This window comes from Alistipes sp. (genome assembly GCF_048465575.1).
Taxonomy (GTDB): Bacteria; Bacteroidota; Bacteroidia; order Bacteroidales; family Rikenellaceae; genus Alistipes.
In genome coordinates this window covers 56,275-144,044 of sequence record NZ_DBFWLG010000022.1, presented here as the reverse complement: position 1 = coordinate 144,044, position 87,770 = coordinate 56,275, and the positions used below count along the sequence as shown (strand labels likewise).

Here is an 87,770-nt window from a genome sequence, read left to right as displayed (position 1 = left end):
CCTGGAACTCGTCGATCATGAAGCGCTCGAAGCGGTTGCCGACCTTCTCGTAGATGAACGGCGCGTCGTTGTGGCCGATGAACTCCGAGAGGATGTATTTGGTTTCGGAGAGCAGCATCGTGTTCTGCGCGTCGCACAACTCCTGCACCTTGGCGTAAAGGTCGGTCAGCAGGGCGAAACTGCGGTAGTTTTCGCGCATCAGGTCGCACGTGTTCCAGTGGCGGACGTTGCGGTCGTAGAGGTCGCACATCTTCCGCAGCAGGGGTTGCAGTTCGGCGACGAGCTTTCCGGCGGGCGATCCCTTGGGGCACCATCCCTCGGTCGTAAGGCTCATTTTGGCCACCGTGGCGCCGTAGGGTTTCACCTCGCCGGCGGCGATGGAGAGGAAATAGTTGGCGAAACTGCGGCTCTTGCCCGTGAAATCGGCCGGCGTGACGCCCGCTTCGGCGAGAATCCCAACGGCCCGCGCGGCCGTGTCGCGCAGCTCCTGCTTCGTGGCCTGCGCATGGGCCGCCGCGCGGCCGACGATGCGCTTGAGCTCCTCGCGCGAGCGGCCGAGGGAGAGTGTCTGCCGGTTCTTCTCCTTGAAGAGTTCGCCCCCGAGCGAGAGGATGCCCTCCCGCACGTCCCACTTGCGGCCCTCGTCGATGCGCTCCTCGACGAACTCCGTGAGCCAGCGCAGCAGGTCGCGGTCGGTGGTGATCTGTTCGATCAGCGAGTCGGCGCTCCTGGCGAGCACCGAGGCGGTCTCGATCTCGACGTTGTAGTCGAGGTCGATGCCCAGCTCCTTGATGAAAGCCCGCAGGATGCGCTGGAAAAAGGTGTCGATCGTGAGCACCGTGAAGCGCGAATAGTCGTGCAGAATCTTCGAGCGCACCTCCCGCGCCCGCTTGCGGACGGTCGGGGCGTCGAGCGCAAGTTCGCGGCAAAGGTTGGCAAGGTAGGAGCTTTCGGCTCCCGAGGCCAGGAGATGGATCTCCCGCAGAATGCGCGATTTCATCTCCTCGGTGGCCTTGTTCGTAAAGGTCACGGCCAGGATGTTGCGGTAGATGGCGGGCTGCTCCACCACGTCGCGCACGTATTTGTACGCCAACTGGTAGGTCTTGCCCGATCCGGCACTCGCATTGAGAATCTTCGCCCGCACTGTTCTTTTGGTCTTTATCGGGATAAAAGTACAAAACAAATCGGGAACGACAAGGTTCGATTCGCAATAATTTTGTAATTTAGCCACGCACAAACAAACCGAAGCAGCATGAAGAAAATGATTCTGAGCGTCGTGATGGTGGCCCTGGCCGCACTCGGACGCGCCGGGGAGCCAGCCGCAGCGCCCAAGAGCGAGTGGCTGCCGTCGTTCACGGCGGTGAAAGTGGACGGACCGCTGGACATTACCTTTGTCCGGGTCCCCGATACGGAGGCTCCCAAGATCGTATACGACACCAAAGGCTCCTACACCACCAAATTCCGCGCCGAGGTGCGGGACAAGGTGCTCGTGATCCGCGAGCGGCCCGACGCGCGCCGCCCCGAGCGCACGAGCGTCACGGTACGCTACAACGATTTGAAAAACATTGACATAATGCGCGCTGCGGCCACGTTCGAGGGTGTGCTCGACATGCCCATGCTCGACCTGACCGTAAGCGACGGCGGCAAGTTCACCGCCGCGATGAACGTGCCGGACCTGCGGGCCGTGGTTTCGGATCAAAGCGTGGTAACCATCACGGGCACGGTGCGCTACCTGACACTCACGCTCTCCTCGGGCCGCTTCGACGCCGTGGGTGCCGAGTGCCTGTCGGCCCGCGTCTATGCCCAGAGCAAGGGCGAGGCCCTGCTCGACGTAACCGACCGGCTGGAGGCCCGCACCACCACAGGCGGCACGATCCGCTACAAGGGCAATCCGCCGATCCTGCGCATCGAGGAGCGCTTCATGGCAGGAGATGTCAAACCGCTTGAGTAACCTGCACAGCACCCCTGCCTGCCCTGTATGATCGGATTTCTGGAAGAGGTCGCCCGCGACCTGTACGACCGCTACGGCGAGCAGCTCTCCCGTCGGGAGGTGCTCTTCGCCTCGCGCCGTGCGCGGCTCTTCTTCACCGACGCCCTGACGCGCATCGCCGGGCGCCCCATGTGGCAGCCCGAATGGCGGACCATCGACGAGCTGATGACCGAGATTTCGGGCCTAAGGGTCGGCGACCGCGTGCGGCTCATCACCGAACTCTACAAAGTCTACTCCGAGTACCACGCCGAGCCGTTCGACAAGTTCTATTTCTGGGGCGAAATGCTCCTCACGGATTTCGATACCATCGACAAATACCTGATCGACGCCTCGCAGTTGTTCCGCAACATCGAGCAGATCAAGGAGATCGAGGCCGACATATCCTACCTCACGCCCGCCCAGCTGCAAATCCTGGCGTTCTGGTCGTCGCTGGGCGCCGAAGCCGACCTGTCGGAGGAGAAGCGGCGCTTTCTGGCCATCTGGCGAACCCTGGGGCCCGTCTACCGCAAGTTCCGCGAGCGGCTGGCCGGGCTCGGCATCGCCTACAACGGCATGGTGCAGCGCGCCGCCGCCGAGCGCATCCGCGCGGGCGGATTTGCGTTCGAGCGACCCCGCCGGTTCGTCGTGGCGGGCTTCAACGCTCTGTCGGAGTGCGAGAAGCGTCTGTTCCGGTTCCTCTCGACCGCCGCAGAGACCGATTTCTACTGGGATTACGACACCTACTATAAGGACTCCCCGGAGCAGGAGGCGGGCATGTTCGTGCGGACCAACGTGGCGGAGTTCCCGCCTCGTGCCGCACTTTCGGTGGACAACATGGCCCGGCCCAAGGAACTCACGTCGGTGGCCGCGGTGTCGAATGCCGTCCAGTGCAAGTATGCCGCCCGGATTCTCTCGGAACTGCTCGAAGCGCGCCGGCGCGAAACGGGCGATCCGCTGGCCGTGCTTGGCAAGGAGACCGCAGTGGTGCTCACGGACGAGAACCTGCTGCTGCCGCTTCTCTACGCCCTGCCGCCCGAGATCGGTCGGGTGAACGTGACGATGGGGTTCCCGCTGCGGGCCAGCCTGGCCTACACCTTCGTCGAGCGACTCCTGGAGTTGCAGGCCCACCGCCGTACCAGGGGCGCTGGATATACGTTTTACCACGCCGATGCGACGGGCATTCTGTCCCACCCCTACGTTGCCGAGTGCGACGAGGAGCTGACGCGCGGAATGCACGAGGAGATCGTCCGCGAGCGGCGCATCTCGGTCGATGCCGCGTGGCTTGGGCGCAATACGTTGTTGCAAAAGATATTCACTGCGGCAGGGGAGTGGCGCGACCTGTCGGACTGGCTTCTGGATGTGGTTTCGGCGGTGGCCCGCCAGCCCTGCGAAGGGGACGATGCCCGGCAGCGGGTGGAGTTTCTGGCGGTGGTGGCCGAGCATGTCAACAAACTGCGCAACTCGCTCGACGAGTGCGATCTGGAGCTTACGACGGAGGTCTACGCGTCGCTCTTGAGACGCCACCTGCAAACGCTCCGCATCCCGTTCGAGGGCGAGCCGCTGGAGGGGATTCAGATCATGGGTATCCTCGAAACGCGCAACCTCGATTTCGAGCACGTCCTCCTCCTCTCGATGAACGACGACAACTTTCCCGGCAACCACATGGCCGGCGCGTCGTTCATCCCCTACAACCTGCGCGCGGCCTATGCGCTGCCCACGCCCGAGCACCACGAGGGGGTCTACGCCTACTATTTCTACCGGCTCCTTCAGCGTGCGCGGACCGTGCACATGCTCTACTGCTCGCATGCAGACGAAAAGACGACAGGCGAGCCGAGCCGCTACATCTACCAGCTCGATTACGAGAGTGGCATCCCCGTCCGCAAGGTAGAGGTGGGTGTGGACGTCAACCTGGCCCGCACGGCCCCGATCGCCGTACCGAAGGACACGGCGATCATGCGGCGGCTTGGGCGTTTCACCGATCCCGAATCGAAGGCAACCCTCTCGCCGACGGCTTTTTTCCGGTATGTGGCCTGCCCGCTGCGCTTCTACTTTCACTCCGTGGCACGCTTGGCGGTGGACGATGAAATTGCCGAGGAGGTCGACGCTCCCATGTTCGGTACGATTCTGCACGCCGCCGTGCAGACGCTCTACGCCCGCATCCGGGACGAGCAGCGGCCGGGCGAAACCCTGCGCGCGATGATCCGCACGGGCGAGGTCGCGGCGGCGGTCGAGGAGGCCATCAATGCCCACTACCTGCGCGACGCCAAAGCTACTGTGGCGGATTACACGGGTAACCTGCTGCTGGTCAAAGATATTGTGATCCGCTACCTGCGGGGAGGCGTGATGCCCTACGACGCCGCGCACGACGATTTCGTCGTCCGCGGGCTGGAAGCCGAGGTGGCCTATCCGTTCGCATTCCGGGCCGGGGAGCGGGAGCTGCGGATGAAATTCGCGGGCATTGCCGACCGCATCGACGCGCTGGAAGAGGGTACGTTGCGGGTGGTGGACTACAAGACGGGCGCGCCGCATCTGGAGTTCGACGGGGTGGAGAGCCTCTTTAGGGGGGAGGGCCGGCAGCGGCTTTCGAATATCCTGCAAACGCTCCTCTATGCGATGATGCTCCACCATACGCGCGGCTGCGACGTGCAGCCGGCGCTCTACTACGTGCGCCAGATGCACCGCGACGACTATTCGCCCCTCTTGGACGACAAGCAGCTGGGCCTGCGCGGTGCGCCCTACACGCGCTATGCCGGGCAGTTCGAGGAGCTCCTGCGCGAGACGCTGGCCGAAATCTACGATCCGGCGACCCCTTTCAGGCAGTGCGCGGATGCGGACACCTGCAAGTTTTGCGATTTCAATGCGATATGCAAGCGATGATACGTTCGGAAAAAGAGAAGATGCTCGCGGGGGAGCCCTACGACTGTACGGACCCCGAATTGCTGGCGCGCTGGCACGAGGCCAAGCGGTTGCAGGCCGCCTACAACGCTGCGCCCTCGACCGATGGGGCCCGCCTGGCGGAGCTGCTCGACCGCCTGCTCGGGGCGCGCGGCGACGGGGTGTGGATCGCCGCCCCGTTCTTCGTCGATTACGGCGAGAACATCCACCTGGGCCGCTGCGTCGAGATCAACATGGACTGCGTGTTCCTCGACTGCAACCGCATCACCGTCGGCGATCATTCGGGCATCGGCCCGGGGGTCCATATCTACACCGTTTTCCATCCGACCGACCCGGCGGCGAGGCTTTCAGGCGGGGCCATGTGGCGGTCGCAGACGGCGCCCGTGACGATCGGCCGCAACGTCTGGATCGGCGGGCGGAGCGTCGTCCTGCCCGGCGTTACGATCGGCGACGGCACGACCGTCGGAGCCGGCAGCGTCGTAACGCGCTCGCTTCCCGCGGGCGTTGTGGCTGCGGGCAATCCCTGCCGGATTCTGCGAAAGCTATAATTTCACGGCGATATAGGGCGCTCCGCTGCGGCGGGCGGCTTCGAGTCCGATCGCGGAATCTTCGAAGATCAGCGTTTCGCACGGCGAACAGCCCTCGCGGCGCATGACCTCCCGGAAACAGTCGGGAGCCGGTTTGGGACGCTCGATGTCGGCGCCCGAGAGGATGCCGTCCACGCACCCCTCCGCAGCCGTCTCCTCGCCCGGGCCGCCGAGACCCAGGTGGCGCATCACGTTATCGATATTGGCCTGGCTGCCCGTCGAGACGATCCACACGCGACCGCCGCCCGAGCGGAACTGCCGGCAGAACTCCCAGAGCGGCCGGTTGAGCCGCACGGTGTCGAAAAACGCGGGGTAGAGCGCGATCTTGCGCAGCCGCAGCCGTTCGCGCTCCACAGGATCGGCAATCCCGAAACGCGTGAGGAACTCGTCGCAGCGCATGCCGAAATAGCGGGACGCATACTCCTCCTCCGAGAGCGTGCAACCCGCCTCGGCCAGCGCCGCCACGTAGGCGAGCGTGTTGGCGCGCCGCGTGTCGCAGAGCGTACCGTCGAAATCGAGCAGCAAAAGGCGTATGCGGGTATCGTTCATTTTCGATGGCCCTGTGTCAGTCGAACGACTGCATGCCCGACTGGGCGATGCGCATCAGCCGCTGGTACTCGGTAGGCGAGAGCTCCATGAAAAAGTAATGTACGGGGTCGACGCGGATGCCGTTCATGCGCACCTCGTAGTGGAGGTGGGGCGCCAGCGAAAGCCCCGTGTCGCCCGACAGCGCGATGATGTCTCCGCGCCGCACGCGCTGCCCCCGGCGGACTCCGATCTTTCCGAGGTGGCTGTATTGTGTCTCGTAGCCGTTGCCGTGGTCGATCACGACGGTCTGGCCGTGTGTCGAGTTTCGCAGCGAGACGTCGCGCACCGTGCCGTCGGCCGTGGCGAAGACGCGCGAACCCTCGGGGATGGTGTAGTCGACGCCCTGGTGCGACTGGAGCGTCTTATAAAATGGGTGGATGCGCATGCCGTAGGAGGCCGTGAGCAGCGTGAGCTGCTTGTTGATGACGGGCTGGATGGCGGGGATGTTGTCGCACGCGCGGCCCGCGGAGTCGATGCGCGCCTGGAGAGCGAGGTAGGTGTCGTTCAGCGTCGCAAGCCGGTCCTCGAGCCGGATGACCCGCTCGCGCAGCTCGCGTTTGAGCTGGCGCGTCGAACGGCCCACGACCGCTTCGTAGGTGGCGCCCTTGCGGCGTTCGAACTCCGAATCGAAATCGTAGGGGTCCGACTCGAACAGGATGCGGAAGACGTTGCGGTCCCTCTCCGAGAGGTTTTCGAGCACCACCGTGAGCGAGTCGTAACGCTCCGTGAGCGCTTCGTATTCGCGGCGCAGACGGTCGGTCGAGTGCTTCATGCCGTACTCCACGGGGGTGTCGAAGAAGAGCGAAAACCCGAGGTAGTAGAGCACCGCCACACCCGCCCAGACGAAGAAATGGACCGTCAGGCGGATGATCCGCTGTCGGCGGCGTTTGCGGCGGCGCAGGCGTTCGAGGTCTTTTTTCGTTGCCATCTCAGAGCGTTTCGAAATTGGTTTCGCGCATCTCCTCCATCAGCTTGTCGTACTCCTCGGCCGACATGTTGCGGTTGAAATAGTGCACGGGGTTCACGGGCGTGCCCTTGTGGATCACCTCGTAGTGGAGGTGCGGGGCCGTCGAACCGCCCGTATTGCCCGTCAGGCCGATCACCTGCCCGCGCACGACCTTTTCGCCCGGCTGGACCAGGATGCGGCTCAGGTGGGCGTAGCGGGTCTGGTAGCCGAACTCGTGGTCGAGCAGAATCTGCTGCCCGTACCCCCTGCGCGCCTGCCCCATATCGGTCTTCAGGACTGTGGCGTCGCCCGTGGCATAAACCTCCGTGCCGCGGTCGCAGCCCAGGTCGATGCCCTTGTGGGCGATGATGCGGTGGTAGATGGGGTGCATGCGGCGCGGGTTGAATGCGCCGATGTAGTTGTTATGCAGGGCCGAACGGTCGATGGGCCAGATGGCCGGCACGGCCGCCGAGAGCTTCTCCTTGTTCTTCGAAAGGAGCTGCAACTCGTCCAGCGACACCGACTCGAGGTAGATCGTGCGCGCCAGGGCGTCGAGCTGCCGCCAGGTCGGAACCATCAGCGAGGAGTAGTCGTCCTGAGCCATCGAAGCGTACTTGGTATCGGGGTAGGGCTGCCAGACGCCCGGCACGGAGAGCGTGTCGGTCGAAAAGAGCGAGCGGTAGACGTAATTGTCGCGGTGGCGGATTTCGTCCACGCGCCGCTGGGCCGTGCGGATGCGGTCCTGAAGGATGCGGTATTTGATCACCAGCTCGCGGTTGTCGCGGTTGATGCGGTACATTTTGGGCGTGTAGAAGAAATAGGAGAAGAGGACGTTGGCGATCGACACGAGGATGAAACCCACCAGAATCTTGCGCAGCAGGCGGTAGGTCCGCAGCCGGAACGTGGCCCCGACGACCTCGCGCGTCAGCGCCTGCGCCGCGTGCGTGCGGGTCGCGGTAGAGTATGTCTGCCCATTTTGCGTCATGCCCGAAAAAACTCCGGATAATAGGTGCAAATTTAGGTTAAAATGTGTAATTTTGCAACCCGAATCGAATAACGCGAAAATAGCGTAAAACAGTATATATGGAATCACCGAAAATTCGTCAGGCTTTTCTGGATTTCTTCCAGAGCAAGGGCCATCAGATCGTACCCTCGGCGCCGATGGTCGTCAAGGGGGATCCGACGCTGATGTTCACCAACGCCGGCATGAACCAGTTCAAGGACATTTTCCTGGGCAATGCGCCCCGCAAGTGGCCCCGTGCCGCCGACACGCAGAAATGCCTGCGCGTCTCGGGCAAGCACAACGACCTGGAGGAGGTCGGACACGACACCTACCACCACACCATGTTCGAGATGCTGGGCAACTGGTCCTACGGCGACTATTTCAAGAAAGAGGCGATCGAGTGGGCCTGGGAGCTGTTGCACGACGTGTACGGTCTGCCCGCCGAGCGCATGTACGCCACCGTGTACGAGGGTTCCGCCGAGGACGGCGTGCCTTTCGACCGGGAGGCTTACGACTACTGGAAACGGTTTTTGCCCGAGGACCACATCATCCGCGGCAACCGGCACGACAATTTCTGGGAGATGGGCGAGACGGGTCCCTGCGGCCCCTGCTCGGAGATCCATTTCGACCTGCGCGACGAGGCGGAGATCGCCCTCAAACCGGGCCGCGAACTGGTCAACGAGAGCCACCCGCAGGTGATCGAAATCTGGAACCTCGTGTTCATGCAGTTCAACCGCAAGGCCAACGGCACGCTCGAGGAGCTGCCGGCGCGCAACGTCGATACGGGCATGGGCTTCGAACGGCTCTGCATGATTCTCCAGGGCAAGAAATCGAACTACGACACCGACGTGTTCCAGCCCACGATCCGGCGCATCGCCGAACTTTCGGGCAAGGAGTACGGCGCCGATCCCAAAGCCGACGTGGCCATGCGCGTGATGGCCGACCACTTGCGCGCCATCGCCTTTTCGATCGCCGACGGGCAGCTGCCCTCGAACGTCAAGGCGGGTTACGTCATCCGCCGCATCCTGCGCCGTGCCGTGCGTTACGGCTACACCTACCTGGGTTTCACCGAGCCGACGCTCTGCAAACTGGTCGCCGGGCTGGTCGGGCAGATGGGCGGTCAGTTCCCCGAGTTGAAAGCCCAGCAGACGCTTATCGAGCGTGTGATCGAGGAGGAGGAGGCCGCGTTCCTCAGGACCCTCGCCACGGGCATCACGTTGCTGGACGGGGTGATCGAGCGCACGAAGCGGGAGGGCCGCGAGCGGATCGCCGGCCGCGAGGCGTTCGAGTTGTACGATACGTTCGGATTCCCGATCGACCTGACGGAGCTGATCGCCCGCGAACAGGGCGTCGGTGTGGACCTCGAAGCGTTCGAGCGGGAGTTGCAGGCGCAGAAAGCGCGTTCGCGCAACGCCGCCGCGGTCGATACCGACGACTGGGTGGAGCTGTTCCCCATCCGCGAGAGCGTCTTTACGGGGTACGACACGCTGACCGAACAGGTGCGCATCGCACGTTACCGCCGGGTAACATCCAAGGGCAAGACCTCCTACCAGCTGGTCTTCGACCGCACGCCGTTCTACGGCAATTCGGGCGGTCAGCTCGGCGACATCGGCTCGATCGAGAGCGCCAACGAACGCATCCCGGTCGTCGCCACCGAGAAAGAGAACGGGCTGATTATCCACATCGTCCGCGAGCTGCCCGAGAACCCGCAGGCGGAGTTCCGCGCCGTGGTGGATGCCGACAAACGCCAGTCGGCGGCCAACAACCACACGGCCACACACCTCATGCACGAAGCGCTGCGCAAGGTGCTCGGCAGTCATGTCGAGCAGAAAGGTTCGCTGGTGACGCCCGAGATGCTGCGCTTCGACTTTTCGCATTTCCAGAAAGTGACGCCCGAGGAGCTGCGCGAGGTCGAACGGCTGGTGAACCGCGCCGTGCGGGCCGACCATCCGCTCGAGGAGAAGCGCGACGCCACGCGCGAGGAGGCCGAGGCCGCCGGCGCGATGATGCTCTTCGGCGAGAAATACGGCGACCGGGTCCGCATGGTGCGCTTCGGTGAGTCCGTCGAGCTGTGCGGCGGCACGCACACGCGGGCCACGGGTACCATCGGACTGTTCAAGATTCTCTCCGAAAGCGCCATTTCGGCCGGCGTGCGCCGCATCGAGGCCGTCACGGGCGAGCAGGCCGAAAAAGTGGTATATGCGGCCGAGGACACGCTGCGCAATGTGGCCGACTACCTCAATAACCCGCAGGTGTTGCAGGCCGTGAAAAAGATGTTCGAGAGCAACGAGACCCTCTCGCGCGAGGTAGAGCAGATGCGCCGCGAGCAGGTGGCTCAGTGGGCCGCGAAAATTCTTTCGGAAACGCCCGAGCGCGACGGCATGCAGCTGATCGCCACGCAGTCGGACCGTCGGCCCGAGTTCGTCAAGGACCTGGCCTACAACCTGCGCCAGCGTGCTCCCAGGCTGGTGTTCGTCCTGGGAACGGTCTCGGACGGCAAACCCACGCTGACGGTCATGCTCGGCGAGGAGATCGCCGCGCAGGGTGTGAACGCGGGTGCCGTGGTGCGCGAAGCGGCCAAACTGATTCAGGGCGGCGGCGGCGGACAGCCGTTCTTCGCCACGGCGGGCGGCAAGAACCCCGAGGGGTTGCAGGCTGCCATCGACCGGGCCGTGGAGCTGATCTGCGAACAGCTCAATTAAAAATAAGAATTAAGAATTAAAAATATCAGATAATGAGCAACAAGGTTCTTCTCATGATCCTCGACGGCTGGGGCAACGGCCGTCACGACCGGGCGGATGTCATTTCGACGGTCCATCCCCCCTATGTTTCGGCCATGACCGAAAAATACCCCCATGCCGAGCTGCGCACCGACGGCGAGAACGTCGGGCTGCCCGCCGGTCAGATGGGCAACTCCGAGGTCGGGCACCTCAATATCGGCGCGGGCCGAGTCGTCTACCAGGACCTGGTGAAGATCAACCGCGCCTGCCGCGACAACTCGATTTTGAAGAATCCCGAGGTGGTCAAGGCGTTCGAATACGCCAAGACCAACGGGGTGAACGTCCATTTCATGGGCCTCGTTTCGGACGGCGGCGTGCACTCCTCGCTCGAGCACCTCTTCAAACTGTGTGACATCGCTGCGGAGTACCGGATCGAAAATACGTTCGTACACTGCTTCATGGACGGCCGCGATACCGATCCGCACAGCGGCAAGGGATTCATCGCCGATCTGGAAAAACACATGGCCGCCTCGACGGGCAAGGTGGCGACCGTCATCGGCCGCTACTACGCCATGGACCGCGACAAGCGCTGGGAGCGTGTCAAGGTGGCTTACGACGCGCTGGTCAACGGCTGCGGCGAGCGGTCGTCGGACATGGTCGAAGCGGTCCAGAAATCTTACGACGAGGGGACGACCGACGAATTCATCAAGCCCTACGTGCGCATCGACGAACTGGGACACCCCGTCGGCCGCATCGCGCCCGACGACTTGGTGATCTTCTTCAATTACCGAAACGACCGGGCCAAGGAGCTGACCATCGTGCTGACGCAGGAGGACATGCCCGCCGAAGGGATGCACACCCTGCCGCTCTACTATTGCTGCATGACCCCCTACGACGCCAAGTTCACGGGGCTGCACATCCTCTTCGACAAGGAGAACGTGCAGAACACCATCGGGGAGTATGTCTCGGCGCAGGGGCTCCGGCAGCTGCGCATCGCCGAGACGGAGAAATACGCCCACGTGACGTTCTTCCTCAACGGCGGCCGCGAAGCGGAGTTCGAGGGCGAGGAGCGGATTCTGGTGGCGTCGCCCAAGGTGGCCACCTACGACCTGCAACCCGAAATGTCGGCCCCCGAGGTGGCCGACCGCCTGGCCGCAGCGCTCGACGAGCAAAAGTTCGATTTCATCTGCCTGAATTTCGCCAACGGCGACATGGTGGGGCATACGGGCGTATACGAAGCTATTGTCAAGGCCGTCGAGGCCGTCGACAAATGCGTCGAAAAGGTGGTCGAAGCAGCCAAGCGCAACGGCTACGAGGTGGTGATGATCGCCGACCACGGGAATGCCGACAACGCCGTCAACACAGACGGGACGCCCAACACGGCACACTCGCTCAATCCGGTGCCCATCGTCGTGGTTTCGGAACGCGTGCGTTCGGTTCGCAACGGTATTCTGGCCGACGTGGCCCCCACGGTACTGAAACTCATGGGGCTGCCTCAGCCAGCCGAAATGACGGGCGAGGCGCTGATTGAAATGAAAAATTAAGAATTAAAAATTCAGAATCGGTGTAATTCGAAAAACTGCGGGCATGCGTCCGCAGTTTTTTTGAAAATGCAGGCTCAATACAATTCGATGAATTCGTAGCCGTTCCCCACGGCCGCAAGGTAGCGCAGAAACTCCTCCTGCGCGATAACTACCGTGGCGCGGTTGTCGTTGGGGTGGAACGAGTAGGACGGCCAGCGGCGGAGGTTGGCGTCGAGGAACAGATGCACGTGACGCTCGGGATCGTTTATCAGCCCGAACGGCGACACCGAGCCGGGCTTCAGACCCAGCCACCGCTCCATGCGCTCGGGCGAAGCGAACGTCAGTTTGCCCTGTTTGAGCCGCTGTTCCAGGTCGCGTATGGCCAGCGACTGCCCGGCGTCGAACGAGACCAGGTAGTGCCTGTCTCCCTTGTGGTTGCGGAAAAAAGAGGTTCTTGCAGTGCTTCGAGCCGTCGTCGCGCCAGTATCGGCGGGCCAGTTCGATCGTCGGGGCTTCGGGGTGTTCATACCAGCTATACCGGATGGCGTTTGCATCCAGAAAGTCGAAAACACGTTGTCGTCGTTCCATGCGGTCAATAGTTTACGGGGCGCCCTTTCGCACGGCGAATGCAGTGCCTCAGGCGGATGATTGCATAGGGCAGACCGTAGAGAGAGGCGGGCAGACACCCTATCAGCCGCAGCAGTTTGCGCCCCACGATCGGATGGCGGAGCGGCTGCCGCCCGCACCGGGTTTCGATCACCCGGCGCACGCGGGCCGCAGCCGCATAGACCTTCCGGTACGATGTCCGGTCGGCCAGGCTGACGGCTGCAAGGAGCCTGTCCAACCCCAGTTCCCGGTGCAGCGGTTCGAGGTAGTGCGGATCGGTCGCACCCCAGCTCTCCGCGGCCGGCTGGAGGTATTGCAGCAGCAATGCCCCGAGCCGAGCCATGTTGGTGGGAGCCTGCTTGCGCGTGACGAGCGTCTCGCAGCCGCACCGCACGTAGTGGTAGGGCGTGCCGCTGCGCAGGACGATGGTGCGGGCATGGGGCAGGTAATGGAGCAGGAAGAGTTGATCTTCCATCAGTGCGAGCTCTTCGCAGAATCGCAGGCCGTGTTCGCGGATCGTCCGCAGCGAAAAGAGTTTCGAGGTTGCGTAGCCGTTGCGCAGGAGCTGGTGCCGGATAAACTCGTCGCTGCAATACTCCCCCCCCCGGGAAATGGTTCGGTCCGGATAGGAGAGGAAAGGCTCGCTGCGGCCATCGGCATGGTCGATCGTCATCCCGCAGACAACCAGCGCGTCGCCCGACGGAAAGGGAGCCGACGACAGCCGGGCCAGGTAATCCGGTTCGACCCAATCGTCCGCATCGACGAAAGCGATGTATTCGCCCCGGGCCGTTTCGAGGGCGCGGTTGCGGGTGGCGGAGACCCCTTTGTGCCGCAGCGGGACGAACCGGATGCGGCTGTCCCGCCGGAGATATTCTCGGCACAGGGCATCCGATCCGTCGGTCGAACCGTCGTCCAACAGCAGCAGTTCGAAATCGGTATGAGTCTGGGTCAGCAGGCTGTTGATACACGTCGGCAGGTCCCGGACGGTATTGTTGACCGGAACGGCGACCGTGATGAGCGGTTTCATGCCTTGTCGCGGAACGTTTCGATATTGTCGGCGATCAGGCGGACCAGCACCCGGATCGCTTCGACTGGAGACCAGGCGTTGTGGGGCGAGAGCAGCAGCCGGTCGGGCTCTTTCAAGTGCAGCAAGGGATTGTCCGCCGCGGGCGGTTCGCGGGTGAAGACGTCGAGGGCGGCTCCGGCGATCCGTTTGGCATCGAGGGCTGCGGCCAGGGCCGTTTCGTCCACGATCCCGCCGCGGGCGACGTTGATAATCAGTGCGGACGGCTTCATCGCGGCAAGTTGTCCGGCGCCGATCAGTCCGCGGGTAGCGGGCGTGAGGGGGCTGTGCACCGACACCACGTCGGCCCATGCGAGCAGCTCGTCGAGCGGCAGAGCGGGGTAGGGCTCCTCGCGTGCGACCCCCGAGGTGGAGGTATAGCGCACCTCGCAGCCGAACGCCGTGGCCAGCCGCGCCACCTCGTGTCCGATGGCTCCCAGTCCGACGATGCCCCAGCGGGAGCCGTAGAGCTGGTGGTTGGGGTAGCTGAAATGGTACTGCCGGCCCGAGGCGGAGTAGTCGCCGCTCTTGACGTAGCGGTCGTAATAGACGGCGTGGCGCCTCAGCGCGATGGCCGCCCCGAGGGTGGTTTCGGCGACCGAGTGGGTCGAGTAGCCGCGGGCGTTGCGGACCTCGATGCCCCGCGCGGCGGCCGCTTCGAGGTCGATGTGGTTCATGCCCGTTGCGGCCACGCAGATCAACCGCAGCCGCGGCAGCGCTTCCATCGTCTCGCGCTTGAAGACCACTTTGTTGGTGATGACCACGTCGGCCTCGCGGCAGCGGTCGACGACCTCTTCGCGGGCCGTCGTTTCGTAACCCGTGTAATTTCCCAGGTCGCGGATGACCGAGAGGTCGGCTCCGCCCAGACTGTATTCATCCAGAAATACGATGTTCAAGGACATAATTTTCTTTTTTTAATTTTCCATCTCTCCGATCAAGTCGCGGATAACCACCGAGGCGCACCCGATTCCGAACAGCGCCGGAATGTAACTGATCGTCCCGACGTTCGATTTCTTGTTCTGCTCCTCGCAGAGGATCAGCGCCCCCTCGCGCATCGGCTCGGGCGAGAAGACCGCCCGGAAACCCCGGCGGACACCCGCCTTGTGCAGGCGTTTGCGCAACATGTGGGCCAGAGGGCAGTGGTGGGTCTTCGAAATGTCGGCGATCTCCAGCTTCGTGGGGTCCGTCTTGGCCCCGGCCCCCATCGAACTGACCAGGCGCATCCCCCGCTCGAGCGCCGCCAGTATCAGCGCCAGCTTGGGCGAGAGGGTGTCGATGGCGTCGACGACATAATCGTAAGGTGCAGCGTCGAGCAGGGCGTAGGTCTCCTCGTCGCGGATATAGCGGTTGACAACCGTCAATTCCAGCTCGGGATTGATGTCGCGGAGCCGCGCAGCCAGTACGTCGGCCTTCTGCTGCCCCAGGGTCGAATGCAGGGCCACCAGCTGCCGGTTGATGTTCGAGGGGGTTACCGCGTCGGCGTCCGCGATCGTCATGCGGCCCACGCCCGCGCGGGCGATCATCTCGGCGGCATAGGCGCCCACGCCGCCCAGCCCCACAACCAGCACGTGCGCGCGGCGCAGGATGCCGAGTTTTTCGCTGCCCAGCAGCAGTTCGGTTCTTTCCAGCCAGTTAGCCATTGTATTTTCCGAATAGGTGTTCGTAATTTTTCAGGGTCGCCTGTTGCAACTCCCGGACGGTTTCGCCCCGGACCTCCTCCGCACGGGCGTAGATGGTCCCGATGGGCACCGGGCTGTCGTCGGTCTCCAGAAAGAGCTGCGTCGGCGGCGTCGCACGGAGCGCCTCGACGGTCTTGGGCGAGGCGAACGTGCGTTCGCCGAACGAGAGGTAGTACCCCCTGGCGAGGGCCTCGCGGGCCTGCTCGGGCGAGCCGATGAAGCCGTGGAAGATCGCCGCACGCGGTTCGCACAGGGCCAACTCGCGCATCACAGCCTCGAAAGTCTTCACGCAGTGCAACACCACGGGCAGCCGATGCTCGCGCGCCAGGCGCAACTGCTCGCGGAAGAGCAAGAGCTGCCGCTCCCACGCGGCCCCGCGTACCCTGTCAAGTCCGATTTCACCCACGGCCTGCACGCGGTCGAGCTGCGGCAGAATGGATGCAACCTCCTCTTTGTCTGCATCCCACGGATGAATGCCCGCCGTACGCAGTACGATCTCCCGATCCGCGGGACGGTGGGTGTGTATGTTTACATAAGGTATTGTCACGATGACAAAAGTATAAATTTTAAGTAAATTTAAGAAACATGCGGGTTTTTCCGGAAAAATTTTGTACTTTCGCACGCGAATTAAACTGTTAGCACGCTAACAACCGACCCGAAAATCCAAACATAAAACCAAACACATCAATCATGTCGAAAATCATTACTCTACGCAAGGGTCTCGACATCAATCTGGAGGGCAAACCACAGCCTGCGGTCAGCGATGCGCCCGCGGCTTCGGAGTACGCCCTTTCACCCCTCGATTTCGAGGGGGTGATTCCCAAACTGCTGGTCAAGGAGGGTGACCGCGTGAAAGCCGGCACGCCGTTGTTCTTCAACAAGTACGACGAGCGGGTGCTCTTCACCTCGCCCGTCAGCGGCGTGGTGGCAGCCATCAACCGCGGCGAAAAGCGCAAGGTGCTCTCCGTAACGGTAACCCCCGACGCCGCGCAGACCTGCGAGGAATTCGAGAAGCCCGACCTCAAGGCGGCTTCGCGCGACCAGATTGTCTCGCTGCTGCTCCGCTCGGGCCTCTGGCCCCTGATCGTGCAGCGCCCCTACGGCATCATCGCCGATCCGTCGGACACGCCCAAGGCGGTCTTCATCTCCGCATTCGACTCGGCGCCGCTGGCCCCCGACTACGATTTCGCGCTTCGCGGCCAGGAGGAGAACCTCCAGGCGGGTATCGAAGCGCTCCGCAAACTCACCTCCGGCAAGGTCCACCTCTCGGTGCGCGCCGGTTCGCAGAGTCCCCTGGCAACGCTCCCGAATGCCGAAATACACACCTTTGCGGGCAAGCACCCCGTGGGGAATGTCGGCGTGCAGATCCACCACATCGATCCCATCAACCGGGGCGAGACGGTCTGGACGGTCAACATCCAGGACGTGGCCATCATCGGCCGCCTGATGCGCGAGGGCCGTGTGGACATGCACCGGGTCATCGCCGTCACGGGTTCCGAGATCGAGAAACCCGCCTACCGCCGCATCATCGCCGGTGCCCGGGTCGACTCTGTGGTCTCCGGTAACGTGAAGAAGCAGCCGGAGGGCAGCCGCATCCGCTTCATCTCGGGCAACGTGCTCACGGGCACTAAAACCGCGCCGGAGGGCTACATGGGCTTCTACGCCAACCAGCTCACCGCGATTCCCGAGGGCGACAAGTACGAACTGCTGGGCTGGGCCATGCCGCGCCTGGACAAGTTCTCCGTGTCGCGCTCCTATTTCTCGTGGCTCTTCCCCCGCAAGGCCTACAACCTCGATACCAATCTCAACGGCGGCGAGCGTCCGTTCGTCGTTACGGGGCTCTACGAGCGCTATCTGCCGATGGACATCTACCCGGTCTACCTCTTGAAGGCGTGTCTGGCGGGCGACATCGAGAAGATGGAGAACCTGGGAATCTACGAGGTCGTCGAGGAGGATTTCGCCCTGTGCGAGTTCGTCGATCCCTCGAAGATCGAGATTCAGCAGATCATCCGCGACGGTATTAACTTAATGATTAAGGAGGCATAACGATGAGCGCTTTACGCAATTTCATGGATAAGTTGAAACCCACGTTTTCCCCGGGCGGGAAACTGAGTTTCCTCAGTTCGACGTTCGATGCGTTCGAGACTTTCCTCTTCGTTCCGAACACCACCACGGTCCGCGGCGCGCATATCCGCGACGCCAACGACATGAAACGCACGATGATCGTCGTGGTCGTGGCGCTGATGCCGGCCCTCTTGTTCGGCATGTATAACACCGGGTACCAGCACTACCTCTCGCAGGGATTGCAACCCGAATTCTGGTCTTCGTTCTGGTTCGGTTTCCTCAGGGTGCTGCCCATCATCGTCGTTTCGTATGCGGTGGGCCTCGGTATCGAGTTCGGATTCGCCCAGGCGCGCGGCCACGAGGTCAACGAGGGATTCCTCGTCACGGGCATGCTCATCCCGATGATCATGCCCATCGACATTCCGCTGTGGATGGTCGCCCTGGCGACCGCATTCTCGGTGGTCTTCGGCAAGGAGGTCTTCGGCGGCACGGGCATGAACGTCTTCAACCCCGCGCTGCTGGCCCGCGCGTTCGTCTTCTTCGCCTACACGCCCTCGATTTCGGGCGCTACGGTGTGGATCGCCGGACTTACCTCGGGCGAGGGCGTGGTGGACGGCTTCTCGGGCGCTACGGCGCTGGAGCACCTGGCCACGGACAGCACGCTCGGCTACTCGGCGATGGACGCTTTCCTGGGCTTCATCCCCGGTTCGATCGGCGAAACCTCGACGGTGGCCATTCTCATCGGAGCCGTCATCCTGCTCTTCACGGGCGTCGCCTCGTGGCGCTCGATGATCTCGTGCTTCGTCGGCGGTCTGGCCATCGGTTACCTGTTCCAGTGGACGGGCGTGACGACCTACCCGGCCTGGTGGCACCTGATCATCGGCGGCTTCGCGTTCGGTGCGGTCTTCATGGCCACCGACCCCGTCACCTCGGCCCAGACCGACACGGGCAAGTACATCGTGGGCTTCATGACCGGCGCGCTGGCCGTGCTGATCCGCGTGGTCAACCCGGCCTACCCGGAGGGCATGATGCTGGCGATCCTCTTCATGAACGCCCTGGCGCCGCTGGTCGATTACTACGTGGTCGAGGCCAACGTCTCGCGCCGCCGCAAACGTGTTAAACTGGCTAAATAAGCGAGCGATATGGCAACAAAAAAATTCAGATGCAATGTCTGCGGCTACATCCACGAGGGAGCGGCCGCACCCGAAACCTGCCCCGTCTGCTCGGCTCCCGCGTCGGAGTTCACCGAGCTGAAGAAAAAGGGCTTTATGAGCGACACCAACAGCAATGCCTATATCATCGTTTACTCGACCGTGATGGTCGTGTTGGTGGCAGCCATCCTGGCGGTGGCCGCGATGGCGCTTCAGAAGCGGCAGTATGCCAACGAGCTGAACGAGAAGAAGCAGTCGATCCTCTTGTCGCTCTCGGCAGGGGACAAAAATTACGACGAATTCATCGAAGCCGAGGTCCTCGACGCCCAGGGACAACCCACGGGCGAGGGCGACGTCTTCGCCCTCTTGAACGACCTGCCGGGCGCATTCGCCGCGGGCAAGTTCCCGATCTTCCAGGCCGCCGACGGCCGCGTGGTGATTCCCGTGACCGGTTCGGGTCTCTGGGGTCCGATCTGGGGTTACGTGGCTTTGGAAAAGGACATGAACACCGTGGCGGGCATCATCATGGCCCACAAGGGCGAGACGCCCGGTCTGGGCGCCGAGATCGCCACGCCCAAGTACCAGGCCCGTTTCGTCGGTAAAAAGATCTTCGACGGCGACAAGTTCGTCTCGGTCGTGCTCCGCAAGGGCGGCGCCCGGAACCCCGAACACGAGGTGGACGCCATCTCGGGCGGCACGAAGACCTCGGACGGCGTGACGGCCATGCTCTACAACAGCCTGGGCCACTACCTGCCGCTGATCGAATCGCGGCGCGGACAGGCGGTCACCGAACCTGTCGGGACGCTCGAACCTCCGGTCGAGACCGCGACCGGCATGGAAGCGCCGGCCGCAGCCGCCGGTGTACACGCAGCCGCTCCGGGTGCCGAAACCTCGGCCGCGGAACAGGTGTCTAACGATCAAAACGCAGGTGAAAATGAGTAAGATGGAAAAAGAGCCCTTGTTTTCGGCTAAAAACATGAAATACCTCACGGGACCGTTCTCGGCGAACAACCCGGTCATCGTGCAGATCCTCGGTATCTGCTCGGCGCTGGCCGTCACCGTGCAGCTCAAACCGGCCATCGTCATGGCTTTGTCCGTGACCGTGGTGACGGCGTTCTCCAACCTCGTGATGTCGCTGCTCAGGAACGGCGTTCCGGCCCGCATCCGCATCATCGTCCAGCTGGTCGTCATCGCCGCGCTGGTGATCCTGGTGGACCAGGTGCTCAAGGCCTATGTCTACGAGGTTTCGAAGCAGCTCTCGGTCTATGTGGGTCTGATTATCACCAACTGCATCGTCATGGGCCGCATCGAGGCTTTCGCGCTGGCCAACCGGCCCTGGGCCTCGTTTCTGGACGGTATCGGCAACGGCCTGGGTTACGGCCTGATTCTGGTTATCGTGGCTTTCTTCCGCGAACTCTTCGGTTCGGGCACGCTGCTGGGCCTGCGCATCATCCCCGAGAGCTGGTACGCGCTGGAGGGCGGCTGGTACTACAACAACGGCCTGATGCTCTTCCCGCCCATGGCCCTGATCATCGTGGGCTGCATCATCTGGGTGCACCGTTCGCGCAACAAGGATTTACAGGAAAAATAGAAGAATAGCGTATGGAATCGTTGAATATTTTTATCCGGTCGATCTTTATCGACAACATGGTCTTCGCGTTCTTCTTCGGCATGTGCTCCTACATCGCCGTATCGAAGAGCGTCAAGACGGCCCTCGGCCTGGGTGCGGCCGTTACGTTCGTGATGGTCATGACCGTGCCGCTCAACTACCTCCTCTATGAGTTCGTCCTCAAGGACGGCGCGCTGGCCTGGGCCGGCATTCCGGAGGTCAACCTCAGCTTCCTGACGTTCATCGTCTTCATCGCCACCATCGCGGCATTCGTGCAGCTGGTGGAGATGGTCGTCGAGAAATACTCGCCCACGCTTTACAGCCAGCTGGGTATCTTCCTGCCGCTGATCGCCGTGAACTGCGCCATCCTGGGCGGCTCGCTCTTCATGCAGCAGAAAGTGGACGGCGGCGAGCTGCAATCGCTGTGGCAGTCGATCGTCTACGGCCTGGGGTCGGGCCTGGGCTGGTGGCTGGCGATTGTGATGATGGCCGCCATCCGCGAAAAGACGACCTATTCGCACATCCCCGCAGCGCTCAAGGGGCCCGGTATCGCTTTCATCATCACCGGGCTGATGGGCATCGCTTTCATGATCTTCTCGGGCATTCAGTTCTAACCATAAAAAGAGATTCGCAAAAATGGAATTGACTATTATAGTTGCAATCATCGCTTTCCTGGTGGTAACGCTCGCGCTGGTGGGACTGCTTCTCTTCGCCAAGGCGAAGCTGACCTCCTCGGGCGAGGTCGTGATCGACATCAACGGCGGCGAGAAGATCATTACCACCGAAAGCGGTTCGACGCTGCTTTCGACGTTGGCCAATAACAAGGTATTCCTCCCCTCGGCATGCGGCGGAGGCGGTTCGTGCGGCATGTGCAAGTGCCAGGTGCTCGAGGGCGGCGGCGACATCCTGCCCACCGAGACGGGCTTCATCTCGCGGCGGATGGCCAAGGAACACTGGCGCTTGGGCTGCCAGGTCAAGGTCAAGGAAAACCTCAAGATCAAGGTTCCCGAGGCGGTGTTAGGCGTCAAGAAATGGGAGTGCGAGGTGGTCTCGAACCGCAATATCTCGACGTTCCTCAAGGAGTTCGTCGTCAAGCTGCCCGCGGGCGAGAACCTCAAGTTCCGCAGCGGCGGCTACATCCAGATCGACATTCCCAAGTACGACGCCATCAAGTTCACCGACATGGAGGTCGACGAGCGCTACCGCGGCGACTGGGACAAGTTCAAGATGAGGGACCTGGTGACGACCAACCCCGAGCCGACGTTCCGCGCCTACTCGATGGCCAACCACCCGGCCGAGGGCAACATCATCATGCTCAACATCCGCATCGCCACGCCTCCGTTCGACAAGGCCACGGGCGGCTTCATGAAAGTCAACCCGGGTATCTGCTCCTCCTACATCTTCTCGCGCAAGCCAGGCGACAAGGTGACCATCTCGGGTCCCTACGGCGAGTTCTTCCTGCCGGACAACCTGCCCGACACGCAGGAGCTGATCTTCATCGGCGGCGGCGCGGGCATGGCACCCATGCGCAGCCACATCATGCACCTGTTCAAGACCGAGAAGACCCGGCGTCCGGTGTCGTTCTGGTACGGTGCGCGGGCCCTGAAAGAGGTTCCCTATCTGGACGAGTTCCACCAGATCGAGAAAGACTTTCCCAATTTCAAGTTCAACCTCGCCCTCGACCGTCCCGATCCGGAGGCCGACGCCGCAGGCGTTCAGTACACCCCGGGCTTCGTCCACAACGTGCTCTACGAGAACTACCTGAAGAACCACCAGGCTCCCGAGGACTGCATCTACCTCATGTGTGGCCCCCCGATGATGATCGCTTCGGTGGTGAAGATGCTCGACAACCTGGGCGTCGCGCAGGAGAATATTCTCTATGACAATTTCGGCTCTTAAGTAAGGGCAAAGAGTCGTAATACGCTGTTAAAAGTAAGCGGGCTGAAATCCAATTCATTTGGGATTTCAGCCCGCTTACTTTGCACATTGGCTTTCATCGAGCGTACATGGGGGAGGATTTTATCCGAGGCGCTTAGTCCGAAACATCATCGAGAACGGCCGTATGGGACATATCCTGTACGATCACGCCCTCGTCGGTGATTTCGTAGGCGAGAATCCAATGTTTCTCGAATACAGCGCAGCGATAGCCGAGGGGTGCACCAGCGTTTGAAGCGGCAGAGGGGATGATCTACCTCGGCACCGAATGTTTGAATATATCGGATAAACCGGCCTCGGTAGGCTTGTGCGGCATCTTCTGAGAGTTTGATTTCATTCTTGAGGTAGCTTACCAGATCGGACAATTTGTCCAGTACGATGGCCGAGACGATGATGTTGCGTGTCATTGTCCGTATGTTTCCCGGATTTGATTCTCGAAGCGTGCGTTGAATTCGCTCAACGATACTGCGCCATCCGCAACAGCCTTGTCCCATGCTCCGGCCTGCTGCGGCTTCTCTTCGTCCGGCACGATCGTCACGCTTTTGTGGTTCTTGATCAGGTCGATCAGAAAGCGTCCCTCCGGCGTGTTGTCCTCAATGTGTACCGTTGTCATAACTCGAAGCGATTTTATCCTTTTGCAAATATAACGATTTTTATGCCGGGAACATTGTGTTTCGATGAAATTTCTGCCAGCACGGGTCGATGGGGCGAAAATTCGTTTTATTCAGTCTCTCTTGTCGTAAAAACCGGACAGATCGGGACAACGGGTTCCGATTTTTTTTTATATTTGTGAACGGACAACCATAAACACACCTATGATATGAACATTCCGCTCATTTTCTGGATCGTGCCCGCGGCTTCCATCGTCGCGCTGGCCGTGGCGTGGGCTTTCTACCGCGCCATGAAGCGCGAGGACGAGGGGACGCCCCGCATGCGCGAGATCGCGGCCCATGTGCGCAAGGGCGCCATGGCCTACCTCAGGCAGCAGTACAAAGTCGTGGCCATCGTCTTCGTCGTGCTGGCCCTCTTTTTCGCCTACCTGGCGTACGGCGCCGGCGTGCAGAATCCGTGGGTTCCGTTCGCCTTTCTGACGGGCGGCTTCTTCTCGGGTCTGGCCGGCTATTTCGGCATGAAGACCGCCACCTACGCCTCGGCCCGCACGGCCAACGCCGCCAGGCAGTCGCTGGACCGCGGCCTGCGGGTGGCGTTCCGCAGCGGCGCCGTGATGGGGCTGGTCGTCGTGGGGCTGGGGCTGCTCGACATATCGTTCTGGTATGTCATCCTGCAGGCGTTCGTCGATGTGGCGGGGCCGCAGAAGCTGGTCATCATCACCACGACGATGCTCACGTTCGGCATGGGCGCTTCGACCCAGGCCCTCTTCGCCCGCGTGGGCGGCGGCATCTACACCAAGGCCGCCGACGTGGGGGCCGACCTGGTGGGCAAGGTCGAGGCGGGCATTCCCGAGGACGACCCGCGCAACCCCGCGACCATCGCCGATAACGTGGGCGACAACGTGGGCGACGTGGCCGGCATGGGCGCCGACCTCTACGAGAGCTACTGCGGCTCGGTGCTCGCCACGGCCGCGCTGGGCGCCGCGGCATTTTCGGCCGCGGGCAGCGAGGCGATGCAGACGCGCGCCGTGCTGGCTCCGATGCTGATCGCCGCCGTGGGCATCGTGCTCTCGATCATCGGCATCTTCCTGGTGAGGACCAAAGAGGGCGCTTCGATGCGCGAACTGCTGCGCTCGCTGGGCGTAGGCGTCAATTTCAGCTCGCTCCTGATCGCCGGGGCAACGTTCGGCATCTTGTACTTGCTGGGCGTCGAAAACTGGCTCGGGCTTTCGTTCTCGGTCATAACGGGCCTGGTGGCCGGCATCATTATCGGCCAGGCCACCGAGTACTACACCTCGCACTCCTACAAACCCACGCAGAAGATCGCCGGCAGCGCCCAGACGGGGCCCGCGACGGTCATCATCGCAGGCGTCGGGTCGGGGATGATCTCGACGGCCATTCCGGTCGTGACCATCGGCGTGGCCATCATCCTGGCCTATCTCTGCGCCATCGGTTTCGACATGCGGCAGATGATGACCCCGCAGAACATGTCGCTGGGGCTCTACGGCATCGGCATCGCCGCCGTGGGAATGCTCTCGACGCTGGGCATCACGCTGGCGACGGACGCCTACGGACCCATCGCCGACAATGCAGGCGGCAATGCCGAGATGAGCGGTCTGGGGGCCGAGGTGCGCCGCCGCACCGACGCGCTCGACGCGCTGGGCAACACCACCGCGGCCACGGGCAAGGGCTTTGCCATCGGATCGGCGGCGCTGACGGCGCTGGCGCTCTTGGCCTCCTATATCGAGGAGATCCGGATCGGTCTGCTCCACAGCGGTATCACGACGCTCGTCATGCCGGACGGTACGTCGCAGCTGGTCCAGAGCGCCTCGATCCTCGATTTCATGGAGTATTACCGCATTTCGCTGATGAACCCCGTGGTGCTCGTCGGCATCTTCGTCGGCGCGATGATGTCGTTCCTCTTTTGCGGCCTGACGATGAATGCCGTAGGCCGCGCGGCCCAAAGCATGGTCGAGGAGGTGCGCCGGCAGTTCCGCGAGATCAAGGGCATCCTTACGGGCGAGGGGACGCCCGACTATGCGCGCTGCGTCGAGATTTCGACGCGCGGAGCGCAGCGGGAGATGCTGCTGCCGAGCCTGCTGGCCATAGCCGTTCCGGTAGTCATGGGGCTGGTGTTCGGCGTGGCGGGCGTGCTTGGGCTGCTTGTGGGCGGACTGGGTTCGGGCTTCGTGCTGGCCGTCTTCATGGCCAATGCGGGCGGCGCATGGGACAATGCCAAGAAGATGGTCGAGGAGGGACACTACGGCGGCAAAGGCTCCGACTGCCACAAGGCCACCATCGTGGGCGACACGGTGGGCGATCCGTTCAAGGATACCTCGGGGCCGTCGCTCAACATCCTGATCAAGCTCATGTCGATGGTCTCGATCGTCATGGCCGGACTGACCGTGGTTTTCCACCTCTTCTGATTTGGATAAACCGGATTTTATCCCTATATTTGTCCACATGAGCGAATTGGGAAATAAATACGGTTCGGGCGGGACGTCTTATCCTGCCGCGAGCGGGAAATTCCCCCCCCCGAAGATTTAGCCGGAATATTCTGTATTGATATGCCCTGCAAGACGGTCGATACCCTCTTGCGGGGCTTTTTGTGTTTTCACATATATGAACCTAAAAAACTGAAAAATGAAAGGATTGAGACTCTATGCGCTGCTGGCCCTTGCGATTGGGGCCACGGCGGGTTGCGACCACAACGACTATTACGACACCGGCCTGCGCGAGGAGGTCGAGGAGCTGCGCGGACGGGTCGAGCAGCTCGAAGCGTGGTGCGGCACGGTCAACGGTCAGATCGGAGCCTTGCAGGGCCTGGTGTCGGCCCTCGAAGAGAACGACTACGTTACGAACGTGACACCCCTTGTAGAGGGTAACAAAACCGTCGGCTACACGATCACCTTTTCCAAAAGCGGACCGGTCACCATCCTCCACGGCAAGGATGGAGAGGACGGAGTCACACCGGTGATCGGCGTCAGGAAATTCACCGACGGCAAGTACTATTGGACGGTTCAGATCGGTGGAAACGATCCGGTTTATCTCGTGGATGATGCGGGCAACAAGATTCCCGCGACTGGCGAAAAGGGCGATCCGGGAGAGCAGGGCGCCGAAGGTCCTGCCGGTCCTCAAGGCCCAGCCGGTCCCGCCGGCCCCCAAGGCCCCAAAGGGGATACCCCCAAGATCAGCATCGGGGAGTTCGAGGGCGTGCTCTACTGGAAAGTCGACGACAACTGGCTGCTTCACAATGGACAAAAGGTGCCCGCCACCGGGTCGCAGGGCGATGCGGTTTTTGCCAAGGACGGAGTAGACACCTCCGATCCCGAGCGCGTCACATTCACCCTCGCCGATGGGGTTACGAAGATCACCTTGCCGCGCGCTGCCACCGTTACGGTCGGTTTCGACAGCTACGAACTGTTCTACGGCTCGCCGTCGAACAACCGAATTACTCTTGTCCTGCCCGCAACACTCAAGGAGGGGGATTACACGGCCATCACGGCGACCGTAACGGGCGAAAACGGTGTCTCGGCCGACGTGGCGACCCGCTCGGCGGGTGAGAAATGGGGCGTAAAGGTGACTAAACCGACCTTTGCGAACGGAAGCCCCGTTGCCGGAAGCGCCCGTGTGGAGTTGACGCCGCCGGCCGGCGTACGCCTCTCGGAGACGGCTCTGCTGCGGGTTGCGATCACGGCGGCCAACGGGCAGGAGCAGGCCGTGACGCGCCCCGTCAAGTGGTTCGACGGAGTGATCGTTCGCAGCGAAGCGGGCGGACTGAGCACAGCGGTGACCGATCCGGCGGTGAAGAAGCTGGCCATCGAGGGAAGCATCGACAAGACGGACTTTGCATTTATCCGTCAGAGCCTGACCGCGCTGGAGGTGCTCGACCTCTCGATGACCGATCTGACTGTGATGCCCGACCGCGGCCTGGCATACAACGATGCGCCCAACACGACCCTGCGTCGCGTGGTGCTGCCCGAAGATCTAACAGCCATCGAGGAGGCCGCATTCGCTAATTGCCGCGCACTCGAGACGATTGACACCGGAACCGCACGGCAGATCGGACGATGGGCTTTCGAGAAATGTCATGCGCTTCGAGAGGTGCGTCTGGGCGACGAACTGGAGACGATCGACAACTCGGCCTTTATGGATTGCACGTCGCTGGTGTCGATCGACATCCCCGCAAGCGTCCGCACGCTGGGCCGCTGGATCTTCCAGAGGTGCGGAGCGTTGGAGACCGTTATGCTGCACGAGGGGTTACAAAACCTTTCGATGAGCACTTTCTACGGTTGCGGTATTGTTTCGATCCGCATCCCCACGACCGTGACGGAGATTCCGAAGTGGACGTTCGAGGACTGCACCCGGCTCGAACGCATCACGCTCCACGATCAAATAACCTCCATTGGAGAGAGTGCGTTCCACAACTGTCAGATGCTCGGACAGTTCAAGGTTCCTGCAAGTGTCACTGTATTGCCCGCCAATTCTTTCGAATCCTGCTTGAGCCTGCGTTTCGTTGAGTTTCATGACAACATTACCGAAATAGGCGAGCGGGCCTTTGCCTACTGTTCGAATCTGGGTCCGAACGCCGGTACGGCCGCTGTCAGATTGCCTGCTTCGTTGAATACGCTGGGTTCCGAAGTGTTCATCGGATGCAAGGGACTGACCGGGGTAGATATGACTGATTGCGCGACGACGACCATTCCTTATATGATGTTTTCAGGTTGCAGCCAGTTGGTGAATGTGACATTGCCCCAGGGATTGCAATCTATCGGCGACCTTGCATTTTCGCAATGTATCTCGTTGATCTCGGTGTACTTGCCCGCCAATGTCGTTTCGCTGGGCGACTCTGCTTTCCGGCCATGCCCCAAACTGCTGGCGGTAACCTGCCGGAGTACCACACCCCCTACAACTGCATCGTCGACCTTCGATTCGGATATTAGGGTCGGTCGAAATCTATTTGTCCCACGAGGCGCCGATTATTCGGCCTGGGACGTGTGGTTCGGGAATATTATTTACTTTACGAATTAAATCGCTTCTTGATGAAAAGAAGGCTGCATCCGACGGCGGATGCAGCTTTCTTGCCGTGTGCATTCAGCCTATTTCTTCGCCGTGCCGCTTTCGAGGATCGAGACGATCGAGAAGAGCGTGAAGCAGATGGCGCCGAAGCCCATCAGCACGCGGGCCGGAACGAAATACTTGGCCGCAAAGAGCGCCTCCTCGTAGAGGAACGCCGCCAGAAAGAGACACACGAGGCAGGTCAGCACCGGAATGATCGGGATGCGGCGCGCCAGCGGAAAGTCGGCGTGCCAGATTTTGGCCAGCAGGATCACCTTGCTCGATATGCTCCAACAGATCAGCGCAAGACCGATCAGCACGAATCCCACGAAATCGATCCGCTCGCCCCAGAATGCGAAGATCATCACCAGCCCAAGCGCGAACGCCAGTCCGCCCATCGCCAGCACGAGCCCCATCCACTTGCCGCGCTCGCGGACGGTGTAGCTGCCGCGCGTCTGCCGCGCGATGCTGGCCACAAGTGCGATCAACGAGGTGCAGACGCAGGCGATGCCGAACATGACGGCTCCGGCCACCAGGTGCGCCGGAAGCGTCCCCCGAACGAAGAGGATGATGCACCATACCCAGGCCACCGCGGCCACCAGTGCCGCGGTCCCGATCAGCGTGGATACCTGCCCGCGGGTGAATCCGCGCGAATTGACGGAGAACGACGAGTCGGCCGAATTCTGCGAGATGAGCGTGAAGCGCGTGGACGACGTGGCGGCCGTGGCCACGCACGTCGTAATCAGCCCCAGCCCGCAGACGACGTGTCCTGTCACGACCGAACCGGGCATGTTGGAGGTGAGCAGAATAATCCCGCAGATGATCGTAATCAGCGCGAACGAGTAACCGATAGCCGGGAAGATGTACTTGGCCGCAGCCGAATAGGTGTGGATGATCTGGCGGATGATGGTGGCCGCCGTGCAGTAGAGCGCCACGCAGATCGAACCCAGAAAAAAGACCACCGGACCGGCCGTCAGCCGTGACGGATCGTCGCCCGCGGCGAAGATGAAAGCGCCGTAGGCGAAACAGAAAGCGGCCATTGCCAGCGGAATGGCGCGAAAGAGAATGCTTATGCCGTGATTCATAGTCGTAAGAGTTTTTAGCTGCTCCTGCAAATCCCGAACCAAGCGGAGAATTCCGGTATTTGTCGTATCTTTGCGGCCATGAAAAATATCGTTTTCGATTTGGGCGGCGTGCTCTTCGCCCGCGATAAAACCCGGTGCGCCGAGGAGTTCGGCGACTTTTTCGCTTTCGTGCGTGCGGAGGAGATGCCCCGCTTCTGGGAGGAGTACGACCGCGGAACCTCGACGATGGAGGAGGTCATCCGCACGCTCTGCCGCATCAACGACTGTCCGCCGGAAAGGTGCCGCCACTATTTGCAGCGCTCCATCGACTTGCAGGAACCCGTGAAACCGACCGAACAGCTGGTCCGCGAGCTGAAAGCGGCAGGGTACAAGTTGTACGTGCTTTCGAACATGTCGCGCGAGTTCATCGCATTCCTGCGCCGCTTTCCGGTATACGGACTTTTCGACGGCGAGGTGGTTTCGTGCGAGGTCGGGACCGTGAAGCCCGAGCCGCGCATCTACGAAATACTGCTCGAACGCTACCGGCTCGATCCGGCCGAGACGCTCTTCGTGGACGACCGACAGGCGAATATCGACGCTGCCGAACGCCTGGGAATCCGGGGCCACCTGTTCGACTACCACAACCCCGCGGCCACATGCGACGCGCTGCGCCGGCAGTTGCTCTGAATCCTGCAAACACAAAACGGCCGCCTTTTCGGGCGGCCGTTTCTTTATGCGATCCGAAAGCGGATCAGTTGAACATGTACTTGATACCGAACATAATCGCCCAGCGCGAAGAGCTCGTGTCCCAATCCTTGTACGACTTGACCAGGTCTTTTTGGAACGTGAACGACGGGGTGTAGTTATTCGAAGCTGTGGGTTCATCTTCCATGCTGAGGAACTGGAACTGCGGCGAATTAGACTTGCCTAACATGGTGGTGGTTTTGACACCCCAATCCTTGTTCAGCAGGTTCAGGAAATTCGAAATATCGAAACTGAAGCGCAGGGTGTTGCACTTGGTTCCCTTGCAGCACCAGATTTTGATATCGTGCGATATGCTCAGATCAAGCTGGTGCTCGAAAGGCAGTACGCCGCCGTTGCGCTCGGCATACTCGCCGCGATGCTTCGAGAGGTAGTCGTCCTGTTCGATAAAGGCGTCGAGAGCTTTCCATGCCTCGTCTACGGATTCAAATTTACCTGCTTTCAGATTGATGTCGCTCTGTGTGGCCGGGATAAAGACCAAATCGTTCATATCCTGTCCGTCACCGTTTACATCCCCCTTGTAGGTAAAGCTATAACGCCAGGGACGATACATTTCATAGATAAGTCCGAAATTGGTGGCGGCGTTCTTACTCCAGTTGGCCGTATAGGAGGCGGAGATAAGCAGGCGTCCATCGAACGAACCTGCACCGTAGCTCAACTCCGGCTTGTTGGGGTTGATGGCGGGACGGTATTTCCAGGCCGATGAAGCTACCGACGACGATCCGTCGGTTACGCTCATGGCTTTACCCATCGTATAGGAGGCGTTCAGGTAGAGACCGCGCAGTGCGCCCTGCATAAACTGCTTCTGCAACTGAATGGTTCCGAAGATTGAGTAGCCCTTGCTTGTATTGCGCATCTCGATCACGTTTGCGTTACGGTCGTTGATGTACATGTCGTAGTAGCCGGAGCCTTTCGAAAAATAGGGACGGGTCTTGCCGTCACCGTCGTTTACGTAGCCAACCGGATCGTTCAGGCCTACATTGGCGTGATAGATGGCATTGACATCTTTGGTATAGAGCAATTCTCCGGTTAGAATCCAGCCGTTGCCGAATTTGTAATCGACAGCCAGATTCGTCTTCCACAACTGGGGATATTTGAAATCTTTTTCCGTATAGGCCAAATCGAGCCGCGATTCCTGCACATCCGATGCCGAAGGCTGGTATTCTGCAATTCCGTCGAAAGGACGACCTTTCTGAAGATCACCGAACATCAGACCATTGTTGCCCGCCTGATTGCTGATCCAAACGTAAGGAGGCGTTCCAGTGAAGAGACCCGTACCACCGCGAACCTGCAAATTGTGGTTCTCCGTAACGTCCCAGTTGAAACCGATGCGGGGCGAGAACATAGGCTTGGTTTTGGGGAGTTTCGACATGTCGACGTGTTTGATTCCTCCCTGGAACGTCATTCCCTCCACCTCGGTATTGCGATCCAGATCGTTCAGGAAGATGGGTACGTCGATACGGAGTCCGTACGTCAGTTTGAAATTGTCGCGGATGGACCAGCGATCCTGGAGATAAAACCCGAGTTGCAGCACCTTAACCTCGGCTTCGGGGAACCCGCCGCCGATTGCGTATTTCTGCGAGAATTTTGATGCGAGTGTTTCCGGACGAGTTTTCGGATCCGCTCCTGCTGCTTTCCAATCGAGGTAGGCACTGGCATCCTTGTAGAAATCGTCGAAACTGTTGAAGCGCCACACGCCTGCGAAACTGTAAGCGTAGCCGTTAACGAACGAACGGTAATCGGACTGGGTACCGATCACGATCTGATGCTTGCCGGCGTTAATCGTAAAGTTGTCCTGAATCTGGAAAATGTCCGTGTCGAGTTTGTTCCCGTATGAATTGGTCTCGGTACCGAAAGAGGTGTAGGCTTCGCCGTCTCCGTTGAGAATATCTACATGAGGGAAGAAGCCGCCGTCCATGTCGCGGAAATCGCGCAGCCGGGAGTATCCGACTTTCAACGTATTCGACATCCGGTTGTTGATGGTCGTATTTAGGTCGGCCATGACAATGTGAAAATCGTTGTTACCGCGGTAGTACTGCGAGGAGAACGGGATGGCCCATTCGTTGGGGCCGCGTCCGTTTTTGGGTGCACCCGAGGTTGACGGCGAATTGGTAGCGTACGAATCGAGGAAATAGTATTTCAGACTCAGCGTATTCTTCTTGTTGATATTCCAGTCCAGGCGGGCCGTAACGCGGTTGGCCTCGGTGGGAACCTCCGTAACGTCGTAAAAGCCTGGATTGTAGTTGAATTTATCTATCAGGAACGTCTTGAGTTTATCGAGGTCTGCGGCATCGACGCGAGAGTTGTTCGTTTTGGTCGTATGGGTCACGGGCTCGTTGATCCGGTCGAACTCGGCATTAACGAAGAAGAAGAACTTGTTTTTGAGAATTGGTCCGCCAAGACTGAAACCATACTGGTTGGTGACGGCTTCGTTGACCGTTTTGACCAGATCTTTCTGCCGCCAGCCGCGCAGCGATGCTCCCTTGTGGTAGAAATAGGCCGATCCGATGAAATCGTTGGTACCCGATTTGGTGACGGAGTTGATGGCGCCGCCCGTGAAACCGCCGTTGCGGACGTCGAACGGAGCGATCATCACCTGCACCTGCTCGATGGATTCGAGCGAAATGGGTTCGATGCCAGCAGCGCCCAGCGACGACGAAAGTCCGAACGAATTGTTGAACGAAGCGCCGTCGACCGTTACATTGTTGAAGCGGTAGGAGGTGCCGGCGAAATTCTTGTTGCTGGCCATGGGGGTCAGCTTGACGAATTCGTCGAGCGAACGGTCCAGAGTGGGCAGTTTGTCCATCATCGTGCGCGTAATGACCTCCTGCGCACCCGTGCGGTTCGAGTTGAAAACCGGGTTGGCCTGGCCCATTACGACCACCTCGCCGATGGCCGTGGACTCCTCGTTGAGCGTGACGTTGAACTGGGCGTCCTCGCCGATGGTTAGGTAGACGCCCTCGATCTTCTCGTTGTTGCAGCCGATGTAGCTGAACTCGATGGTGTAGGGACCGCCTACACGCATGCCGCCGATGTTGTAGACGCCGTTGCGGTTGGTGGCCGCAGCGTAGACGGTACCGGTGGGGGTGTGGGTCGCAACGACGGTCGCGCCGACGATCGGCTTGCGTTCGCTGTCGACGACCGTACCGTTGATACTCGACGTGGTCACCTGGGCCATGACGGCGCCGCAGGCGAAAATCGAGAGCATGAACAGGATAAGTTTCTTCATAAGCTGAAAATTTGATGGATAAATTGGGTTGACTGTGTGTGTTTTCTCGCTGCAAATATAACCGGCTTTTCGGAGCAAAAACCCCGTGTAACCGAATCTTCACGTAATTGTAAAAATGCGGCGAGGGACACTCCGTGCCGGAATATCCCTCGTCGTTTTGCCTTTTTTGCGGTTACGATAGCTCTCTGTCAGGTGCTTTCGGACGTGCAGACCCCCCCCCGCGTATCCACGCCGGGAGCGCTGCGGAACCGATATGTGGAAAGAATCAGCCATACTAAGTACAACACAAAGATAAATCAAATATTTCTGAGCCGCAACAGAATACCCCGAAAAAACGATGAACAAAATGTCAACATTCCGCATGCCCGGTTCCGGCACGCTCCTTGCGCACCGGGCGAGGTATGCCGACTATCCGTGAACAATACTGGCGCTACTCGCTTTTCGTGATTATCCTCGGACTGGGGGTTGCGATCTTCTGGGAGCTGACCCCCTTTCTGGGAGGACTGCTGGGCGCCGCGACCATCTACGTGCTGCTGCGCCGGCAAATGTGGTATCTGACCGAGCGGCGCAAGTGGCGGCGCAGCCTGGCCGCGTCGCTGCTGCTTGCCGAGGCTGTGTTCTTCTTTCTGATTCCCATCAGCCTGATCGTCTGGATGATCGTAGACAAAATCCAGCACGCGGCGCTCGACCCGCAGTCGATCATCGAGCCGCTTAGACACGTCGCCGACCTCATTCGCGCCCGAACCGGCTACGACATCTGGCAGGAGAGCAACCTCTCGTCGATGATCGCCTACCTGCCGCGCATGGGGCAGTGGATCATCAAGGGCATCATGAGTTTCGCCATCAACATCGTCGTGCTGCTGTTCGTGCTCTATTTCATGCTCATCGGCGGCTGCCGCATGGAGGAGTACGGTCGGGAGATACTTCCTTTCAACCACTCCGTCGGGCGCAGCGTCATGCGCGAGGTCCACATGATCGTGCGCTCGAACGCCATCGGCATCCCGCTGCTGGCCGTGGTGCAGGGTATCGTGGCCTTTCTGGGTTACCTCGCTTTCGGCGTGCCCGGCGCCCTGTTCTGGGGCGTAATCACCTGTTTCGCCACGATCATCCCCATCTTCGGTACGGCGCTCGTCTGGCTGCCGCTGGCCGGGTACATGGCGCTCGAGGGAAACTGGGGGGCGGGGATTGGACTGGCGCTCTACGGAATGCTCGTCGTGACGCATGTGGACAACGTCGTGCGCTTCGTCATGCAGAAGAAAATGGCCGATACGCACCCGCTGGTCACGATTTTCGGCGTCTTCGTCGGTCTGTCGCTCTTCGGCTTCATGGGCGTGATCTTCGGGCCCCTGATGCTCGAACTCTTCGTCTTCTGCGTCAATATCTTCAAAAAGAAATACCTCGACGGTACGCCCGACCACCAGCTCTTCGTCCCCCGCAGCCTTTCCGATTCCTGAACCGTCACCGGACGGCAAAGCGGCCGGGTATTTGGTGTTTCCGAAAAATTCGGTTATATTTGATCTTGCTAATCCAATGTAACCCGCATGAAACACCTCTCTTTGCATACGGTCAGTTCGGCGATTTTGCTGGCGGTCGTATCGCTGCTCGTGATAACGATCTACGCCCGCAATCCCCGAGCGGACCGGCCTATTCGACTCGCTCGCCGTACCGCGGCATGTGCGCGACAAGACTCGCCGCGGGACCTCGAAATTCGTGCGGCGGCGGACGGGACGGGCAGGGTGTTCGAGGCGCAAAGCCGCCTCGACGGGAGCGGCAGCCCGATGGATCCGCGTCTCTGCACGACCGGAGACGGCCGCGTATCCGTTTGCGCCCGCGGACAGCGGGCCGCGGGGCGTTTGATCTGCCGGAAAACCGCCCCCGGCGGCGAAATCGTTTTCCGGTTCCGGTGCGATCCGCCCCTCGACACGGAGTGTACGCTGATCTTGTACTCCGACTCTGCGATTTTCTCGATCGGAAGAGAACGCTATGCGGGCAAGGTAGTGCCGATGGGGGATTCCTGACCTTAGATGGGGACCTGAGTTAAAAAAGGGTTGCGAGCCGATCGCAGCCCGTTCTTTTATCGTATTCCTCCCCGAGGCGCTTGAATGGTAAAAAAAGTTGCTATCTTTACCGACGCGAAATGATGACAAGCGAACGTCTGTCCGGGGTCTCTTCGAGCAGCTTCGAGGAGTTGTTTGCAAAGTACCGCCCGTACTTTGTCCGGATCGCCGTGTCCTATGTCCGCGACCGGATGGCTGCCGAGGACCTGGTGACGGATTCGTTCGTCAAGGTGTGGGAAAACCGGGAGAACATCGGCTCCGACCGGTTCCCGGCACACCTCTATACGGTCCTGCGCAGCCGCTGTCTGAACTGGCTGCGGGACCGGAGCATCCACCTGCGCGCGCAGCAGCAGCTGCACCGAAGCGGGCAGCGCGTGCTGCTGGAGCGCATCTCGCGGCTCGAAGCCACCGATCCGCAGAGCCTTCTGATGGCCGAAGCGCTGGCGATCATCGAGCGTGAGCTGGACCGGATGCCCGAGCGCCGGCGCCGCATCTTCGTCGCGCACCGCTACGAAAACATGTCCTACCAGGAGATCGCCGCACTGTACGGGCTCACCGAAGGGCAGATCATCTACGAGCTCCGCACGGCCAAGGAGGAGCTGAAAATCGCGCTGAAAGATTATCTGCCCGCCGTGCTGCTCTTCGCGGGCCACCTGCTGCGGTAGCTCTTCCGCCCGGGAATCCTTTTTAAAAATATTTATTTGCGCAATTTGCCGATTTTCTTCGCAAATCGCTTCCCGTTGTGTGTATAAAGAGAAACAAGCACGCAAAAATGGACGAAGAAACCCTCTACCGATATGTCGCTTGCCGGCTCTCCGCCGAAGAGGAGCAGGCCGTACTCGACTGGCTGGCGGCCGATCCGGTCCGCGAACGCGAACTGAACCGGATGCAGTGCCTGCACGATGCGGCGGCGCTTTCCGCACCGCTGGTCAACACCGTCTACGAACGGGACCGCAGCCGCAGCCGCCGGATGCTGCGTCTGGCGCAGCGCTGGGGCATGAGCGCCGCCGCACTCGTGCTGCTGGCCCTGGGTATGCACTACTACCGGGTGGCCGACCGCTATGCACGGCAGGTGGGCGAGTATGTCGAGATGACGGTTCCCAACGGACAGCATATCGGCATGAAGCTCGCTGACGGCACCCGCGTCTGGCTCAATGCCGGCACGACGCTGGAATACCCGCTGCTTTTCGACGGCAAGGAGCGGCGCGTGAGGCTCGCGGGCGAAGCACGTTTCGAGGTGGTTCACGATGCGAAGCATCCGTTCGTGGTCGAGACTTTCGCCTGCGACGTCGAGGTGCTGGGCACCGAGTTCAACGTCGTGGCGGACCGGGCCGAAAACACTTTCTCGGCGGCGCTCTTCCGGGGCCGCGTGGCCGTATCGAGCCGGCTGGTGCCGGGCGACCGCGTGGTGCTCGAGCCCGACGAGGTGGTACACCTGAACGGCGAGCGTCTGCAAGTCGGAAAGATCGCCAATGCGGACGACTACCTCTGGACGGAGGGAATCATCAACCTCGGCGGCCACTCATTCGCCGAGTTGATCGCCCGCTACGAGAAGACTTTCGATGTAGAGGTCCGTACCGAGGGGTTCGAGATGCCCGACACGAAATTCTGGTGGGGTAAGATCTGTATTCAGGACGGGGTGGACAACGCTTTCAAGGCGCTTCAGGTGGCCTACCCGTTCCGCTACGAGTTCGACCCCGAGAAACGCACGGTTACCATTTTCAGCAAATAAAATCCTCGATGCCTATGATAAAACCCTGATCCACGCCAACCGACTTTTTTTGCCTGAACCGAAAGAAAAAGCCTGCAAGGTGCTCCAACACGCTTGCAGGCGGGGGTTCAAGCATGAATTTCACCACTACTTAAACCTTAATCGACAAATGTATGAATAAAAATGCGTATGCGCAAATCAAAACGCTTGCCGCGTTTTTTCTCGCCGCATTGCTGCTTTGCACGCCGCTCTCGGGCGGGGCGCAGACACGGCAGATCATCCTCGATCTGAAAGACGCGCCCCTGAAGCAGGCGCTCGACCAGATCGAACGCCAATCCTCCTACCGCTTCGTGCCCAGCCCGGAGGTGGACCCCGACTACCGGGTAACGATCGCAACCCGTTCCGCGTCGATCGACGACATTCTCGAGGAGCTCTTCGCAGACTCTCCCTACACCTACTCCTTTCTGGAATCGACCACGACGATTCTCCTTTCGAAGCGCCCGGCCGAATCATCGGTCCGGATCGAGGGTATCGTACGGGATACCAAGGGGGGGGGAATCGTGGGTGCCACGGTGATGGTCAAAGGGACGCAGAACGGCGTCTCGACCGATGGAGAGGGCCGGTTTGCCCTGAGCGTCGCTTCACCCTCGACCGCCGAACTGGAGATCAGCTACCTGGGCTACGAACCCCGGACGCTGCCCGTCGGTTCGCGCACGCGCTTCGACGTGGTGCTCAGTGAGTCGGCCTCCGAAATCGAGTCGGTCGTCGTTACGGCCCTGGGCATCAAGCGCTCGGAGAAAGCCCTGGCCTATACCGTCGCGCAGGTCGCCGCCGAAGACGTCACGCGGGTCAAGGACGCCAACTTCATCAACGCCCTCTCGGGCAAGATTGCGGGTGCCGTCATCAACCAGTCCTCCTCGGGCGTGGGCGGCGTGTCGAAAGTGATCATGCGTGGTATGAAATCGATCATGCAATCCTCCAACGCGCTCTATGTCGTGGACGGTATCCCCATGTTCAACAGCACCTCGAAAGGGGGCATGGAGTTCAACTCGCGCGGCGCCACCGAGTCCATCGCCGATCTGAACCCCGACGACATCGCTTCCATGTCGGTGATGACGGGTGCCGCTGCCGCCGCGCTCTACGGTTCGGAAGCGGCCAACGGCGCGGTGCTCATCACCACCAAAAAGGGTAGCGCGGGCAAGCTGCGCGTTTCGGTTTCGACCAACGTGGAGTTCCTCGATCCGCTTCGCATGCCCGAGTTCCAGAACCGCTACGGCACGGGTCGCAAGGGCAAAAACACGGGTTCGACGATCCACAGCTGGGGCGCCGAACTGCTGCCGGCAGCCCGCTACGGCTACTCCCCGGCCGATGATTTTCTCGATACCGGACACGTCTACACCAACTCCTTGACGCTGCAGGGCGGTTCGGACCGCAACCAGACCTATTTCTCGGCCGCCGCGGTCAACTCCGACGGCATGACCCCCAACAACGAGTACAACCGCTACAATTTCACGTTCCGCAACACCTCCCACTTTCTTGACGACCGGCTGACGCTCGACGCTTCGGCCAGCTACGTCATCCAGGACGACCGCAACATGACCAACCAGGGCGTGTACAGCAACCCGCTGGTGGCGGCCTACCTCTTTCCGCGGGGAGACGATTTCGGGCTGGTGAAATCTTTCGAGCGGTGGAACCCCGCGCGCAAAATCTACCAACAGTACTGGCCCCAGGGCGAGGGCGGCGAGCTCAGGATGCAGAATCCCTACTGGATCGCCTGGCGCAATCCGCGCGAGAGCAGCCGCAAGCGCTACATGCTCACCGGATCGGCCTCCTACAAGATCACCGACTGGCTCGACGTGGCCGGACGTATCAAGGTCGACAACACCGACCTGTTCTATACGCAGAAACTCTATGCCACCTCCAATCCGACGCTTCTGGAGGGCAGCAAGTACGGCTACTATACCCAGCAGGACGAAAACACGCGCCAGACCTACGGCGACGTGCTCGTGAACGTCAACAAGCGTTTCGGCGAGTCCTTTACGCTGGCGGCCCACGCAGGCGCTTCGATCAACGACACCCGCGTGCAGGGACTGACGCTCTCGGGTCCGCTGGCCAAACCCTCGAACGTCTTTCACCCCGAGGCGATCGAATCGACCAAACGCAAGGTCGAGCGCACCGGGTGGCACGAGCAGACGCAGTCCCTCTTCGCCTCGATCGAGGTGGGGTGGCGGTCGCAGCTCTTTGCCACCGTCACGGGCCGCAACGACTGGGCTTCGCAGCTGGCCGGGTCGCCCCAGTCGTCGTTCTTCTACCCCTCGGTCGGACTTTCGTGGCTGCCGAGCGAGACGTTCGACTTTCCCGAGCTGTTCCCCTACCTCAAACTGCGCGCCTCGTGGGCCTCGGTGGGTTCGCCCTTTCCGCGCGAGCTGACCTATGCCACGCACCCCTACGACCACTCCCGGCCCGACTGGGACGACAAGACCAACCGTCCCATCGGCAAGCTCTATCCCGAGCGGACGAAGACCTGGGAGGTGGGCTTCGACGCCCGGTTCCTCAACGGTTTCATGCTCACGGCCTCGTGGTATCGCGCCGATACCTACAACCAGACGTTCAACCCCGACATCTCGGCGTCTTCGGGCTGGGCCGACATGTACGTCCAGACGGGCCACGTCCGCAACACGGGTGTCGAGGCGCGGTTGAGCTACGAGCACACCTGGCGCGATTTCGCCTGGGACTCGGATTTCACGTTCAGCTGGAACCGCAACAAGATCATCGAGCTGATGCACAACTGGACCGACCCCGAAACGGGGGAGACTTTCAGCAAGAACAAACTCGAAATCAAGGGGCTGGGACGCGCCAAGTACATCCTCAAGGAGGGCGGCTCGATGGGCGACCTCTACACCACCTCCGACCTGCGGCGCAACGCCCAGGGCGACATCGAGATCGACCAGGCGGGCAACGTCACGGTCGAGGACAACCTGCCGGAGATGAAGCTGGGCTCGGTCTTCCCCAAATACAACCTCTCGTGGCGCAACAACCTCAACTACAAGGGGCTGAATCTGAGCTTTCTCGTCTCGGCCCGCATCGGCGGCATAGCCTACTCGGCCACGCAGGCCAACATGGACATGTACGGCGTTTCGGAGGCTTCGGCCGCCGCGCGCGACGCCGGCGGGGTATTGGTCAACGGACGGACGATGGTCGATCCCGAAATGTGGTACACGATCGTCGGCGCCCAGTCGGGTCTGCCGCAGTTCTACACCTACTCGGCGACCAACGTCCGGTTGCAGGAGTTGTCGCTGGACTATACCATTCCCCGCAAGTGGCTCCGGGTGTGCGACATCACCGTCTCGCTGGTAGGCCGCAACCTCTGGCTGATGTACTGCAAGGCTCCGTTCGATCCCGAAGCGGTGGCTTCGACCGAGAATTTCTACCAGGGGGTGGACTACTTCATGATGCCCGCGATGCGCAACATCGGTTTCAACGTAAACATTAAATTCTGACCGCTATGAACAGAACACATATCCGCATCGTGCGCGGCCTGCTGCTTTCGGCCGCCGTCGTGCTCGTGACGGCGGGCTGTACGGGGAATTTCGAAGAGTACAACCGCAATCCCAACGAGACGACCGATGCCGAACTCGAACGCGACAACTACCTCGTAGGCTCGAAGCTCACGGCCCTGCAAAACATGGTCATCCCCACCGAGGAGCACCTCAACCAGTTCGTCGAGATTCTGGCCGGCGACGGCTATGCCGGCTACGCCGAATCGACCGTCGACAGCTGGGAGACCAAATTCTCGACGTTCAACCCCTCGGTCGAATGGCTCAAGGCGCCGTTCGTCGACGTCATCACCGAGACCTATCCCTACTACCGCGGCATCGTCAGCCGCACCGACGACGAGGTGCTGCTGGCCCTGGCCAAGGTGTTGCGCGTGGCGATCATGCACCGCGTGACGGACCAGTACGGGCCCATTCCCTACACCAAAATCGTGGAGAACAAAAAGGAGCAGCTGACCGTCGCCTACGATTCGCAGCAGGAGGTCTACACCCAGATGTTCCGTGAACTGGACGAAGCGCTCGCGGCCCTCGAGGCCAATGCGGCCCTCTCGACCGAAGCCCTGGCTGACTACGATCTGGTCTACGGCGGCAGCATCCCCAAGTGGATACGCTTCGTCAACTCGCTCAAGCTGCGCATGGCCATGCGGCTGTCGTATGTCGACCAGACGACCGCCAAGGCCCGCGCCCGGGAGGCCATCGACGGCGGCGTCATCACGTCGAATGCCGACAACGCGCAGTTCAAGCCCACGCTCAACCGCTCGGCGATGATCTGGAACGACTGGCAGGACCACGTCGTCGCGGCCGACATCATCGCCTACATGAACGGTTACGACGATCCGCGGCGGGAGAAAATGTTCACCTCCGTCACGGTTATCGAGAGCGTCCGCGACCCGGAGTCGGGCCAGACGGTCGAGGTTCCCCGCCAGGTCTACCAGGGCCTGCGGGTCGGCGTCACCCCGGCCAGCGCCAAAACCGCCAAGGAGAACTGCTCGTTCCCCGTGATCGACGAGAAGAGCCCGTTCCTGTGGATCAATGCGGCCGAGGTGGCGTTCCTCATGGCCGAATACCAGTTGCGCTGGGGAACGATGGCCGAAGCCGGAGCGCTCTACAAGAAAGGCGTGGCCCTCTCGTTCGAGGAGCGCGGAGCCGGCAAGGCCGACGCCTACCTCGCCGACGCGACCCGCAAGCCCGCGGCCTTTGTCGATCCCCTGAATGCCGGACACGGATTCGCCGCCCGGAGCACCATCACCCCGGTGTGGAACGACGCCGACGACGCGGAGACCGCCCTCGAGCGCATCATCACTCAAAAATGGATCGCCATCTTCCCCCTGGGCAACGAGGCCTGGGCCGAGTACCGCCGCACGGGTTATCCGCGGCTGATGCCCGTACCCGACAGCGGCAACAAGTCGGGCGGCACGGTCGTCGCCAAGTGGGGCGCCCGCCGCATCCAGTACCCCGCCCAGGAGTATGCCGAGAACCGCACCCACGTCGAAGCGGCCGCCGCCACGCTCACCGGGGGCGACAACGCCGGATCGCGTGTCTGGTGGGACGTTAAACCCTTAAACTGAACCGACCTATGAAACAATACCTTTTGACAGTTCTCGGTACGGCCGCCGCGCTGCTCTTTGCGGCCTGCGACAACGACATCGAGCCCATCGACCGCCGCACCCTAGGCCCCGAGCAGCAGAACCCGGCTGAGTATGCCGCCTACCTTAGAACGCTCAACGAGTACAAGGCGTCGGCCCATTTCGTGACCTATGCCCGCCTGGACAACGCCCCCGAGGTTTCGACCTCGCCCGGCGATTTTATGCGTGCACTGCCCGATTCCCTCGATCTGGTGGCCCTCGCCCGCCCGCTTTCGCGCTTCGACCTGGAGGACCTGCCCGCCGTGCAGCGCAAGGGTACGCGCGTGCTGACTACGGCCGACTGCTCCGATCCCGCCACGGCCGTCGAGGCCGCGGAGGCTGCCCTGGCGCGCATGACGGCCTCGTCTCTGGACGGCGTGACCGTCGCGTTCCGCGGCCCGGCTACCGAAGCGGCGAAAACCGCCGCTGCGGCCGTCGCCGCCAAGCTGGCGGCCTACAGCGGCAAGACTTTCCTCTTCGAGGGCAACCTCGCGCTGGCCGGCGATGCATACGACCTTTATGTGCTCGACGCCACCGCCCTGGAGAACGTCTACGAGTTGCAGAACAACGTGGATTACGCCATGGGCTACCTGCAAATTCCGGCGTCGAAACTCCTGCTTGCAGCTTCTCCCGAGGGGACGCTCAACGACACCTCGGGCCGCGAGCAGGCTGCGTTCGGCCTGATTACTGAATGCGTGATGGGCTATGGTCCGCTGGCGGGGCTGGCCGTCTACGATTTGGCCGAGGATTACTACAACAACGCAGGCAACTACCTCCGCACCCGCTCCGTCATCACCCAGTTGAATCCCGTCAAATAATGCAAGCCATGAAACAGATGCAAAGAATATCACTTGCCCTGGCCGGCCTTACGGTGCTTGCCACGGGTTGCAAGAGCGACGCTTACGAGGACGGCAAAACGCCGCTGTCGAACGCCGCCTATATCGACGCGGCGGAGGTTGCGCCCGAATCGCGCGTCACGTTCAAGAAGATCGTCACCACCCTCGACCGCGATTTCTCCGTGGTGCTCGTATCCCCGGCTCAGGCCGATATGGAAGCGGCATTCGCCGTCGACCAGGCCGCCGTGGCCCGGTACAACCGCCGCCATGCGACCGACTACGAGCTGCTGCCCGCCTCCCACTACGAATTCCTGGCCTCGAAAGCGGTCATCGAAGCCGGCAAATCGGTCTCCCAGCCCGTCACGATCCGCTTCAAGGGGCTGGACGGGCTCGACATGGATGTCACGCACCTGCTGCCTGTCAGCCTGACGGGAACCTCGGCGGGCATCGGTCTTCTGAAAGGCTCCGAAACGGTCTATTACCTCGTGCGCCGCTCGTCGGCCATCACCACGGCGGCCGACCTCTCGGACTGCTACATGTGGGTTCCGTCGTTCGAGACCGAGGCGGGGCAGGCGCCCATCAAGGGGTTGTCGGCACTGACCTACGAAGCAATAGTCAACATCAACGAGTTCAAGACCGAGGGCGCTTCGGCCATGATTCAGATTTCGTCGATCATGGGCGTTGAGCAGCACTGCCTGCTGCGTATCGGCGACGCGGGTTATCCGCGCGAACAGTTGCAGTTGCAGGTCGGCGGCACCAAGTTCCCTGCCGCCAATGCGGGGCCGACACTCTCGGCGGGCGAGTGGTACCACATCGCATTCACGTGGGACATCGCCACCACCGAAGCCTCTCTCTACATCAACGGCGAGCTTCGCAGCAAGGGAACGATTCCGTGGGATTCGGAGACCATCGACCTGGGGCGCGTCACCACGGGCGGCACCGAGGACAAGGCCTACCGTTTCCTGTTCGGTTACTCTTACAACACGGAACGAATGCTCAACGGCATGATCTCCGAAGCGCGCGTGTGGTCCGTGGCCCGGACGCAGGAGGAGATTTTCCGCGACATGTACAACATCGAGGAGCCCGAGTCGAAACCCGAACTGCGCGCCTACTGGAAATTTAACGAGGGCACCGGGAATGTCGCTACCGATTACTCGCAGTACCACAACGACGCCTACTGCCTCGACGGCAGCAACAGTTTCGAAAACGGCGGCCGCGAGGAGGGCAAACTCAAATGGAACACCTCGATCGAAATTCCGATGCTGAACCAATAATATTACAAATATGAAAACATATAATAATTTATTGTATAAAATGCGCATGCTGGCTCTTGCGGCGCTCTCGTTCGCGCTGTTTGCGGCCTGTGACGACGAAGAGTTCGCGCGCACCGCGGGGCAGCTGCCGGGCACCCCCGACGGCATACCGACCGGAGCGCTTTATGCCGCAGGCTCTTTCGCTACCGATGTCCAGGATTTTTCGATCGACGACGATACCGAGATCGAGGTGGTCTACCGGCTCAATTTCCCGGCCCCGGAAGAGATTACCGTCACCGTCTCGGTCGGCACGCAGGAGGACATCGACGTCTACAACGACGCCAACGGGTTGGAAGACAAAACAGGTAACCATGGCTATCTACATCGTTACCAGATGTTACCTGAGACTAATTATATCTTGCCCGAAACCATGACACTCACCGTTCCCAAGGGCAAAACCGAATCGGCTCCAATGAAAATCGGGTTGATCTTCGACGAGAAACTGCTCAACGCACCCGGCTATGGCGCAGCAGGTAAGTTCATGGGCAATCCGCTGATGCTGCCGTTGCGCACGCAAGTGGTCGATGGAACGGTGTTTCCGGGCGCTGCTGGTCCGAGTTTCGGTATCGGTGTCCGGCCGGCAAATCGGTTTGTGGAAGAGTTGTGGGGTTCGCCCATCGAGATCAGGGCGCTCGAAGAACGACCGGAGAAATTCACCGGAATCGTTTTTTGCGATTGTCGCACCTACAATCCTTTCTATGCAAACTATTATCTTTACAAGCGTTCCGAATACGAATACATGGATTTAGGCGGCTGGGGCTCTGCCAGCGAGATCATGGGCAGCGAATCATACTACCCGTTCTACGACATCGAATGCCTGCGTCCGGCACTTGTTTCTTACGATGAAGAGACCTTGCTCCCGGTGCTTACGGCCGATCCCGATCTGTTGTTCGTGCTGACACATCAGGGGCGCTACATGGACCCGCAGCGTAATCGGAGAATGAAATTCTGCGTCTCGGTAGAAATCGCACCCCGTTCGCCACAAGGACTATGTAACTTGGGTGACGAGGCGCGCTCCTCGCTGGTATGGCAGATCGCGGAATTCGTCCGCAAATACAAGCTCGACGGCGTTTCGCTCAACGATTACGGAGCCACTTACACGGCCGATAATTCGCCTGCCGTGGACAAGGCATCCTATACCAAATTCCTCCGTGATCTGCGCGCCGCACTGGGCGAAGAGAAGCTGATTCTCCTGAGCTACCGGGCCGATGAAAATGCGGCACTTTACACCGAGCATGACGGAATTCGGGCGGGCGATTTCATCGATTTTGCCTGGTGGGGCATTGCTAACACGTTATGCGTTCCTTACTCTGCCGATGCTGCCATCAAACCCATTGCCGGATTGGATAAAGGCAGTTTCTGCCCCATGGCGATTGAAGTGGTCGATACGCCCGAATACAATGCTGTCAGGGACAATGTAGACCCCATTACTTATCAGAGCCTTGCACTCATCGAAGCGCAAAAACTCTATGATGAGGGGCAGTTTGGAGTTATCGTCGATTTGGGGCTGACAGCCCGTACTCAGGGATTCGCTGAAAACAATTATGGAATAATGATTTCAATATTTTTTGGTAAAATTCCTCTTCATGAAAGCGATATGTCAACTAAAGGCGGCTGGGCTTCGGATGGAGTGCAAATGTCGGAAGCAAATGATACTTATTGGTTTGACGGTAATGGTTACGGTAACGGTCTGAAAGACTGGTAACCTCCCTTTCCCGATCTTTTTCCGGCCCGCAGCCTGTTCGGGTTGCGGGCCGTTTTGTGTTGCAACCGCAAAAAGAAAAACGGAGACCGTTCGATCTCCGTTTCTCTTTCAGTAGCGGGTCCGAGACTTGAACTCGGGACCTCATGATTATGAATCATGCGCTCTAACCAGCTGAGCTAACCCGCCATTGCTTCGAAAGCGAGTGCAAAGGTAATAGAATTTTTCATCCTTGCAAAATCTTCGGGCAAAAAATCGCCGAAAAATCATCCGTTCCGGGCCGTGGCACCGATTTTGAACCTCCCGAGCGAAAAACGTCCGATACCATGGCTCCAACCGCAACCACCGCAACAACCCGTCCCGGGATCGTCAATACGTTCGAAATACTGAAACTCATCGCCGGCATCGTCCTGCTGGTGGCCGTGTCGTGGGAGGTCATCGGCGGCGACCACATCCATCTCTCGCGCACCTACCTCACGGTTCAGTTCGTCGTCTGCATCGTCTTTCTCTGCGACTTTTTCGTCCGTCTGGCCGCGGCCGAGCGCCGGGGTCGCTTCTTCTGGCACAACATCCTCTTCCTGCTGCTCTCGATTCCGTGGGTCAACATTACGGTCTGGAGCGGCGCCGACACGACCCACGACTGGGGCATCGTCGTCTCGCTGCTGCCGCTTTTGCGGGCTTTGCTGGCGATGGTGATCGTCGTGCGCTGGATGGTCAGCGCCAACCGGATGCGGCGGCTGTTCGCAGCCTACATCTTCACGGTGGTCGTCTTCACCTACATCTCCGCCCTGGTCTTCTACGACTACGAGGTGCTGGTCAACCCCAAGCTCCACGGCTTCGGCAACGCCCTGTGGTGGGCCTGGATGAACGTCACGACCGTCGGGGCCGAAATCTTCCCCGTCACGGCCATCGGCAAGGTCTTCTGCGTGATGCTGCCGTCGCTGGGCATGATGTTCTTCCCGATCTTCACCACCTACGTTCTGCAGGAGTACACCCACAAAAAAGCGTCCGACGACTGACGCCGGACGCTCCGAACCGAACGCTGCGGACCGTTATTTCTTCTCCTCCTGCGCTTTCAAGAGGTCGCGGATTTCCGTGAGGAGCTTCTCCTGAGTCGAGAGCGTGGGGGCCGCGGGGGCGGGCGCCTGCTCTTTCTTCTTGATGAGGCGGTTCATCAATTTGACCATCAGAAAGACGCACAATGCAAGGATGGTGAAATCGACGCACTGCTGGATGAATGCGCCGTAGTTCCAGTAGATCGGCTCGGCAGCGGCTGGATCCGTGAGGACCTTGCCGCCGGCGTGTACCGCATCGCCGACCGAATGCACGGCCTCCGAGGTGATGTCGCGCACTTTCGAAATATCCAGGCGGAGCTGCGAGAAATCGGTGTTGCCCAAGAGGGCGCCGATGGGCGGCATGAGGATGTCGTTGACGAGCGACGAGACGATCTTGCCGAACGCACCGCCGATGATGACGCCCACGGCCATGTCCATGACGTTGCCCTTGAGCGCGAACTCCTTGAATTCCTTGAAAAATGCCATATTCGTTTCGGGTTTAATGATTTGACTGCCGCAAAAGTACGCAAAATTTTCTCAATCCCGCAAAAAAAGACGGCCCGTAAAATAGCGCGGACCGTCTTTCGTGGAGCGGCGGGTGACTATTCGATCTCGAGCAGCACGGCGTCGGTGGCGACCGTTTCGCCCGGTTGGACGAGAATCTGCTTCACCTTGCCGGCATAGTCCGTCGTGATGGCGTTCTCCATCTTCATGGCTTCGAGGATCACGACCTCCTGCCCGGCTTTCACCGTGTCGCCGACGTTGACTTTGACCTCGATCACGCGGCCCGGCAGCGGCGCATTGACCGTGTTGCCCGTGATGGCAGCAGCCTGCGCCGTCTCGGCCTTATTTTCTTCGGCCTTGGGTTCGGCGGGTTTCTGGGCCTGGTAGGCCTTGACTTTCTGCTCCGTGAGGAACGTCTTGGCCACCAGGGGGAACAGTTCGAGCAGCAGCACCTCTTTCTCGTTGGCGGCCAGTTTCGCGCCTCCCGCCTCGGGGAGTTCGGGGTTGGGCTGCATCTGGTATTTCGAGGTGTCGTAGGGGGTCTCCTCCCGCACGCCGCAAATCTTGAACCGGAACTCGGGGTCGATCTTGACGGGCGTCTTGCCGTATTCGCCCTTGACCAGCCCCACGAACTGCGACGACTTGTTGGAGTACATCGGGCGTCCGGCCTTTTCGTCCAGTGCGCAGTTGACGGCCTGGGCTCCCACGATCTGCGAGGTAGGAGTCACCAGCGGCGGCAGCCCGGCCGCCAGACGCACCGACGGGATGAGCTCCATGGCCCGCGGCAGAATCTCCTCGGCCTTGAGCTGCTTGAGCTGGGCGACCATATTCGAATACATGCCGCCGGGGATTTCGGCTTTCTGAACCAGTTCGTTCGGGGCCGGGAAACCGAAATAGGCCTCGATGCGGCGGCAGGCGGCGATCGTGGCCTCCTCGTCGTCGTTCTGCGCGGCGCGGATGGCTTCGTCGAAGAGGGCGTCGATTTCGGCGGGCAGCGTGTCGGTCAGGGGGTTGAACGGCTTGGGCTCGGGTTTCTCGGTGTTGAAGACCGACTGGTTGAGCTCCTTGCGGATTTCGCGCAACTGGGTGTTGATCTTGGCCACGGCCTCCATGTTGACACCCGTGTCGATGCCGAGTTTCTGGCAGAATACGTGGATCAGCTCGATGGCCGGGGCTCCGGTGCCCTCGGCGAAATACCAGCAGTTGGTGTCCACGATGTCCGCTCCGGCGATGATGGCCGACAGCACCGAGGCCAGGCCGTAGCCGGGGGTGCAATGGGTGTGGAAATCGACCGGAATCGAGAGATTTTTCTTCAGCAGCCGCACGAGCGTGGCCACGCGGCGCGGCGGAATCAGACCCGACATGTCTTTGATTGTAATCATGTCGGCGCCCAGGTCGGCCATTTGCCTGGCTTTGTCGAGGAAATATTCGTCCGTAAAGACCGGCTTCGGGGTTTTCTTGCCCATCAGACGGGCCATGAAGCCGGGCTCGGGGTATTTCGGGTCCACGGTGTAGCAGACCGAGCAGTCGGCGATGCCGCCGTATTTCTTGACGTACTTGATCGTCGATTTCACGTTGTCCACGTCGTTCAGGCAGTCGAAGATGCGCATGATCCCAAGCCCGCTCTCGATGGCGTTGCGGCAGAAGCCGTCGATGATCTCGTCCGTGTAGGGCGAGTAGCCGAACAGGTTGCGGCCGCGCGAGAGGGCCGTCAGTTTCGACACGTTGCCCACGGCCTTGTGGATCGTCTCCAGCCGCGTCCAAGGGTTCTCGTTCAGGTAGCGCATGACCGAGTCGGGTACGGCGCCGCCCCAAACCTCCATCGCATAGAAATTCGCGTCCTTGTAGTAAGGCAGGCAGCGGTCGATCTGCGCCTGGTTCATGCGGGTTGCGAACGACGACTGCTGGCCGTCGCGCAACGTAAGGTCTCTGATTTTGAGATTTCTCGCCATTGTTATAGGATTTAAAGGGTTCTTGCCTTTTATTGTTATTCGAATAACAAAGATACGAAACAAGCGCGAACTTCCAACTTTTTTGCCCTCTTTTTTCAAAAAATCGTTCCGGGCCTTTCCGATAATTCGTATATTTGCCCGAACAAAGCCCCTTGGGACGGAGTGTGTGCGCACACACCGCCTGTTTCGGGGCACAATCCGACTTTCGAACAAATGTCACCCGCAGCCGTCATCGCCACCGTCCTGGGCTACATCGCACTCCTGTTCGCCGTTGCCTGGGTCTCGGGCCGCCGTGCCGATAACGCCGGCTTTTTCACCGGCAACCGCCGCACGCCGTGGTACATGGCCGCGCTGGCGATGATCGGCGCCGCCATGTCGGGCGTGACGTTCATCTCGGTGCCCGGTTCGGTCGCAGCGGATGCGTTCTCCTACATGCAGATGGTGGCGGGCTTCACGGTGGGGCAGCTGGTCGTGGCGTTCGCGCTCGTTCCGGCGTTCTACCGCTTGCGCGTGGTTTCGCTCTACCAATACCTCGACGACCGTTTCGGCGTATCGTCGCACCGCACGGGTGCCTGGTTCTTCTTCATCTCGAAGATGCTGGGCGCCGCGCTGCGGGTCTATGTGGTCTGCGCCGTGATGCAGCTGCTGGTCTTCAGCCACTACGGGCTGCCGTTGTGGCTCAATGCGCTTGTGACGATGGGATTCGTGTGGCTCTATACGCAGCAGGGAGGCGTCAAATCGCTGATTTGGACCGATACGCTCAAAACGGTGTGTCTGGTTGCGAGCCTCGTGCTGTCGATTCTCTTCATCATGCGGGCGCTGGATTTGTCGCTTGCAGCAATGGCGCAGGAGGTCGCCGCGTCGCCCATGTCGCGCATCTTCTTCTTCGACGATCCCCGGTCGGGTCGCTATTTCTGGAAGATGTTTGCTGCGGGCGCGGTGCTGCTCGTAGCCATGACGGGGCTGGACCAGGACATGATGCAGCGCAACCTCTCATGCCCCACGCCGCGGGATTCGCAGAAGAATATCCTGCTGACGGCCGCCAGCCAGATCGTCGTTATCTTTCTGTTTCTGGTGCTGGGCGTACTGCTCTATATTTATATGGACCGCACGGGTCTTGCGATGCCCGCGAAGAGCGATCAGGTTTTTTCACTGGTCGCGGTGAACGGAGGACTGCCCGCGGCGGTTGGCGTGCTGTTTGTTATCGGTCTCATATCGAGTACCTATTCGGCTGCCGGTTCGGCCCTGACGGCCCTGACGACCTCGTTCACGGTCGACATTCTCGACGGGACGCGCCGCTACGACGACCGGCGGCTGACGCGCGTCCGCCGGAGCGTGCATGCGGGGATGGCCGTGGCGATGGCGGCCGTGATTCTGGCTTTCGGGTACCTTGCCAGCGACAGCGTCATCAACCTGGTCTACAAGGTGGCGAGCTATACCTACGGACCCATCCTGGGCATGTTCGCATTCGGATTGTGCTCGCACCGCAGGGTCCGCGACCGCTGGGTGCCGCTGGTGGCCCTGCTTGCGCCCGTGCTCAGTGCGCTGGTACAGTATGCGGCCCGCGAGGTCTGGGGCTACCAGATCGGATTCGAACTGTTGATCTACAATGCCGCATTCACCGTGCTCGGCATGTTCATACTGGTTGAACGACATGAAAAATAGCATATTCTGGCTTTTCGTTTTGCTTTTCCCTTGCGGTGGCGTCCGCGCCGCGGAGGTCGGTGTCGCGGCCCGGCAGGAGGTGGGCCGAACCCTCACGCGCATCGTAGCGCGCGAGGTGGACGGAGGGTATGTGAAAGTGCAGGGAGTGAAAGCGTCGCGGGGGCGTGTGCGTATCTATGCCTCGATCGGGCTTTCCTACTATCCGTTTCGGGAAGAGAACGTGCGCGCCTTGCGCGATTCGGTGCGGGCGGCGCTGCCGCGGGAGTTTTCAAAAGCCCGTATCGAACTCTATACCGACGGACGCGAGGTCGCCGAGCTGATTCCGATGGCTTTCCGCGAACCGGCGCAACTGGCCCGCGAGCTGAAGAAGCGCCGCATCGTTCCGTTCACCAATCGCTCCGAACGCCCCCTGGTCGAGCCGCTGGACCGGCCTGCAAAGCCCTCGCGTGGACTTGCCGGGCGTCATATCGCGCTTTGGCAGAGCCACGGACGCTATTTCGACCAGAAAGAGAACCTCTGGCGCTGGCAGCGGTCGCAGCTCTGGCAGACCTGCGAGGACCTCTATACCCAGAGCTATGTGGTGCCCTACCTGGTCCCGATGCTCGAAAATGCCGGGGCGAACGTGCTGCTGCCCCGTGAGCGGGACGTGCAGAAGCACGAGGTGACAGCCGACAACGACGCCCCGGGACAGTACCGCGAAGAGGGCGGCGGATGGATGGTGGGCGGCAGCGGTTTCGCCCACCGGCAGCAGGTCTACCGCACGGGTGAAAATCCGTTCCGCCACGGTACGACGCGGCTTGCACGCACGGTTACGCAAGGCGAGCCGTCCCGCGCCGTATGGAGCGCGACGATTCCCGAACGGGGCGAATACGCTGTCTATATATGTTACGAATCGACGCCCGAAAGCGCAGACGACGCGCTCTATACGGTCCGTCACCTCGGGGGCGAGAGCCGCTTTGCGGTCAATCAGACCCTGGGCGGCGGAACCTGGATCTACCTCGGGCGTTTCCTGCTCGACGAGGGCGAGCAGGAGGTCGTAACACTTTCGAACCGTTCGCGGCGTGCCGGACGGATCGTCTCGGCCGATGCCGTGAAGATCGGCGGCGGCTACGGGAACGTGGCGCGCACGGTCTGCGATTCGTTGCGCAAACCGGGGCTGGAGTACACGGAGGAGACCAGCGGTTACCCCCGTTTCTGCGAGGGAGCGCGCTACTGGCTGCAATGGGCCGGGTTCGATGAAAAAGTCTATACGCCCAAAAAGGGCAAGGACGATTACAAGGACGACTACATGTCGCGCGCCCATTGGGTCAACGCCCTCGCGGGCGGCTCGGAGCGGCTGCCCGACTCCGCGGGGCTGCGCATCCCGGTCGATATGGCCCTCGCGTTCCACTCCGATGCGGGCGTAAGGGACGGCGACGGCATCGTCGGTACGCTGGGCATCTTCTTCACGCGCGACCAAAAGGGCCGCTTCGACGGCGGAGCCGACCGCTACCGTTCGCGCGACCTGACCGACATCGTGCAGACGCAGATCGTCGAGGACATACGCCGCACGTGGGAGCCCGATTGGAAGCGCCGCGGACTTTGGAACCGTTCCTACTACGAAGCCCGCGTGCCGGGAGTGCCGACGATGCTGCTGGAACTGCTTTCGCACCAGAATTTCGCCGACATGCGTTACGGCAGCGACCCGCGCTTCAAGTTCGTGGTGAGCCGGGCCGTATACAAGGGCATCCTGCGCTACCTCAGTTCGCAATACGGAGTGCCTTATTCGGTCCAGCCGCTCCCGGTGGAGCAAATGGCCGTGGAGTTTACCGAAAGCGGCAACACCGTCATCTCCTGGGAACCCGTGGCGGATTCGCTCGAAACCTCGGCCGTGCCCGATGGGTTCGTGGTCTACACCCGCGTGGACGACGGCGGCTTCGACAACGGGCAGTATGTCGACAAACCCTATTTCATGACCGAGCAGGAGCCGGGCCGGATTTACAGCTACCGGGTGACGGCCATCAATGCCGGCGGCGAGAGTTTTCCGGGCGAGACCCTCTCGGCCTGCCGCATGCCCGACGCAAAGGGCTGCGTGATGATCGTCAACGGCTTCGACCGCATAAGCGCCCCGCATAGCATGCGCCGCGACTCGACCGCCGGATTCTACATGGGTATCGACGGCGGCGTCCCCGATCGGCACGACCTGTCGTTCGTCGGCGAGCAGCGTGTCTATGACCTTTCGATGGCCCGCTGCGACAACGACAGCCGCGCTTTGGGCGCCTGTTACAACGATTATGAGACGGAGGTCGTGGGCGGAAACACGTTCGATTACCCCTCGCTGCACGGCCGCTCGGTCGCAGCGGCCGGCTACTCGTTCTGCTCGGCCTCGGTTCGTGCCGTGGAAGAGGGTGCCATCCCGTTGAACGGATATGAGGCCGTGGACCTCATTCTGGGCAAACAGCGCGCTTCGCGGATCGGACGGGGGTTGGTGGGCGATCCCCGGTTCCGGACTTTCCCGCCCGCCTTGCAGGAAAAGTTGGAGGAGTATCTTGAGCAGGGCGGTGCGCTCTATGTTTCGGGCAGCTATGTGGCCACCGATCTCTGGACGGGCGACGGAGCTACGGCCGCGGGCCGCGCTTTCGCCGAGCGGGTGCTCCATTACACCTACGACGGCGGGCAGGCGGCACGTCGCGGACGGGTGCGCGTTGTAACTTCCCATGCGGGTTTCGCGCGCGAAGAATACCGCTTCAACAACGAATTTACCCCGTTCCGCTACAAGGTGGAGGCCCCCGATGCGCTCCGACCCGCAGGCGGTGCGTTTGCGGTGATGCGCTACGTGGAGAACAACCGGGCTGCGGGTGTGGCCAGGGAGGGCGACGGACGCACGTTCGTGATGGGTTTCCCGTTCGAGGCGATCCTTTCGCAGAACCAGCGCGACCGGCTGATGCGCGACGTGCTGGAATTTTTGAGCGGCAATAAAAACGATAAGCAGGAATAGGACGCTTCGATCGGACTATCGGCAGCGGAGAACCTGAAATGTTTAACAGTAAATTATAGAGATTATGTCGTTGGAACAGCAGATTTCGAAAGGAATCATGGAGGCCATGAAAGCCAAGGACACCGTGCGGCTTGCGGCGCTGCGCAATGCAAAGAAATACATCATCGAAGCCAAAACCGCGGGGCCGGGGATCGCCGAGCTGCCCGACGCAGATGTGCTTCGGATCATCGCCAAACTGGCCAAGCAGGGTGCGGATTCCGCCGCGATCTTTACGGAGCAGAACCGCCCCGACCTGGCCGCCGAGGAGCTGGCACAGGTGTCCGTATTTCAGGAGTTTCTGCCCAAGCAGCTCGCGTCGGAGGAGCTGACCGCCGAGGTCCGGGCCGTGATCGCCGAGGTAGGCGCCACGTCGCTCAAAGAGATGGGACGGGTGATGGGCGTCGCTTCGAAACGGCTTGCCGGCCGTGCCGACGGCAAGGACATTTCGGCCAAGGTCCGCGAGCTGCTCTCGTAAGAATGCACCTGCTGGAACACCTCCACCGCAACGTCAAGACCGTCGCCATGCCGATGGTCATGGTGGTCGGGGCGCTTTTGTGCCGCCCGATCTCGGCCCTCGAAGCGTGGACAGGGCAGATGATTACCCCGACGCTGATTTTTTTGATGCTCTTCGTGACGTTTTGCCGTGTGAAACCCAGCCAGATGCACCTCTCGATGCTGCATCTGTGGTTGCTCGTGTTTCAGGCCGCGGTCTGCGTGGGCGTCTATTTCGCGCTGCTGCCTTTCGATCCGGTGGTGGCGCAGGGGGCCATGGTCTGCGTGCTGGCTCCGGTGGCGATGGCCGCGGTGGTGATCGGCGGGATGCTCGGTGCGAACGTCGCCACGATGGCCACATACAGCCTGGTGTGCAACATGGCTATCGCCCTCGTGGCTCCGGTGATTTTGACTTTTGCGGGAACGGGAGCATGTACTTTCACACAGATATTGTCGCGCATCGCGCCGCTGTTGATCATGCCTTTTGCCGCCGCGCAGTTCTGCCGGTTCGTCTTTCCACGGGGAGCGCTGTGGATCGGCGACCACAGCCAGATTTCGTTCTACATGTGGCTCGCGTCGCTCGTGGTGATTATCGGCCGCACGACGGCATTCATCCTCGACCTGCGCGACGCCTCCGTTGCGACCGAACTGTGGCTGGCCGGGGCTGCGCTGGTGATCTGTCTCATCCAGTTTAAGGTGGGACGCATGCTCGGGCGCCGCTACGGTGATCCGGCCGCAGGCGGGCAGTCGCTCGGGCAAAAAAACACGGTCCTGGCCGTCTGGATGGCCCAATCGTTCCTCGACCCGATCTCCTCGATCGCCCCCACGGCCTATATCGTGTGGCAGAACTTTGTGAACTCGTACCAGATATGGAAAAAGGACAGGGAGAAGCGAGGAAGCGCTGAATAGATTGCTATCTGTTCAATCACCATCTTGATCAAGCATGCGAATTTCGATGCCAGGTATCGACTCGATGAACCCGCTGCCCAACAACATCGAGGGCGTGTAATATCCGCCCGGGCCGTTATAGGCCAGGCAGTATCGGGCGATTCGAATGCCCGCTGTTGCAGTAAGCGCATAGACGTTCGGCGTCGACATCGTCATCTGCACGCGCTGGCCGCCCGGCGCTTCGGCTTCGCCCCAGAATTGGCCCCGCTCGCTCTCCAGCGCTTTGTCGTCGGGTCCTTTCTTCATCAGCCAACCTGCCAGTTGTCTGGCTATTTTTTGGCCGAGACGGGTGTTCAGGAGGCCCTTGACCGGGTTGGTCAGCCGCACCGTATAAATGCTTATTCTGGGCATGGCCAAATAGACTGAACCGTTCGGAACCGAGGTAGATATTCCCGAGGTGTAAACATCGCCCCAGGGGATCGTCATGGCCCATTGGGGCTTGTTTTGAAACGGGATTCTCCGTATCCGATATGCATTCGAAACAACTTTCAACTCTCCGTTCTCCCTGATCAGACCGCCTTTGCCGATGCTTTCGATCATCGTGTTGACCGTTCCTATGCTCGGGCTTGTGCCGAATGAAAGCGCCAGGTCGATGCGCCTGGCGGCAGGCAGTTTTTCCTTGAGCATCGCCGCCAGACAGTCGGTAGGCACAATGTCTGTTCCCACACCCGGCATGACGATCACGTTTTGCCGCCGTGCCGCTTCATCCTGCGCATGGCATTGTCGGAAGATGTCGATCTCGCCCGTAATATCCAGGTAGTGTGTATGCTGCGCAAGGCATGCTTCGACCAGCGGCTCCGCCGTGGCGGAAAACGGCCCGGCGCAGTTGAGCATTACGCTTATATCCTGTAAGTTGCTACCGGTATTCCGTACATCGAAAGCCCGGTATTCCAGCCCCAGTTCCGTGGCGAGCGGCTTCAGCTTTTCGGCATCCCGCCCGGCTATAACGGGTCGGAGCCCCTGCGTCACAGCCTTGCGCACCATCAGCTCCCCGGCATAACCGTAGGCCCCGTAGATCATTAACCTGTTCATTTTCATCGTGTCTCCATTTTCGACAGGTGATTCAATACGGTTTCTGCCATCTTTTTGGAGCTGAAAGGATTCTGGCCTGTGATCAGATTGCCGTCGACGACTACTTTCGAGGTCATCGGAATCCATGCTTTCCGGTACACGGCGCCTCGCTCTTTGAGTGTCGCTTCGAGGTCGAACGGAACGACTTTTTTGCGCCGGGCCAGGGATTCTTCGAACCAGCTGAATCCGGTAATCTTTTTATCGGCTACCAGAAACCGCCCGTCGGACAGTTTGACGTTCAACAGTCCGCACACGCCGTGACAGATCGCCGAGACGAGCTTGCCGCTCACAAAATGCGTTTTGAGGATTGTTTGCAGAACCACATTATCCGGGAAATCATACATGCTTCCATGCCCTCCGGCCAGATAAACGCAGTCATAAAGTTGTTCCCTAACATGATCGAGACTTTGGGCATGGCGCAGCACCTCCCGAAATTTCGGATCGTTCCAATACGCTTTGGAAATCTTGTCGAGAGTGAGCGGCCTCAAACTCTCGGGATCGACCGGTATCTCACCGCCTTTCGGACTGGTTACCGTTATATTGTAACCATGCTCTTTCGCGCGGTGATAGATGTGGGTCAATTCACTGAGCCATAATCCGGTAGGTAAAGTGCCGTTGGCAAAGGTTCCGGTTCCCGTCGCCACGATCAATATTGTAGGCATAGTCCATGCAAGGTTTTTAGACGACGATCCTGCAAAAACTACTCCGGACAGTTAATCGAATATCTTACGTGGGTCCGGCTTTATTTGCGGAAGATGAAATAGACGGCCAGGATCATGCAGAGGAAGCCGGCCAGGTGGTTCCACCGGAGCGAATCGGTCTTCATGAAGACCAGCACGAAGAGCGTGAAGACCGAGAGCGAGACGACCTCCTGAATGACGCGCAGCTCCCAGATCGAGAACGGACCGTTGAACTGGGCGCTGCCGATCCGGTTGGCCGGAACCATGAAGCAGTATTCCATCAGTGCGATGCTCCAGCTAACCAGTACGATGGCCATCATTCCCAACCGCTCGGTCCTCGATTTGAACGCAATGTGACCGTACCACGCCAGCGTCATGAACGTGTTAGAGATGACCAGCAGACCGACGGTGAGCGCTCCTCTCCACATGGCGTTACCCGTTGATGAGGTTAGCGAATACCTTTTCACCCAGCAGCCAGCGGTAGTCGGGAGCCGCGAGGTCGAAGCCGGGAACGGCGTTCAGATCGTCGATACCCAGAGTCGTGGCCAGCGCCACGATCCGACCGGCGCCAGCCCGCCGGGCCGATTCGATACCGGCCGGGGCGTCTTCGAAAACGATACATTCATCCGGGTGCAGCCCCAGTGCGGCTGCGGCTGCGAGGTAGATTTCCGGATCGGGTTTGCAACGTGATACCATATCGCCCGAGATGCGTGTGTCGAAGAACTCCCCGATACCGCACTTTTCCAGGACGAAATCGACGTTGGCCTTGCAGCCCGACGAACCGACGGCGCAGCGAATACCGGCTTCGCGCAACCGTTCGAGCAGACGGACCAATCCTGCGACCGGCTCGATTTCCGGGGCGTAGATTTCGCGGTAGATGGCCTCTTTCTCCTCTGCCAGCGCCTGAAAACCTTTCTCGCGGAGAACCTCCTCGGGCATAATCAGCCGCATGATGTCCTCGTTGCCCATACCGAAAGCCGAGCTCAATTTCTCGCGCCAGTCGCGCACGCCGTAGCGGTTGCAGAACAGCTCGAAAGATCGCATGTGTGCCGGCGTGTTGTCCACCAGCGTGCCGTCCATGTCGAATAGGGCGCCTTTCATCATCGATTTGGTTTTAGACGGCCCAAAGGTAATGAATTTTCCGATTCCCGAACAGATGCACCCTCAGAATTTGAGCCGCAGGCTCAGATTGACGGCGAAATTCTGCACCTCCTGACCGGGCATCGGCCGGCGGTGGGTGAGACGCCAGATGAAGTCCACGCGGAAGAGGCGGAAGATATTTTCCACACCGAAGCCCATTTCGAGGTAGGGGTCTCTGACCGAGGTCATGCCCACGGGAAAGAGCAGTTTGGCTCTTGTGTTCGCCAGCGAACCGTTATTTTCTTTGGAAAGCATGCCCCAGACACCTTTGAACACCAGCACCTCGCGCAATTTGAGCCTTTTCAGAAGCGGAATGCGGCCCAGCAGCGCCCCGTTGAAATGGTGTTCGAAGAACCACGCCACCCAGGCGTCCGAAGCGAATTCGTAATAGTTCATGCACGAAAAGGCATACGGGTCGTAAAAGTAGGTTCCGTTTCCCTCGTGGAGTTTGAGCAGCGGGTAGGGGACCCGTCCGAAGATGCGGCCTCCCTCGATCGTGATGTCCGAATAGCCGACAGGCGGCAGCTCGGGTTTGTAGCGGAGGCTGCCCTCGAGCCGATAATACTCGCTGCTGCCCGACAGCACGCCGGGTATGCCGGCTGTGAATCCGAGCGTTAGCACGGGGTAGACCGAGCCCATGTACTGCTTGTCGAAAGGCATACGGTAGATGCTTTCGTTCTTGGAGATGCGCATACCCACATGCAGCGCGAGGTCCGAGACCGAGTTGACGCGCGTGCCGTCCGGGTGGACGAGCGGTACGTACCGATTGCCGTAGATGCGCTGGATGCGGGCGCCGACCGTGTTGCCGATTCCGTGCCGCCATTCGTGCTCGTAGCCGGCGTCGCCGCGGTTGACCATCGAGAGCCGCTGGTCGCCGCGCGAAAGGATCGAGGAGAGGATGTTGCTCTCGGTAAGGGCATTCTGTCCGGCCCCCAACTGCAAGACGTCGTGCTTGCCCGAAATGGTCAGCTTGCGCGTGAGCTGCCGGTTGAAAGCCAGTTCGACGCTGCCGCCCCCTTTTACCCTTTCGTCGCGCGTACCGTAGGCTACGTAGCCCGAAAGGCGGATGCGGCGGCTGACGGCAGTTGTCGTGCGACCGCCCAGCTGCATGCGGAAGCCTTCGAGCCGGTTGAAACTGGCCAGCTTGTAGTAGGGGCCGATGCCGAAATATTTTGTATTCCAGTAGCCGACGATCAGGGTGTTGATGATTGTATAGATGTTCCGGTAGAGCGGCGTCTGCTGTACGGAATCGACCATCGCATAGATCCCTTTTTCCTTTTCGCTGAGGCGGTAGGGACGCACGCGCTCCCAATAGGCGTCGTCCTTGCGCGTGATCTCTTCTGCGGCGAGCACCACGTTGTTGTCCATCCGGGCAATGTCTGCGGGAATGGGCACGCCGATCTGCACGTCGCTGTAAACGACCTCGCGCGTGCCGATGAACGAGGTCAGTTTCGAGGAGTCGGCCTCCGAGATCGAAAACTCGGCCGATACGCGGTCGCGGCTGCGGAACCAGGCAGCGCGGTCCACCAACCGGTTTTCGTTTTCCAGCAAGAGGTGCTTGATCCAGTTGACGTTGACCTCTTTGGGCATGCGCGCCGAGGCCGATTGCAGAGCATAGGTTGCCGAGTCGATATTGACCTCGCCGTCCAGTACGGGCGTGGACATGCGTTTGGGGTGGAACCGGATCTTGTAGGTCTTGCGGCCTGCGACCTTCGTGCTGTCGACCAGAAAATAGTCGTAGTAGGAGCGCCCGCCGTCCGCCAGGGGACTGGCGAAGCGCACGTTGAAGATGTCGATGTAGTTGTCGTAGAAATTGACGTCTCCGTGCAGGTGGCCCGTGAACTGGGCGATGGCGAAGCTGTCCTCGACGCCCGAGACCCGGTTGGCGCGGATCACCTCGCGCGTCAGGGCGGGACGGCGGCTGTGGTAGTAGTCGGCCGTCGTTTCGGAGATCATGGCCGGGAGGTAGGCCTGGCCCGTGAGGGCCGAGGTGTCCACGTAGTCGAAGACGAACCCGAAATGGCGCTGCATGCGTTTGCTGCGGAACCGGGGTTTGATATTCGTAAGGTCCAGCTCCATCTTGGTGTAGGTGGCGCAGCAGTAACTTGCGTATTCGTCCGGATTGTTCCGCGGCTTGTGGCGGATCACGCTGTCGAGGATCGGATGCGCCGGGTTGGCCCCGGGGGTGACGACGACCTGTCCGATGCCGAACTCGACGGCTTCGAGCGCGAAATCCACCTGCGAGAAAGTTCTGGGCGTGAATGATTTTGTCTGGGTGGCGTAGCCGACCATCGAAGCCTGCACGCGGCTTACCGTGTCGCGCGTTTCGAGCGAATAGATGCCCTCGCGGTCGGTGGTAATGCCGGTCGTGGTACCTGCAAAGACGACGCTGACGAATTGCAGGGGCGCTCCGCTGGCGGCGTCCGTTACCCGGCCGCGCAGGCGCGTACTCTGTGCAGCGGCTCCCGCGACCCAGACGATCCCGAGCAGGGTGAGTATGGTCTTCCATGCCGACATATCGTACAAAGTTAACGAAATCGTGCCGAAACGATTTTATTCCATTACCTTTGCACGAAAGAAGACGAGATTTAGAACAACATGGCTCACTCCAAAGTCGAAAAAACGAATGCGGCGCGGCTGCTGGACCGTGCCAAAATCGCATACGAAACGGTGCCTTACCGGGTCGACGAAGAGCACCTGGCGGCTACCCATGTGGCCGAGCAGTTGGGTGAAGCGATCGAATGCGTATTCAAAACCCTGGTCCTGCGCGGCGACCGCACGGGGTATTTCGTCTGCGTCGTTCCGGGGAATCACGAGGTGGACCTCAAGGCGGCGGCGAAAATTTCGGGAAACAAAAAGGCGGAGCTGATTCCGATGAAAGAGCTGCTCCCCACGACGGGGTACGTCCGCGGCGGCTGTTCACCCATCGGTATGAAGAAAGCGTTTCCGACCTATGTCCATACCACGGCGGCCGATCATCCGTTCATCTATGTCAGCGCCGGAGTCCGCGGCCTGCAACTCAAACTCGCCCCGCCGGACCTCATTCGATTCGTCGGTGCGATTGTGGCCGACATCAGCCGGGAAGCAAATTCACTCTAATACAAGAATACATGGCCTGCTGCCTCCAGATAGAAAACCTTACCAAATCGTTCGGAGACCTCGTGCTCTTCGAAAACATTTCGTTTGCCGTTGACGACGGCCGCCGCGTTGCGCTCGTGGCCAAAAACGGGACCGGCAAAACCACGCTGCTGAACATCATCGCCGGGCGCGAGAGCGCCGATGCGGGCCGGATCGTGCCGCGCCGCGACCTGCGGGTGGCCTATCTGGAGCAGAGCCCCGCCTTTCCGGCTGGGATGACGGTGCTCGAAGCGTGTTTCCATTCGGAAAATCCCGCACTCAAGGCCATTGCCGACTACGAACGGGCGATCTCCGATCCTGCGGGCGCCGGATTGCAGGAGGCGATGGAGCGGATGGATGCTCTCGAAGCGTGGGACTACGAGCAAAGGGCCAAGCGGATTCTCACCCGGCTTAAAATCCGGGATTTCGGGCAGCATGTCGAAACTTTGTCGGGCGGGCAGCTCAAACGGGCCGCGCTGGCCAACGTGCTCATCAGCGAGTCGGACCTGCTGATCCTCGATGAGCCGACCAACCACCTCGACACCGACATGACGGAGTGGCTGGAGGAGTACCTTGCAGCGAGCAGCGCGGGGCTTCTGATGGTGACGCACGACCGCTATTTCTTGGACAGCGTGTGCAGCGACATTCTCGAACTGGAAGACCGGCGGGTTTACCACTACGCCGGAAACTACTCTTTCTATCTCGAAAAGAAACAGGAACGCGAGGAGGCGGCCTCCGCCCTGCGTGCCAGCGAGACGAACCTCTACCGCCGCGAACTGGAGTGGATGCGCCGCCAGCCGCAGGCCCGGGCTACCAAGGCGCAGGCCCGCATCGACGCATTCCGGAATCTGGAGGAGCGCCTGCAAACCACCCGCAACCGTTCGGAGGTCCGGTTGGATGTCAAGGCTTCCCGCATCGGAACCAAGATATTCGAAGCGCGGGGTCTGTCAAAAAGTTTCGGCGACCGGAAGATTCTCGACGGGTTCGATTATACGTTTACACGTTACGAAAAACTGGGGATCGTGGGCGACAACGGCTGCGGAAAAACGACGTTTCTGAAACTGTTGATGGGGATCGAAAAACCCGACAGCGGGACGATCGAGATCGGCGAGACGGTCCGGTTCGGTTATTACAGCCAGCAGGGGATCGAATTCGACGATACGAAAAAGGTGATCGACGCGGTAAGCGACATTGCCGAGGAGGTCTCGCTCGGCGACGGCCGTACACTGAGCGCTTCGCAGTTTTTGCAGCATTTTTTATTCACCCCCGAGACCCAGCACAATTTCGTGGCGCGGCTGAGCGGCGGCGAGCGGCGGAGGCTCTACCTCTGCACGGTACTGATGCGCAACCCCAACTTTCTGGTGCTCGACGAGCCGACCAACGATCTGGACATCGTTACACTCGGGATATTGGAAGAGTATCTGAGCGCATTCCGCGGGTGCGTGATCGTCGTGTCGCACGACCGTTATTTCGTGGACAAGGTAGCCGATCACCTGCTGGTGTTCTGCGGCGAGGGGGAGATCCGCGATTTTGCGGGGACCTATTCGGAATATGTCGCGTGGAAGCGGGCTTTCGAAGCGACCCGCCGGGAGGAAGCGGCGGAGGAAAAACCGAAGCCCCAGGCGCCTCGCACGCAGGATGCGTCCCCACGCAAACTCACCTTTGGCGAAAAACGCGAACTGGACGCGCTTGAAAAGGAGATTCCGCAGCTGGAGGCCGAAAAGGCGGCTTTGGAGGCTTCGCTTTCATCGGGAACGCTTGCCGTCGAAGCGTTGACCGCCCAGTCCCGGCGCATTGCCGAACTGATCGGACTGATCGATGCAAAAACGATGCGCTGGCTGGAGTTGAGCGAGCGCTAAACCTTTCCCACAAGAAAACCGCCCCGACTGTCGGTCAGTCCGGGGCGGTTTTCGTTTGCCGGTTTAAAGATGTCGGACAATGGAGTCCCAAACGGTCTTGCGCCACAGGTCGGGGGCGATAAGATCGTATTTGCGGCGGTTGCGCAGCAAAACCGCGAAAGTGATCGGTTTACGCAGCAAGGTGGGCAGGCGCTGGTGCTTGCGGCTGGAGTGCAGCGCGTCGTAGTTCCGTCCGAAATTGCCGCCGTGGAGAATCAACCCGAGCACGTAGGCAATGTCCCTTTCCGTGCCCTTGTCGCGCTCCACCGAAAGCAGAGCGTGTCCGGGTGCCATTCCGAGGTAATCGATGCACAGGATGGTAAAGAGGATTGCTATGCGTTCGAATCCGTATTTGTGGATGATGCCTGCCGCTTCGGTCCGGTCGATTCGGTCGGAATAGAAACTGAGATAACGAGCCCAGTCGCACAACTGCCGCAGTCCGAGTCCGGTGGGCAGATGAAAGGCCATGTGTTCGAGCATGAAGAGTGCCTGAAACGTCGGCGAGGGGCATTTCACCGGATAACCATCCATGTCCAGTTCGTGAAGCGGTAGCCGGATTCGGTCGGACAACAGCTCCCGTTCGAAATCCCGGTATCGTTTGAGGCTGCTGTGCGCCAACCGGAAATGGTTTTCGATGTGGACTCCGTGCAGTTTGCCGCTGTAATGACGCGCTGTGCTCGAGGCGAGCGTCGTATCGCCGAACAAAGTCTCCTGCGCTTTGCGGCAGTCGTCGGGCGCCAGGAAAAAATCCAGATCGCCGCCCGTTCGATGGAGCGGGTTACGATAGGCGGCCGCCACGGCAGGGCCTTTCAACAGCAGGTAGGGGAGTTGCAATGAGTCGTAGATTTTAGCAACCTCGACCAAAACCTGATCGATCCGTTTGTTCCGACTTTCGATTGCAGCCGTCTGGGCGGACATTTGCAGCACGACTTTCCGCTCGGGTTTCAGGGAAGCCGGAAGTGATGCCATTCCGTCGAAAAACAAACCTGGTATGGTCTGCTGTTGCGCCGTAAGCCACATTTCAGTCCACACTATTCCGGGGATGTCCGGCACGGATATTTCGTCCGTTCCGTTGCACCACAATGCGGAACGCAAGATTGGGAAGAAAGTAGCGTAATAATCAATTTGAGTTTTTTGCACTTGTTAGATGATGTGATTCTGAATTATCAAAACCAGAAATTTGGAAGAAAGATGCGGATAATATTTCCTGTTAGACGTTTTATTTTACCTTTAATCGAATCTTGTTTTTTGGAAAAAGAAATGGCCCGAACATTGCTGCCTTCCATACCTCCCAGATGTGGCTCTCGTTTGAAGCGGCATATAAAGCGATTGTCTCTCTTATGTGTAATGGCGATGTCGTACATCAGCCCTTCCAGTAGAAATCCGTTATAATCATTCAGTTCTACGTATTTGGGAGCTATGTAGGTGCGATAAAAATTGTTTGTGGTTGCAAAAAGACGCGTATCAGCGGAATGACCGCACCAGTTCAGTCCTAAGCGCTCGTAAAGACGATGGTCTTTCAGGTCGATGAATAAATCCCCCCCCCTCAAGAATGAAATTGCATGCTTGATCCAGAAAATAGCGGATATTGTATATCGGATAGCGACCGGTAACTTTCATGAATCCGATGCTGTTGCGTATGCAAGTCGAGAGTTCGATGGCATGATTTATCAAAAGAAGTTCATTGTAGCCTTTCCCTTTGCTGATATCGAAACAGGCGGGCGATAGTGAAATAAATTCTATATCGGCGTTTTCTGTCTTTCTCAAAATATTTTTAATGGAAGTCAAATCCCAGCCGGAATTTTCTGCAAAAACGATTTTAAAGCCGTCTTTCTTCGGTAGAACGGAGCTATAATATTGTAATGCTCCCATGTACATCCGTTCACGTTCCTGATTCGTAAAACATGCACCATTCATTCCTCGTGTACTGATCGAGGCTGTCATTAATAAAGGTAATTTATTCATGATGAACAGATTATCTGTTGCTGATTTTAGACCGAAGCAATTCCATTATTTTATGGGGATAACGTAGGCATAGCAAGCCTATATTGGTGTAAATGCCGTTATCACGACAGGCCTTGAGTTGCTCTCTCATAATCAATTTGCGGCTGGCGAACGATTGTGTGCTGGCGCCTCCCGTGCGCATCGTCACAAAATCCATAGAAATATAGGCAATACGGATTCGATTGATGAGTATATATCTTAACAATAATTCGAAATCAGCAGCTATTTTATAATCGATATTATAGAGTCCGTATCGATCATAGCACCTTTTTCGTATGTAACAGGTCGGATGAGCCGGCATGAATCCCAGACGCATTAGATATGGACGGAAGATAGCGGAAGAGTAATATCGAACAGAATGTGACAGGTCCGTAGGGGAGACATAGTGCAGATCGCCATATATGGCGTCGAGTTCGTTTCCGCCCTGCTCGAATGCTTCGACGATTTGTGAAACAACATGATCGTTCGTAAAAAAATCATCCGAGTTAAGTACACCCACAATTTCGCCCGTTGCAGCCTGAATACCCTTATTGAAAGCGTCATAAATGCCCTTGTCCTTGCCTTCGAAAATGCGTTGTCTTGGTCCTGCTTTCTCCTTGACGATGGCAATGGTTGCATCTTTCGAAAGACCGTCTATGATGATGTGTTCGATGTTCGGGTACGTTTGTCGATTAACGGAGTCAATGGTGTCGGCTACCGTGGCGGCACTGTTGTAAGTACATGTTACGATAGATACTCTCATAAAGGGATTTTAGCATACGAAAATACTGTGTAGTCTGGGTTTTATTTTTTCCTCTCCTTGGTCGGTTGGGCGATGTTCAACCATGTAGCCGGGGTCTCAAAATGCAGAAAATATTCTGTGTGAAAATTGATGCAGGTAGGTTTCTTACAGTGCTTTATTCAAAGAACGATTTGATATTTTTCTTTCAAATAGCGCTTGATGGCTTCCCTATCTTTGCCGCATGCTTTCTTTATTTCATAGATTTTAGCATCGACCAGTGTCCGATACCACCATCCCTGAAGAAAGTGCCAGAGAAATCCTTCTTTACCGTCGAGAAAACCACCACGAACGAAATACCTTAATCCGAAATACACAAATGGTCTCCAAAAAAGGGGCATTTTAGCATATTTGGCCTTCTTTGCTCGTTTTTCCGTAACTTCAGGACATAGTGCACCCATCTTTTGATTTTTAGGCAGAATATTCAACTCTATGTCCAAAAGTTCGACAGCTTCCCGAATGGAATAACCGTTGTGTTTGGCTGTGAAATACCCAATTGTGTTCAGATTATCGTCTACGAACGGATTCTCGAATGTTATTGTGCAACCAAATTCGACCAGCATGTGTTCATCCATCCAACGACGTTCGCAGCGTGTAGTGCCGTGTCTAAAAAGCCGGATCATTGAGATGGCACCTGTTCCATGTTTGATATGGCGTCCCATAAATACACGTTTCAAGGGCAGTACGATGGCTGAAATATCCTGATTCAATTCGGGAACTTTCTGTTCTATTTCTGCAATCAGATCTTGCGTAAGGTACTCATCAGCATCCATTCGTAGAACCCATGAGGTCTCGAAAGGCAATGTATCTAAAGCCCAGTTAAGTTGATCGGCCTGATTACCGGGCCAGGCATGGAGAAAAACCTCAGCCCCGTATTGACGTGCTATCGTCGCCGTATCATCTGTTGAGTAACAATCGATCACATATATTTTCTTTGCAAGCAACTGGATATTTTCCAGGCAGCGGCTAATATGAAGCTGCTCATTATAGGTCAAAATGACGACGGTTATATCCAACATCCTATTGTTTTATTACTCGTGTTTTTATAAATGTTGCGGGATTGCCGCCAACTACGGCCCATGGCTCGACATTGCGAAAAACGGCAGCGCGTGCTCCTATTACAGCACCTTGACCGATGTGTACTTTGGGGCCGATGAAAGCGTCGGTGGCGATCCATACTTGATCCTCTATGTGTATTTTTGAAGGAATCATCGGAAATTTGGGGTCCGAAAGATCATGGGATCCGGGACAGAGATAAACGCCCTGCGAGATCGTTGTGTAGTCACCAATATGAATAGGTCCCACATTGTAGCAATTGACATGAGGGCCCAGACAGGCATATGCGCCCATTGTCAAATTCCAGGGGGCCCATATTCTAACCGATGCGTGCACATGGGCACGAATATGCAATCGAGCTCCGAAAAGCCGCAACAAGAAAAGCCTCCAGGGATTAAAAATCGTCGTGGCGAAAGGTCGAAAAAATATGAAATAAGCTATGTTCCAAGATAACCGGGCTACCTTGTTTTTCCAACCGAGCCAGTTTTCATACTTTTCGATGTCGAGAAGTGACTGTTGTTGCATAATTTAAAAGTTATAGCTTATAATGAAATAAATTCAGGCATAGAGCCTCCTTCCAGAATCCACTTGTACAAAGCGATCATGTTGTGGGAGACTGATTCGATGGAATATTTCTCCATCACCAATGTCCGGCCACGTTCTCCCATGGCGAGTCGTTCCGTTTCCGAGGTATGAATAGCGGCATGCAGTGCATCGGCAAGCGTGTCGGGATCATTAGCGATCCACCATCCGCAGCGATATGTGTCGAGTTCTTTCCATGGAGTGCCTGTCGAAGCAATCACCGGAACTCCTAGAATGAGTGCTTCGGGAACAACCATTCCGAAATTTTCGGACTTACTGGGCAATACCTGATAATCGAGAGTGCGTACTGTTCGAGAAAGCGCGTCACCCGAGATGAAGCCTGTAAAATGTACGTTCTCCAAGTGATGTGTTGCGACGTAGGCGAGCAGCTCATTTTTGTAGATTTCATCTCCTTCGCCAATGATCAGCAGTTCGCAATCCCGTGTCTTATTTCCGAGTTTTTGCCAGGCGACGAGCAGGCGATCGATATTTTTGATGCGGTTTATACGACCCACAAATGCAAAACGCCGAGTATTGTTGGTTTTGAGCCGAGGAATTAGGTCTGTACTTACTGGCAGGCCATTCGGTATTATTGCCACGGGTGTTTTTAAATTGCATGCACGGATATGCTGCAACTCGTCTAAACAAGTCGCTTGCAGGCAGACAGCCGTCTCCAAATCATGTCGTTGAAATAACGTCAATGCTAATTTCTTTTTAAAAGGAGAGACTGCCAATCCTTGTGGATAGAGCATTCCATGTGGAGCGATGATGCAGGGTTTGCCGAATTTGCGAGCTATTTTGGCCGTAATATGGGTAGGATATGTCCAAAGTCCATTACCGTGATACAATTCGTAATTTGTATTGGATTCGAGATGCAATTTGAAATTCTTGCTATATTCGTATGGTGTTCGAGCATCATTTTCGACAGCTTTGATGAAATGGTCCGTGCCTACGATCTTTCCAGTGCCAGCTCGTGGTTTTATTGTTAGCACGTCGGCTTCGACTCCATTGCGTCGCAACTCTTTGATGAGATTGTAAGTGCACGAGGTAGGCCCTCCACTGTTAACATTGAGACCTGAGATGGTATGTAAAATTTTCATTCCGCGATCAATTCTGTATATGCTTTTATTTGCTTCTCATCTCGTTTGTTGAAATCGAACCTTTCGACATGTTCTTTGTAATACGCGTAATTGACTTCAATCTCCATCATTGCACTGTTCATGGAGGAAACACTATTTAGCTTGAATACAATGCCAGTTTTGGGGTATTCGACCATGTCTTTGTAGGAACCTACACGGTCGCTCACAATGACTGGCAAACCCCAGTAGATAGCCTCTTCTACGACCAAACCCCATGGCTCTGTCCGGGAAGGAAGAATAAATATGTCGTGGCTGCGGTAAATCTCGCCCAGTGCATCGTTCTCGATGAATCCGATGAAATGAATATTGTCTTTTGCGCGTCGTTTAAGCGCATTTTCCAATTCGCCCTTTCCCACAATAGTAAGAAATTTGCCGTTTTTGTTGAATACATCTATCAGAAATTCCAGATTCTTGCATGCGATCAGACGACCGACGTATAAATATTTTTTATTATCCGATGCGGATTTGGTAACCACAGGCCGTTTCGCCTTGTGGAAAATCCCCACTCCACCAGTCATGCGGATTTCTCCGGTGTAATTAATTTGGGTGAAAAGCTTTTTCTGTAACTCGCCGGAAGGCATGGCGCAGGACATCCGGTTGATGATTCGTTTTTTTATCAGACCTTTTATGCCGTTGAAATGCGACTCCAGAATCGATGATTCGCACAGGATGCAATTTTTACGCTTAGGCGATAAGAAAGCGTAAAAATTGTATTCCGGAGCCATCCATCCCGAGAAGAGAATTTTTTTGCAGACGACGTTCCGCATAAGTTTGAGAAGCCGAACGGAGGTTAATACCGAACTGCGTTGGTTGGCATTACCGTTATGGAGAAAAATATAGTCGAATCCGCAATCATTATCAAGTATTTTATTGACGGCTTCGCTGCCGTATCCATAGAGAACCAACAATAATGTCCGGTGGCGCGCAATCTCTTTACATAGATTGATTTTATAAAAAGAAGGCGTGTTGGTCAAATAGACCAAATCGTAATGTTTCTTCATTTTCATCTTATTTTCGAAATACGGAACACATGCCTTCAGCAGACCGAGGCTGAATGATGTTTTTTAGTCGACGTGTGCATGAAATTAATGTGGAAAAATAATAGCTTGCAATGAGCATTATTAACTGTGCGATGGCTGCCAATACGAGGGAATCGGGATAATGTCTCCATATAACAAGACCGTACAATATGTAACCGATAAAAGGATGGATCAGGTAGATCAAAAAAGTTCGTTCGCCTAGTTCCTTCCACATGCGATAATAGGACAAATTTTTCGAATAATACCACAACAATATGATAAAAATAATGGGCATCATTACTTTTAGTGCGATTAAAACCAAGCCTTTATTCCAATACAAGGTATTGGCGAAATATGTAATGCTGCAGATTAAGAAGCTAAATAAGAAAATAAATCCTTTACGCCCCCCCCCTCTGTTTATTTTGATCTGTGCTATGATTTTTCGTGTGGCGACGCCAAATATCAGATAAGAAATGCCGGGGAACATACCCAGAGGAATAATGGAGCCTATTTTAGATTGCAGCGAATAATATTCAGGATCGACAATAGCTAAAAAGATTATGAAATTAGCTACTATTGATAGAAACAGAAGAATGAGACGAATCGCAGGGTGGGAATGATAATAAAGATCTTTAAATAAGGACATGGCGAACATGGCTGGGAGAAACCACAAAAGTTGGATTCCGCAGTATCTGCGGATCAGATTGACGTCACCTGTAAGCCACGTATGAAAGAGGGCCCAAAGATTGAAATTATTATGTAGGTACAAATTATAGAAGCCGATCGATAATAAACCGCTGAGGAGCAGAAATGGCCAATACAAACGGATAAAATAGCAGAGTGCTCTTTTTTTCGTCAATGGTTCCGATCCGTAAAGGAATGGCAAAAGGAAGAAAGCCTGAATGTGAAAGCAATAGAGATATCCCATTCCTTGTACAGGTTCCACATATTTTGTGAACAGGATATTGTGCCCGAGTACGATTAAAAAAATTAATACGCCTTTAACCGCGGTGGATTCATCACGACTGATATAGCTATGTAGGATTGACACGATGGATTAATATGGTTCGAGTGTTAATACTTTATTTTGAGTAAAAGCGGAAATGGATCCAATCAAAAGCCATAGATTAAAGAACAGAAAGCCCCCAGCTCCATGAATGTATCCCTCCGCCATCATATGGAAAGCCCAAAAAATCATAAGTGCTGATAAGTAGGATGCAAACCGTATGTTGATACGTCCCATGCGAAATAAAGAAATAAAACTGTTGAGGAAAATAAGCAGGAATGCCATAAACCCAAGAATCCCGGTCATGGATAATAAGCTTAGCCAGGAGCTACCTGTTTCCACTTGCCCTGATTCTATATCCATCGTACTGCCTTCATCGAGTCCTGTGGATACCGAGGCGAAACCGATGCCGAGCAGGGGGCTGGATGTGAATTCCCTGATTCTTGTCTGCCAATGAATCTCTCGAGAACTAAGGATGCTGCCTTCTGCTATGGAACTTTTATTTTTTCGGTTTAGATTCTCAACATAGGATGACCAAAGAGGGAATGTGACACATAACAGAAGAACAAGATAAAGTGTTTTTTTTAAAAACTTAAATAAATTCGCCCGATTCATTATGTAAAAATAGACCAGCAATCCAGCCGCGGCACCGATTATTGCTGTGCGAGATGCAGCCAGTAGTAAAGTTATGAATGCACTAATCATCAATAATAGATGATAATATTTTTTTTTTCGTGTAAGTAGGGAATTGTTTGTAAGAAAATAAGTTGATGTGATGATAACATTGGCTGAAATCGGCGCTATCAGCATGGATTGGGTGGTGATACCTGCAAAATCCCGTCTCCCAAATGTTAAACCTGCAAAATAGGCAAGCAGGGAAAGTATTACAATCGGTTCCATACCCCATTGCACGTATTGAAAAACCCTTATTCGCAAACGATTTAGAAAGGATGATTGGATGAGGGGGGACAACAGTACTGTCATCAATACGAAAGTTGCCAGACGTGCCCAAGGATGGAAATATACGGGAATATCATTTCCTACAATGCTGAGAATTGCGGCAATAATTAGACTTGCAACCCCAATATTTATCGAAATTCTCGAATTCTGACAAAGCGCAATGAAAAATACCATCCCCATTATTGCATAATATAGAGCACCTAAATTTATAGAAAAGGCAATAATATTGTTTATTGCAATAAGTGCTACCAGAAGACTTAGGTATTTTAGTCTGCGTGACATGTTACATATCCTTTATTTTCTTGGCCGGAATGCCGCCTATCAAAATATTCGAAGAACATGAATCGAGTACGATGGCTCCGGCTGCGACAACGGTTTTCTCTCCGATATGCACACCAGGGAGAATTTTGCTTCCAGTGCAGAGCCATGCTCCATTGCCGATTGATATGTCCTTAGAAATTCCTTTACCGGCAGAGTGTGCCCCCATTCGATCAAGTTCGTGCGATCCTGTACCGATGTAAACTTGCGGAGCAATATCCACGCATGCACCTATTTCAATTTTCGAGGTGACGGATAAAAGCACTTGATGTCCGATCCAGGTTCCACTACCGATTATCAGTTCGCCATTTCCGACTATCATTGCGGAAGAGCAGATCCGGACATCAGTTCCGATTCGTGCCCCGGCCACACGAAGCAGAGCTGCTTTGAAAGCGAAACATTTTGTTTCGGGCAGCATTCGAAAAACGATCCCATTCAAGTAGTTAATCCAAGTTCTCATCGATTTTATTTGTTTTTCCCATAATGGCATCATAAAACTCATCAAGAGAATAGAATTTTGAGGCAATTCTCGAATAATTCAAAAAGTTTAGAATTGCCTGAGCCATGGTTTCGGTATCACCAAAAGGGACAAGAATTCCGTTCGAGCCTAAAATGTCATTCAATATAGGACTGCATGCTGTCGCTACAATGCGCTTACCCAGATAGAGATTTTCAAACACAACATTCGGAGAGGCTTCCCATCGGGAACTTAATACATACAAGTCAGCGGCTTTAAAATACTTATAAGGATTGGATTGGAACCCTTCGAAATGGATATGATCCAGATAATCTTTGGCTATGGCTTTCAGTTCCGATTGATTATTGTCAATATTCTTACCTATAATATATAGATGGAAACGAGCATCTCGCTTAACGACTTTCCCAAATGCTTCGACAAGAAAATCAAATCCCTTTTCCCGATTGATCCGTCCTGCGGCAACCACATTGATCTGATCGGTTGGTAATTCGAATGATTCAGAAATTTGTTTTTTTATCAGCGGTTCATCCAATGGATTCAATACGTAAGTGAGACGGTTACGGGGAATATGCAAAATTTCATGTAATTCATTTTCCATGTATTGATGTTCTGCAATGATGCAATCGAGCCGCTTCATAAGCCAGTTGTCGATTTTGAATCTGACTTTTGTCGGCTTGATAAAGCCTTCCTGAATCATTTGTCGAGGCATTAGGCAGTGACGAACCGAAATTCTGAACTTCTTTCTGGTGAAGATTCGTGCCAAGAGCGCCGCATAGGCCGAAGTATAAGAAACAGCAAATACCGCATCGGGTTTGTGGACGCGAAAATATTTTGCGAGAGCAAACCAAGCATAGCGACTTCTTTTTATGTTTAAATAAGTAACCTGAATAGCCGATGGCAACAGAGCACACATTTCACCAGGCTGTCCTGTAATTACAACTTCAATTTCGTATTTTTCAAAATCGGCATTACGTATCAAGGTGCATAAGATCCTTTCCGCGCCACCGGGATTCAGTGCGGCATCAATAAATATAATTTTTGGTTTCATTTAGCTCTGTTTACGAGAATACGGGTGTGATATTTCATGCATATTTTCAGCATGTAATAGAGACAGATTGGATAGACAGTAAAATTTTTTGGATGCTGCATGCGTTTTTCTAAAAGGAACCGTATGCAACCGGGGATTCGTTTGTTCAGCGATGCGTACTGTTGAAAGTGCCGGTGTGCGATCCGTCGAGCTTGTGGTCCATCATTTGGAGGTAGGTTTTTTGTTATTTCCCGATTGACCAATCCGAGATTCAGAAGATAGATTAAAAGATAGCGAGACAAGTCCGGATGACGATCAAAAAAACCGTTGGCTATTTCGAATAAACGGATAAGTGAATTATATATGCGTTCGTACTTTTCGATGTCGATCTTCGATCTCGATGCCGAATTATTCCGGCAGACATTGTAATAGCCGATTTTTTCGATCGATCCAACTTTCTTGCATCGTGAAAATATTTCCCAGTTGAATATGTAGTCTTCATAATTAGTCAGTCCTGGAATGAATAGCATGTCGCCAATCAATTCGCGTCTATAAATTTTATCGCATGCCCCATAAGCGTAAATCTGAAACACACGAATGTAATCTATATCATTTTCAGATATTTCTTGTATTTGTTCTGGCGTGGATGAATCGATGAATGTCGAGCGGGATGAATTTAAATAGGTTCTGGAATTGCATTTGACACATTGCAGGTCGTTCTCTTCGGCAAACTGGACCAAGCGTTCATACATATCCGAGGCAACATAATCGTCGGCATCGACAAAACCTATGTATTTGCCCCGAGCCATTTTTAAAGCCACGTTTCTTGCCTGGGAAACACCTGAGTTTACCGGTAAGTCAATAAATCGGATGCGGTTGTCTTTCGCGGCAAATTCCTTAATCTGCAATGCATTATGTGGATTGGGCGAATGGTCGTTAACGATGAAAAACTCGATGTCCTGAAGCGTTTGGGCCAACAGGGAGCTAATGCAATTTGCTAACAAGTTTTCAGGTATATTGTAAACAGGAACTATAACAGATAGGATGGGCATAAACTTATGAATTGAGTGTCAATTTTGTAAGCAGTGAAATCCACTGTGCTCCGATTTTTTGTGGCTCGAAATCGTCGGTCTTCTGCCTGGCGTTGTTGGCTAACACAGCCCGTTTCGCGTCGTTCAGTATTAATTCTTTCAAATTCAAGGCATAATCCGATAAGTCGAATGGTTTTATAAGCAAGCCGTTTTTTTCGTGATCAATGATGTCGTGGATGGCCTGATAACTGTCAAAAGCTATCGGAACGGCACCGTATTGCATCCCTTCTGTCAACACCATGCCAAAACCTTCATAAGGAGAAGTTAAGCATACAATCTGGGCTTTTTCGTAAAATGATGTCGGATCCTGATACCCAGCGAATCGGATTCTTTCGAGACCTTTTGCCTGTGCAAATAATCGACTTTTTTCAGGTCCGTCGCCCACTATTACCAATTCCCATCCGGGAATCTCTTTTTCGATCATTTTCCAGATGCGAATCAAGAAATCCACCCTTTTTTGCTCATAGCACAGTCTGCCAACGTATAATACAAGTTTTTCTTTTTCAAATATCGAACTGATCGTAGGGTAGGTATTTGGATTGGGTATGGCATGCAGTTTGCCTTTTCCTTTTCCACCGGTTAATTTGAGAAAATCGGTTTTATATCTTTCGGATAAAAGAACGATGGCATCCGAGTAGTTGCATATCGAAATGAGTTCCTTGCGTTTATTGCGGAGTGCGCGTCGTTTTAAAACAGGTTTTCGGAGTTGCTGGAGAGTACTTTTTATTTTTTCTTTCAAATCCGTCCCCGAAAAACAGGGATGCAGCGTTTCGTTGAAATGATAAGCGTCTCCGGGAAGATTATAATGTATGACAGAGATAATTTTTGTCGTGTCTCCCAGCACCATTGTATTGCATATGCGGATTTCGTCACTAAATGCTCCTTGATTAATTAAAACATCGATTTGTTTTTCGTGTAGCATCCGTTTAAGAAATGAAATATTCTCTATAGTTTCAAAACCGATCGGATCCGGTAGAAAAATGTGTCGAGAAATTAGCGACTTGTCATAGTCAGGGCGCTGCTGGTGTGCAATAAAATAAACGATGGTACCTTGCTTAATCAGATATTCGGCGACAGACCAGGTGACCCTTTCGGTCCCACCTTTTATCGGGTTGATATCCGATTCGAAAAAGAAAGCGACGGTCATACCTTTCAACGTATAAAATAGAGTGTGTGTGTTGCGAGTTGCAGTGGGATATATCGAAAGATGAAAGCAGTTAATTTTTCTCGCTTGCTTCCCGATTTTGCTTTATGATAAAAGGCATTCAAAATGTCTTTTCGAGTGCTGATTACATGGATGCTCTTTATGAATTCGTATTTATTCAGTTGCTTGGATGTCAAAAAGGTAATAAGCATCCTTGCCTTGAATGATCGAATTAATTCGCCAGCAATTTCTTTATCATTTAATTTTTTTTGAACAAATGTTTCGAGTTTGTCGATGCGATGAATTTGTTGTTTGGCCAGATCCGGAATTGGCGAACGCATCAACGAGCCCTGCCGGATGCGATGATTGTAAAAGGTATTATAGTTGATAGCGATAGTATTGCAACATAAAAAATAGGAAACAGTAAATAGAGTATCTTCCCCGATACTCAATTCCCTATCGAAAAGAATTCCGTATTCTTGTAATATTTCTCTCTTAAAAAGTTTATCCCAAATGCAATAAAATTTGCGTTCCTCTTTTCCCCAGAGAAATTTTTGCCAGTTACCATTGATTTTATAAACTTGAGTCGTCTTTTGACGGATGGGTGTCGATACGATCTCAGTGGTGTTTTCCCCAATGAACGCGGTGTCGCAAATTGCCAAATCGGCTCGCGAAGCAATTAAATCGGCATACAGAGAAGAAAACATATTTGGAGCCGGCATGTCGTCTGAATCTACAAAACCGATATATGTGCCGCTTGCAAGTTCCAAGCCTTTATTCCGAGCTTGTGACACGCCCTGATTTGGCTGATGGAACACTTTGAATCGAGGATCCCGCAATGCATATTTCCGACATAGAGACAACGAGTCATCGGTCGATCCGTCATCTATTATCAGAATTTCCAGATTCGGGTAATCTTGATTTGAGACGCAATCCAGCGTGTAATTTAGATAATGCCCAACATTGTAGACGGGTATGATGATTGAAATTAGAGGTTGTACGTTTGTTGTCATTTTTTAATCATGTGCCATATAGAAGAAGCTGCGTAGTGAAGTAAATCGCGCAACTTTTCCCTTTGAGTGCGCATCAGCCGGTATTTTACAAATAATTTAGAGGTTTGCATGACATTGAAATCTCGCCAAAATTGATCCCGTTCTTGTGGTTCTTTGGCAGACATGGCAAGCATGGGATTTTCTCTTTCAGCCAATGCCTGAGTCGTCTGTTTCAATATGAAAGAGAGACTAATTCTGGATAAAAGTTCGTGTCCTTTCTGAGTGTTGCAGATGACCAATGAAATACCTTTATTGGAATCGTATTCAGGGAAGACATTCTCGACACCCCAGAAATCTCCGAGCGTTATGTCGGCTGTTCTTGGGAATCCTTTGAAGTGACAGGCATAGCAACTCGGTTTCAGGGAGATCCCGCGGTAAAACGCCTGCATATATGGATCCTGTTTGATGTCGTAACAGAATGTTCCTTTTGTGGTCTGATGTTTTAATTTGGAGGTATTTCCCGCTTGATCTTTATATCTGAATCTAAAATCTATGGTGTGGGCTGAAACCTTGCATTCTTTCCATGACAAGTAGCGCTGAAATAGAAGCGGCGAAGGAGTACCTAAACAGATTGTTTCGATAAAAATAATCCGTGTATACCATTTGCTGAGTATTTTCCGGGCAGCTGCAACTTGACAAGGTGTGCCAGAAAATAGGAGTTTTTTGCCAGATTTAAGGTGATTTATAATTTCTGGCCAAATATCAATAACATTGCTTTCGACATATTTTGAGCCCCTCAATCTTTCCAGATTCCGGCTGTTTTCTATACAAATGTGCTTTGTTCCTGAAGGGAAAAATGCTGCTCCTACTACGATTCCCTTATCTTGAATAATCAATTCCGCAAGCGCAGAAAAACAGCCCCCTGAAGAACTTGCCTTACGTATTTCTGAATCGAGATTGTATCCGCCATAAAATGATGGCTCCCCTCCTGACTGAGGAGGATTGAGCATAGGACAGGATTGTATGCATAATCCGCAGTTTATACAGGTGGCATCATTCACTTGAGGATAGGCAAATCCAGTCGAATCCCGAATAAAGGTAATAGCGTTTACCGGGCATTGTACGCCGCAACTACCACAGCCACAACAATTTTTTGTGGAGATAATTTCGATGTGTTTCACGCCAATAGTTCTTTCAGGAACTGTACGCCTTCATTTCTCCATTCATTGAGATTATTATCCACGAGGTCCCAGTCAATCTGTTTGTTAATTAAAGCGTCCAGTTTGGATGGGTCATTAGAATCCAGAAAACGCTCAAATAACCCGAGCCGATTTAACAGTGATTTGATGCGTTCAGACCAATCGGTTCCCCAACCCGTTAATGCTAACGCGATAAATGGACGGTGGAAAATAATACAAAAAACAGTACAATGAAAAGAGTCGGTTATGATTAATTCGGCGTTCCTAATCAGTTCCACCCATTTTTGAGGGGATGGATGGATCGAGCCATTTTTTCCTAATATCCGAGATTTGAAATCAGAAAGTTGCTTTATGGGGAGACCACGATGAATTTCAATAATTCGATCCAAATATTTCAAAGCTTGCGGTGTTTCTTGAAACAATAGTTTAAATATATATTTTTTATGAGAACGATTTTTATCCAATAAAAAATCATAATTTTTCAAAAGAAATGTCGGATCTGGGGTCCAAAATACATCGCTGATATTCATTTTCTTAACAATCTCAAGCCCGGATTTTTCTCGTATGCCTATTTTATCGAAACTCTGAAATAATTGTTGATAGTAATCGTGATAGCGTGCTGCCAAAAATGAATTTCCGAAACTGGCTGCATAGGCTGCTTTTTTTGTATGTACCTTCGAAAAGTCGAGTAAATAAACCTTATCAGGCTCTCCGTTTTGAGCAATTATGTCCGGGTTAAATACCTGGTCACTACCAGTTAGTATGAGGTCGAATTGTGCGGCAATATATGGCAAATCTGTTGGGGTCGTTGATGTGCTTGAGGACAAATTGATATATCGTTTTATAAATTTTGCGAAAATGTGTCTTTTGTACAACTCGTCTACGAATGAAATTGCGGATCCGAGTGTAGATGGACAAGGTATCTTCTTTACATCTTTAGCCCATTGAGGACGATAATCAATAACCTCCACTTTGTGTCCCAGATCATGTAAATAGTGTTGTAAAGCGAAAGTTTGTAATACAGCACCGTAATTGGCTGCCCAATGGAATGTAATGATTCCGATTTTCATGTATTATTCCGAATTATCATGTTTGAATATTCGTAGGCGTATTCGTGAAAGCATAATCCTTAGATTTGCCATAAGATTGATCTCGAAATGAAGCTTCAGTATTTGGTCCGCTTTCCACAATACGTAAATATAGAATATCGACGCAACTAAATAAGAGTAGGGGGGCGGCAACAGAAAGACGGAAAGCAACAGAATAAATTGGGAAGAAAGGGAAAAAATGAAGACTTTTTTCAGCAGTGGAGTCGGGCGTAGCCCTGTTTTATATGCCAAAATGTATCCGAAACATAGGTAAATTGCGTATGCGAAAATATAGTCGATGCCGATAAATTTCATCCCAAAAAAACGAACACCTCCTGTGATAGCCAGGTAGTAACTGCACCAAAATGACAGTTGAAGACAAAAATAGGCAATATTTCTTCTTTGGGCCATCAATAAGTAGCCGAGCGGATAACCAAGTACACGCAATCCGACCCCGACACATTGCCAACGTAGCATATCTGTTGCTGCAATAAATTCCGAATTATATAATGTTATCAAAAGTGTGGGTGCAATAATAAGACAGATATCTACACCTATCGTAGCAAACAATAATCCGATTTCCATCTGTTCATTGACCAATTGGTACATTTGCCTTGGCTGGCCAACGACTTGGCATAATCTGGGGAAAAAATCGGTTCCCATACTTTGTAAAATCATGCCAATATATATATTAGAAAAGGCTACGCTTACTTCATAAAAACCAACCACTTTAAGCCCCAGATGATTTAGAAGAAATACTTTAGCAAATACAATGCACATAGTAGCCGAGAATCCTGCCAGTGTAACAAGTCCTCCGGTAAGCAGCAGGTCCTTGATAATTGAAATACTGTCTTTGGCCGATATCTCAACTTTCGGAATATGTAACTTGTTGAAAAAATACCAACCGATCGGCAATCCAATCATAGCTCCGACCAACAATCCCCATACTATTCCGTCAATGCGGAAAAAGTAAATAATGACAAGTGTAAATACACTTCCTATGATTGTGCTGTATAATTGAGCTGTAACTAATTTTGCAATTTTCCCTTTTGCCTGCAGTACGGAGTTGAAGAAATTGCTTAGTACGGAAAAAGCAGCGACAAAGGCAAGTGCGTATACGGTCCATGTGCCAAGAGAATCGGTGAGCATTCTTCTTTTGAGAAATCCCGCAAGCAGCACCATTATTGAAATGGTCAATAGCAGAGATAATACATAGAATGTCTGGATTGCTTTGACTTGACGCGCTGTTTCATAATCGTCTTTAGATGAAGCGATATTTCGTACTGCAGATGTCGAGACCCCCATGTCCGCAAGCGTTGTCGCGGGAGAAAGTATCGCATTGAACATACTCATGATACCCATACCGTCCGCACCGAGCCATACGGCTGTGAATTTGTTGCGTATGACGCTTAACGCCAAGAAAATGATCTTTGCGCTACTAAGCAGCCCCACGTTCTTTATTACGCTTTTATAGGATGACATTGCGTGTTGCGATTTGCTTGATTCCGATATTTTGGATCATAGCAAAGGATGCTGATTATATACTAATAGAACATATTTAACCTTGTTTCGACGCTTCCCTATTGCAGAAATATCAAAGGAACTCGTACATTTTTCGGTAATAATCTTCGTACTCGCCGGAGGTGATGCTGTCCATCCACGGCTGGTTATCCAGATACCAGCGGACGGTTTTTTCGATGCCTTCTTCGAATTGCAGCGAGGGTTCCCAGCCCAGCTCGTTCTTGAGCTTCGATGAGTCGATGGCGTATCGCAGGTCGTGGCCGGCACGGTCCGTGACGAAAGTTATCAGCTTTTCGGAGGTGCCTTCGGGGTTGCCCAGCAGCCGGTCGACCGTGCGGACGATCACGCGCACCAGGTCGATGTTACGCCACTCGTTGAAGCCGCCTATGTTGTAGGTCTCGGCGGTTTTACCTTTGTGGAAGATCAGGTCGATGGCCCGGGCGTGGTCCTCGACGTAGAGCCAGTCGCGGACATTCTCGCCCTTGCCATAGACGGGCAGCGGCTTTCGGTGCCGGATGTTGTTGATAAACAGCGGAATCAACTTTTCCGGGAACTGGTAGGGCCCGTAATTGTTCGAGCAGTTCGTCACCACGACGGGGAGTCCGTACGTGTCGTGGAAAGCCCGCACGAAATGGTCGCTCGACGCTTTCGAGGCCGAATAGGGGCTGTGGGGATCGTAGCGCGTCGTTTCGGTGAAGAAACCTCCGTCCATCTCCAGCGCACCGTATACCTCGTCGGTGGAGATGTGGTAGAAGCGCTTGCCCTCCCAGTCGCCGTTCCAGTGCTCCCGGGCCGCTTGCAGCAGCGACAGGGTGCCCAGCACGTTGGTACGTGCGAACGTAAACGGGTCCTTGATCGAACGGTCGACGTGGCTCTCGGCCGCCAGGTGGATCACTCCGTCGATGTCGTATCGCCTGAAGAGCTCCCTCATCGCCTCCAGGTCGCAGATGTCGCCCCGCACGAACGTATAATTGGGGCGCTCCTCGATGTCCCTGAGGTTGGCCAGGTTGCCCGCATAGGTCAGTTTGTCCAGGTTGACGATCCGGTAGTCGGGGTATTTGGTAACGAAAAGCCGCACCACGTGCGAGCCGATGAAGCCGGCGCCGCCGGTAATCAGAATTGTTCGTTTCATGGGATCAGTCGTTTTCGAGTTTTTGCAGGCAGTAGAGCATCGACTCCCGCCAGTGGGGTATCTCGATGGCGAACATGCTTTTGACTTTGCTCTTGTCGAGCACCGAATAGGCCGGGCGTGCGGCCTTGGTCGGGAACTCCGCCGTGCGGCAGGGGAGGATCCGGCAGCCGTCGTGTCCGGCCGCCGAGGCGATCTCCACGGCGAAATCGTACCACGAGGCGACGCCCTCGTCCGAAAAGTGGTAGATGCCCTCGTTCCCGGCGTAGCGGTCGCCCTCGATGATCGAGAAGAGCGCCAGCGCCAGGTCCCCGGCATAGGTCGGCGTGCCAACCTGGTCGAAGACCACTTTCAGCTCCTCGCGTTCGGCGGTCAGCCGCAGCATGGTCTTCAGAAAGTTGTTCCCGAATTGGGAGTAGAGCCACGCCGTGCGGAAAATCAGGTATTTGCAGCCCGAAGCGGCGACGGCCTGCTCGCCGGCCAGTTTCGTACGTCCGTAGACCCCCAAGGGCGACGTGGCGTCCTCCTCCGTATAGGGCAGGTGCGCCTGCCCGTCGAAGACATAGTCCGTGGAGATATGAAAGAGCGTTGCGCCCGTTGCGGCCGCGGCCCGGGCCAGGTTCTCGGCGGCACGGCAGTTCAGCTGTTCGGCCGTCGCCGCATCCTCCTCGGCCCGTTCCACATTGGTATAGGCCGCGCAGTTGACCGCCACGTCGATCCGCTCGCGGCGCATCGTTTCGAGCACGGCGTCGGCGTCGGTGATGTCCAGCTCCGCGACGTCCGTGAAAACGTAATGGTGGGGCGAGACGGCTCCCAGCCGGCGCATCTCGCTGCCCAGCTGTCCGTTCGCACCGGTTATCAGGATATTAAGCATAATAGTCGACGTTATAATCGAACAGTTCCGGAGCATCGGCCAGCAGCGGATGGGCGCTGTCCTTGGGCGACAGCACCACCTCTTCGGGGCGCAGGCGCCAGTCGATGCCGATGGCCGGGTCGTTCCAGGCGACGGCACCCTCCCGATCGGGCGCATAGGGGTTGTCGCACTTGTATTGGAAAACCGCCTCCTCGCTCAGTACCGAGAAGCCGTGGGCAAAGCCCCGGGGGATGAAGAACTGTCGGTGGTTCTCTTCCGTAAGTTCCACCGCTACGTGTCGTCCGAAAGTGGGTGAGCCCCGGCGAATGTCCACCGCCACGTCCAACACCCGGCCGCGGACTACGCGGACCAGTTTCGACTGCGCCCACCGTCCTTTCTGGAAATGCAGACCCCGCAGCACGCCGAACCGGGATTTCGATTCGTTGTCCTGGACGAACCGGACCGGACGGACCAGCTCGTCGAACCGCTTTTGCGAATAGCTCTCCAGAAAATAACCGCGGGCATCCCCGAAGACGTCGGGTTCCAGGATCACGATCCCTGGTATCGCCGTTTCGATGACTTTCATAGTGTATGGGTGGTTTCTTCGAGGACTTTCAGCAGGTATCGACCGTACTGGTTTTTAAGCATCGGCTGCGCCAGCGCCCGCATCGTCTCTTCGGTGATCCAGCCGTTGCGGTAGGCGATTCCCTCCAGACACGCGACCTTGAGACCCTGCCGCTTCTCGATCACCTCCACGAAGATCGACGCCTCGGCCAGCGAGTCGTGCGTGCCCGTGTCGAGCCAGGCGAAGCCGCGCGGAAGCGGCTGGACCCGCAACTCCCCCGAGCGCAGAAACTCCTGGTTCACCGTGGTGATCTCCAGTTCGCCCCGGGCCGAGGGTTTGATCCCTTTGGCCACCTCCACGACCTTGTTGGGATAGAAATAGAGACCCACCACTGCGTAGTTGGATTTGGGATATTCCGGTTTCTCTTCGATCGAAAGGCAGTTGCCGGCCCCGTCGAATTCCGCGACCCCGTAGCGCTGCGGGTCCTCCACGCGGTAGCCGAAGACCGTGGCCCTGGCCTCCTGATCGGCATTCCGAACAGCCTCGCGGAGCATCCCCGTAAAGCCCGAGCCGTGGAAGATGTTGTCGCCCAGCACCAAGCAGACCGAATCCCGTCCGATGAACTCTTCGCCGATCAAAAACGCCTGCGCCAGACCGTCCGGCGACGGCTGCTCGGCGTACGCGAACCGGACCCCGTAATCCGAACCGTCGCCCAGCAGACGCCGGAAACCCGGCAGGTCCTGGGGGGTCGAGATAATCAGAATATCCCGGATTCCCGCCAGCATAAGGGCCGAGATCGGGTAATAGACCATCGGTTTGTCGTAGATCGGGAGAAGCTGCTTGCTCACTCCTTTCGTAATCGGGTACAAACGTGTGCCGGAACCTCCGGCCAGAACAATGCCTTTCATGCCAGATAACTATTATGCGTTGATGCTCTGCCGGTACCAGTCATAGAGTTTTTCGACTCCCTCCTCGATCCCGATCCGGTGGTGCCAGCCGAGGTTGTGGAGCTTCGTGACGTCGCACAGTTTGCGCGGCGTGCCGTCGGGTTTCGAGGCGTCGAAATGCAATTCGCCGGTGTAGCCGACCGTCTTGACGATCAGCCGCGCCAGGTCGCCGATCGTAATCTCCTCGCCCGTGCCGATGTTGATGTGGCAGTTGCGCACTTCCGGGCCCGTTCCGCGCACGTCCTCGAAATCGACGTGTTCCATGACGAAGACGCTGGCGTCGGCCATCTCCTCCGACCAGAGGAACTCGCGCAGCGGTGCGCCCGTTCCCCAAAGGGTCACGCAGTCGGCCGAGATACCGTATTTGGCCAGTACGGAAGCGATCTCCTGCTGTGTCGCCGAGCCGTCCACACCCTCCACCGGACGCAGATTCATGTCTGCGCGAACGGCCTCCAACGCTCCGGTGCGCATGCAGTGCGCGAGGAACACCTTGCGGATCATGGCGGGCATGACGTGCGAGTTCTCGAGGTGGAAATTGTCGTTGGGCCCGTAAAGGTTCGTGGGCATGACGGCGATGTAGTTGGTGCCGTACTGGAGGTTGAAGCTCTCGCACATTTTCAGTCCGACGATCTTCGAAAGGGCATAGGGTTCGTTGGTGTATTCCAGTTCGCCCGTGAGCAGGTACTCCTCCTTGATTGGCTGGGGGCAATTTCGCGGGTAGATGCAGGTCGAACCCAGCGCCAGCAGCTTTTTGACACCGTGGCGGAACGCCTCGCCGATCACGTTCTGCTGGATTTGCAGATTCTCGTAGATGAAATCGGCCCGGTAGGTGTTGTTGGCCAGAATGCCCCCGACATGGGCCGCGGCGAGGATCACATACTCGGGCTGTTCGAGATCGAAAAATCGTTTGACCGCAGCGCCGTCGAGCAGGTCCAACTCCTTGTGCGAACGTCCGACCAGGTCGGTGTAACCTTTCGATTGCAGGTTGTTCCAGATGGCCGAGCCGACCAACCCGCGGTGGCCGGCGACGTATATTTTCGCAGTTTTTTCCATCGTTACGCCTCTATTTTCGAGCGAAGATAGAGTTTTTTGACGAATTTCATATCATGTTCGACCATGATTTTCACCAATTCGGGGAACGAGGTCTTGCGGGGATTCCATCCCAGCAGCGTGCGAGCCTTGGTCGGATCGCCCAGCAGTTGCTCGACTTCGGACGGACGGAAATACTTGGGATCGACCTCGACCAGCACACGGCCGGTGGCCGCGTCGACGCCCTTTTCGTCGACGCCTTCCCCCCCCCATGTCAATTCGATACCCACCTCGCGGAACGCAAGCGTAGTGAATTCGCGTACCGAGTGGTATTCGCCCGTTGCAATGACGAAATCTTCGGGCGTCTCGTGTTGCAGGATCAGCCACATGCACTCCACGTAATCCTTGGCGTAGCCCCAGTCGCGCAGCGAATTGAGATTGCCCAGGTAGAGCTTGTCCTGGAAGCCTTGTGCGATGCGGGCTGCGGCGAGCGTGATCTTGCGCGTGACGAACGTCTCGCCCCGGCGCTCCGATTCGTGGTTGAACAGAATCCCGTTCACGGCGAACATGCCGTACGACTCGCGGTAGTTCTTGGTGATCCAGAATCCGTACTGCTTGGCCACGCCGTACGGGGAGCGGGGATAGAACGGAGTGGTCTCCTTTTGGGGAATCTCCTGCACCTTGCCGAAGAGTTCCGAGGTCGAAGCCTGGTAGATGCGGCACTTTTTTTCGAGCCCGAGAATCCGCACGGCCTCCAGCAGACGGAGCGTACCGACGGCATCCGCATCGGCGGTGTATTCGGGAACGTCGAACGAAACTTTGACGTGCGACTGGGCCGCGAGGTTGTATATCTCGTCGGGACGCACCTTTTGCAGTATCTGGATCAGGGAACTCGAGTCGGTCATGTCTCCGTAGTGGAGGTCGACCAGCCGTTTCTGCTTCATGTCGCGCACCCATTCGTCGAGGTAGAGGTGTTCGATGCGCGCGGTGTTGAACGAGGAGGAACGGCGGATGATGCCGTGGACCTCGTATCCTTTTTCGAGCAGGAATTCAGCCAGGAACGAACCGTCCTGACCCGTGATGCCGGTAATTAAAGCAACTTTTGACATGGGAATTTATGAGTTTGAATTAGATTCTGTCGATGATTTTCTGCACGACCAGGAACCAGCCGTCCCGCTGGGGCTGCCGGGCGCGGATGAATGCGGCCAGGCGGGCATAGCGGTCCGGGTTGCCGTATTTGAAGCGCTGCACGCAGAAATAGAGACCGAACGTGGCCGTCACGCTTGTCAGTACGACGATGAGCGTCTGCATGTCGGCCGACACCCCGTGCAGGTAGGCGAAAGCCCAGATCGCAATAACCAACGTATTGAGCGATAATATGGTGACGGTCGTAATGACGTGCGAGAATCCCAGATCGATGAACATGTGGTGCAGATGCGTCTTGTCGGGATGGAAAGGCGACTTGCCGCTCAGAATCCGGGTGCTCATGACCCGCAGGGTGTCGAAAACCGGAATGGAGAGCACGGCCAGCGTGAAAGGAATGACCGAAGCCGAACTGTTGACCAGCAGCTCCGGAGCCAGCAGGTGCGTGGAGTTTATCAGCCGCGTGACATAGGCGGCCAACACGATCCCCAGCACGAGTGTCCCGCCGTCGCCGATAAACATTTTCGACTCCTTGCCGAAGACGTTGTGCAGGAAGAAGAGCGTCATGGCGCCTACCGTCGAGGCGCAGAGGATGACCATGGGGTAGTCGCCCACGAAATAGAACGCCACCGAGCATACGATGCTGGCCATGACGCCGAATCCCGACGAAAGGCCGTCCACGCCGTCGATCAGGTTGGTGGCGTTGATGATTCCCACGGCGGCGAAAACCGTCAGGGGCACGGCGATCCAGTCGGGAATGGTCGTGATGCCCCACAAACCGAGCAGGTTGTTCATCTTGTAGCCTGCACCCATATAGATCAGTACCAGCGCTGCCCCGATCTGCACGGCCAGCCGGGTGACGGCCCTCAGGTCGAGAATGTCGTCCATCGTACCCAGGTAGAGCATGAGCAGCATGGAGGTCAGGAGCACGAACAGTTCCGAACACTCGGCCAGAATGCCTGCGATCGAGAGGCTCATGAAGATACCGAAAAAGACCGCCACACCGCCCAGGATGGGGACGGGCTCTTTCTGGAGCTTCCGTGCATTCGGATTGTCGACCAGATCCTTGATCTTGGCGATCTTGACCAGGTGCGGATGGATGATCCACACGGCGGTCAGCGAGATGAGGAACGGCAGTACGATGAGTTCGAAATAGTCTAAAAATTCCATAGGCTAACGTCTTTGCAGCAAACGACGGACTTTCTCCGATCTATTCGGTCATGAGTTTTTCGATGAATTTCGCAGGTACATAGGCCGTCAGTGCAGTGGCTATGTCGCGGATCGCCACGGCGACCTTGCTGTGG

73 protein-coding genes, 1 tRNA gene and 1 pseudogene (1 of these 75 running past the window's edge) are annotated in these 87,770 nt (G+C 56.9%); 30 read left to right on the top strand and 45 right to left on the bottom strand.

Annotated elements, in window-relative coordinates; genetic code table 11:
* Nucleotides 1-1,144 (bottom strand): UvrD-helicase domain-containing protein (locus ACMQ11_RS07050; RefSeq protein ID WP_418992054.1); only part of this gene is annotated, 1,144 nt, incomplete at its 3' end.
* A 108-nt stretch (nucleotides 1,145-1,252) separates the two neighbouring features.
* On the opposite strand from ACMQ11_RS07050, the gene ACMQ11_RS07045 reads away from it, so the two are divergent.
* Genes ACMQ11_RS07045 through ACMQ11_RS07035 form a run of 3 tightly spaced genes read left to right on the top strand, consistent with a single transcriptional unit; the run spans nucleotide 1,253 to nucleotide 5,412 of the window.
* Nucleotides 1,253-1,951, top strand: a complete 699-nt coding sequence (locus tag ACMQ11_RS07045) for a GIN domain-containing protein (protein ID WP_418992053.1) — start codon at nucleotides 1,253-1,255, stop codon at nucleotides 1,949-1,951.
* A 27-nt stretch (nucleotides 1,952-1,978) separates the two neighbouring features.
* Complete coding sequence (locus ACMQ11_RS07040; protein WP_418992052.1) at nucleotides 1,979-4,846, top strand: PD-(D/E)XK nuclease family protein; 2,868 nt, start codon at nucleotides 1,979-1,981, stop codon at nucleotides 4,844-4,846.
* Complete coding sequence (locus ACMQ11_RS07035) at nucleotides 4,846-5,412, top strand: sugar O-acetyltransferase (RefSeq protein ID WP_418992059.1); 567 nt, start codon at nucleotides 4,846-4,848, stop codon at nucleotides 5,410-5,412. Before ACMQ11_RS07040 ends, ACMQ11_RS07035 begins: the two co-directional genes overlap by 1 nt.
* Here the strand turns inward: ACMQ11_RS07035 and ACMQ11_RS07030 are convergent.
* Genes ACMQ11_RS07030 through ACMQ11_RS07020 form a run of 3 tightly spaced genes read right to left on the bottom strand, consistent with a single transcriptional unit; the run spans nucleotide 5,407 to nucleotide 7,970 of the window.
* Nucleotides 5,407-6,000 carry an HAD family hydrolase gene (locus ACMQ11_RS07030; protein WP_418992051.1) on the bottom strand — a complete coding sequence of 198 codons (594 nt, stop codon included), beginning with the start codon at nucleotides 5,998-6,000 and terminating at the stop codon, nucleotides 5,407-5,409. The genes ACMQ11_RS07035 and ACMQ11_RS07030 overlap by 6 nt on opposite strands.
* A gap of 16 nt (nucleotides 6,001-6,016) precedes the next feature.
* Entirely contained in the window at nucleotides 6,017-6,967 is a 951-nt protein-coding gene (locus tag ACMQ11_RS07025) for a M23 family metallopeptidase (protein WP_418992050.1), read from the bottom strand.
* A gap of 1 nt (nucleotide 6,968) precedes the next feature.
* Entirely contained in the window at nucleotides 6,969-7,970 is a 1,002-nt protein-coding gene (locus tag ACMQ11_RS07020) for a M23 family metallopeptidase (protein ID WP_418992049.1), read from the bottom strand.
* A 98-nt stretch (nucleotides 7,971-8,068) separates the two neighbouring features.
* On the opposite strand from ACMQ11_RS07020, the gene alaS reads away from it, so the two are divergent.
* Together alaS and gpmI are read left to right on the top strand one after the other, a co-directional pair.
* The gene (alaS, locus tag ACMQ11_RS07015; RefSeq protein ID WP_418992048.1) at nucleotides 8,069-10,690 is read left to right on the top strand and encodes an alanine--tRNA ligase; all 2,622 of its coding nucleotides are present in this window, start codon (nucleotides 8,069-8,071) and stop codon (nucleotides 10,688-10,690) included.
* Between the two features lie 32 nt (nucleotides 10,691-10,722).
* A complete protein-coding gene (gpmI, locus tag ACMQ11_RS07010) occupies nucleotides 10,723-12,252 on the top strand; it encodes a 2,3-bisphosphoglycerate-independent phosphoglycerate mutase (protein WP_418992047.1) in 1,530 nt (509 codons plus the stop codon).
* A 74-nt stretch (nucleotides 12,253-12,326) separates the two neighbouring features.
* Here gpmI and ACMQ11_RS07005 read toward each other — a convergent pair.
* The 5 genes and pseudogenes from ACMQ11_RS07005 to ACMQ11_RS06985 all read right to left on the bottom strand — a co-directional run bounded on the left by ACMQ11_RS07005 (nucleotide 12,327) and on the right by ACMQ11_RS06985 (nucleotide 16,126).
* Nucleotides 12,327-12,819 (bottom strand): annotated as a pseudogene (locus ACMQ11_RS07005) (prolyl-tRNA synthetase associated domain-containing protein).
* Nucleotides 12,820-12,823: 4 nt separating this feature from the next.
* Nucleotides 12,824-13,864, bottom strand: a complete 1,041-nt coding sequence (locus ACMQ11_RS07000) for a glycosyltransferase family 2 protein (RefSeq protein WP_418992046.1) — start codon at nucleotides 13,862-13,864, stop codon at nucleotides 12,824-12,826.
* On the bottom strand, nucleotides 13,861-14,802 hold the full coding sequence (locus ACMQ11_RS06995) for an NAD(P)-dependent oxidoreductase (protein ID WP_418992045.1): 942 nt from the start codon (nucleotides 14,800-14,802) through the stop codon (nucleotides 13,861-13,863). Before ACMQ11_RS06995 ends, ACMQ11_RS07000 begins: the two co-directional genes overlap by 4 nt.
* 12 nt (nucleotides 14,803-14,814) lie before the next feature.
* Nucleotides 14,815-15,540, bottom strand: coding sequence for a ThiF family adenylyltransferase (locus ACMQ11_RS06990; RefSeq protein WP_418992044.1), 726 nt, complete (start codon nucleotides 15,538-15,540; stop codon nucleotides 14,815-14,817).
* A complete protein-coding gene (locus tag ACMQ11_RS06985) occupies nucleotides 15,533-16,126 on the bottom strand; it encodes a TatD family hydrolase (protein ID WP_418992043.1) in 594 nt (197 codons plus the stop codon). Before ACMQ11_RS06985 ends, ACMQ11_RS06990 begins: the two co-directional genes overlap by 8 nt.
* 143 nt (nucleotides 16,127-16,269) lie before the next feature.
* Here ACMQ11_RS06985 and ACMQ11_RS06980 point away from each other — a divergent pair, with 143 nt between their 5' ends.
* From ACMQ11_RS06980 to nqrF, 6 genes are read left to right on the top strand one after another with little or no spacing between them, the layout of a single operon-like run.
* Entirely contained in the window at nucleotides 16,270-17,625 is a 1,356-nt protein-coding gene (locus tag ACMQ11_RS06980; protein ID WP_418992042.1) for a Na(+)-translocating NADH-quinone reductase subunit A, read from the top strand.
* Between the two features lie 2 nt (nucleotides 17,626-17,627).
* Complete coding sequence (locus ACMQ11_RS06975) at nucleotides 17,628-18,776, top strand: NADH:ubiquinone reductase (Na(+)-transporting) subunit B (RefSeq protein WP_418992041.1); 1,149 nt, start codon at nucleotides 17,628-17,630, stop codon at nucleotides 18,774-18,776.
* Between the two features lie 9 nt (nucleotides 18,777-18,785).
* The gene (gene nqrC, locus ACMQ11_RS06970) at nucleotides 18,786-19,736 is read left to right on the top strand and encodes an NADH:ubiquinone reductase (Na(+)-transporting) subunit C (protein WP_418992040.1); all 951 of its coding nucleotides are present in this window, start codon (nucleotides 18,786-18,788) and stop codon (nucleotides 19,734-19,736) included.
* Nucleotide 19,737: 1 nt separating this feature from the next.
* Complete coding sequence (locus tag ACMQ11_RS06965) at nucleotides 19,738-20,385, top strand: NADH:ubiquinone reductase (Na(+)-transporting) subunit D (RefSeq protein ID WP_418992058.1); 648 nt, start codon at nucleotides 19,738-19,740, stop codon at nucleotides 20,383-20,385.
* Nucleotides 20,386-20,396: 11 nt separating this feature from the next.
* Nucleotides 20,397-21,017 (top strand): NADH:ubiquinone reductase (Na(+)-transporting) subunit E, encoded by a 621-nt coding sequence (gene nqrE, locus ACMQ11_RS06960; protein ID WP_418992039.1) that lies wholly within the window; start codon nucleotides 20,397-20,399, stop codon nucleotides 21,015-21,017.
* A 22-nt stretch (nucleotides 21,018-21,039) separates the two neighbouring features.
* Nucleotides 21,040-22,302 carry an NADH:ubiquinone reductase (Na(+)-transporting) subunit F gene (nqrF, locus tag ACMQ11_RS06955; RefSeq protein WP_418992038.1) on the top strand — a complete coding sequence of 421 codons (1,263 nt, stop codon included), beginning with the start codon at nucleotides 21,040-21,042 and terminating at the stop codon, nucleotides 22,300-22,302.
* A gap of 439 nt (nucleotides 22,303-22,741) precedes the next feature.
* Here nqrF and ACMQ11_RS06950 read toward each other — a convergent pair whose 3' ends face one another.
* Complete coding sequence (locus ACMQ11_RS06950; RefSeq protein ID WP_418992037.1) at nucleotides 22,742-22,951, bottom strand: hypothetical protein; 210 nt, start codon at nucleotides 22,949-22,951, stop codon at nucleotides 22,742-22,744.
* Between the two features lie 207 nt (nucleotides 22,952-23,158).
* On the opposite strand from ACMQ11_RS06950, the gene ACMQ11_RS06945 reads away from it, so the two are divergent.
* A complete protein-coding gene (locus ACMQ11_RS06945) occupies nucleotides 23,159-25,375 on the top strand; it encodes a sodium-translocating pyrophosphatase (RefSeq protein WP_418992036.1) in 2,217 nt (738 codons plus the stop codon).
* A gap of 217 nt (nucleotides 25,376-25,592) precedes the next feature.
* Nucleotides 25,593-27,980 carry a leucine-rich repeat protein gene (locus ACMQ11_RS06940; protein WP_418992035.1) on the top strand — a complete coding sequence of 796 codons (2,388 nt, stop codon included), beginning with the start codon at nucleotides 25,593-25,595 and terminating at the stop codon, nucleotides 27,978-27,980.
* A 68-nt stretch (nucleotides 27,981-28,048) separates the two neighbouring features.
* Here ACMQ11_RS06940 and ACMQ11_RS06935 read toward each other — a convergent pair whose 3' ends face one another.
* Entirely contained in the window at nucleotides 28,049-29,092 is a 1,044-nt protein-coding gene (locus ACMQ11_RS06935) for a DUF2776 family protein (RefSeq protein ID WP_418992034.1), read from the bottom strand.
* Nucleotides 29,093-29,170: 78 nt separating this feature from the next.
* Here ACMQ11_RS06935 and ACMQ11_RS06930 point away from each other — a divergent pair, with 78 nt between their 5' ends.
* Complete coding sequence (locus ACMQ11_RS06930; RefSeq protein WP_418992033.1) at nucleotides 29,171-29,758, top strand: HAD family hydrolase; 588 nt, start codon at nucleotides 29,171-29,173, stop codon at nucleotides 29,756-29,758.
* 64 nt (nucleotides 29,759-29,822) lie between these two features.
* Here ACMQ11_RS06930 and ACMQ11_RS06925 read toward each other — a convergent pair whose 3' ends face one another.
* Nucleotides 29,823-33,062 (bottom strand): TonB-dependent receptor, encoded by a 3,240-nt coding sequence (locus ACMQ11_RS06925; RefSeq protein ID WP_418992032.1) that lies wholly within the window; start codon nucleotides 33,060-33,062, stop codon nucleotides 29,823-29,825.
* A gap of 401 nt (nucleotides 33,063-33,463) precedes the next feature.
* Here ACMQ11_RS06925 and ACMQ11_RS06920 point away from each other — a divergent pair, with 401 nt between their 5' ends.
* The 9 genes from ACMQ11_RS06920 (at nucleotide 33,464) to ACMQ11_RS06880 (ending at nucleotide 45,863) form a co-directional block, all read left to right on the top strand.
* Nucleotides 33,464-34,516, top strand: coding sequence for an AI-2E family transporter (locus ACMQ11_RS06920; RefSeq protein WP_418992031.1), 1,053 nt, complete (start codon nucleotides 33,464-33,466; stop codon nucleotides 34,514-34,516).
* 87 nt (nucleotides 34,517-34,603) lie between these two features.
* On the top strand, nucleotides 34,604-35,080 hold the full coding sequence (locus ACMQ11_RS06915; RefSeq protein WP_418992030.1) for a hypothetical protein: 477 nt from the start codon (nucleotides 34,604-34,606) through the stop codon (nucleotides 35,078-35,080).
* Nucleotides 35,081-35,199: 119 nt separating this feature from the next.
* Nucleotides 35,200-35,784 (top strand): RNA polymerase sigma-70 factor, encoded by a 585-nt coding sequence (locus tag ACMQ11_RS06910; RefSeq protein WP_418992029.1) that lies wholly within the window; start codon nucleotides 35,200-35,202, stop codon nucleotides 35,782-35,784.
* A 107-nt stretch (nucleotides 35,785-35,891) separates the two neighbouring features.
* Nucleotides 35,892-36,851, top strand: coding sequence for a FecR family protein (locus ACMQ11_RS06905; protein ID WP_418992028.1), 960 nt, complete (start codon nucleotides 35,892-35,894; stop codon nucleotides 36,849-36,851).
* A 152-nt stretch (nucleotides 36,852-37,003) separates the two neighbouring features.
* A complete protein-coding gene (locus ACMQ11_RS06900) occupies nucleotides 37,004-40,330 on the top strand; it encodes a SusC/RagA family TonB-linked outer membrane protein (RefSeq protein ID WP_418992027.1) in 3,327 nt (1,108 codons plus the stop codon).
* Nucleotides 40,331-40,335: 5 nt separating this feature from the next.
* The gene (locus tag ACMQ11_RS06895; protein ID WP_418992026.1) at nucleotides 40,336-41,952 is read left to right on the top strand and encodes a SusD/RagB family nutrient-binding outer membrane lipoprotein; all 1,617 of its coding nucleotides are present in this window, start codon (nucleotides 40,336-40,338) and stop codon (nucleotides 41,950-41,952) included.
* Nucleotides 41,953-41,960: 8 nt separating this feature from the next.
* A complete protein-coding gene (locus ACMQ11_RS06890; RefSeq protein WP_418992025.1) occupies nucleotides 41,961-42,827 on the top strand; it encodes a glycoside hydrolase family 18 in 867 nt (288 codons plus the stop codon).
* Nucleotides 42,828-42,835: 8 nt separating this feature from the next.
* Complete coding sequence (locus ACMQ11_RS06885; RefSeq protein ID WP_418992024.1) at nucleotides 42,836-44,119, top strand: DUF1735 and LamG domain-containing protein; 1,284 nt, start codon at nucleotides 42,836-42,838, stop codon at nucleotides 44,117-44,119.
* Between the two features lie 10 nt (nucleotides 44,120-44,129).
* Nucleotides 44,130-45,863: a BT_3987 domain-containing protein gene (locus tag ACMQ11_RS06880; protein ID WP_418992023.1), complete on the top strand. Its 1,734-nt coding sequence runs from the start codon at nucleotides 44,130-44,132 to the stop codon at nucleotides 45,861-45,863.
* Nucleotides 45,864-45,975: 112 nt separating this feature from the next.
* Here ACMQ11_RS06880 and ACMQ11_RS06875 read toward each other — a convergent pair.
* A tRNA-Met gene (locus ACMQ11_RS06875) sits at nucleotides 45,976-46,049 on the bottom strand.
* A 137-nt stretch (nucleotides 46,050-46,186) separates the two neighbouring features.
* On the opposite strand from ACMQ11_RS06875, the gene ACMQ11_RS06870 reads away from it, so the two are divergent.
* Nucleotides 46,187-46,879 (top strand): ion channel, encoded by a 693-nt coding sequence (locus tag ACMQ11_RS06870; protein ID WP_418992022.1) that lies wholly within the window; start codon nucleotides 46,187-46,189, stop codon nucleotides 46,877-46,879.
* A gap of 33 nt (nucleotides 46,880-46,912) precedes the next feature.
* Here ACMQ11_RS06870 and mscL read toward each other — a convergent pair whose 3' ends face one another.
* Both mscL and ACMQ11_RS06860 read right to left on the bottom strand, forming a co-directional pair.
* On the bottom strand, nucleotides 46,913-47,401 hold the full coding sequence (gene mscL, locus ACMQ11_RS06865) for a large-conductance mechanosensitive channel protein MscL (protein ID WP_418992021.1): 489 nt from the start codon (nucleotides 47,399-47,401) through the stop codon (nucleotides 46,913-46,915).
* Nucleotides 47,402-47,517: 116 nt separating this feature from the next.
* Entirely contained in the window at nucleotides 47,518-49,371 is a 1,854-nt protein-coding gene (locus ACMQ11_RS06860; protein WP_418992020.1) for a biotin/lipoyl-containing protein, read from the bottom strand.
* Between the two features lie 213 nt (nucleotides 49,372-49,584).
* On the opposite strand from ACMQ11_RS06860, the gene ACMQ11_RS06855 reads away from it, so the two are divergent.
* The 4 genes from ACMQ11_RS06855 to ACMQ11_RS06840 all read left to right on the top strand — a co-directional run bounded on the left by ACMQ11_RS06855 (nucleotide 49,585) and on the right by ACMQ11_RS06840 (nucleotide 55,453).
* A complete protein-coding gene (locus ACMQ11_RS06855) occupies nucleotides 49,585-51,036 on the top strand; it encodes a sodium:solute symporter (protein WP_418992019.1) in 1,452 nt (483 codons plus the stop codon).
* Nucleotides 51,026-54,013 (top strand): xanthan lyase, encoded by a 2,988-nt coding sequence (locus tag ACMQ11_RS06850; RefSeq protein WP_418992018.1) that lies wholly within the window; start codon nucleotides 51,026-51,028, stop codon nucleotides 54,011-54,013. Before ACMQ11_RS06855 ends, ACMQ11_RS06850 begins: the two co-directional genes overlap by 11 nt.
* 64 nt (nucleotides 54,014-54,077) lie before the next feature.
* The gene (locus ACMQ11_RS06845) at nucleotides 54,078-54,527 is read left to right on the top strand and encodes a GatB/YqeY domain-containing protein (protein ID WP_418992017.1); all 450 of its coding nucleotides are present in this window, start codon (nucleotides 54,078-54,080) and stop codon (nucleotides 54,525-54,527) included.
* A gap of 2 nt (nucleotides 54,528-54,529) precedes the next feature.
* Nucleotides 54,530-55,453: a transporter gene (locus ACMQ11_RS06840; protein WP_418992016.1), complete on the top strand. Its 924-nt coding sequence runs from the start codon at nucleotides 54,530-54,532 to the stop codon at nucleotides 55,451-55,453.
* Between the two features lie 12 nt (nucleotides 55,454-55,465).
* On the opposite strand, the gene ACMQ11_RS06835 is transcribed toward ACMQ11_RS06840, so the two are convergent.
* The 5 genes from ACMQ11_RS06835 to ACMQ11_RS06815 all read right to left on the bottom strand — a co-directional run bounded on the left by ACMQ11_RS06835 (nucleotide 55,466) and on the right by ACMQ11_RS06815 (nucleotide 60,900).
* A complete protein-coding gene (locus tag ACMQ11_RS06835; protein WP_418992015.1) occupies nucleotides 55,466-56,530 on the bottom strand; it encodes a saccharopine dehydrogenase family protein in 1,065 nt (354 codons plus the stop codon).
* Nucleotides 56,527-57,225 (bottom strand): type 1 glutamine amidotransferase domain-containing protein, encoded by a 699-nt coding sequence (locus ACMQ11_RS06830; RefSeq protein WP_418992014.1) that lies wholly within the window; start codon nucleotides 57,223-57,225, stop codon nucleotides 56,527-56,529. The genes ACMQ11_RS06835 and ACMQ11_RS06830 overlap by 4 nt, the downstream gene beginning before the upstream one ends.
* An 80-nt stretch (nucleotides 57,226-57,305) precedes the next feature.
* Entirely contained in the window at nucleotides 57,306-57,671 is a 366-nt protein-coding gene (locus ACMQ11_RS06825; RefSeq protein ID WP_418992013.1) for a DMT family protein, read from the bottom strand.
* 4 nt (nucleotides 57,672-57,675) lie between these two features.
* The gene (locus tag ACMQ11_RS06820; RefSeq protein WP_418992012.1) at nucleotides 57,676-58,347 is read right to left on the bottom strand and encodes an HAD family hydrolase; all 672 of its coding nucleotides are present in this window, start codon (nucleotides 58,345-58,347) and stop codon (nucleotides 57,676-57,678) included.
* 60 nt (nucleotides 58,348-58,407) lie between these two features.
* Nucleotides 58,408-60,900, bottom strand: a complete 2,493-nt coding sequence (locus ACMQ11_RS06815; protein ID WP_418992011.1) for a DUF5686 family protein — start codon at nucleotides 60,898-60,900, stop codon at nucleotides 58,408-58,410.
* 81 nt (nucleotides 60,901-60,981) lie between these two features.
* On the opposite strand from ACMQ11_RS06815, the gene ybaK reads away from it, so the two are divergent.
* Both ybaK and ACMQ11_RS06805 read left to right on the top strand, forming a co-directional pair.
* On the top strand, nucleotides 60,982-61,482 hold the full coding sequence (gene ybaK, locus ACMQ11_RS06810; RefSeq protein ID WP_418992010.1) for a Cys-tRNA(Pro) deacylase: 501 nt from the start codon (nucleotides 60,982-60,984) through the stop codon (nucleotides 61,480-61,482).
* Between the two features lie 11 nt (nucleotides 61,483-61,493).
* Nucleotides 61,494-63,359: an ABC-F family ATP-binding cassette domain-containing protein gene (locus ACMQ11_RS06805; RefSeq protein ID WP_418992009.1), complete on the top strand. Its 1,866-nt coding sequence runs from the start codon at nucleotides 61,494-61,496 to the stop codon at nucleotides 63,357-63,359.
* Nucleotides 63,360-63,422: 63 nt separating this feature from the next.
* Here ACMQ11_RS06805 and ACMQ11_RS06800 read toward each other — a convergent pair whose 3' ends face one another.
* From ACMQ11_RS06800 to ACMQ11_RS06680, 25 genes are all read right to left on the bottom strand, one after another.
* Complete coding sequence (locus ACMQ11_RS06800) at nucleotides 63,423-64,418, bottom strand: nucleotidyltransferase family protein (protein ID WP_418992057.1); 996 nt, start codon at nucleotides 64,416-64,418, stop codon at nucleotides 63,423-63,425.
* 444 nt (nucleotides 64,419-64,862) lie between these two features.
* Nucleotides 64,863-65,363, bottom strand: a complete 501-nt coding sequence (locus tag ACMQ11_RS06795) for a hypothetical protein (protein WP_418992008.1) — start codon at nucleotides 65,361-65,363, stop codon at nucleotides 64,863-64,865.
* Between the two features lie 10 nt (nucleotides 65,364-65,373).
* A complete protein-coding gene (locus tag ACMQ11_RS06790; protein WP_418992007.1) occupies nucleotides 65,374-66,144 on the bottom strand; it encodes a glycosyltransferase family 2 protein in 771 nt (256 codons plus the stop codon).
* Between the two features lie 158 nt (nucleotides 66,145-66,302).
* Nucleotides 66,303-67,199, bottom strand: coding sequence for a glycosyltransferase family 2 protein (locus tag ACMQ11_RS06785; RefSeq protein ID WP_418992006.1), 897 nt, complete (start codon nucleotides 67,197-67,199; stop codon nucleotides 66,303-66,305).
* 1 nt (nucleotide 67,200) lies between these two features.
* Nucleotides 67,201-67,761 (bottom strand): putative colanic acid biosynthesis acetyltransferase, encoded by a 561-nt coding sequence (locus ACMQ11_RS06780; protein ID WP_418992005.1) that lies wholly within the window; start codon nucleotides 67,759-67,761, stop codon nucleotides 67,201-67,203.
* A gap of 17 nt (nucleotides 67,762-67,778) precedes the next feature.
* Entirely contained in the window at nucleotides 67,779-68,918 is a 1,140-nt protein-coding gene (locus tag ACMQ11_RS06775; protein WP_418992004.1) for a glycosyltransferase, read from the bottom strand.
* Entirely contained in the window at nucleotides 68,915-69,958 is a 1,044-nt protein-coding gene (locus tag ACMQ11_RS06770) for a glycosyltransferase (protein ID WP_418992003.1), read from the bottom strand. Before ACMQ11_RS06770 ends, ACMQ11_RS06775 begins: the two co-directional genes overlap by 4 nt.
* A gap of 7 nt (nucleotides 69,959-69,965) precedes the next feature.
* Entirely contained in the window at nucleotides 69,966-71,027 is a 1,062-nt protein-coding gene (locus ACMQ11_RS06765) for an acyltransferase family protein (protein WP_418992002.1), read from the bottom strand.
* A gap of 6 nt (nucleotides 71,028-71,033) precedes the next feature.
* A complete protein-coding gene (locus ACMQ11_RS06760) occupies nucleotides 71,034-72,224 on the bottom strand; it encodes an O-antigen ligase family protein (protein ID WP_418992001.1) in 1,191 nt (396 codons plus the stop codon).
* A gap of 1 nt (nucleotide 72,225) precedes the next feature.
* Nucleotides 72,226-72,720 carry an acyltransferase gene (locus tag ACMQ11_RS06755; RefSeq protein WP_418992000.1) on the bottom strand — a complete coding sequence of 165 codons (495 nt, stop codon included), beginning with the start codon at nucleotides 72,718-72,720 and terminating at the stop codon, nucleotides 72,226-72,228.
* Nucleotides 72,704-73,786 (bottom strand): glycosyltransferase, encoded by a 1,083-nt coding sequence (locus ACMQ11_RS06750; RefSeq protein ID WP_418991999.1) that lies wholly within the window; start codon nucleotides 73,784-73,786, stop codon nucleotides 72,704-72,706. Before ACMQ11_RS06750 ends, ACMQ11_RS06755 begins: the two co-directional genes overlap by 17 nt.
* The gene (locus ACMQ11_RS06745) at nucleotides 73,783-74,817 is read right to left on the bottom strand and encodes a glycosyltransferase (protein WP_418991998.1); all 1,035 of its coding nucleotides are present in this window, start codon (nucleotides 74,815-74,817) and stop codon (nucleotides 73,783-73,785) included. The genes ACMQ11_RS06750 and ACMQ11_RS06745 overlap by 4 nt, the downstream gene beginning before the upstream one ends.
* Before the next feature lie 4 nt (nucleotides 74,818-74,821).
* The gene (locus ACMQ11_RS06740; protein WP_418991997.1) at nucleotides 74,822-76,003 is read right to left on the bottom strand and encodes a glycosyltransferase; all 1,182 of its coding nucleotides are present in this window, start codon (nucleotides 76,001-76,003) and stop codon (nucleotides 74,822-74,824) included.
* A 5-nt stretch (nucleotides 76,004-76,008) separates the two neighbouring features.
* Nucleotides 76,009-77,013 carry a glycosyltransferase family 2 protein gene (locus ACMQ11_RS06735; RefSeq protein ID WP_418991996.1) on the bottom strand — a complete coding sequence of 335 codons (1,005 nt, stop codon included), beginning with the start codon at nucleotides 77,011-77,013 and terminating at the stop codon, nucleotides 76,009-76,011.
* The gene (locus tag ACMQ11_RS06730; RefSeq protein ID WP_418991995.1) at nucleotides 77,010-78,173 is read right to left on the bottom strand and encodes a Coenzyme F420 hydrogenase/dehydrogenase, beta subunit C-terminal domain; all 1,164 of its coding nucleotides are present in this window, start codon (nucleotides 78,171-78,173) and stop codon (nucleotides 77,010-77,012) included. The genes ACMQ11_RS06735 and ACMQ11_RS06730 overlap by 4 nt, the downstream gene beginning before the upstream one ends.
* Nucleotides 78,170-79,261: a polysaccharide pyruvyl transferase family protein gene (locus ACMQ11_RS06725; protein ID WP_418991994.1), complete on the bottom strand. Its 1,092-nt coding sequence runs from the start codon at nucleotides 79,259-79,261 to the stop codon at nucleotides 78,170-78,172. The genes ACMQ11_RS06730 and ACMQ11_RS06725 overlap by 4 nt, the downstream gene beginning before the upstream one ends.
* 3 nt (nucleotides 79,262-79,264) lie before the next feature.
* Complete coding sequence (locus ACMQ11_RS06720) at nucleotides 79,265-80,761, bottom strand: oligosaccharide flippase family protein (protein WP_418991993.1); 1,497 nt, start codon at nucleotides 80,759-80,761, stop codon at nucleotides 79,265-79,267.
* A gap of 112 nt (nucleotides 80,762-80,873) precedes the next feature.
* Nucleotides 80,874-81,932: a dTDP-glucose 4,6-dehydratase gene (rfbB, locus tag ACMQ11_RS06715; RefSeq protein WP_418991992.1), complete on the bottom strand. Its 1,059-nt coding sequence runs from the start codon at nucleotides 81,930-81,932 to the stop codon at nucleotides 80,874-80,876.
* A 4-nt stretch (nucleotides 81,933-81,936) separates the two neighbouring features.
* Complete coding sequence (rfbD, locus tag ACMQ11_RS06710; protein WP_418991991.1) at nucleotides 81,937-82,803, bottom strand: dTDP-4-dehydrorhamnose reductase; 867 nt, start codon at nucleotides 82,801-82,803, stop codon at nucleotides 81,937-81,939.
* Nucleotides 82,796-83,368 (bottom strand): dTDP-4-dehydrorhamnose 3,5-epimerase, encoded by a 573-nt coding sequence (gene rfbC, locus ACMQ11_RS06705; protein WP_418991990.1) that lies wholly within the window; start codon nucleotides 83,366-83,368, stop codon nucleotides 82,796-82,798. Before rfbC ends, rfbD begins: the two co-directional genes overlap by 8 nt.
* A complete protein-coding gene (gene rfbA, locus ACMQ11_RS06700) occupies nucleotides 83,365-84,255 on the bottom strand; it encodes a glucose-1-phosphate thymidylyltransferase RfbA (RefSeq protein ID WP_418991989.1) in 891 nt (296 codons plus the stop codon). Before rfbA ends, rfbC begins: the two co-directional genes overlap by 4 nt.
* Before the next feature lie 12 nt (nucleotides 84,256-84,267).
* A complete protein-coding gene (locus tag ACMQ11_RS06695; protein ID WP_418991988.1) occupies nucleotides 84,268-85,347 on the bottom strand; it encodes a GDP-L-fucose synthase family protein in 1,080 nt (359 codons plus the stop codon).
* A 2-nt stretch (nucleotides 85,348-85,349) separates the two neighbouring features.
* Nucleotides 85,350-86,432 carry a GDP-mannose 4,6-dehydratase gene (gene gmd, locus ACMQ11_RS06690; RefSeq protein ID WP_418991987.1) on the bottom strand — a complete coding sequence of 361 codons (1,083 nt, stop codon included), beginning with the start codon at nucleotides 86,430-86,432 and terminating at the stop codon, nucleotides 85,350-85,352.
* A 19-nt stretch (nucleotides 86,433-86,451) separates the two neighbouring features.
* Nucleotides 86,452-87,636 carry a glycosyltransferase family 4 protein gene (locus ACMQ11_RS06685; RefSeq protein WP_418991986.1) on the bottom strand — a complete coding sequence of 395 codons (1,185 nt, stop codon included), beginning with the start codon at nucleotides 87,634-87,636 and terminating at the stop codon, nucleotides 86,452-86,454.
* Nucleotides 87,637-87,676: 40 nt separating this feature from the next.
* Nucleotides 87,677-87,770 carry the 3' portion of a UpxY family transcription antiterminator gene (locus ACMQ11_RS06680; RefSeq protein WP_418991985.1) on the bottom strand. Its footprint extends 455 nt past the window's final position, so the window shows 94 of its 549 coding nt (coding positions 456-549); its start codon lies off the right edge, out of view; the stop codon is at nucleotides 87,677-87,679.

What these genes read in the sequence shown, in the direction of transcription:
- ACMQ11_RS07045 (WP_418992053.1), top strand. Translation starts at nt 1,253, where the DNA reads ATGAAGAAAATGATTCTGAGCGTCGTGATGGTGGCCCTGGCCGCACTC.
- ACMQ11_RS07040 (WP_418992052.1), top strand. Translation starts at nt 1,979, where the DNA reads ATGATCGGATTTCTGGAAGAGGTCGCCCGCGACCTGTACGACCGCTAC.
- ACMQ11_RS07030 (WP_418992051.1), bottom strand. Translation starts at nt 6,000, where the DNA reads ATGAACGATACCCGCATACGCCTTTTGCTGCTCGATTTCGACGGTACG.
- ACMQ11_RS07025 (WP_418992050.1), bottom strand. Translation starts at nt 6,967, where the DNA reads ATGGCAACGAAAAAAGACCTCGAACGCCTGCGCCGCCGCAAACGCCGC.
- ACMQ11_RS07020 (WP_418992049.1), bottom strand. Translation starts at nt 7,970, where the DNA reads ATGACGCAAAATGGGCAGACATACTCTACCGCGACCCGCACGCACGCG.
- alaS (WP_418992048.1), top strand. Translation starts at nt 8,069, where the DNA reads ATGGAATCACCGAAAATTCGTCAGGCTTTTCTGGATTTCTTCCAGAGC.
- gpmI (WP_418992047.1), top strand. Translation starts at nt 10,723, where the DNA reads ATGAGCAACAAGGTTCTTCTCATGATCCTCGACGGCTGGGGCAACGGC.
- ACMQ11_RS07000 (WP_418992046.1), bottom strand. Translation starts at nt 13,864, where the DNA reads ATGAAACCGCTCATCACGGTCGCCGTTCCGGTCAACAATACCGTCCGG.
- ACMQ11_RS06995 (WP_418992045.1), bottom strand. Translation starts at nt 14,802, where the DNA reads ATGTCCTTGAACATCGTATTTCTGGATGAATACAGTCTGGGCGGAGCC.
- ACMQ11_RS06990 (WP_418992044.1), bottom strand. Translation starts at nt 15,540, where the DNA reads ATGGCTAACTGGCTGGAAAGAACCGAACTGCTGCTGGGCAGCGAAAAA.
- ACMQ11_RS06980 (WP_418992042.1), top strand. Translation starts at nt 16,270, where the DNA reads ATGTCGAAAATCATTACTCTACGCAAGGGTCTCGACATCAATCTGGAG.
- ACMQ11_RS06975 (WP_418992041.1), top strand. Translation starts at nt 17,628, where the DNA reads ATGAGCGCTTTACGCAATTTCATGGATAAGTTGAAACCCACGTTTTCC.
- nqrC (WP_418992040.1), top strand. Translation starts at nt 18,786, where the DNA reads ATGGCAACAAAAAAATTCAGATGCAATGTCTGCGGCTACATCCACGAG.
- ACMQ11_RS06965 (WP_418992058.1), top strand. Translation starts at nt 19,738, where the DNA reads ATGGAAAAAGAGCCCTTGTTTTCGGCTAAAAACATGAAATACCTCACG.
- nqrE (WP_418992039.1), top strand. Translation starts at nt 20,397, where the DNA reads ATGGAATCGTTGAATATTTTTATCCGGTCGATCTTTATCGACAACATG.
- nqrF (WP_418992038.1), top strand. Translation starts at nt 21,040, where the DNA reads ATGGAATTGACTATTATAGTTGCAATCATCGCTTTCCTGGTGGTAACG.
- ACMQ11_RS06950 (WP_418992037.1), bottom strand. Translation starts at nt 22,951, where the DNA reads ATGACAACGGTACACATTGAGGACAACACGCCGGAGGGACGCTTTCTG.
- ACMQ11_RS06945 (WP_418992036.1), top strand. Translation starts at nt 23,159, where the DNA reads ATGAACATTCCGCTCATTTTCTGGATCGTGCCCGCGGCTTCCATCGTC.
- ACMQ11_RS06940 (WP_418992035.1), top strand. Translation starts at nt 25,593, where the DNA reads ATGAAAGGATTGAGACTCTATGCGCTGCTGGCCCTTGCGATTGGGGCC.
- ACMQ11_RS06935 (WP_418992034.1), bottom strand. Translation starts at nt 29,092, where the DNA reads ATGAATCACGGCATAAGCATTCTCTTTCGCGCCATTCCGCTGGCAATG.
- ACMQ11_RS06930 (WP_418992033.1), top strand. Translation starts at nt 29,171, where the DNA reads ATGAAAAATATCGTTTTCGATTTGGGCGGCGTGCTCTTCGCCCGCGAT.
- ACMQ11_RS06925 (WP_418992032.1), bottom strand. Translation starts at nt 33,062, where the DNA reads ATGAAGAAACTTATCCTGTTCATGCTCTCGATTTTCGCCTGCGGCGCC.
- ACMQ11_RS06920 (WP_418992031.1), top strand. Translation starts at nt 33,464, where the DNA reads ATGCCGACTATCCGTGAACAATACTGGCGCTACTCGCTTTTCGTGATT.
- ACMQ11_RS06915 (WP_418992030.1), top strand. Translation starts at nt 34,604, where the DNA reads ATGAAACACCTCTCTTTGCATACGGTCAGTTCGGCGATTTTGCTGGCG.
- ACMQ11_RS06910 (WP_418992029.1), top strand. Translation starts at nt 35,200, where the DNA reads ATGATGACAAGCGAACGTCTGTCCGGGGTCTCTTCGAGCAGCTTCGAG.
- ACMQ11_RS06905 (WP_418992028.1), top strand. Translation starts at nt 35,892, where the DNA reads ATGGACGAAGAAACCCTCTACCGATATGTCGCTTGCCGGCTCTCCGCC.
- ACMQ11_RS06900 (WP_418992027.1), top strand. Translation starts at nt 37,004, where the DNA reads ATGAATAAAAATGCGTATGCGCAAATCAAAACGCTTGCCGCGTTTTTT.
- ACMQ11_RS06895 (WP_418992026.1), top strand. Translation starts at nt 40,336, where the DNA reads ATGAACAGAACACATATCCGCATCGTGCGCGGCCTGCTGCTTTCGGCC.
- ACMQ11_RS06890 (WP_418992025.1), top strand. Translation starts at nt 41,961, where the DNA reads ATGAAACAATACCTTTTGACAGTTCTCGGTACGGCCGCCGCGCTGCTC.
- ACMQ11_RS06885 (WP_418992024.1), top strand. Translation starts at nt 42,836, where the DNA reads ATGAAACAGATGCAAAGAATATCACTTGCCCTGGCCGGCCTTACGGTG.
- ACMQ11_RS06880 (WP_418992023.1), top strand. Translation starts at nt 44,130, where the DNA reads ATGAAAACATATAATAATTTATTGTATAAAATGCGCATGCTGGCTCTT.
- ACMQ11_RS06870 (WP_418992022.1), top strand. Translation starts at nt 46,187, where the DNA reads ATGGCTCCAACCGCAACCACCGCAACAACCCGTCCCGGGATCGTCAAT.
- mscL (WP_418992021.1), bottom strand. Translation starts at nt 47,401, where the DNA reads ATGGCATTTTTCAAGGAATTCAAGGAGTTCGCGCTCAAGGGCAACGTC.
- ACMQ11_RS06860 (WP_418992020.1), bottom strand. Translation starts at nt 49,371, where the DNA reads ATGGCGAGAAATCTCAAAATCAGAGACCTTACGTTGCGCGACGGCCAG.
- ACMQ11_RS06855 (WP_418992019.1), top strand. Translation starts at nt 49,585, where the DNA reads ATGTCACCCGCAGCCGTCATCGCCACCGTCCTGGGCTACATCGCACTC.
- ACMQ11_RS06850 (WP_418992018.1), top strand. Translation starts at nt 51,026, where the DNA reads ATGAAAAATAGCATATTCTGGCTTTTCGTTTTGCTTTTCCCTTGCGGT.
- ACMQ11_RS06845 (WP_418992017.1), top strand. Translation starts at nt 54,078, where the DNA reads ATGTCGTTGGAACAGCAGATTTCGAAAGGAATCATGGAGGCCATGAAA.
- ACMQ11_RS06840 (WP_418992016.1), top strand. Translation starts at nt 54,530, where the DNA reads ATGCACCTGCTGGAACACCTCCACCGCAACGTCAAGACCGTCGCCATG.
- ACMQ11_RS06835 (WP_418992015.1), bottom strand. Translation starts at nt 56,530, where the DNA reads ATGAAAATGAACAGGTTAATGATCTACGGGGCCTACGGTTATGCCGGG.
- ACMQ11_RS06830 (WP_418992014.1), bottom strand. Translation starts at nt 57,225, where the DNA reads ATGCCTACAATATTGATCGTGGCGACGGGAACCGGAACCTTTGCCAAC.
- ACMQ11_RS06825 (WP_418992013.1), bottom strand. Translation starts at nt 57,671, where the DNA reads ATGTGGAGAGGAGCGCTCACCGTCGGTCTGCTGGTCATCTCTAACACG.
- ACMQ11_RS06820 (WP_418992012.1), bottom strand. Translation starts at nt 58,347, where the DNA reads ATGATGAAAGGCGCCCTATTCGACATGGACGGCACGCTGGTGGACAAC.
- ACMQ11_RS06815 (WP_418992011.1), bottom strand. Translation starts at nt 60,900, where the DNA reads ATGTCGGCATGGAAGACCATACTCACCCTGCTCGGGATCGTCTGGGTC.
- ybaK (WP_418992010.1), top strand. Translation starts at nt 60,982, where the DNA reads ATGGCTCACTCCAAAGTCGAAAAAACGAATGCGGCGCGGCTGCTGGAC.
- ACMQ11_RS06805 (WP_418992009.1), top strand. Translation starts at nt 61,494, where the DNA reads ATGGCCTGCTGCCTCCAGATAGAAAACCTTACCAAATCGTTCGGAGAC.
- ACMQ11_RS06800 (WP_418992057.1), bottom strand. Translation starts at nt 64,418, where the DNA reads ATGTGGCTTACGGCGCAACAGCAGACCATACCAGGTTTGTTTTTCGAC.
- ACMQ11_RS06795 (WP_418992008.1), bottom strand. Translation starts at nt 65,363, where the DNA reads ATGAATAAATTACCTTTATTAATGACAGCCTCGATCAGTACACGAGGA.
- ACMQ11_RS06790 (WP_418992007.1), bottom strand. Translation starts at nt 66,144, where the DNA reads ATGAGAGTATCTATCGTAACATGTACTTACAACAGTGCCGCCACGGTA.
- ACMQ11_RS06785 (WP_418992006.1), bottom strand. Translation starts at nt 67,199, where the DNA reads ATGTTGGATATAACCGTCGTCATTTTGACCTATAATGAGCAGCTTCAT.
- ACMQ11_RS06780 (WP_418992005.1), bottom strand. Translation starts at nt 67,761, where the DNA reads ATGCAACAACAGTCACTTCTCGACATCGAAAAGTATGAAAACTGGCTC.
- ACMQ11_RS06775 (WP_418992004.1), bottom strand. Translation starts at nt 68,918, where the DNA reads ATGAAAATTTTACATACCATCTCAGGTCTCAATGTTAACAGTGGAGGG.
- ACMQ11_RS06770 (WP_418992003.1), bottom strand. Translation starts at nt 69,958, where the DNA reads ATGAAGAAACATTACGATTTGGTCTATTTGACCAACACGCCTTCTTTT.
- ACMQ11_RS06760 (WP_418992001.1), bottom strand. Translation starts at nt 72,224, where the DNA reads ATGTCACGCAGACTAAAATACCTAAGTCTTCTGGTAGCACTTATTGCA.
- ACMQ11_RS06755 (WP_418992000.1), bottom strand. Translation starts at nt 72,720, where the DNA reads ATGAGAACTTGGATTAACTACTTGAATGGGATCGTTTTTCGAATGCTG.
- ACMQ11_RS06750 (WP_418991999.1), bottom strand. Translation starts at nt 73,786, where the DNA reads ATGAAACCAAAAATTATATTTATTGATGCCGCACTGAATCCCGGTGGC.
- ACMQ11_RS06745 (WP_418991998.1), bottom strand. Translation starts at nt 74,817, where the DNA reads ATGCCCATCCTATCTGTTATAGTTCCTGTTTACAATATACCTGAAAAC.
- ACMQ11_RS06740 (WP_418991997.1), bottom strand. Translation starts at nt 76,003, where the DNA reads ATGACCGTCGCTTTCTTTTTCGAATCGGATATCAACCCGATAAAAGGT.
- ACMQ11_RS06735 (WP_418991996.1), bottom strand. Translation starts at nt 77,013, where the DNA reads ATGACAACAAACGTACAACCTCTAATTTCAATCATCATACCCGTCTAC.
- ACMQ11_RS06725 (WP_418991994.1), bottom strand. Translation starts at nt 79,261, where the DNA reads ATGAAAATCGGAATCATTACATTCCATTGGGCAGCCAATTACGGTGCT.
- ACMQ11_RS06720 (WP_418991993.1), bottom strand. Translation starts at nt 80,761, where the DNA reads ATGTCATCCTATAAAAGCGTAATAAAGAACGTGGGGCTGCTTAGTAGC.
- rfbB (WP_418991992.1), bottom strand. Translation starts at nt 81,932, where the DNA reads ATGAAACGAACAATTCTGATTACCGGCGGCGCCGGCTTCATCGGCTCG.
- rfbD (WP_418991991.1), bottom strand. Translation starts at nt 82,803, where the DNA reads ATGCTTAATATCCTGATAACCGGTGCGAACGGACAGCTGGGCAGCGAG.
- rfbC (WP_418991990.1), bottom strand. Translation starts at nt 83,368, where the DNA reads ATGAAAGTCATCGAAACGGCGATACCAGGGATCGTGATCCTGGAACCC.
- rfbA (WP_418991989.1), bottom strand. Translation starts at nt 84,255, where the DNA reads ATGAAAGGCATTGTTCTGGCCGGAGGTTCCGGCACACGTTTGTACCCG.
- ACMQ11_RS06695 (WP_418991988.1), bottom strand. Translation starts at nt 85,347, where the DNA reads ATGGAAAAAACTGCGAAAATATACGTCGCCGGCCACCGCGGGTTGGTC.
- gmd (WP_418991987.1), bottom strand. Translation starts at nt 86,432, where the DNA reads ATGTCAAAAGTTGCTTTAATTACCGGCATCACGGGTCAGGACGGTTCG.
- ACMQ11_RS06685 (WP_418991986.1), bottom strand. Translation starts at nt 87,636, where the DNA reads ATGGAATTTTTAGACTATTTCGAACTCATCGTACTGCCGTTCCTCATC.